The following is a 115,343-nucleotide window of genomic DNA, read 5'->3' as shown; positions in this document are numbered from 1 at the left end:
TTCTAGTTTTTTGGCAGATTCTAGCGCGTTAGAATCTATTAGCTTGTCAAAATCTAGCCAAAATCTATCCACGAAAAATAGAAAAAATAGCGATAAAATCACGCAAACAAACACTCAAAAACCATACCAAATCATTGCAGGCGATAGTTTGCAAAATCTACCACCATTTTTATCGACTTTGGAGCATTTAGCAAAATCCAACATTTTATACATTGACCCGCCATTTTTTATAAGGCAAAATTATGCCGATATTTATGAAAAATGCGCTAATATTATCGCTCACATTCATTCCTTAGCATTGCAGCTTGTCATTATCGAGCATAGCAGTTTGTATTCGTTTGAGGAGTGCTTAGGGGATTTTTTTAAGATAAAGCAAAGGACATTTGGCAAAAGCACGGTTACTTTTTTTGCCCCATATTTTGATAGCTAAAAAGCCTAAATAAAACCCAAAATCAAAGGAGCAACAATGACAGAAGAAGAAAACAGCCAACAAGGAGAAGCAAAAGGCGGAAATAAGATGATGCTTTTTATCATCTTAGGTGCGGTGCTATTTCTAATCATCATAGGAATAGTGGTGATAATGCTAATGAGCGGAGGACACGAGGAAGAAGAAGCCGAAGAAGGAGCAAAAAAACAGCCCGCTAAGCAAGAAAAATCCCTCAAAAGAAATCCAAATCTTAGTAGTGAGAGCGCGGTATTTCTAAACCCCGGACCCATTTTCCCAATCGTTGGGCAACCATTTCTTATAAATCTAGCTGGGCAAGGACGCACAGCGTTTTTGCAAGTAAGCGTATCTCTGGTGCTAAGCGATGCTAAACTCCAAGCCGAAGTGGAGCGCAAACTAGACATCATCAAAGCCACAATCATAGAAGTCCTAAGCACCAAAAGCCCCGAAGAGCTAAACACCACAAAGGGCAAAAATCGCGCGCTAAATGAGCTAAAAGATAGGTTTAATGAATACCTAATGGATGGCGAAGTAAGCGCGGTGCTTTTCACAAACTACATTATCCAAGTTGGATAAGTTTGGTTTAGATTTTGGTAGATTTTGCGTAGTTTTGCGCTTTTTGAAATCCACATTTAGATTTTGCAATATTTGCCAAATGTATGTAGCCTAGCAATGTCAAGCAAAAAAAAGCACAAAAAACATAGCAAAATCGCTAACATAAAACACGCAGATAAAAATCCACTATCAAAAAAGCGCGTAAATGCGGATTTTGCTAAGTTTAGTCAAATCAGCATAGGTGTGGATATAGTCCAAATCGCACGCATAGAGCGACTTTTGGCAAAGCACAAAGAGGCATTTTTGAAGCGATTTTTGCGCAAAAGTGAGATAGGATTGCTAGAAGCAAGAGGCTTTGCATCTGCGAGCGTAGCGGGATTTTTTGCTAGCAAAGAGGCGTGTAGCAAAGCACTTGGCGTAGGCATAAGCCAAAATCTAACATTCAAAGATATGATTCTCTCATACTCAAGCACAAAAGCCCCACAAATCGCCCTCTCCAAACGCGCAAAAAAATTTTTTGGCAACAAGGCATTTTCTCTAAGCATAAGCCACGATGGAGGGGTTGCTATCGCTGTGGTATGCGCGTATAATCTTTAGGCAAAATCCAATATTTAATCTAATACAAAACCACCACATATATCAACGCCATCTCAAAATCTAAAAAACATTCTTGCTAGATTTTCTACCATACTTTTATCATTCGTTTTTTTTGTAGGATTACATATTTTTATTTTTTTTAAAATGCACTTCGCATTTTAGCCCACCCCAAAAAAAACTTTAACAAAAAAGGAATAAGACAATGGCAAACTATGAACTTCAATTACGCCCGCATTTAGTGAGAAAATTTTTGGATTATGCAAAATGTGCGGATTGCAGTTATAGCGAGTCAAAGCACAAAACCATAGATTTTCAAAATCGCTTCAAAATTTTAGCTTATCAGCCAGACACCGTTAATGGATTTTCAGCCACATTATTTAAAGATACTTTCAATCAAAATCAAAAGATTTTGGCTATTTGCGGGACAGAAGTCTGTATGAAAGATATGGCAGCAGATACAAAAATGTCTATGGGAGAAGTGTCGATACAATGTTATGAATTAGCGCGATTTTATGAAGAAACCATTAGAGAGCGAATAGGCGATGAAAAACTGATTGTCGTAGGACATTCTCTTGGTGGTTATTTGGCACAGGCTTTTTGCTTTATGTATCCTAGCGCGGTAAAAGAATGCTATACATACAATTCCCCCGGATTGTTGCAAGATATGATAAAAACGATGATAAACATAATATCATATACAAATTTTTCTACAAGAGCAATAAAATTTTTTTCTGATTTTTTGGAAAGCAAGACAGACCATTTGCATAAATACGAAGGCGTAATAAAAAGACTAGAAGCCAACATAAATACTTACACCGATAGATTGCCCCCTCCGCTAAATAAATCTAGTATCCATCACATAAGAATGGGCTATGATTTTACTACATTTGTTGGCAATAATATACAGGGCGAATGCTATGACATAAATGTGGCTGTTTTAAATCCACATTCTTTAGACAATCTCATTAGTGAATTACAAAAAATACTAAACAAATAGCGGTTTTTATCATCTATTTTATGCTAAGCCTTTGTTAGATTTTGCGCTATGCAAAATCTAACAAACAATTTTTTGTCGTTGGAATATTTTCAAAATCCTAAGTAATATGTTGCCAAATCGCTTTAGCCCGAATAGCGAGCAGGTAAAAAAATGGCGTGTTTGCAAGGCTTACAATAGCTTTGATACAATAATCAGCCAATGCCATTTGTAGCGATTCTCCCACGCTTTGCACAGCCCAAAAAGCCACGCAAAAAAACACCATCGTATCGATAAATTGCGCGCTTAGTGTCGAGCCACCATTTCGTAGCCACCAATGCTTTGGCGCGTAAGTCTTAAGCGCGTAAAAAATCGCCACATCAAGTGGCTGAGACACGCAAAAAGCGATGATAGAAGCGAGGGCGATTTGGGGGGTGGAGGCAAAATATGAGGGATAAAAAGCAAGCAAAAGCCCCAAAAAAAGCACTTTTATGACTTCTGTCTTGCCATATTTTTCGCTCAAAATATCAAGTAACAAAAAGCTAAAAGGATAAGTAAGCGCACCAAAAGTGAGTGGCGTAGAGCCTATCTTAAACTGCACGGTGTAGTTTGCGATGATGATTATGCTACTTAAAAGTAGCGAGCTAACAAGCATTACTTTTAGGGGCATTTTGCTTGGTTTTTTTTGGGGTGTGGCTGGCTTTATCGTTGGCGTAGAATCAGTGGAGTTTGTGTCGGGGAGTTGTTGCATTTGGATTCCTTAGTTTTTGTTTATTTTGTGATTTTGTCTTTTTTAGATTTTTGGTATTTTTTGCATTTTTATTTAAGGTTTTTATATGTTAGATTTTGCTTTATAGCACTTTTATTTGTGTCAAAATCCTAGCATTCACACTTGCGCAAAATCTGCTAGCATTTGTGGATAGATTTAGCCCTAGAAAGTCTTTTTTATTTACAAAAGCATAGATTCTAAGCACGATAAATGCGTTGTGTGATTGCTTTATGCTAAGCAGGGTTTTTTTCTTTTTTTCTAGCTTAGAGATAAACCTATCGCATTCTTTGCGAAAAGAGCTGGCATTAAAGATTTTGGAGTGGATTTTGTAAAATCCTTTTATGGCGTTTGTCTCTTCGATTTTTATGTCATTTAGCGTGTTTTGGGTGTTTTGTGTGGATTTTGCGTTGTTTTGGGAGGTGCTTATTGTGGATTTTTCGTATTTTTCTAGTTGTTTTTTCCATTCTTTGTAGTTTAAAATTATCGCTTCTTTTTTGGCGATTTTGCACTCATTTGGGCGAAGTCCTAGCTTTGCATACACTACCGATGGCAAAAAATCCTCCATATACAGCTCAATCCCAAGCATAAAATACGACCGCTTTTGCATAGCCCAAACTTCCTAAATCAAATATACAAAATCTAATTTTTGCCTTGTAAGCCCATTGCCTCAATCGACAAAACGCGCATTTTATCGCAAAAAGCTAAATTTGTTTTGTTTGTTTGAATTTGTGAGTGGTTTTGCTTTGATTTTGCTAAATTTAAGCAAAAAATTAGGAATACTAGGCTAAAATCCCCCTCGTCTTTTTGCCAAAATATTTTATGATATTTAGGCACATTTCACACACGCTTATTCCTTATTTGCGTTGCGTTAAAATCCAAAAACAGCCAATTATCGCTACTTCAAAAGCATAGATTTTGAGTATGGATTTTGGCATTTGAGTAGATTTTATCGTTAAAGAGCGTGGAGGACAAACCAATCTAAAAAGGAGAATTTACAATGGTAACAATGAAAGATTTGCTTGAATGTGGCGTGCATTTTGGGCATCAGACTAGGCGGTGGAATCCAAAGATGAAACCATTTATCTTTGGGGTTAGAAAAAATATCCACATTATCGACTTACAAAAGACTTTACGATACTTTCGATACACTTACAATATTGTGCGAGAGGCAGCTTCACAAGGCAAAGTGATAATGTTTGTAGGGACAAAAAGACAGGCAAGCGATGCTATCAAAGAGGTAGCACAAAAGGTAAATGTCCCCTATGTGAATTATCGTTGGCTAGGTGGTATGCTAACCAATTTTAGCACGATTAAACGCTCCGTGAGAAAACTAGAAATCATCGAAGAAATGGAATCTAGCGGACAAATCGACTTGCTAACCAAAAAAGAAAAACTAATGCTACTTCGCAAAAAAGAAAAACTAACGCAATATTTAGGCGGTGTGCGACATCTAAAAAAAGCCCCTGATATGCTTTTTGTCATCGATGTGGTAAAAGAAAAAATCGCCGTAGCAGAAGCGCGCAGGCTAGGCATACCCGTAGTCGCCCCGCTTGATACAAACTGCGACCCTGATAAGGTGGATTATCCAATCCCGGGAAATGATGATGCGATTCGCTCCATACAGCTATTTTGCAAGGAAATGAGTGAGGCTATCATCGAAGGGCGTGAGATGAATGCGGATAATCTAGATGAAAATGATTTCGCAGAATCTAGCGAGCGAGTGCCAGCAAGCGATAAGGAAAAACAAGAAGTCTTGCAAGAAGCGATGCAAGAATCAAACAAAGATTTAGAAAAAGGCTTAGAGAGAGAATCTAGCGCAAGTAAAGCAAGAAGCACAAGAAATGCAAGTGAGACAGATGAGGCAAAACCACGCGCTAGGACGCCTAGAGCCCCTCGCACGCCAAGAGCCCCAAAGACACAATCTAGCAAGACGCAGGGGGACGAAAATGAGTGAGATTAGCGCACAGCTTGTAAAACAGCTAAGAGAAATGACAGATGCAGGAATGATGGACTGCAAAAAAGCACTTGTGGAAGTAAATGGGGATTTGGAAAAGGCGGTAGAATATCTGCGTGAAAAAGGTTTAAGCAAGGCGGCAAAAAAAGCTGATAGAGTAGCCGCAGAGGGCGTTATCTCTGTGGAAGTGGCAAAGGATTTTTCTAAAGCCACGCTTGTAGAGATAAATAGCGAAACAGATTTTGTCGCTAAAAATGATAATTTTAAAGATTTAGTGTCAAAAACCACTTCGCTTGCTTACCAAAATGCTGTAAATGACGCTAAGGATTTGCAAAATCTGCAAGTAGATAGCGTTGGCTTTGATGACTATCTAAAAAGCCAAATCGCAAAAATTGGCGAAAATATCATCGTCCGCAGAATCAAAAGCATAAAAGCGGGCGGAAATACGCTTGTAAATGGGTATGTGCATTTTAATAATCGCGTAGGCGTGCTTATCAGTGCGAAATTTGACAATAGTGCCAATACAGACAAAATCGCCGAACTTGTGCGAAATCTATGTATGCACGCAGCGGCTATGAAGCCAGCAGTGCTTGATTATACGGGGTTTAGTGATGAGTTTTTGCAAAAAGAATGCGTAGCCCTTGCAGCTGAAATCGAAAAAGAAAATGAAGAGCTAAAGCGACTTGGCAAACCTCTAAAAAATGTGCCAGAGTATGTCTCACGCGCCCAGCTTAGCGATGATGTGCTAGCCAAGCAAGAAGCCAAACTCAAAGAAAATCTAGCTAAGCAGGGCAAGCCTGAAGCGATATGGGATAAGATTATCCCCGGGCAAATTGAGCGATTTATCGCGGATAATACGCTAATTGACCAGAGATTGACTTTGTTAGGGCAGTTTTTTGTCCTAGATGACAAAAAAACCATAGCCCAAGTTTTGAGCGATAAGTCAAAAGAATGGAGCGATAATATAGAAATCCTAGAATATGTGAGATTTGAGCTTGGCGAAGGGATAGAAAAAAAGGCTGAAAATTTCGCTGATGAAGTCGCCGCACAGATGAAATAAAAGCAATACAAAACACATAAAATAAAGGATAGCAAAAAATTTTTGCAAAAAGATTTTGCAATAACGCTATAATAAACGAAAATCTAGCATAGATTCGTTGCAAAACGGAGTAATACAAGGGGTAAGAAATGGCAGTATTTGGCAAAGCAGGCGGACTTTTGCAAGTGTTTGCACCAGAGTTTTTTGATAGCCTAAATCTAGATGAAAATCGCGCGCAAATCAAACCAAACAGCGTAAATGAAGAGCCTCCAAATGTGTTTGAAGCATTGCAATATGTGTATCCATATATGCTAGAGGCACTCACGCCCAAAAGCCCTATCCACCAGCGAATCCTATCCACAAAGGGTGAGAGCAAAATCCAAATTACCAAAAATATCTATGCTATTGAGCAAAGCTACCCACTCAAACTAGAATCAAAAGCGTTTTTTGAAAGCCATAAAGAATTTGTAGATTTTCAGCTGATTGTGCGCGGGCAGGAGTATTTTTTGATAGCCCCTAGTAGCGAATGCACCATAGAGGAAAAATACGATGCAGAGAAGGATTTGCTCGTATATAAGACACCTAATCATTGCTCCAAACTTTTTCTAAACGCAGGGACTTTGGCGGTATTTTTCCCACAAGATGTCCATGCAGGTGGGCTTGGGCTAGAGGATTTTGGTGGTGCTACTGCCAAAAAAATCCCCGAAGTTTTTAAAACCGTCCTAAAAGTCCCACTAGAGCTTTTCCCTTAAAATATTTTCAAAAACTACTTTGATTGCCTCTTTTTAAACTCGTTTTTTTTTTTTTTTTGTTACAATCACATTTGGCTTTTTTTGCGCTTTTTTCTGCATTGTTTTTTGCTTTGTAGTATGGATACATTATCGCAAGATATTATCTTTCAAATCATTTACAAATCACTTAAAGGGGATATTCTATGCTTTTCTCATCATTTGCTTTTATTTTTGCATTTTTGCCTATTGTGTGGATAGTTTTTTATTTGCTAAAAAATGCAAAGTTTAAAGCGCATTTTCTTTGGGCGAAAATATTTTTGATTGCTTCATCGTTATTTTTTTACGCCTTTTGGAAAGTGGCGTATTTGCCTATAATGCTTGGCTCAATCATTGTGAATTACTTTTTAGCAAAAGCGATTTTGCGTTTTAGCGTTGCACGACTTTGTGTGAAAACGGGGGGGGGGGGGGGCGACTTCACGCGCAACTTCAAGCACGCTAGATTCTAGTAAAACATCATTACAAGATTCACTAGAATCTAACATTGCTTTCTTATCACAAGGCTTTAAAAAAACCGAAACAATCCATAAAAAAGATTTGGATTGCCACGAAAAATCTAGCGGTTTTTCTCGCAATGACGACACAAGTGTAGATTGCCGCGAATCGCTACGCGATTCTCGCAATGACAAATTTTTCACACCAAAATTCTACTTCATTTTAGGCATTATCTTTAATCTCTCTTTACTTTGCTTTTTTAAATACACGGATTTTTTGTTAGAAAATTTCAATTTGTTTAGCCAAATAGCGCATTTGGATTTTGAGATTCCATTGCCACATATTCTTTTGCCCCTTGCGCTTAGTTTCGTTACCTTTCAGCAAATCGCATTTTTGTTTGACTGCTACAAACACGCAACAGGGAAGTCTAGCGAAAATCTAAAAATAGATTTTATCGATTATGCGTTGTTTATTAGCTTTTTTCCGCAACTTATTGCGGGTCCCATTGTCCATCACCGCGAAATGATGCCACAATTTGCTAAAATGGGCACTGATTCAAGCGATTCAAAAGATTCGTCATTGCGAGTGAGCGAAGCGAACGCGGCAATCCATAATTTAAATAGCGCAATAGATTGCCACGATTCTGCAACTTTTAACAAAGTCGCAGAATCTCGCAATGACGCAATCAACTACGAATATCTAGCCAAAGGCATTTTTATTTTTAGCATTGGTTTATTCAAAAAAGTATTCATCGCTGATAGCTTTGCCAAATGGGCAAATGCAGGATTTGGCATTGTCGAAAACGGCGGACACCTAAATATCGCCGAATCTTGGACGACTTCGCTAAGCTACACATTTCAACTCTACTTTGATTTTAGCGGATATTGCGATATGGCGATGGGACTTGCGCTGTCGTTTGGCATAGTGCTACCGCTAAACTTCAACTCACCTTACAAATCGCTAAATATCGCAGAATTTTGGCGCAGGTGGCATATCACTTTGGGGCGTTTCTTAAAAGAGTGCCTTTATATCCCGCTAGGTGGCAGTCGTGTGAGCAAAATCTTAAATTTACGCAATCTGTTTATCGTAGCATTTTTAAGTGGCATTTGGCACGGCGCAGGGTGGGGATTTGTGATTTGGGGAGTGTTGCACGGAGTGGCAATGGTGATTCATAGGGTGTATTCGTGGTTTATAGATTCATTAAATGCAAATATTTCGTCATTGCGAGATTCGCAACGCGAATCGAAGCAATCCACGAATCAAACACGAATCGCCACCACTTCGTCATTGCGAGATTCGGCTTTAGCCGAATCGTGGCAATCCACAAATTCCACCTCCATTACGGAGGACAATTCCACACTTTCCCCCTCCCTTGCGGAGGGGGATAAAGGGGGTGGGTTAAAAGCACAAAATAATAGTGGCGTAAAATTTTCAAATGATAAATATACCCACCCCCTAACCCCCTCCGCAAGGGAGGGGGAAAATTTGGGGAAATACTTCGCAAGGGAGGGGGGACAGATTGGCAAGTCGCACTTTTTAGCATTTACCCAAAGCAAAATCTACAAAATCCTTGCGTGGTTTATCACATTTAATTTTATAAATATCGCTTGGGTATTTTTTAGGGCGGAGAATGTAAGCGGAGCGGCGAATCTACTCAAAGGTATGTTTGGGATTGTGTGGGTTGATTTGCCACAAAAATGGCATAGAATGCCAGAAACCCTAGCGCAAATCAGCGGACGAAATGACACGATTTTTTATATCATTATCGCAATTTTTGTGTGCGTTTTTGCGAAAAATAGCTTTGAAAAATTGCAAAATTTTAGTCCTATTTGGAAAAATATTTTATTTGCCACAACTCTCACAGCTTTTGCATTATTTACAATGTTGGCAAACGACTATTCGCCATTTTTGTATTTTAATTTTTAAGGAAAGGTTATGAATCCATACAAACGATTTATTTTGATTTATTTTTCTTTAAGTTTTTTAATACCTATTTTGATAAGTGCGTTGCTTTATATTTACGACCCATTGCAAGTGTGGCACAAGCCCTATTTTAGGGATACAACCTTTATTCGAGATTCGCGAATCCAAATCAAAGGCATTGTGAAACATTATGATTTTAATTCGTTTATTTTGGGCACTTCAATGATGGAAAATATTTTATCAAAAGATGCAAATCAAAAGTTTGGCAATAAATGGGCAAATATTTCTAGCGGTGGTTTTGCGCTCAATGAACGAGCTGTGATTTTGAAATATATGTTAAAACACACGCAACCCAAAAATATCATTTATTCGCTTGATATAGGACATTTGGTAGAAACTCACAAAAATGACACTAAAAATTTTGCGTTTCTTTATGACGATAACGAGCTAAATGACTTAAAAATCTATTTTAATAAAAAGTTTGTTTTGTGTGCGATTAGATTTTCAAAGAGTGGAGATTGCGTGGGGAGCAAGGATTTGGATAATTTTATAAGTTGGCTTTGGATAAAAGATATTGGGCATAATGCTAGATTTGGCGGAATGCAAAAATGGCTAGAAAACAGCGAAAATGACCAAATCAAAGACACGATAAAAGAACTATCATTGATGAAAACACCGCCACCATATAATCCCACGCCTTTTAGTGATTCGATAGAATCTAATCAAAAATTTTTGGAGGAAAATCTTTTGGTATTTGCTAGGGCAAATCCAAATACTAAATTTTATGTCGTTATCCCTGCATATTCACGGCTTTGGTATCGGTTAAATGATAAGATTTACCCCAAAGAAAAAGTGATTTTAAAATGGCTTGTAAATGAAGTGGCGAATCTAAAAAATGTGGCGATTTATGGGCTTGATGATTTGGACTATGCCGATGAGATTGCAAACTACAAGGATTTGACGCATTACAATATCGATATGAACTCAATGCAATTAGACGCAATCGCGAATGGGACGCATATCTTAACACCCCAAAATATCGATAAATATTTATCCACAATGGAATCCAAAATCAAAAATTACGACATTGCACCGCTTATCGCCGAAATCAAAGCGTGGGAAGCGCAAAGCAAGAAAGATTTGGCTAAGTAAAGTGCGTTTTTAGGATTTTTGGGTAAAATATCGCATTTTTAAATTTAAAAGGACAAAAAATGACTACGATTTTGACACTAGAAAACCCTAGCGATGAGCTTTTGAGGGCATTTAAAAATATGGCAAAAGCCGCAAATGTCAAATGCAAAATCGGCAAATCAAAAGAGCCAAAATATTATGCGCTAGAAGATTCCCCAGCGATAAAAAAGATTGACAAATGGGCGTGTGAAAACCCTGATTTAGCCAAACAAGCTAGATTAGAATTAGAAGCTGAAATGAGAAGCTATGCAAGTAATCCTATCAAATAGTGCCGAAAAATTTTTAGATAAGCAAGGCGATGGCGACCCAAAGGGGATTTATAAAGTTCGCGTGTTTTTGGCAAATTTGAGCTATGAAAACAATCCCACTGCCCTGCCAAACTGCAAAAAAATGCAAGGAAGCAAAGATTTATGGCGGTGGCGCGTGAGTAATTATCGAATCATAGGGCGCGTGAAAAATACCGAATTATTGATTGAAATCATCAAAATCTCCACGCGTGAGGGCGCGTATTAGGCAAATCTAGCAAAGAAGCCTTGTCGCTACCTATTTAAGAAATGGCTTAGAAATGGGCTTTTGTAAGCGGATTTGGTGTGAATGTAGTGCTTTGAATCTATCGCTATAAATTGTCATATTTGTCCTTTATTTGTCATTAAGATTGCGAAATAAAATGTAAAAATATAAACGCAATGGTAGCAAAATCGATTTTTTAAATGCGGATTTTTTAATGTGAATGTTTAAACAAATTTAATCTATTTTATATTTGCTACATTGTTAGCATTAGCAGGGTTTGTTGAAATTTTAGCTTTTTTATTATCCAAAATCCCCCACAAAAGCAGATTTTATAAAGATTTTACATTTGTTGTTTTTCTATGATTTTAGATAAGTTTTTGATAGATTCGCGCAAAATCTAAAGGCTTTTTAAGCACATTTTGTATAAAATGCTGAAATTTTGCTTAAAAATTTAATCAAGCAATAACGCAAACGCACAGGCGTTAAAAGCAAGCAATGCAAGCATAATGCCACATTGCAAGCACATTAAAAGGACTCAAATGCCACAACGCACCGACATTAACACTATTTTACTCATCGGCTCTGGACCCATTGTCATCGGGCAGGCGTGCGAGTTTGACTACTCGGGCACGCAAGCGGCAAAGACGCTAAAAAATTTGGGCTACCGCGTGGTGCTGATAAACTCAAACCCCGCGACCATTATGACAGACCCTGATTTTGCCCACCGCACTTATATCGAGCCTATCACGCAAGAAGTCATCGCAAATATCATAAAAGCCGAAAACATTGACGCGATACTGCCTACTATGGGCGGACAAACCGCGCTTAATGTCGCAATGGAAATGTATGAAAGCGGGGCATTGGAGGGTGTGAAATTTTTGGGTGCAAATCCTAGCGCAATCAAAAAAGGCGAGGATAGACAGGCGTTTAAAGAGGCTATGCTAAAAATCGGTATGGATTTGCCAAAGAGCCATTATGCCTACACGCTTGATGAGGCGGAGCAAGCGGCACAAAGCATTGGATTCCCGCTTATTATCCGTGCGAGTTATACACTAGCGGGCGGTGGAAGTGGCGTGGCGTATAATATCGAGGAGTTTAAGGCATTGGCAAAAGCGGGGCTAGAAGCAAGCCCGATAAATGAAATCTTAATCGAAGAAAGCCTGCTGGGGTGGAAAGAATATGAAATGGAGGTAATCCGCGATAAGAATGATAACTGCATAATCGTGTGCTCTATCGAGAATCTCGACCCTATGGGCGTGCATACGGGGGATTCTATCACTATCGCCCCTGCGCTCACGCTAACCGACAAAGAATATCAGCGAATGCGCGATGCTTCTTTTAAGATTTTGCGTGAAATCGGCGTGGATACGGGCGGGAGCAATGTGCAATTTGCCATAAATCCTAACAATGGACGAATGACGGTGATTGAAATGAACCCGCGAGTGTCGCGCTCCTCCGCACTTGCGAGTAAGGCAACAGGCTACCCCATAGCCAAAGTGGCTACAATGCTAGCCGTGGGATTTAGCCTAGATGAGATTACAAACGACATCACAGGCACGCCTGCGAGCTTTGAGCCGAGCATTGATTATATCGTTACCAAAATCCCGCGCTTTACTTTTGAGAAATTCCCGCTAGCAGATTCTACTCTCACTACTTCGATGAAGTCTATCGGCGAGGTGATGGCGATTGGCGGGAGTTTTAAAGAGAGCTTGCAAAAGGCGTTGTGTAGCTTGGAGAATGGATTTTGCGGGCTAGATAGTATGACAAGCGACATTGAGCTAGCGAAAAAAGAAACGCGCAGGGCAAATGCAAATCGAATCTTGTATGTAGCGGATTGCTTTCGGCTGGGGCTTAGTGTCGATGAAGTCGCGGAGCTTAGCAAAATCGATAAATGGTTTTTGCACCAAATCTATGAGCTAGTGGAGGCTGAAAAAAGCGTAAATAGCGAGATTTTACGCGATGAGGGGGCTATGCGCACTCTCAAATCGCAAGGCTTTAGCGACAAGGCATTGGCTAGATTTTTGGCGCAAAATGAGGGCGTGGAGATGAGTGAGGGCGAAATCTACACGGCAAGAAAGGCAATGGGCGTGGTGGCAAGATATGAGGAGGTGGATACTTGTGCGGCGGAGTTTGAGGCATTAACCCCATATCTTTACTCTATGATTCCGCTCAATCCTTTGCCTAGCAATTTGTCTTTGACAAATACTTCGATTGATTTAGGGGTAGATTCTGCAAACAACGCAGAATCTACCCACGATTCGTCATTGCGAACGAGTGTAACGAGCGTGGCAATCCACAAATCCACAAAAAACAATATAGATTGCCACGATTCGGCTATCGCCGAATCTCGCAATGACAAAATAAATGCAGAATCTCACACGGCACGCGATTACAAAACAAACAACTCGAATGAATACCACAGAAAAAATTGCCAAAAAGATGACGCGCAAAGCAAAAAAGTGCTGATAATCGGTGGGGGTCCAAATCGCATCGGTCAAGGCATCGAATTTGACTATTGTTGCGTGCATTCTAGCTTCGCGCTCAAAGACTTAGGCGTGCAAAGCATAATGTATAACTGCAACCCAGAAACCGTTAGCACGGATTATGACACAAGCGACACTCTTTACTTCGAGCCTATCGACTTTGAGCGCGTGAGAGCTGTGATAGAGAGAGAAAATCCAAATGGCATAATCGTGCATTTTGGGGGGCAAACGCCACTAAAACTTGCCAAAAATCTCACCACCATCGGGGCAAAAATCATCGGCACAAAGGCAGCCGTAATCGACACCGCAGAGGACAGAGAGAAGTTCGCCACATTTGCTAAAAAACTAGAACTCAACCAACCCCAAAATGGTATCGCGTATAAAAAAGAGGAAGCGTATGAAATCGCGCGAAATATCGGCTACCCCGTGCTTGTGCGCCCTAGCTATGTGCTAGGCGGGCGCGCTATGCGTATCGTGCAAAGCGATGATGAGCTAAAAACCTATATGGACGAGGCGGTGAGAGTGAGTGAGTCTAGCCCCGTGCTTGTGGATAAATTTTTAGACCACGCTACCGAGCTAGATGTCGATGCGATTTGCGATGGGGAGGAAGTCTATATCGGCGGGATTATGCAGCATATCGAGGAAGCAGGCGTGCATAGCGGGGATTCTACGAGTGTCTTGCCTAGCATAAATATCGATGAGAAAATGCTTGCAACCATTCGCACCACCACTGAAAAAATCGCCATAGAGTTAGGAATCATAGGCTTATTAAACATTCAATACGCAATCCACCAAAATACGCTTTATATCATCGAAGTAAATCCGCGCGCTAGTCGCACCGTGCCTTTTGTCAGCAAAGCCACAGGGATACCGCTTGCCAAAGTCGCTACAAGAGTTATGTGGAATCACGCATTAAACTTAGAATCTGCCCACCTTTGTCATTCTGAGCGGAGAGTTAGCGAAGCGAAGAAACTCACAAATAGAGATATTTCGGCTTTTTCAAAGCCTCAATATGACAATACAAAATCTAGCCAAATTTTGCGCGAAGCATTGAAATTTTATGATAGCTTTAATCGCATTGATTTTAGCGCAAAGCCACTTTGCCACAAGGCACTAAATCATATCGCTGTGAAAGAATCTGTGTTTCCTTTTAGCAAACTAAGCGGGGCGGATTTGATTTTGGGTCCTGAGATGAAAAGCACAGGCGAGGTTATGGGGATTTCGCGCAATTTTGGGATTAGCTTTGCCAAAGCGCAAAATGCGAGCAAAAATACTCTGCCAAAAGAGGGCAAGATTTTCATCTCGCTTGCTGATTGTGATAAACAATTTGCGCTTAGCGTGGCTAGTGCATTTGTGGAGCTAGGATTTAGCATTTGTGCGACAAGCGGGACGCATAAGATTTTGCAAAAAGCAAAAATCCCATCTAGCTGTGTGCTAAAAATAAGCGAAGGGCGTCCAAATATCAAAGATTTCATCACAAATAAAGAAATCGCCCTAGCGATAAACACAAGCGATGGCGCACAAAGTAGCAATGATGCAAAATCTATCCGCAGAGAAGTGCTCAAAAACTCGATTCCGTATTTTACCACCATAGCCGCCGCCCTAGCTGCCGCACAATCCATAAAAGAAATCCAAAAACAAGATAGTAATATCCCAAAACCTTTGCAAGAATTTATGCAAGATTAGGGCGATTTTTGATTTTGTAGCGAAAAAATAAGATAGATTTTGATACAAATCGCTAGCAAATACATTGCTTTAATCTAGCAATGTTATTTTGTGTGTTGGCTAAGATTTTGCTGATTTTAGTTAAGGTTTGATTAAGTATTGCATTTACTTTTTTTTTTACAATGCTAGCTCTAAATTTTTGTAAAGGAGCATTGTAATGAGAAGTTTTACTATCGCTAAGCGAGAAATAAAAGACGAGGTTGTATTTTATTATTGCTTTAAAAACTGCTCTGTTAATGGCAACTAATCATAACTAGCAACTCTTAAAGTGAGAAATTTTAAGAGTTGCGCTTCTTTTTGGACTTCTAAATGACAACTTCAACCAAACAAATCAACGAAAATGACATACTTCCACTGCCAAAAACACTTGAATTTTATGAGATTGAAAATGAAGTGCTAGTGATTGCTAGCGATTGTGGAAATACGCTAGGGCTTTTTAACACAAATCAAGTAGAGATTTTTAAAAACTTGCAAAAATACACAATCGCCAAAGCTGAAAAAATGGCGACAAATCAAGCGGATTTTGATTTTGTAGTGGCACAGATTTTGGATAGAGAGTTTTTTGATACATCGCTTGAAATGTGTGATGAATACGATACGGCACAAATCTATTTAACCAATGCTTGCAATTTGTCCTGCCCACACTGCTATATGGATTCTGGCAAGGCAAATGAAAACGAGCTAGATTCTAAGCAATGGTTTGCCCTGCTTTCTAATCTAGCTAGACACGACATAAAAGAAGTGATTTTTAGCGGTGGGGAGATATTGCTACATAAAAATTGCTTGGCTATTATCAAATATGCCAAAAATCTTGGAATGATAGTGAGGCTAAAAAGTAATGGTGTGCTATGGAAAAAAGAGTGGATTAGTGATATTGCGCCGTTTATCGATGATATACAAATCAGCATTGATGGCATAAATGAGGAAATGAATGCAAAAGTGCTCGGTGCTTCAAATTTTGAAAAAGCATTATCTAGCGTAGAATGGTTTTTAAAATGCGGGGCAAAAGTCATCATCGCTACCACCCCGACTTATGAAAATATCGATGAAATGGAATCTAAATTTGTAGATTTTGCGACAAATTTACTACATAAATATGAGGACAATTTAAAATTTATCGTTTCACAAAAAATGCTAGGCGGGCGCGGTGTAGCGATGAAATATGATGATAAAGCCAAACAATACGCCAAAAAAGCAGATTTGATAATGCAAAAAATTTACCCAAACTACAAAATCAAAAATCTAGCGATAAATATGGAGAAAAAACAGCGCGTTAGAAATTGTGGCTATGGGAATCTAAGCTTTTCAAGCAATGGAAATATTTATCTTTGCAATCGCGTTGATGAGCTAAAACCATTTGCAAATATCAATGATGATTTAGGAGAAGTTTTGCGCAAAGCAAAAGAGTTTAACAAGCAAAGTAGCGTGGATTTTATAAGCCCTTGCAAACATTGCAGTGTGAGGTATATTTGTGGGGGTGGGTGTAGGATTGATGAATATAGTTTTAGAGGTAGGCAGGAATTATTAGATAAAAAATTAACCAAAGAATGTGATGAAAAATTTAGGGCAAAATTTAAGCAATCATTACTAGATGGGTTAAAATACATTTATGCAATATAATTTGCGACTTAGGTTTAGCATTATCAGGGATAAAATCTGCGTAGAATTTCAACAATGCGTAGATAGATTAGCACCTGCTATGAGGACAAAAAGTGTCATCGCAAATGCAAGAATTAGCGATGATGAGAGAGAGTTGCTGATATTTTTGCAACAGATTTTGGGTAAAAATCCGCCATTTGTAGTAGAAAAAGATTTATTTTGTGATTTGCTGTTTAAAAAGATTGAAAATCTTAATTTCTTATTTACACAAACCAAAAATAGAAGTTTAAAGCGGATTTATAAAATCCCGTTTGAATCAAAGCCATATAGATTTGGCACGCTAAAACCGACAAATATCAAAATCTACATTCAGCATATTTCTAAACACAAATGCCGCGTGGAATCTTATTTTGATTTTAGTGGCAATGAGATTCCGCTAGGATATAGTTTTTTGATAATCAAAGATAAAATGCTTTTTAAAATGGATACAGCAGAGATTATCAGTAAGGCAAACTCGATTGTCTCAAATATATTTGATGATTATTTTTCTTTTGATGAGCTAAATATGCTAAAAAACGAATTTATCGTGCTTGTCAAATCGCTAGATAAAAAACAAAAAAGCGTTAGTTTTGGGAGTAAGTCTAGCGGATTTTTGTCATTTGATAGGGGGTTAGAATATGATATAGATTTGTATAATAATTTATTAGAATCGTATTTGAAGGGTAGAAATTATGTGGAGTTAGATGATAAAGTGTTGTTTTTTAAAGATAGTGATTTGAGTGAAAAAGCTATCTTGCAGATTATCCAAAAATCACATATTCAATCAAGCGATATTGTAGAATTTTTGGAAAAAATCAAAAATCTTGTGCAATATCCTTGCGATTACGCATTGGACAATGTAAAAAATAGCATTAAAGTGGAGTTAAAACCTTATCAAATCGAAGGTGTTTTGTGGCTATGCAATCTATACAAAAACAATGCGTGGGGTGGGTTATTAGCCGATGATATGGGACTAGGGAAAACTCTGCAAACTATTTGTTTTTTTGTGGTTAATCATATTGACAATATTCTTATCATATCCCCTGCTTCGCTTGTGCAAAATTGGAAAAATGAGATTTTAAAATTTACGCACATAGATGAAAATGATATTTCTACAAATTTGCAACTATCTAAAATCCAAATTTTATCTTATGAAAGTGCGAGAATCAATTTTGCAAAATTGCCCAAATATCAGCTTGTAGTTTTAGATGAATCCCAAAAAATCAAAAACAACAAAACACAGATTTTTACCGCAATCAATCAAATCAAACGCGATTTTACTATCATCATAAGTGGCACTCCTATTGAAAATTCTTTGCTTGATTTGTGGAATATGATGAGTGCGGTCAATGTCAATTTTAAATGGCTATATGAAAATAAAATCGCCCCTTTTATGGAAAACCCACAAAATGCTATCCATTTAAGTATCAAATTGCTAGCTCCATTTATCAAAAGGCGCAAAAAAGATGAGGTGCTAAATCTCCCTAATAGATATGATGAGACGATTTTGATAGATTTTAGCGATAGTGAAAAAAAGGCATATAATGAAATTTATAAAATCTTTTGTGCCGCGCTAAAATCTAAACTATCTGCTAGGGCAAATTTTGTCATATTGCAAGGGCTTTTAAGACTTAGGCAATTTTGTAGTCTGCATAAGATTATCCCCTCTACGCTTTATAATTGCCAAAATCTGCACGATTCTAAATTAAATGCGCTATTAAAATTAGTCAATGATATACTTGATAAGCAAGAAAAAGTCATCATTTTTTCGCAATTTACAAAAAGCTTGGGCATACTAAAATCTATGCTAGATAAAACAAATTTTTTGTATTTAGATGGTAGCGTCTCTAAACAAAATCGAGCAAGATTAGTCGAGCAATTTCAGGCACAAGATAGCCCATTTAATGTGTTTTTGGTAAGTCTAAAGGCTGGTGGTGTCGGGCTAAATCTCACAAATGCGCAAAATGCCATTATCTTAGAGCCTTGGTTTAATCCTGCGATAGAAGAGCAAGCCTTTAGCAGAATCCACCGCATAGGGCAAAATAAGCAAGTGCATATTTATAGATTGCTTTATGCAGATAGCATAGAGGTGCAAATCAATGACCTTATCAATCACAAACTAAGCCTCTCTCAAAACCTAAACAAAGAGTTATTAAAAATGGCTAAAAATATGTTTAATAATGACTAAGACAAATACATTGCAAGTGGATTTTGCTTTTTATCATATTTATGACGCGCTAAATGCAAACACTTACAAATCTATCCCACAAGAAAATTTATACAAAATCCTTAAAAATCATTGATTTTTTTAAACTTTTATCAACTCTTTTTTATTATCATTAGTGCAAAATATCGCTACAAAATCAAACAATCAAGGAGCAAAAATGCAAAGCACCACACCGCAAAATCCACCCAAAATCCTAATCATAGGCGGAGGCTATGGGGGGCTAAAAGTCGCGCTAGGATTGCAAAGAAAGCTAAAATCTAAAGCCCATATTACGCTTATTTCAAAGCACGACTACCATTACCAAACGACACTGCTTCACAAAGTCGCCATAGGCACGCTAGGCTCGCGCAAAGCTAGAATCTTTTATCGCAAAATCTTAGACCCGCAAAAAGTGGGCTTTATCAAAGATAAAATCATAGAGCTATGCCCGCAAGAAAACAAAGTGAGGGGAAATGGCGGGGAATATCACTATGATTACTTAGTCATCGCGCTTGGGTTTAAGCCAGATAGCTTTGGCATAAAAGGCGTAGATAAGCACGCTTACAAACTATCCTCGCTAAATGCCGCCCTAAAGCTAACCAAAAATATCGAAAATAAATTTAAAGAATACACGCATACCAAAAACCAAAAAGATTTAGAAGTCGTGGTGTGTGGCACGGGATTTACAGGGATAGAATTTACCGCAGAGCTAGCCACGCAACTTGATGAGCTATGCCTTATTTGCGGGATTGATAGAAGTTTGCCAAAACTCACTTGCATAGGCAGGGCAAAGCAGATTTTGCCTGTGTTTGAGCCTAGCCTAGCAAAAGCCGCTCAAAACAAGCTAGAAAAATACGGCGTAAATGTCCTAACAGGCACAGACATAAAAGAAATCCAAGCAGGCAAAGTCCTAGCCCAAAGAGATGGCATAGACATACAAATAGAGGGCAATACAATCATTTGGAGCGCGGGGGTAAAAGGGAGCGACATCATCGAAAAATCCATAATCCCAAACAAAAAAGGCAGAATCCCCGTAAATGCCCAGCTACAATGCGAACCATACCCAAATATCTATGTAGTAGGCGATAGCGCGCTAGCCACCGACAAAGATGTAATCCACGCCCCAACAGCCCAGCTATCAGCACAAATGGGAGACTACATAGCAGAGCTACTCATCGCCAAGCTAAAAGGCAAAGATTTTAGCAAGCCATTTAAATTTAACCACAGAGGCACGGTCTGCTCTATCGGGCATACCGATGGCGTGGGCGTGGTGTATCACAAAAATGTCAAGGGAGAATTTGCAGCATTTATGAAAAATACCATAGAAAATAAATGGCTATTTAGCTTAGGTGGATTCCCTATGGTGTTTAAAAAAGGGCAGTTTAGGTATCGCACAAGCAATTAGCATAGATTTTGGCAGTGGCGTTGGCATTTTTGCTTGATTTTAGATTTTTGCGTTGCGCGCCTCTATCTCAGTGTTTTGCTATCTTTTTGTGCCAAAACTTTATCCGCTTAAAAAGAAATTTATCAAAAAACGCTACAATACGCTACTTTATTTATACGATTTTAACTTCATTAGCAAGGTTTATACAATGCGCTTACGACTAAATCATATCAACTACATCGCAAACAAAATCGCCCTAGAGCTTTACAACGCTAGCTTTGTAACGCTAAATGTCCCCCTAGAATCCATAGCCAAAATCGCCCAAGAAATCCTAGAATCTGATACCAAGCAAGAACTAGCAATCGATAAAAAAGCCCAAGAAATCGTGGAGGAAAACCAACAAGAAGTGGATTTTATCCGCGCTGATGAGAGACGACTTTTTGGGCTTATCAAAAAGCAAATCGCTAATGAGGAAAAATTTTTGCTTTTTTGGGACGATAGGTATAACGCCCTCTCTCATAGGATTTTAGACGCTATTGTGGCAAAGCAATACATTAGCTTTAATGTAAGCAATAATCAAATAAAAAATGTGATTTTTAGGGCGATTGATTCTTTTGCAAAGCTACACGATAGTATCCAAGATGAAGTGATGCAAAAAATCAAAAATTATAAACGCAAGCTACTTGCAGGCACTGATGAATACGAGCTAATCTATGAACGACTATATGATGAGGAGCTACGCAAAAAAGGATTTTTATAACGCGTCATAAAAAAGGGACGAAACCATAATGAAAAAATCGCAAAACGCAGAATCAAAAACAAATCAAGCAAAGAAAAAAGTGTGGATTTATTGCGCAAATGGAGCGTTTTTTAGCGGGCATTTGTTTGCAGGTGGTGGCACAAGCGTAGGGGAGCTAGTGTTTAACACCTCTTTATGTGGCTATCAAGAAATCATTACCGACCCAAGCTATGCGGGGCAGTTTATCACATTTTGTATGCCAGAGATTGGCATCGTAGGCACAAATCCGCAAGATTGCGAAAGCAGTGGGGTTTTTTGCAGGGGCGTTATCGTGCGACATTATGAGGATTTTGTCTCAAATTTTCGCTCAAATCAAAGCCTAAAATCGTTTTTGGATTCTGCAAATGTGCTAGGGATATGCGATATAGACACCCGCGCTATTGTCAAAATGCTACGAAAAGACGGGGCAATGATGATGGTGGCATCTAGCCAAATAAGCGACAAAGATGAGTTGGCAAAGATTTTGGCACAATCTACCCCCATAGAGTGTGAAAATCTAATCAAGCAAGTAAGCACAAATGCGCGATACACGCACGATGAAGGGGTGTTTGATTTTGCCAAAATAGACTATGCAAAATCTAAACCTAGCCAAAAAATCATCGTCATAGATTTTGGCGTGAAGCGAAACATACTAAACGAACTTGCAGAAGTGGGGCTAGAGCCTGAAGTATGGGGGTATGAATTTAGTGCAGAAGAGATTATCTCGCGCTTTGAAAAAAAAGAGATAGGCGGGGTATTTCTCTCAAATGGACCGGGCGACCCCAAATTTTTGCGCCCACAAATAGAGGAAATAAAAAAACTAATCACAGCAAAAATCCCTATTTTTGGGATTTGTCTAGGACATCAGCTTTTGTCTATCGCACACGGACACGACACGCATAAGCTAAAATTTGGACATCACGGGGGCAACCACCCTGTAAAAAACCTAGACACCCAAAGCATAGAAATCACTTCGCAAAATCATATCTACTCCGTGCCAGAATCTATCGCAGAAGTCGCAAACATTACGCATAGAAATCTTTTTGATAGCAGTATTGAGGGGGTGCGCTATAAAGACTCACCGATTTTCTCCCTCCAGCACCACCCAGAGTCAAGCCCCGGACCCAAAGAATCCCGCAGTATTTTTGCAGAATTTGCAACACTGATAAAAGAGAATCAATAGCTTATAAATGTATTTGTTGCAAGTGATGATTTGCTATTTCAAATACTAATCACGCAAGATTGCTGTGCCTATGCCCTTGTCTGTGAAAAACTCCAATAGCAAACAATGCTCTATCCTACCATCGATTATATGCACGCGAGATACGCCATTTTCTATCGCTTCTATGCAGTTTTGTAGTTTTGGTAGTATGCCACCGCTCACGCCATCGCTTTTTAGTAGATTTTTTGCTTCGCTTGTTTTTAGGATAGGGATTAGGCTGTCTTTGTCGCTAAAATCGCGGTAGATTCCCTCTATGTCGCTTAAAAATACGAGTTTTTCGGCATTTAGCCCTTGAGCGATAGCACAGGCTGCATCATCGGCATTGATGTTGTAGCCCTGCCCACTTTTATCTGCGCTTATAGGGCATATCACAGGGACAAAATCACTATCAAGCAAACTCACAATAAGCCTAATATCCACAGATTTTACATTTCCTACAAACCCTATATCTTTGCCATTTATGAGCTTTTTGCTAGCATTTAGCGTGCCTCCGTCTTTGCCGCTTATCCCCACAGCACGGACCCCAAAACTCCCCATATAGCCTACTAGCGATTTATTGATATAGTTTAGCACCATTTCAGCTACTTGCAATGCACTCTCATCAGTGATACGAAATCCATCTTCAAACTTCGCTTCCCCGCCTAGCTTATTTATCCATTTGCTGATTTCTTTGCCACCGCCGTGAATGATTACGGGCTTAAACCCTATGGATTTTAGCAATGCAATATCAAGCACCACGCTTTTTTTTAGATTTTCATCTTCCATAGCACTTCCGCCGTATTTGATGACGATGATTTTGCCACTAAATCGCTGGATATAGGGCAATGCTTCAATAAGGACTTTTGCTTTTTGTTGGAGGGTTTGCATTGGTATAGATTCCTTAATAGTAGAGATTCCTTAAAATGTTTTGTTGTTAATGATTGTTGTAGATTTTGTATGGCTAAAATCTTGCAATATTTAGCCACGATTTTAGCGCGTATTTTAGCGCGACTTAGGCGACTTAGGCGAATTAGGCGAAATTCCCCCCTAGTCGCTCGCCACCTAAAATGTGAAAATGCAGATGAGGGACTTCTTGCCCGCTGTCTTTGCCTATGTTTGTGATTAGGCGATAGCCACTATCTTTTATGCCGACTTTTTCTACGACTTCTAGGATAAACTCACTCATTTTTCCCATAAGACTAGAATCAATCTCATTAAAATCTTTTAGCTCTTTTTTGGGAATGGCTAAAATATGCACCTTTGCTTTTGGGGCAATATCATAAAACGCCAAAAATTCATCATTTTCATAGACTTTGTTGCAGGGGATTTCGCCTCGCACTATTTTGCTAAATATCGTGCTCATTTATCGCTCCTTATGTGGTTTTGGGTTTGTTTTTGGATTTTGTGTTGTTTAAGATTTTGGGCAAGATTTTGAGAGAGTTTGCAAAGCATTTTATATTCCTTATAAATCGTTGTATTTGTTTAGGTTTGGCTATGTTGATTATGCAGATTTTAGCTTTTGGCAATGAAAAATTTTAGTGCAAAAAGCGAGATTCTTGGGCTTGCAAGATTCGCTTGCTTTCTTTTTTTAGGCTATATGCTTCATCGTAGGATTTTTGTATGATGGAGTGTAGCATTTCTAGCTTTGAGGCGTTTTCTTTGCCATCTAGCATATCTAGGGCAAACCCATATAGCTGTATATTTTGCACTATATCAGCAAAAGCCTTCTCTCTTGCGCGGATATACTTGCTCTCATCTTCGATAAATTCCGCCACCTCTACGATGACGCGCTCTAGGACAAACCCCGCTAAAGAGCCTAGTTTTAGCCTATCATAGAGGATATGCTTAGCGGTTGCTAGCTGTGTATCTATATGGTTTTTATCACTTTTGCTCATATATATCAGCACGCTTAGCACCGTGATAACCGCTTCTATATCAGGTCCCAAAGAGCGAGATTTCCACCGAATGATGAACCGCTGGATTTTGGAGAATTGTGGCAACATAATAAGCCCCTATGTGTCAAATGTATCAAAGATTTTAATGAATCATTTTAGTTGGCTATCGCTGTTATTCCACATAAAAATACCAACAAACACCCCAAATGCTACTAACAATAAAAGAAAATCAAACATTTGCCAATCTCCTAAATCGTTGTTTCTAAACCCGTTTTTATCCCGTTTGTCGCTTATTTTGATTTTGTAAAATCTATCCCCCCGTTTATCCTTAAAAAACTACCCCAAAAAATCTACCCCCAAAAACTACCCCAAAAATCCAAAAATATGCAGGCTAGAATCTCTATCCATCAAAATCGAACCAAATTCAAACCAAAATCAAACCAAATCAAATCCAAAATCAAAACTAGCCATTTGCCAAAATGCCAAACAAAATCCTACAACAAACGCGCATAAAGCGGATATTATAACATATAAAATAAAAAATGCATATCATCGATTCCATAATCAATCCAATTTCAATCCAATGTCAATCCAATGTATGTTATAATCTAGCCTTTTTTTGCACGCTTATTCAAACTCTTAAAACCCCCTAAGGCTAGCATAATGCAGACACAAAAGCAAAAATCCACAACACTTAGCCTACAAATCACAAATATCCACGCCATTATCTCGCCAAATGTCAATCTAGACGCATTTATCCACCAAAAATTTAATAGCCAAATATCTAATCAACAAAATCTTGCTAGCTCATTAGAGCGTCTAAAATCCTACCAACAAGATTTTAATTTGTCCCACTTACCGCCCTTAGAGCGCAGAAGACTTAGCAATGCTAGCAAATGCGCCCTTAGCCTAATAACCCCACAAAACAACGCCAAACAAAATCCACCACAAAAACCTATGCCAATCGTATTTAGCTCTACTTTGGGAGAGATAAATCGCTGTTTTAATATGCTACTAAATCTGCAAGATAGCTACTTGCTATCGCCTACTAGCTTTTCTATGTCCGTGCTAAACGCCACTCCAGCCCTGCTAGCAATCGCTACCAAAAACAACGCCGAAATCAGCGCAATAAGCGCAAACCCAAGCCTAGAATACGGCATCATAAACGCCTACACAAAGCTAAAAGATTCTGCCAAAACCGAAAATAAAATAAATGAAATAGATGAAGTCCTTGTGCTAAGCTATTATGAGGGATTGTGCGAAGCGTATAACCACTACAAAGAACATCAAAACAACGCACCTTTGCAAAGTATCTCTAAAAATGAGCCACCATTTTTGCTACTAGCCCTAACAATAAGCCTGCCAAATCAAAGCCAAACAAATCAAAGCCAAACAAGCCAAAATCTAACCAACCAAAATCCACAAACCCCCACATACAACGCTACACTAGAAATAACCCAAGACAAAACCCCCACCCACAATCCTAACAACGCCAAACAAAACTCCCTAGAAATCATCACAAGTGAGCTAGATTTTTTGAGTGCTATACACGCGCTAGATTCTGCTAGCGATATTTCTTATTGCTTACGCACAAATGATTCTATGATTTTCAAATGGCACATAACTAAAATCTAAAATACAAAAACACCAAATGCAAAATCTAGCACATATTTTTATAAAAATCAAAAACGCCACAAACAGCGCATTAGATAGATTTTGCAGGGTTTTTTTGGCAAGTTTTGGGTTTGGGATTTTTGGGATTATTTGTGGGTGCGGAAATCTAATCTTTGTCCCGCTTATTTTGCTAAAACTTCATCGCTACAAAAAAGTGCAGTATTTTAGTCGTGATTTGGTGCGATATGCGTGGAGATTGTTTTTGTGGATTTTGTGCTTTTCTAAGCGAGTGCAATATCGCTTCACAATATCTAGCCACCTACATTCTAGAAAAAACCCTAATCAACATTTCACAAAATCTAAAATCCTAGATAATGTTGGAAATCCTAGTGAGATTATCATCGCAAATCACCCATCTTTGCTAGATGTAGTCCTGCTTATCGCGCATATCCCGCGCATAAATTGCGTGATAAAAGCATCTTTAGCAAAAAATATCTTTCTTTTTGGAGCGATAAAAGCAAGTGGCTATATCCTAAACACCGCAAATGAGGAAATATTGCGACAAAGCATAGACGCACTAAAAATGGGAGAATCTTTGCTGATATTTCCCGAAGGCACACGCACAAAAGACAAAATCATTTTGCATAAAGCTGCTAGTTACATAGCCATTCATAGTGCCAAAAATCTAAGCGCGTTTTTTATCAAAATGTCCCCAAAAAGTTTGCAAAAGGATTCAAAATGGTATAATACCACCACTCAAACACTGCGATATGAGCTATCTTTAGAAGCGCAAATCACGCTAGATGAGTTTGAAAAAGAGAGGGTAGATTCTATTCGTGTGCGACATTTGCACGAAATCTTAAGCAATCTATATCATTCGCTAAATCACTAACTTTCAAGGAGCATAAATGCAACAAAACACACCAGAAACACTAAAAGAGGAACTAAAAGAGCTAATCATCACAAGTCTAAATTTGCCCGATATGAAGCCTAGTGATATTGATGAAAAAAGCGCGCTATTTGGCACGGAAAATAATGGCTTAGGGCTTGATAGTGTCGATGCGCTAGAGCTAGGGCTAGCTATCCAAAAACGATATGGGCTAAAACTAGATAGCAAGCAGGGGAATCTAAAAGAGATTTTTTATAGCATAGATACTCTATCGCGCTATATCGCAGAGCAAGACAAATAAACAAAATCTACAACACCAAATCTAAAACACCAAAAGGAGCATAAATGGAGCAACAAGAGATTTTTATTATCCTAAAAGACGCGCTTATCGAGCTATTTGAAATCGATGAAGCCAAAATCACGCCAGAGTCAAAAATCTACTATGATTTAGAGATTGATAGCATTGATGCGATTGATTTGCTTGACTTTATCCGCAAAAAAACAGGCTATCGTATGGAAGCCCCAGATTTTAAAGAAGTCCAAACCCTGCAAGATATTGTGGAAATCGTCCATAAACAGCTTGCGACAAACGCAAAATCTACGCAATAAATCTAGCTTTTTTTATAAACTCATTTATGAAAAAATATGCTTTAGTCGCGTTTAATGTGGCATTTGTAGCATTGAGCGTGGGCTATCCATTTATGCTATATTTTGGGCGATATATTGATTTTAGCGTTTCTAGCGTGATGTTTGCTTTGGCGTTTGCGTGGGGGATAAAGGCGTTTTTAGGATTTAGCGCAAAAAATGGTTTTTGGATTTTAAGCGCGATATTTTGCGCTATTTTTGCACTGCTTTTTTTGCAAAAGATTTTCGCATTACGCAGTTTTGGCGTGGAGCTAGCATATTTTTATCCCGTAGCGGTGTATATTTTGCTTTTAGTTGCATTTTTATTTAGCCTTAGAGATGAAGCCATTATCACTAAGTTTGCCGCTATATCTCACGGCGCAAAACGCGCTAGCGATTTGCCAAAAGAAGTGCAACGCTACCTTGTGCCTTACACTCGCACGCTTACAAAGATTTGGGCTAGCTATTTTGGATTTTGTGCTTGCGTGGCGTTTGTCTTGGCGTGCTTTGAGGATAAATTTTTGTGGAGTGTATTTTGCGGGGGTGTCTGCTATGTGGCATTGGGGCTACTTTTTGGCATAGAGTGGGTTTATCGCTATGCGTGTCTTATCCCTAGACAAAATCTAAAAAAAGAGGCTAGGTAATGTTTAGACATTTTCATCAAAATATTATGTTTAGTGATTTGGATTCTACAAAATCTAATAAACATTTGCAAGATTTGCAAAATGATTCTATGCAAATCGCTTATGGGTTGAGAGCGATTTCGCAGGATAAAATAGGCTTATTTTTAGATGATACATATCATTTTGTCGCTAGCTTGTTTGGCACGCTTTTAGCCCGCAAAACGCCATATTTGCTAAACTCCCCTCAAACAACGACAAATGATATGTTTTTGCTAGATGATGAAAAATATAGCCAAAATCTAAAATGTGAAAATCTAAAATATGGAAACAAACAAAAACACTTAGAGCAAACCCCGCAAAAATCCCTAAGCCACAAAGAGTCTTTAAGCCACACCGCAAACACAAATATTTCTCTATCAAATGCGCAATTTTTTATCCAAACTTCAGGGAGTAGCGGAGAGCCAAAATTTATCGCCAAAAATCTATATCAAATGATTTGTGAAGCGAGATTTTTGGCAGGATTTTTTACGCTTAATAGCAAAAATGACAACAATAAAAGTGAAGTCGTGTTTATAGGCGCGATTCCACATAGGCATTTATTTGGGCTTACTTTTAAGGTATTTTTGCCTTTGGTGTGCGGAGGTGTGGTTTTAAGAGAGCAGATTTTATCTCATCATTTGCTAGTAGAAGCACTAGACACGCACAAAAACGCTATCTTGCTAGCCTCACCCACCGTGCTAGAGATAATGCTAAAAGATGAAATCAGCTATATAAAATCCCCCAAAATCATCATTTGCGCTGGCTCTCCACTAGATAGCCACACAAGAGATGGGCTACAAAAACGATTTAACGCAAAACAAAAACAAACGCTACAAAACATTATCTCCATCTATGGTAGTAGCGAAACAGGCGTCATAGGCTATCAAGATAGCAAAACCACTAGCCACCCCATCGACAAATCCCAAAACCACTCTAGCACATTTTGTGCGTTTCCACCTGTGAGATTAGAGCTAGATTTTGCCCAAAGGCTTGTTATTTCTAGCGATTGGCTTGATAGCTTTGAGGGGGAAAATGCGAAGTTTCTTAGCAATGATTGCGCAAAAATCTATGATAATAATGCCAAAGATTCTAAGGTGGTCTTTACGCTTTTGGGGCGATATGATAGGATTATCAAACTAAATGAAGCGCGAATAAGCCTTGATTTTGTAGAATCTGTTTTAAAAAATCATAGCTTTATAGACAATGTCCGCGTAGGGGTGCTAAAAGGGCAAAAACGGCTAAGTGCGATAATAACCCTAACCAACGAGGGCAAAAACGCATTTAGAACACAGGGCAAAAAAGGCATAAAATCCGCGCTAAAACCCCTGCTAGATTCTGCTTCAAAAGATAGCAATATCTCTCTTGTAAGCGCGCTTAGATATTTTATTATCCGCTCTGCATTGCCATACAACGCACAGGGCAAAATCACGCTAAAAGATTTTGAGATTTGCGCTAGGGAAAAAATCGTGCCAGAGTTTAGGATAGTGCAAGATGAGAAGCCAAAAATGCAAATAAAATCTAGCAATTCTAGTGAATCTAGCAAGTCTAGCAAATCCTCTAAATCTAACGGGTCTTGCGAGGCAAAATCTTGCGTGCTAGAAAGCTACATTGATGAGGGGTGTTTTTATTTTGATGGGCATTTTGGTAGCTTTCCGCTTGTCCCGGGATTTGTCGAGCTAGGATTTGCCCTGCAAAACGCTAGCAAATATTTAGGCATAAAGCTAGAATCCATAAGCCAAATCCAAAGCGTGAAATTTTCGGCATTTTTGCGTCCTTGTGATATGGCTAGATTGGAGTTGGTGTGCGCTTACAATCGGCTAGATTTTAGCCTCTATGCAAATGAGAAAATCTGCGCTAGCGGAAAAGTGCTACTAAAAAATCAAATATGAGTGCTAAATGAGCAAAAATATGCAAAATCTAAAAACCCCAAAAGGTCAAAATCTGCAAGATAACGCGACAAAATGGCAGACAAAATCTAAAATAGAGCAAAACCTGTCTAAAAAATGTCAAAGTTCGCAAAAATGGCAAAATCCACAAATAGAGCAGAATCCGCAAAAATCGCAAACAGAGCAAACAGAGCAGAATCCTCAAAAATGGTATGAAAAAAACGAATGCGCAGGTAGCTTTTGGTTAAAAGTTACTTTGGTGCTTGTAAGTGCGTTTTACCACCCGATTTTGCGACCGATTTTAAACCTCTGCATAGCGTTTGTAACGGCTGTGTATTTTGTTTTTTCGCCAAATGAGCGGCGAAATATCGCTAGATTTTATGAGAATTTAGAGGGATTTATCGCAAGCCAAAATCCACAAAAAATGAGGCTTAAACCAAAATCGTGGCTACAAAGACAATGCCAAATCTATGGCAATTTTTATGAGTTTGGCAGTGCGATATGCGACAAAATCGCCTCTTGGCTAGGCAAAATATCCCACAAAGACATAGAAATCATCAACATAGATTTCATCAAAAATGAGCTAATGCCACCAAACAACGCAGAATCTAAAAAAGGGCAGATTTTGGTTGTTAGCCATTTTGGCAATATCGAAGTTTGCAGGGCATTGCGAAACGAAATGGGCGAAATGGGCAAAATCCCTCTAAGCATACTAATGTATGAAAAAATCGCAAAAGATTTTATCGCGCTTTTGCACTCTATCAGCAAAGACAAAGAATCTCTAAATCCAAAATCCCATCAAAGTATCATACTCGTGGATAATTTGGATATGGATTCTTTGTTGCAGATAAAAGATTTGCTTGATAGCGGGGTAAATATCGGCATTATGGGCGATAGAGTCGCTATTGATTCTACAAGCAGGGGCAAAAATGCGAAATTTGATTTTTTAGGCAAGCCCTGCTATTTCCCACAAGGCGCGTTTTTGCTAGCAGGGGTGCTAAATGTCAAAATCTCAATGCTATGGTGCGAAAAGCAAAATGGCAAATACCAAATCGAGCTAGAAAATATCTCCCAAACGCCTGTTAGATTTGCACGCGATAAATCTAGCAGGACAAAAGACGCGCAAGTAAGGGGGCTAGCACAAAAATATGTGGAATCCCTGCAAAAAAGAGTGGTGGCAAATCCAAAATCGTGGTTTAATTTTTATGATTTTTGGGCTGTGTAAAAATGCTTTTAGTATAATTTCTAAAATCTACCAAAACGGGCAAAAAATGAACAAAATGAAAGGGTAAAAGTAACGCTTAAAAGTTCATTTGGCAAGTAGGATTTTGACTTAAAAAAACTTGAGAGCGGATTTTGGGCAAGCAGATTTTGGCAAGTAAGATTTTGAAAAACAGGATTTTGGGCAAGTTTTAGCAAGCAAGATTTTGCAAAATGATTTATCAAAATCTACATAAAGCCAAAAGACATAAAAAACCCAAAAAGCACAAAAGGCACAAACTATGACAAATCTCAAACGAACATACCATTTTGTCGCGGAGTTTTTCGATGTGGATTCTATGGGGGTTATGTGGCACGGGAACTATGTGCGATATATGGAAATGGCAAGGTGTAGATTTTTAGATGAAGTGGGGTTTAATTATTTGGCGATGAGGGAGGCTAAATTTGCCCTGCCAATCGTAAAACTAGATTCTAAATTTATCGCTCCATTAGAGTTTAACCAACGCTTTTGCATAGAAGTAGAATTGCTAGAATTTGAATGCTTTTTTAGGCTTAAATATACATTTTTGGATTTAGATGGCAAAAAGCTATGCCAAGCTAACACTTCTCAAGTAGCGATTTTGTTAGAATCCAAAGAGACTTGCTTTTATCTACCAAATGAATTTATAGAGGCGTTAAAAGCATTTGTGGAGGCTAACCAAAATCGATAACATAGATTTTTGTAATAACGAAAAATTTTTTGGATTTTTTAGATTTTTGTAGATTTTAGGATTTTTGTTTTTTAGATTTTATTGTGTAAAATATCTCAAAATCATAGACTGCCACGCACAATAAATTGTGCTCGCAATGACGGAAGCAGAATCATTGCTTGCAATAGCATTAAAAAGATTTTGTGCGGGAGTTACTCTCTCTCTCTCTCTCGTTATTGGCAGGCGTGGCATTATTTGTGGTTGTCATATTTTTGGCTAATGTGTCGTGGGCTAATGTTATATGATTAGCAAAGACACACGCCAAAGCCACACTTACAAACGCTAATGCCTTATCGATTTTTATCCCATAAAAAACCATTTCAAACCCCTTGTTGTAAAATCTTGCAAATATGATTTTCTCATTATGTCTAGCATTTTAAGAAAATAAGATTCACAAGCAAAATGTAAAATAAATGTGAATTATAAAACATTTATTCTTAATCAATATTGAAAAATATCAAATAATCAAAAATCTAAAAAATCAACATTATTTGCATAAAAACTAGAATGATATGTGCTAATGTGTGGCTAAAGTTTTATCCGTGTTTTATCATTATCTAAGCATAATAATAATATAATGCCCTCCCTAAATTTGCTAGATAATCGCTAAAAAAAGCACGAAAATCACACGCAAATATAGCCACAACAAAACAAACACCGCTTATAAAAGCCCATCAACAACTACAAAGGCAAAAAGGTAAAATCATAAAAGGAGAGCAAATGAGCAAGATTAAGCCATCATTTTCAAAAGCACAAATCCCCAAAAAAATCCCAAAACTCCCACCAAAAGATTTAGTCAATGATTGTCATAATGACTTAGACAACAAATGCTTCAAAAAACTCGCCACAAAATCTACAAAAAACTTCCCAAACACCACGACAAAATCCACACAAACCCCCGCACAAAAACACGCAAAACAACATATAAATCCTACAAAAAATACGCTAGATTTGCTTAAAACAAATGAGTTTAAAGCAAATGATTTAAAAACAAATCTAGATTCTAGCGCGACTGATTTTAGAAAATCTAGCGTGAAAAAATCTAGCGCGCAAAATCCTAATAAACAATATTTTGACAAGCTAGATTCTCCACTAGATTCTACATATATCGGGTTATATGAGCCAGCTTTTGAGCACGATGCGTGCGGGATTGGTGCGGTGGCAAATATACGCGGAATCAAATCCCACAAAGTCATCACAAACGCGCTTCAAATCCTGCTTCAATTAGAACACAGAGGCGGGACAAGTGCTGATGATACTTCAGGCGATGGGGCGGGGATTTTGCTCCAGCTTCCACACGAGTTTTTTGTATCGCAAAATCTTAGTTTTTCTTTGCCAAATGAGGGGGATTATGCCGTAGCGCAGGTGTTTTTATCGCCAAATGTCGAGGCAAAAGAGGAAGGCAAAGCCCTAATAGCTCAAACCTTGCAAGAAAAGGGCTTAGAAGTGCTAGGATTTCGCTTTGTGCCTGTAAATCCTAGTGCCATAGGGCAAGTCGCAAAAGATGCGATGCCTTATTTTCTACAAGTCTTTGTAGCGCGTCCAAAAGACATTGCCAAAGGGATAGATTTTGAGCGAAAACTCTACATAGCAAGGCGAGCGATAGAAAAAAGGGCGTATGCCAAAAATCTAGCTAGATTTTATATTTGCTCTTTTTCATCGCGCACGATTGTGTATAAAGGAATGCTAATCTCTACCCAACTAAGCGATTTTTATTTGGATTTAAAAGATGTCAATATGAAATCTGCCATCGCGCTAGTGCATTCGCGTTTCAGCACCAATACCTTTCCTAGCTGGGAGAGGGCGCACCCAAATCGCTATATGGTGCATAATGGCGAGATAAATACCATAAAGGGCAATGTGGATTCTATGCGTGCGCGTGAGGGGCTATGCAAGAGTGATTATTTTGATGATTTAAGCGAGATTTTCCCCATTATCGCAAAGCCATCAAGCGATTCTGCGATGTTTGATAATACACTAGAATTTCTAAGCCTAAATGGACGCAGTTTAGAAGAAGCGTTTATGATGATGATACCTGAGCCGTGGAGCAAAAATCACAATATGGACCCACGCAAAAGGGCGTTTTATGAGTATCACTCCACGCTTATGGAGCCGTGGGATGGACCTGCTTCGATTATTTTTACCGATGGAATCATTATGGGGGCAAGCCTTGATAGAAATGGCTTTCGCCCATCGCGCTACTATCTCACAAAAGATGATTTTTTGATTTTGGCTAGTGAGACAGGCACGCTAAATATCGATGAGAGCAACATCAAAGCAAAAAAACGGCTAGAGCCGGGCAAACTGCTGCTAGTGGATACTGCGCGAGGTAGGCTAGTCTCTGATGCCGAGCTAAAAGACCAATACGCAAATGCCAAGCCATATACCAAATGGCTAGAAAATCTAATCAAAATCGAAAAACTAGAATCTAGCGATTATAAACACGAGTTTATGCCAAATGACAAAGTGTTGCTACTTCAAAGTGCGTTTGGCTGGAGCTATGAGGAAGTAAAAACTAGCATTCTCCCTATGGCAGCACAGGGCAAAGAAAGCCTAGCGGCAATGGGGATTGACACGCCTTTGGCGGTGCTAGATTCTACCCCGCAAAATCTTTTTAAATACTTTAAACAACTCTTTGCCCAAGTAACAAACCCCCCACTAGATGCCATAAGAGAGGAAATCGTAACAAGTCAGCGAATCTATCTAGGACGCGAGGGGAATCTACTAAAGCCAAATGAGACAAATTGCAAGCGCGTAAAGCTAACCTCCCCTATCATCACTAATGAAGAGCTACACAAAATCCAACATTTAAAAGACTTTAGCGTCCAAACCCTATCCATCGTTTTTGACTATACAAAGCAAAGCCTAGAGAGTGCGCTAGATGCGCTATGTGAGAGTGCGCTAGATGCGATTCAAAAAGGGGCGTCTATTTTGATTTTGAGTGATAAAGGGATTAACAAAAATTTATGTGCGATTCCATCACTTTTAGCCGTTTCAGGTTTGCATAATTTTTTGGTGCGCAAAAACCGCAGAACGCACGCAAGCCTAGTGATACAATCTGGCGAGCCACGAGAGATCCATCATCTAGCGTGTTTGCTAGGATTTGGAGCTACTGCGATAAATCCGTATTTGATTTATGAATGCCTATATCAGCTAATTAAACAAAAAGAGCTTGAGATTCCCTATGATAAGGCATTGGCAAACTACATAAAAGCCGCCTCCAAAGGTATCGTAAAAATCGCCTCCAAAATGGGAATCTCTACAATGCAAAGCTACAATGGAGCGCAAATCTTTGAGTGCATAGGGATAGGCTCTGCCGTGATTGAGCGGTATTTCACCTCTACGGCGAGCAAGATTGAGGGAATCGGGCTAGAGGACATTGAAGCGGATTATCTAGCTGTGCATAAAGCTGCATTTGATGCACCCAAAATCAATGCTTTGCAATCAAAGGGAGCGCATAAATGGCGAGCAGGCTATCATAATCCTAATGGCACAAATCACGCAAATAGCGACATTTCAAACGCACATTCTTGCGACAAAGAGGAACATTTGCTAGACCCTATGGCGATTTTTCGTTTGCAAGAAGCGTGTAGGCGTGGGAGCTACGAGCTTTTCAAAGAATACACAAGCATTATTGATTCTAAGCTAGTAAATCTGCGAGACGCGCTAGAGCTAGATTTTAGCGAGGCGATAAGCCTAGATGAAGTAGAGGGCATAGATTCTATCATCAAGCGATTTAAAACAGGGGCTATGAGCTATGGTTCTATCTCAAAAGAAGCCCACGAATGCCTAGCAATCGCTATGAATAGGCTAGGTGCTAGAAGCAATAGCGGAGAGGGTGGGGAGAATGCCGAGCGATACAAAAAAGAGCCAAATGGGGACTTAAAATCTAGCGCGATAAAGCAAGTGGCTAGCGGGCGATTTGGCGTAAATATCGAGTATCTAACCAACGCAAAAGAAATCCAAATCAAAGTCGCACAAGGCGCAAAACCGGGCGAGGGAGGACAACTCCCGGGGTTTAAAGTCTATCCGTGGATTGCTAGGGCTAGACATTCTACGCCCGGGGTTGCGCTTATCTCACCTCCGCCACACCACGATATTTATTCTATCGAGGATTTAGCCCAACTAATTTATGATTTAAAAAACGCAAATCCTAGCGCAAATATCTCTGTCAAACTTGTAGCAGAATCTGGCATAGGCACAGTGGCTGCAGGAGTGGCAAAAGCAGGGGCAAATATTATCCTAGTCTCTGGCTATGACGGAGGCACGGGAGCAAGCCCTAAAACCTCTATCGCAAATGCGGGTATGCCTTGGGAGCTAGGGCTAGCAGAGACGCATCAAACGCTGATTCTAAATGGTTTAAGAGAGCGCGTGAGGCTAGAAACAGATGGCAAGCTACTAAGCGGGAGGGATTTGGCTATCGCTACGCTTTTGGGAGCGGAGGAATACGGCTTTGCTACCGCTCCGCTTATCGTGATGGGCTGCACGATGATGCGGGTTTGCCATCTAAATACTTGCCCTTTTGGGATTGCTACGCAGGATAAATTATTGCGTGAGCGATTTGCAGGTAGGGTAGAAGATGTGATGAATTTTATGCGATTTATCGCAGAAGAGTTGCGCGAATATATGGCTAGACTAGGATTTTGCACGATAGATGAAATGGTGGGGCGAGTAGATAAACTCCGCCAAAAAACGCTACAAGGCAAGGCAGGCAAAATCAACCTAGATAGAATGATAAAAAACCTCCCCACTTATAATCAAACCGCGACTTATTGCAAGGATTTTAAAGACAATAAGCTAGAAAAGACGCTAGATTCTACGATTTTATTGCCATTGTGCAAAAAGGCTCTCCAAGAGGGTAGAAAAACCAATCTAGCCCTTGAAGTCTCAAACCTCTCGCGCACATTTGGTGCTATGCTCTCTTATGAAATCACCAAAATCTATGGCGCAAAAGGGCTAAAAGAAGACACTATCCACATAAAGGCAATAGGAAGTGCGGGCAATAGCTTTGGTGCGTTTTGCAACTACGGCGTAAAGCTAGAAATCATAGGCGATGCAAACGACTATCTAGGCAAAGGACTAAGCGGAGGCAAAATCATCGCCCGCACAAGCGAGGAATCCTCCCTAAGCCCCGAAGAAAACATAATCGTAGGCAATGCCTGTCTATATGGCGCGACTGCTGGGGAAGTGTATTTAGATGGGATTGCAGGGGAGCGATTTTGCGTGCGCAACTCTGGAGTAAGCGCGGTGGTGCTAGGTATGGGGGTGCACGGGTGCGAATATATGACAGGTGGGAGAGTGCTATCTCTAGGCGATGTGGGGGAAAACTTTGCCGCTGGAATGAGTGGGGGCTATGCTTTTGTGCTAGGACAGCACAATATTCCACGCGTAAATACCGAGCTAGTCGATATAAAAGAGCTAAGCAAGGACGATGAGCGCGAGATAAAGTCTATGCTAGAATCCCATATCGCCTACACAGGCTCAAAAAAGGCAAAAGAAGTGCTTGAGCGATTTAACAAAAACGACTTTTTTAAGATTTTGCCACGGGATTATGCGGTGGCTATGCGCGCGCTAGAAGAGAGCAAAAATGAGCCAAACCCCGAGCTAGCAGCGTTTGAAAAAATCACAAAAATGGCAAAAAAATAAACTAGCCACAAAATCAAAACAAATATAAAGGAGCAACAATGGGCAATCCACGCGGATTTATAGATTTTGACAAGCAAAAGCCACAGGCACAAAGTCCAAAAGAGAGAATCAAACATTATGGAGAATTTTACACGCCATTGCCAAAAAAAGAGCAAGAGAGGCAGGCGGGGCGGTGTATGGATTGTGGTGTGGCGTTTTGCCACACAGGGATAAAAGCCCCCGCACAAAAGCCATACAGCGAAGTAGCTAGGCAAAATCTACCGACTTGCACTTCGCAATCTTGGCGACTAAGCGGTGGTGAGATAGGCTGTCCATTGCATAATCTTATCCCCGAATGGAATGACTTGGTGTATAAAAGCCATTGGGAGCAGGCATATTTTAGGCTTAGCCTTACAAATCCATTCCCAGAATGGACAGGGAGGGTATGCCCAGCACCTTGCGAGGATTCGTGTGTGTGTGCGATAAATGGCGAATCTGTGGCGATAAAAAATACCGAGCTAAATATCATTGAAAATGCGTTTGAAAATGGGCTTGTAAAGCCATTTTCCCCAAAAGTAAAAAGTGGCAAAAAAGTCGCTATCATCGGCTCAGGTCCCGCAGGGCTAGCCTGCGCAAATAGCCTAAATGAGCTAGGGCATACCGTGGTGGTATATGAGCGAAGCGACAAAGTGGGGGGGTTGCTAGCCTATGGAATCCCCGATATGAAGCTAGATAAATCTATCGTGCAAAGGCGCGTAGAGATTATGCAAAAAAGCGGGATTGATTTTCGCGTAAATGAGCATATAGACACAAAATCAAAGGCAGATAAGATTTTAGCCCAATATGACGCTGTGGTGCTTGCCACAGGGGCTAGCAAGCCTATTGATTTAGAGATAGAGGGGCGAAATAGTGAGGGGATAATGTTTGCGATGGATTTTTTGAGCGATAATACAAAAAAACTAGCAGAGGCTACTATGGCTACTAGCGTGGCAAAATCTAGCGTAAATGCCAGCTCAAAATCTAGCCAAAATCCTAGCAATGCAAAATCTAAAATCCAAAATCTAAAAGGTGGCGAGCTAGCAAAAGATAAACGCGTGCTTATCATCGGCAGTGGCGATACAAGCGTGGATTGCGTAGCGGTGGCGTTGCGTCAAGGTGCTAGCTCTATTGTGCGTTTTGAGCGAAGCCCTAAACGCCCGCAAATGCGAGAAAAATCAAATCCTTGGCCTCTAAAAAAAGAAACTTTTTACACTGATTATGGGCTAGAAGAGGCGATGGAGCATTTTGGCAAAGATGTGCGACAATACCAAAAACTTACCAAAAAATTTATCACTAAAAATGGCAAGGTAAGTGGCGTGGTCGCGCTTGATTTGGAATGGAAGCAAGAAGGCGAAAAGCGCGTGCGAAAAGAGATAAAGGGAAGTGAAAAGGAATACAAAGCGGATTTGGTGTTGCTTGCTATGGGATTTAGCGGGAGTGAAGAGCAGCTAAAAAGCGCGTTTGGCGTGGAATTTGATAGTCATAATAATATCGCTACAAGCATAAAAAGCAGTGATTCTAGCGATAAGGCATTAAAGCAGGGGGTTAGTGAGTTTTTGACAAGCAGGGAAAAAGTCTTTGCCTGTGGGGATTCTCGCATAGGGCAAAGCCTCGTAGTGTGGGCTATCGCAGATGGTTTGCGCTGTGCTAAAGCTGTGCATAGCATGCTTGCAAACTACGCGACAACCCCCACACAAGAAAACAAAAAAATCAAACACGCATAAATATAGATTTTGGCAAGAACTAATATTTGTGTTTTTTATATTGTCATTATGAGATTTTACCTTTTGGTAAGTCATAGTAACTTTTTGCCATAATTGGCAATTTTATCATCCTGCACTAAGAAAAAACCAAAAGTTTGGAAAACAAAGATTGTGCAAAAAACATATCAAACTCAAATTTTTTGATATTTTTGGATAAAGCCTCTTAGTCTTGGATTTGACAAAAAAGTCCTCATACCTTGGCAGGAAGTATTATGGAGTGAGTAGATAACACTAAATTTCATAAAAAATGTTGCAAATTTTTATGGTATGGATTTTTCTAACCTTTAGCTGTATGCACAAGGTAAGGGACTTAAAAAGTTGGCTTAATAGGTCTGAATCGACTTTTCTCTTATCAATTTTAATAAAATTTTTAGGCTTTCTTTAACTTAAACTCACACAAAAGAATCTTAAGTTATGATGCACACGATGAAAAACAAGAGAGGTTCTTAAATATTGTTGCCTTGATATTGAGGCTGTAAAAATCGCAAAAATTAAGCAACATTTCTCGCCAAAGTATCAATAAAATTTGCAAAAATATTAGAATTTTAATCGCAAAAGAATGCGAAACAATATCTAAAATGCAAGGTAAAATTGAAATTGATGAGAGCTATTTTTTGCTTCGCTACACTCGCAACTGCAAGCAGAAGGTGCTAAAAGAGTGCGGGGAAAAAGAGGGCGTGGAGCAGGTAAGAAAACGCCTGTGTTTGGAATGTTAAAACGAAATGGTTGCGTTTATACACAAGTAGTCAAAGGTTGCTCTGCTAGTGAATTATTGCCGATATTGCGTGATTGTAGCGTTTTAGCAGAATCCATAATTTATAGCGATTGTTGGAGAGCGTATGATGGATTGGTGGTTTTCGGCGCAAAGGCACATTATCGTGTTAAACATAGCAAAAATGAATTTGCGCTAGGTAGAAATCACATAAATGGCATTGAAAACTTTTGGGGCTATGCTAAACATAGATTAAGCAAGTTTAAGGGAATTTCTAACAATAATTTCATTTTACATCTAAAAGAGACAGAATTTATATATAATGTCCAAATACAACAGCAAGATTCGTATAAAATTTTACTAAAAATGATGAGTAATAATCCGCTTGAGTTATCTTGAGCCTAATATTTTTTAAAAATATTATTTATTTCTATAAACATTTTTTCAAATCTATTAATTGTATTTTCTTCAAAATCATTTATTTTTAATCCTTTTGAAACCAATAACTTGGCAGGTCTATAATGATTAAATCTTTCTTTATTAATAATTTTGTTAATAGAATCAAGTATAGTCTTTGATTTGTCTATATTGCTTTCATTAATATCATTATATTCTTTAAATTCCTCATTAAATAAATTAAGATAGTCTTTTATAGAAAAAATATCTTCGATATTAGCTATATCTAAATCATCAACAAAATCGCTGTAAAATTTTAAATTCTTTTGTTTGATAATCTTATTTTTAACAAGATTATCGACATTAGCTTTAGGTTTTTGTTCGGTAAAATTATCAAGTAAGCATACTATATTTAACTCGTTTCCTCTCATTAAAGATATAAACGCCGAAACTTTATCAGCTCCGCCAACAGGAACTATGACAATATCTTCATTTAATCCCTCTTTGTTATTTTCCTTTAATAATGAAGACATGTAATTTAAATAGACTAAATCTGATATACCCTCGACAACTAAATTATTTTTATTAACAAAAAGATTTTGCGCTATAGTATATCCTAATGCAGCTTGTAATGGAAATAATGTATTAGCATCTTTTTGCTGAACCGAATCAGAAATAATAGAACCTTCTTTTGTTTCATATATAGTATAAACCCTATCTAAATGATTGGAATCTATCATAAATGGAGAATGCGTAGTATAAATGATTTGATAATTTTCTGATAACTCTTCTAAAAAAGTTAATAGATTTCCTTGTGCCATTGCATGTAAATTTAATCCAGGTTCATCCAAAAGCAGAATATATTGACTATTTTTATCCTCTTGTATTTTTTTAAACCACACTAAAAATGAAAAAAACCAGTTAAATCCTTTGCTTCTCTTATCTAACGGCAAAGAAACACCTTTATCTGTATTTTCAACTCTTATATTCAAGATATGATTATTCTGCTCTAATTTTGGCTCTATTTTAAATCTAATTTGTAAGTTTTTGTTTGTATCCCAAAATTTAAATATTTCTTTGGTAATTAATAATTGTGTTGCTTCCAGTTCCGCATTAAATTCTTCAAAATTGTTAGATTTTACAATAGTATCAATATCAATTTCTGCAAGTTCAAAAAGCGCTTTTGCTGTTTTTAGTTCTTCATTTTCTAATTTCTCTTTTTGTAGGCTTTCAATACTTACTCTTGCTGGCAAACTATAATATTCGTCATAGTAAAGGAATTTGGGCAATTTTGGTTCTATCCATTTTTTAATAACATATTGAGTTATAGGATTGTCAGATTGATATTCATACATATTTTTTAAATATTCGAGAGACTTTAGTAATTCCTCATTGTTTTCTATGTTTTTTACTTTTTCAATAGCAGAATCAATGTCTTGAATATTTTTAATATTTAGCATATCGGTATAAATAGTTGTTTCAACTTTTCCATTAAAATCTTTTAAGTATTGTTCTATAAATTCTTTATCATCAATATTTATCCCATCATAACTAACATTATTGTTATAATCTTTTGTATAAGAAAACTTTTCTATAGAAAATTTATCAATTCTCAAATTATCATAAATTTCTTTTTGCAATTTTTTTGATACGCTATAAAAACAAGTAACCGCTACTGGAAATTCGTTTTTATTTTGTTTTAGTTCCTTTCTTGGATAATCATGTGTTTTATCAAATTGAAAACTTTTATCATCGTTAAAATAATTAACTTTAGCTAAAGCTTCAAGTATATTTGTTTTACCAGATTCGTTCATTCCAACAAGTATTGTAATTTTATCTCCTACATCAAAAGATTGAGCAGATTCAATGCTTTTATATTTATAAATTTCTACTTTTTCTAATTTAATCATTGTCTATAAAATCCTTTCTTAATTTTATTTTTTATGTAAATTAAAAAACATTTGCGCTAATGCCAAGAAATACAGCACACAATTTTGCACAGTATTATAACATAAACTATAGAGTAAGTGCAAAATTAACAAAAATTTTGTATAATTTTAAAATATTGTTAATCATTTAGAGGATTTATGCTGTAGCGTGTATATTTCCTCGCCATACCAAACGATAAAGACAAGGCAATCGCTTCTTACAAACGCCTACCATATATGAACTACGGACCAGCAAAAAAGTGGTGCTTAAATCTAATAAAAGTTTCTTTTTTATCGTGCGAAATCATTGCTTTAAAAAAGTCGTGCTGATAAATAATCCGCTGGATTTAAATTTTAAAAATACAGAATCTGATATACATAAAACTTTACATACAAATACCCTGCGCGGAAGTATTTTAGATGAGAAATCGGGGTTGTGTAGCCACGAGCGAGGAAATAAGACTGATTTGTCTATGGTTGCTCGCTTCGCTCACAAATCCTACGGATTGACGAAGCGAGTGGCAAACTCCCAGATTTATCGCTAAAAGACAACGCACAAAGCACAAAACCCACACGCTTACAAGCCTTAGAAATCATTCAAAATTTAGGGAAAAATTGCGCCCTACTTGCTACCACAGGCAAATGTGGGCGCGAGCTCTACGAGCTAGGCGACAAAGAAAATCAGCTCTATATGGTAGGCTCTATGGGCTGTGTAAGCGCGTTAGGGCTTGGAATCGCGCTAAAATCACACAAAAAAGTCATAGCCATCGATGGCGATAGCGCACTTTTAATGCGACTTGGCACACTTGTCGGCAATGCGTATTATACAAATCTCGCAAACAAGGGCAATTTCTGCCATATTTTACTAGATAATCAAAGCCACGATAGCACAGGCGGGCAGTTCAATCTCTCGCCATTTGTAGATTTTGTGGCAATCGCAAAATCTTGTGGCTACGCAGTGGCAAAAAAAGGCAAGAGATTTAGATGAATTTAGCGCGATTTTGGGGGAGTTTTTGGAGGCGCAAAATGGCGGGGCGTATTTTATTTACCTTGATATTGCAAAGGGGAGCAAAAAGGATTTAGGACGCCCCAAAATCACGCCAAAGCAAGTGGCACAAAGATTTAGCGCGTGGCTAAATGATAAAGAAGTTTAAATTTTAAAGCGCGTTAAATTTAGGCTATTTTAAAGGAAAAAAATGCAATTTACTTATTTTAATCCCGTAAAAATCCGCTTTGGCGTGGATTATTTAGAGTCGGTTAAAGGCGTGGCAAATCGTTCGCAAGATGCGCGATTTTTGCTAGTTACAAGCAAGGGATTTAGCAAAAGGGGGTTAAGTGAAAAAATCGCAAACGCGCTAGGGACGCAACTTGTCGGCATTGTCGATGAGATTTTGCCAAATCCGCAGTTAAAGCATTTGCAGGAGATAAATGCGAGTATATCAATATGCATCATATAATTTTGATAATTCCAAAACGAGTATGAAATTGGAAATATTGCCTCTACTGCCATTTTCTCTAGCGATTTTAAGATATTTTCGCTAATAAAAGCTATGTAAATATATTTCCTCTTTTGTTTTATCATATAAAAGTTTGCTAAAATACTTATCTTTCTCATTAATATAATCATCATCTTTATCGATAAGGTAAGCTATGAATATAATATATTAACATCCCTCATTTTATCACAACAATCTACTACGCGTTCTAAATAATTTGTCCTCAATTTATTTATTACCAGCAATAAAACAATATAATCGCCCGTTGCTTTACTTGTTGCAAGATTTAAATTCCCATTTATGCCTATATTATAATCCGTCTTAAAATATTTGATTCGCTTATCTTTATAAGATTTTACAACATTAGCCGTCTCATCGGTGGAGCTATCATCGCCCACGATAATCTCAAAATTTTGATAAGTTTGATTTAAAATACTCTCAATAGCCATTCCCACATAATCTTGCTGATTGTAAGTAATAAGTGCGATAGAGACTTTTGGACTAGTAGTCATTTACCACCTCCACGACTTTTGCTACTTCCTCATCATTCATCACAGGCGAGATGGGCATACTGATGATAGTGCGGTGGATTTCCTCACTTATGGGATAGCTGTGATTTTCCCACTCTTTATACGCGCCTTGTTTGTGCGGGGGCGTAGGGTAATGAATGATAGTTTGCACCCCATTTTCGCTCAAATACGCCTGAAATTCATCGCGCTTCTCTGTGCGCACCACAAAGCAATGCCACACACAAGCATTTTCATCATACACCTTTGGCAAGATGATTTTAGGATTTGTGATAGATTCGCGGTAGATTTTGGCTATCTCACGCCGTTTGGCATTATCTGCGTCTAAATGCGCGAGTTTTATATCCAAAACCGCCGCTTGCATCTCATCAAGTCTAGAATTTACGCCTTTATAAATGTGATGATATTTTCTATCTGACCCGTAGTTGGCGATAGCTTTGACTTTGGCAAAAAGGGCTTCGTCATTTGTAGTGATTCCTCCGCCATCGCCTAATGCACCTAGATTTTTACCCGGATAAAACGAAAATGCACCCGCATCGCCTAGATTCCCCACTCTTTTGCCTTGATATATCGCGCCGTGTGCTTGGGCGCAATCTTCGATGATTTTTAGGTTGTATTTTTGCGCTAACGCCCAAATTTTCTCCATTTGCACGGCTTGCCCGTAGAGATGCACGACTATGATAGCCTTTGTTTTGGGTGTGATTTTTGATTCGATTAAATCGGGGTTTATGTTGTAAGTGTCTATGTCTGGCTCGACTAGCACTGGCGTGCAACCATTTTGCGACACGGCTAAAATCGTGGCTATGTAGGTGTTTGATGGCACGATGATTTCATCGTCTGCGCCAAATCCATAAGCGCGAATGATGAGATTTATCGCGTCAAGCCCATTTGCCACGCCAAGAGCGAACTTTGTGCCACAAAATTTTGCGAAGTTTTGCGCAAAGGTTTCATTTTCTTTGCCCTCTAAATACCAGCCACTATCAAGCACAGCCTTGATTCTAGAATCTATCTCTGCGCGAAAGCGGTTGTTTATCTTTTGTAGGTCTAGGAATTTGAGCATTGATTGTTTTATCCTTTTTTTTGTTATATCAATTTGTTGTATGTTTAAGTTAGAATATTCTCTCAAAGCAAATTTCATCGTTCTTGGTTGTAAATTCTACATAAGAAATTGAGATGTTATTCCGCTTGTAGAATTTATTGCACTCTCTACGAAATTCATCTTGTTTTGTTAACTCATTATTAGTTTGTGCTTTTCTACAAACGATTATAGGTTGAATATAATACATTTTGTATTGTGTATAATATTCGTATGGTAGCCCATTTGGTAGCGTATGAAAATAATATTGTTGAATCCATTTAATATATCTTTGTATTTGTGATAGTATATCTGGATAGACGCAAGTCGATTTCAATTCTATGGGAATGACTTTTCCATAACTAAAGTTACCCAACCATATAGAAGCCATTATATCAATCTTTTGCATTCCTACACCGCAACTTACTTCATTGCCAAGCCACTCCAAAAGTTCGTTTTGCGAAAAATTAAGAATTCCAATTTGGTTACCAAAATCTTTAAAATTTTGCAAAATGTATGCCTGCAAATGTGCCTCAAATTGATTGCCATTACGATATTTTTGAATCAATCGTGGCAAAATATCAATAGTTTGCTGTCTGCCAATATAATTGTATTGACATTGACAAGGAACAATTGTTTGTAAGTTTGCATTAAAGGTAAAATTTTGCCCTGCTAGTCGTTGTCCTTGATTTTTAGCTCTTATTAACCCAATAAGTCTATCGCTTTCAAACATAGTAACCATTGTATTTCCACGATTACCTTTAAGCTTTCTGTAAATCAAGCTCCACAACATTTGGTTTGGTGAATAAATAAATTGAATCTCATCAAGTGCTTCCCACTCTGTAACTCCAATAGAATAAACTTCAAACGGCTCTATTAAACAACGAAATATCAATGATTTTTGAAGTTCGTTTTTTAAATATTGTTGTCCATCATTATTATCCAAAAATACTAGATTTGCAATTCTAAAAACTCCATAAAATTTACCTTCATAAATATCTTGTTTGGAATCTTGCTGTAAATAAAAAATTACTAAATCACCAACTTGAATTCTAGTAAAATCTGCAATCATTTCTACAAGAATATTTTCCGTTTGTGGCGAATGTCTTGTATTGGGACTACCGTTGAAATCTACGCTATCATCTCCTTTGCCAGTACCAACAAATTGGTATTCCAAGTGATATTTAAAAGTTGTCGCATCAACAATGAAAACATGAGTTGTCATTTTTTAATCCCCTAATTTCTGAAAATTAAAGTTATACAATAAACTTCCTAAATTTCCCTTTAACTATCTCATAATCCTCTCTGCAAAATCTATAAAACACATCTTTTTCATTACTCGCCCACTTCTTTTGCAACAAATCATTTGTAAAAAAGCACAGACTTTGACATTGTCTTTGCGGACATCAAAATGCGCTTTTGTAAAACCAAGCGCGTAAAAAGCGTATTTATACACAAGTAGCACAGATTCGATGGCTACATTAGCGGATGCGCCAACTTTTATTATCCAGCTTCCCTAGCAAAAGTCATCGATAATATACAACTCTTGTTTTGGAAATGATAAGAAATAATGCGAATCGGATTTTGCTATTATCGTATGTTTTTACAAGGAAAAGGATACAAAATCAAATCAAAAAAGTTTAAGAATCTATGCTGTTGCTATATCTCTAAATTTGTTTAATGATTATCAGTAGTGTATGCTTCGTATCGAATGTATTGCGCGTGCGTATCGCATAAATCGTGCCACAAACTACTACAATTTTTTGTAACTACAATCCCTCATCATCAAGTGCAAAATCGATAAAACTTTGGATTTCATAGTCTTTGTGTTTTTGGCTATGCTCTATGCTGATAACGATGATTTTTTTATACGCGTTTGTTAGCTTATCAAGCCTTGCTTTTAGTAGCGTTTCATTGGGGAAAGGCATCGCCAAATACGCAATATCATTTATCAAAAAATCACACTCATCATTGTAATTTATGATATTTTTAGAATGCTTATTTTTTGAGTCAAAAGCATAGCCAAACGCACCATATTTGATTAGCAATTCACAAAATATCATATTTTCAAATATATGCTGAAAATTTGGCGTTTTTATGATGCTATAAGGCAGGGCAAAATTATACAAATATAGTTTAGATTTTGCACCACTAGAAAAATCACTATGCGGGAGCAAAAAAATACTACCCTGTGATTTTAGATTTTCTACAAAAGCATAAACCGTGTCTTTGGAGGTTTTAAAATATGGTTTTAGCTTGGCTAGAAGTCCTAGCGTGCTAAATACCCTCCCTTGAAATCCAACCAACTCTAAAAAAATCTCGGTATGTCTTGGGTATGCTAGGCGGATTATTTCTTGGTTTCTAGCAGAATGTTTTGATTCTAGCAAAAAAGGCATTTCAGGTAAATTACCACTTTTTAAAAATGTCGAAAAAATCCCCTCTAATCTTTGCGTCTTGCTAAAACTTACAAATTCCCTAAAGCTAAGGGGCAAAATCATTTCTTGTTGCATTTTTTCTTGTGGCGATGCAAGCGACTTATTCAAATCGTTTGCATTTTTTGTGCGAAAATCGCTAGAAAAAGGCATATTTGTGATTAAAATGATATTGCTAAAATTTGGCAAGGTTAGCCCTTTTCCATAATTATCCACCACAAGCAAATCAAAACCTTTTTCTAAAAATAGTTTTAGCAAATCTGTCTTTGCCTCCTGCGTGCTAAATCTCATATCCGCACAATCAATAAACACAGGATTTTTTGCGATTTTAGCGTATTGCAAAGCAAGGGAGGTTTTGCCACTTTTTGGAGGACCATATAGCAGTAGGGGCGTGTCTTTTTGGGGATATGAGCGGGGGAGTAGGTTTGTGTATTTACTCTTTTCATACAAGATATTGTTTTCAAACATTTGATTAGATTTTGTGATTTTGTTGTGATGATTGGCGTATGTAGTCTTGCTAGCTATATATCTTTTATATAAGACACTGCTTCATACACGGTATCAAAACTTTTGTCCGCCTCCCCCTCCAAATGCTCCCCATAGCCACAGCGCACCCATAGTGCATTTACCCCTGCGTTTTTGGCGGATTGTATGTCTAGTATGGTATCGCCTATCATATATACTTTTTGCTTAGGCGTGATAGGTAGCAGGCTAAGCGCACGCAAAATCGGCTCTGCATCAGGTTTTGGCTCGCTTACATCTTCGATACCGATGACTACACTAATATATTTTAACAGCTCAAAATTCTCCAAAATCTGCTTTGAATAAAGCCCTGTCTTTGTCGTTACTACACCTAGATTTGCAAACTTACTTGCCATTATCAATGCTTCTCGCACTTGTGGATATAGCCTAGATTGCTCTATGCAGATTCTGCGGTAGTGGTTTTTGTAGCGCGTTATGCGCGATTGGATTTCGCTCTCCTCATAGCCTACGCGCAAAAACATTTCCCCCAAAGGCAACCCTATCATTTTTCGCACTTCTTCTATGCTTGGGGTGCGTGATTTTATCCCCTCTTCTTCCTCACACGCCCTGCAAAAGCTCGCATAGATTCCCTCCAAAGAATCTAAAAGTGTCCCATCTAAATCAAATAAAATAATCTTTTTTTCTTGGGTGGTATGCGCGTTTTTATCATTTGGATTTTGTGGCAGGGGATTTTGATGAGCGATGATTTTTGAGGTATCGTTTTTAGGATTTTGGGAGGGCATATCAGGCTTTAGCTCGATTTTTTCATTTGTAGATTTTGGCATATTTTCAGGGGATAGCTCAAATGTATCTTGCGGGATTTTATCGCTTGGATTTTGGTTTAGATTTTGGCTTATTTTTGGTGCAAAATCTTGCCTAAAATCTTTTTTTAAATCTTGTTGCAAACCCTCTTTGAAAGTATTTTTCAAACCCTCTTTTAAATTTTCTTGCAAACCCTCATCTTTTGGATTTTTAGCAATGTTTTTTGCCTCATTATTTTTCGCATTTTTGTTGCTTAAAAACTTATCTAAAATACTAGGCATAATTTTTTCTCCTTTTCCATAATGTCGCACCGCTAGGAATGCTACCTGAAAAAATGCCATACCTCCACTCATAGCACATCACTACAAACGCCACTACAAACGCGCACGCTTGGGACAATGGATAGCTAGCCCACGCACCCCCTATGCCATAGATATGACTTAGCGTAGGCAGCAAAATCGCCAAAAACAAAATCGTATAACAAATCGTAATGATAAAAGAGCTTAGCGTGCGTTGCACGGATTGCAAAAATATCGCACATACGATATTTATCCCAAAAATAACATACCCCGCATAATACACATTCATAGCGTTGATAGTTTTTTCTAGCAGGGCATTATTTGACGCATTTGCAAAATCTAGTGATTCTTTTTGCAAAAATAGCTCCACTAAATGCCTATCAAATCCATAAAAAAGCGCGTATATACATAAGCCTATGGTTACCACCATAAAGCAGGCAAAAACAAATGCTTTTTTAAGTCTATCAAAATTCCCAGCCCCGTAGTTAAAGCTAGCGATTGGTTGGAGGGCTTGAGATATGGATAGCAAAATCGTAAAAAACACGATTCCACAATACATCATAATGCTATAAATTTTTACCCCCTCATCGCCTGCGATTTGGAGAAGTGTTACATTAAAAAGTAGCATTACCACCGCAGCAGAGGCTTCAGAGACACTCTCTGGGATACCGCTTTTTGATGAAGAGATAATCGCAGCAAAGGAAAATCTAGGGATAAAAAACAACTTGCCTTTGCGCAAGAAAAAATGACTAACAAGCACGATAAAACCTATCGTATGTGCGCTAACTGTGGCAAGTGCGCTACCTTCTATCCCCATATCGCATACAAATAAAAATACATAATTTAGCGCGATATTGCTAGCAGAGCCTACTATCATCGCAATGCTAGCAAGAATGGGGCGTTTGTCATTGATGACAAAAATATCGCATAATGGGTGCAAAATCAACATAGGCGTGCCGATAAAAATAATGCGAATGTAGCTAAAGGCAAGCTCTTTTATCTCGCTTGAGATGGGTTTATCCGCTGTGAGTGCGGTGATGATAGAATCTGCAAAGCAAAATCCAACTATGCCAATAAGCACCGAGCTAATCGCCACAAAATAAAAAATCGAACAAAAAACAAGCCTAGCCCTATATCCGTGGTCTTTGCCCAAAAAATACCCCACAATCGCCGCTCCACCAAATCCAAACAACAATTCATACGCAATAAAAGCAGGGAAAATAGGCCAGCAAATGCCAATCGCAGCCAAGCCATTTTCGCCTACCTTTTTGCCGACAAATATGCCATCTACCGTGGAATATGTAGAGAGTGCTAGCATCGCAAGAAGTGCAGGGATAAAGTAGTAAAAAAATAATCTAGGGATAGAATCTGTTTTTAAATCGATTTTAGATTTTGGGGCGGGGGGTTGCGCGTTTTTGTGAAAATCTGTTTGCTCTGTGCTATGAGTTGTATTCATTATGTGTGTCCCTTTTTGTATGGCTTTAAGCAAGCCAAACGATATGCACGCCAATATGCGCTGATATGTGAGCTAATATATGCGCTAGGTTTGTCAAATTATAACCAAAACTCTAAAAATGAACGCTAATAATATTATTTCTAGCGTTGTTGATTCTATGATTTTATGATTTTGTTGATTTGTAATGTGCTTAAATGTTGGTAAAATTTTGATTTTGTCTTTTGTGAGTTGCAAATGCGTGTTTTAAATGTGAGTTGCAAATGTCCATTGTAAATGTGTGTTGTAAAATAAAAAAATTTTGCCTCATATTTTGTGCTTTATAAGGATTATTAAGGAATGTGTAATGACACAGCAAACTAACCATAAAAAAACAAAAAAAACAGCAAAAATGCCCATTAAATGTGCGATTGTAGGGTATGGGTATTGGGGTAGAAATGTGCTAAAAGCGCTTTGCAATCAGCATAGATTTTGCCTAAAAGGTGTGTATGATAGCGACAAAGTACAGACTCAAAACGCGCTAAAAGATTTTGCTACCCTAAAATCTATCAAAGCAAAATCTAATGCCCCAAAAAATTTGGATAATTTGCAAAGCCCATATCAAAATCCAAAAAACTTGCTAGATTCTAAAATATCTATCAAGGCATACAACTCTTATGAAGAGATTTTGCACGATAAACAGATAGAAGCGGTTTTTATCATCACGCCACCAGATACGCATTTTGCCCTTGCTTCTTTGGCATTGCAAGCGGGCAAACATACATTTGTAGAAAAGCCACTAGCCACAAGCAAAAAAGACGCACACGCACTTTATTCGCTAGCAAAAAGCCAAAATCTAACACTTCATTGCGACCATATTTTTTTGTATTCTCCTGCGGTGAAATGGCTAAAACAAAATCTAGCTAGCTTTGGTGAGATACTCTATGTGGAGGCGCGCAGAATCAATCTAGGGCTTTTCCAAAATAGCGTAAATGTGGTGTGGGATTTGGCATTGCACGATTTAAGTATTTTAGATTTTCTTTTTGGGCTAGAGATTTTATCACATAGCGTGCATTGCAAATGTTATCAGGGGTTTGAGGCATTGGCAAATATACAGCTAGAGTGCAAGACATTTAGCGCAAATATTACCGCTTCGTGGCTATCGCCTATAAAATCGCGCGAAATAATGATAGGCGGGACGAAAAAAAGCGCGATTTATGATGAGACAAAGGCACAAAAAATCGCGCTTTTTGATTGTGGGGTGGTGGTGAGTGATAGCGTAGAGAAATCCTCTCTATACCAAAAAATGGTGCGCTATCATCTAGGAGAAGTAAGCTATCCTAGCATAGATGAGGAGTTGCCACTTGATGCTTCTATCCGCGCTTTTTTTGCGCAGATACGAAGTGGAGGCAGTGATAAATGGCTACAAAAACATACGCTACGCGTGCTAGACGCGCTAGAGCGGATTTGCCCCAAAAATCAAGGCTAAAATCTATTTATTTATGCTCTATTTGGGTATGAAACTCATCAGTATTGTATTTTAGCAATGCGATGAAGCGATAAAAAATATGCACAAATTTAGAATAAGGCATCATCACAAAAAACGCTAGCACGCTACTTAGATGAAAATATAGCATATATGAAATCAAAAAAGTCTCTTTTAGCACCATAAGGGCTAGCCCGCTAAAACTAGATACAAAAAGCATAACAATAAGTGCGTAATCCATCGAGATGGAGTTTTTATCTTTGATTTCCTCATCTGCTTCGATTTTGGCAAAAAGTAGTCCTATCGTGCCAACGCATAGCATTATCCCGCCTATAAAGCCAAAGATTTTGGGGGCTTGGGTAAAGTCATACGGGGCGTGCAAACCTAAACAATGCGTCCAAACTGCGCCTAAATTTGTCGCTATAAAGCAAAACAAAAATCCGTAGGCGGTTAAGTGATGATAGATTTTGCGTATGTTTGTTCGCTTGTCGTGTGGGTAGGTGCAACCCTCATCTTTGTGCCCACCTAAATATTTTAAAAAAATCGTATTTTTTATGCTTTGCAAAATCGCTTTTATAGGCACTTTTGGCAAATCTATCGACTTGGCAAATCTAACAGAGCTAACCGCCAAAGCCAAACAGCTAAAAGCCCCCACAACCCCAAAAACACCTACCATATAGTCATAAGGAATCACCGCAAAAAAATCGCCCCTATGGCTTATGCTAGCGTATTCAAAACCGCTTGCAAGCACAAATCCTAAAAATAGCGCAAACAATAAAACTACGCTTGTAAGAAAAGCATTTTTATCAAACGCACGACTTAAAAAACCTAAAAATGCGTATTTTTTGTAGCTCTCTTGGCGGATAGTGGCAAACTGCTGTGGGATAGAGACATTAAACTCGTGTGGCGGGGCGTATTGGCAGTCATAAAAGCATTCGCTACATTGATGACAAAGATTTGCTAGATAGTCCATATCACGCAAATCAAATTCTCGCTTTTTTTCCATCGCAGGAAATACCGCGCACAATCCCTCGCAATAGCGACAAGAATTGCAGATTATGCACGATTGCAAAGCGTCAGTGTAGTGCTGCTTTGTGGCTAAATCTAGCGGGGTTGTTTGCCATTTTGTATGTTGGCTAGATTCTAGTTTGTGAAATGCGCTTATGCCTATGGTTTTGTTAAATGTGATTTTGTTAGATTCTTGCATTGTGCGTCCTTTTGTTGCGTTGTTTTATTTGTGTGTTAGGGCGACTTTTGCAGCACCCTCCCCGCATAGTCGCCCAAAAACCGAGCCGATACTCATACCAAATCCAGCTACATAGCCTTGTGTGAGGATATTTCCTGCCATTATCTCCCCTGCGGCAAAAAGATTGCCAAAGAGCGAATCATCATCTTTATGCACTTGCCCATCCATATTGACTTTGACGCCCATATAAGTGAATGTTACCCCCGGGCGCAACGGATAGCAATAATACGGCGGGGTATCGATTTTTAACGCCCAATGTGTTTTTTCGATGCGTAGCCCTTGCGTGTGGCAATTATCCTGTATTGTGTGGTTAAACTCGCCATCTATGACTTTTTGGTTATATTCTTTGATAGTGTTTTCTAGCTCTTTTTCATCGATGCTCATAGATAGATTTTTGTCATTATTTATCTTGCTTGCAAGACTAGGGATAGAATCCGCTACGATAGGCGGAAAGAGTGATGGCATATACGCGCTTTGGACTTTAGAATCCGTGATAGAATACGCGATTTGCCCCTCTTGCTGTGCCACTAGTCGCCCCCATATCGCATATCTTTTGGGCCAAAAATCCTCCCCCTCATCATAAAATCTTTTTCCCGCAGAATTTACTACGATTCCAAGCGATACACAATCTACCCTTGAAGCGATACCCCCGTCATATTTGGGCGTGCGCGCGTCTATGGCTACCATATGCCCTTGTGTGGGGTCGCCTATGATTTTGGCATTGATATTTTTTAGGGCGTTTAGCATTTTGCCTTGATTAAACTTTGTCCCACGAATGATAAAATTTCTAGCGCATTCTCCCCACGCATTTTCAAGCATTTCTAAGTTTGACTCAAAGCCTCCACTTGCGATTACAAAGGCTTTTGCGTGGAATCTAATTTGTGTATTTTGCACTTTGTCAAGGACTAGCACTTCGCTTATATTTTCACTAGAATTAGATTTTAGCTCCAATGCCTCATACTCATAAAAAATCTCTATCCCTAGATTTTCTGCGGTGTGATAGTAGGCATTTACTAGGCTTTTGCCCCCGCCCAAAAAAAACGCATTTGTGCGCCCAAGATGGAGTGTGCCTCGCATAGATGGCTGGAATCTAACGCCATTTTTTTTAGCCCATTCTACGATTTGAGGGGTTTTTGAGATGACAAAGCGGGCGTATTTTTCATTTGTCTGCCCTTTGGTAACCTTAAAAACATCATCAAAAAACTCATCTTCGCTATAAGTAGAGGTAAGCACATCTGTTGGGGCATCGTGCATAGAGCGTAGATTTCGCGTGTGCTGGGAGTTGCCGCCGCGCCATTTTTTAGGCGAGCTCTCTAGCAGGGCGATTTTTAAGCTAGAATCTTGCTCCTTTGCACTTATCGCAGCGCATAACGCGGCATTGCCTCCACCGATGACTACTATGTCAAAATCCCTAGATTCCATTTTCTCTCCTTACATATCGCATTATCGCTATGGCATTATTGATTTTTGCTTGCGTTTATAGATTTTGCCTAAAATCTATAAAAGCAAGTTTGGCATTTGGCAGTTATTCTGTGGGGGTTTTTGGGTTGTTTCGCTCATAGATTCCACCTTTTTTAAATAGAATCAATGCCGAAATAAATGAGCAAATCGCAGCAAAACTAAGCCACAATGCAGGGCTAGCTTTGTTTCCTGTGTATTGTATTAGGATAGTTGCCATAGTGGGGGTAAATCCGCCAAAAATCGCAACCGCTAGCGAATAAGAAAATGAAAATCCAAGAGCTTTGACTTGCTTTGGCATTATCTCTGATAGAGAGACTATCATCGCGCCATTATACGCGCCAAAAATAAAGCTAAACCATAGCTCAACTAGCACTAGATTGGTAAAAGAGACATTATTTACAAGGAAAGTTAGCATAGGATACGCGCTAATCATTCCTAAAAATGTCATTGTTAGCAAAATCGGTTTGCGACCGATTTTGTCCCCCAAAAACCCTGACACAGGTAGCCAAAAAAGATTGCTAACGCCCACAATCGCCGTAACGATAAAGCCATCAAGTCGCGTGAAATTTAGGATATTTTTGACATAAGTTGGGGTGTAAGAAGTGATGAAATAAAATGTAACTGTCGTCATCATCACAAACATAATGCCTAGAATGATAATAGGGTAGTTTTCAAGCATATTTTTGACAATCGCACCGATATTTTTGCCTGCGTTGTGCTTGCTTAGCTTATCTTTAAACTCTGGCGTCTCATCTAGCGTCCTACGAATATAAATGATAAATGGAATCACAAGACAACCGATGATAAAAGGCACTCTCCACCCCCAAGCCTCCACAAGCGCATCGCCTATGAAGTAGTGAAGCGCGATTCCTATCGCCCCTGCGAAAATCGTAGCGATTTGTTGAGAGCCACTTTGCCAAGACACATAAAATCCGCGTAAATGTTTGGGGGCGATTTCGGATAGATACACGCTAGCACCGCCTACTTCTGCGCCCGCGCTAAATCCTTGCAAAAGCCTGCCAATCACTACGATAAGCGGGGCAAAAAAGCCGATAGTATCATAGCCCGGACAAAGAGCGATTATTAGCGTGCCTGCTGCCATTATCGACAAAGTAAGCATAAGCCCTTGTTTGCGTCCGTGCTTGTCCATATACGCACCTAGCAAAATCGAGCCTAGAGACGCATAAGAAAACCTAATCCAAATGCGACAAAACTCTGCAAAATAGAGACAAACTCACTCTCCGCTGGGAAAAAGACTTTAGCGATGATAGCTGCATAAAATCCATACACGGCAAAATCATACATTTCTAAGAAATTGCCACCTGCTACTTTGCAGATATTTTTAGCATCTTGCTTTGCTTTTTGGGAAAACATTTATTACTCATTGTGTAGTTGTTGTGGTTTTTGCGCAAAAAAAGCAAGTAGATTTTGTCTATTTGCCTTTTTGCTCTGCTTTGCAGTCGCCTTGTTTGGCGTTTTTGGTTAGTTGCTGTGATTTGTTTAGAAGACAAAGCAGGGGCTTATTTTACAATTTAAATTTGTATTTGTGTTTATTTTTTTGTTTTTATAGTAAAAATAAGAAAAAATATAGCGGAATAATGGGTAGTAATTTTTTAGATTTTAGTTTTTTAGAATCTATGAATGCAAAACCTAAGAATGTGTTGAGGTTTTTAGATTTTACATTAAGTTAGATTTTAGAAGTGAGGGTTTTTTTATCAAAGCACAAAAACAATCAACAAAAATCATTTAAGAGCGCAAAATCAAAAGATAAAGTGGCGCAGCGGACGGGGCTCGAACCCGCGACCTCCGCCGTGACAGGGCGGCATTCTAACCAGCTGAACTACCGCTGCAACCATTATGCTTGTGTGTATCTGCCAAAGACAAAGATAAAACACAAAAGAAAATAAAAGAGTCGCTAAATCGTGGTGGTCGCTATAAGGCTCGAACTTATGACATCCACCTTGTAAGGGTGGCGCTCTACCAACTGAGCTAAGCGACCAGCGATTTATAAAGAAAAAGAAGGAAATGAAAAAGTGGTGACCCCTAGGGGATTTGAACCCCTGTAGCCACCGTGAAAGGGTGGTATCCTAACCACTAGATGAAGGGGCCACAACTTATTCAAATGGTGACCCGCGTTGGATTCGAACCAACGGCCCATTCCTTAAAAGGGAATTGCTCTACCAACTGAGCTAGCGGGTCAGCATAAAATCACTAGAATCTAAAATAAATCAAAGAAACACTTTTCTAAAATAATGCCTACAAACGCTATTTGCAAATACTACAAAATGCTTGCAAAATCACATTTAGAAAAGATTTAAAAAAACACTTTGCTTTTTTTGTCGCTACTTTTGTGGCTACACTCGCCACACTTTGCTACTTTCTATGATTGACATAAATCTTGCAAAAACAGCTAAAATCTAAGCAAAACTCAAGCCAACTTTGAATCCAAAATCAAAAAGCAAAATAAAGCAAAATCCAAAAAAGCAAAACGCGATTATATTGTTTTTTGTCTTATTTTGTCAAGGGGTTAGATGATTTTTAGTAGCATTTCTAGGGCTTTTTGGCAGGATTGTTCTTGGATTTGGATTCTAGTGCCTGCAAAAAAATGTTGCTCTATGAGTGGTTTTTCTCCCGCTACTTGCGCTCCTAAAAACACCGTTCCTACGGGTTTTTGAGCATTGCCCCCGCTAGGACCTGCTATGCCAGAGCTAGCTAGTGCGACTTGCGCGCCAAATCGCTCCAAAGCCCCACATAGCATTTGGCTTACTACTTGCTCGCTTACTGCGCCAAAATCCTCCAAACTAGATTCTCTAACGCCTAAAATGCGTTGTTTTATCGCATTATCATAGCTTACTACGCCACCCAAAAATACTTGAGACACCCCCGCATTGCGCGTGAAATGATATGCCAAAAGCCCACCTGTGCAACTCTCTGCTGTGGCGCACAAAAGCCCTTTTGATTTTAGTCTAGCAATAGCGATGGATTCTAGCGAGTCGCCAAAAACGACATTTGAGCCAAAAAATCCCTTGCACCACGCGACAAATTTGTCAAAATCTTTTTCATCACCAAAAATGCTAGCACATATCTCATTATCTTCCTTAGCCCTAAGATTGCATTTTTCTAGCATATCCCCACATAGCGTAATCGCACTTGCTATGTCCATATTTAGAAAGTAGATTTTGCCAAGATTTTGTTTATGGATAGGGTTTTTGTGGAGAGTGTTTTTGTTGAGAGGATTTTCGTTGTTTTTAGAAGTATTAAAATGTGTTTGATTTTGCATTATTTTTCTCTCTTTAATGTTTAAAATTTCCATAAAATTATCAGCATTCTCTACTTTTTGCCAAAATCCAAAAAAGCGTATATTTTGTTTATTTTGGTAAAAAACGCGATATTTTAACGAAAAATTTAAAAATTTAAAGTCTATTTTAAGTTATTTTTTTTATCATTTGTTTTGTATCTTAAATTTCACTTCGTGAGGAGAATGCTATGTCTGAAAAAAAAGAGACAAAAAAGGCGATTACTATTCGCCCAGAGACCATAAAGGCAAACGCCAAAGATATTTTTAAGAAAAAAACGGGGCGTCTAAAAAGGGAGTTTTATGAAAACGAAATCCAAAAACTCCAAGTCGAGCTACTTAAACTTCAAAATTGGGTAAAGAAAAACAACAAAAAGATTGTCATTATCCTAGAAGGGCGCGATGCGGCGGGCAAAGGCGGGACGATAAAGGCTTTGACCGAGCATCTAAATCAGCGTGGATTCCGCATTGTCGCGCTTGCTAAGCCCACAGAGGTAGAAAAAACCCAATGGTATTTCACGCGCTACATAGGCTCTCTGCCAAGCGGTGGGGAAATCGTGTTTTTTGATAGAAGCTGGTATAACCGCGCGGGCGTGGAGAGAGTGATGGGATTTTGCACGCCTGAAGAGTATCGCCAATTTATCTACCAAGTCTCAAGCCTTGAGCAAATGCTTATCGCAAGCGGGACAATGATATTTAAGTATTTCTTAGATGTTTCACGCGATGAGCAAAAATTCCGCATCAAACGGCGCAAAACCGACCCGCTTAGAATGTGGAAACTAAGCCCGATAGATTCTAAATCGCTAGATTTGTGGAATGAATACACGGCGGTGTTTGAAAAGATGTTTTCACGCACGCATACGCCTTATGCGCCGTGGATTATTGTGGATTCTAATGACAAAAAAGCAGCTAGAATCAATCTAGCCCGCGACCTGCTAAGCAAAATCGACTACGAGGGCAAAGACCCATCTGCTGTGTGCTTGCTCCCCGACCCTGCGATACTTCACCCATACTCTCAAGCTCCACAAGCATAAAAGGGCTTATGCCAAAAGCCACATAAAAAGGCTTTTTGATACGCCACTAGATTTTCTAGTGGCTGTTGTTTTGTCGTTATTTTTTCTTTGGTTTAATCCTAGATTTAATTTTCTTACACAAAGGAGTCAAAATGACACAAGCAACCTACTTAAATCCACTAGAATCTAACCTAGAATCTAGCCAAAACACGCTAAAATCTAGCCAAACCAAAATGCAAAGCCACAAGATTTTGCGCAAAAAACCTCTCTCTCTCTCTCTCTCGTAAAAGCCTAGCTTTTTATAGCACCTCTCTAATTTTTTGGCTAGCTTTATCACTAGCATTATTTCCCCCGCTTCAAGCCCAAAACACCGATGAGCAAATCCAAGCATTAGAAAAAGAGTTGCGACTTTTAGAGCTACAAAAGCAAGTAGAGCAGGCAAAAAAGGACAACGCTACACAACCTAGCACAACAAATGACACGACTACAAATCCTCCCGCACAATCTACGACACCAAATCAGCCGACTAAATCAACCAACCCCCCTACAACCCCTCCCAAAAAGCATTCATATTATGAGCCACCTTATGAGCGCAGTGGTTCATTTATAGGTATAGAGCTAGGGGCGGGCGAGGTCAAAGCTATCGCCAACACGCATCAAGGAAGTGGCGAGGATAAGAAAAAAGGATTTAAGTATGGGATATTGTGGGGATATAACAAATTTTTTGTCAAATACTTTGGTATCCGCGCTTATCTTAACGCAAGCGTTACACAGCCAAAAGACCAAGGCGAATACCTCTATCGGCTAAATTATGGTGCAAATGTGGATTTGCTAGCAAATTTTGTCGCTACAAATTATGTTGATTTTGGTGCGTTTGTAGGGCTTGGAGCAGGTGGGCAGACTTGGCTTTTTACAGGACAGAGCAAAGAATTGTATGATACACTAGAATCTAATGGCGTAGAAGTAAATTACACAGGATTTGATGTCGGGCTAAATGTAGGATTGCGCTCAAATATCGCACAGCATTTAGGGCTAGAAGTGGCTGCTCGTATCCCGTTTGTAAAAACAAATATATTTGATGTAAGCTATGGTGGCACATACTCAAAACTTCAAATGCAAGAGACTTACAGCATTTCTGCTAGATTGTTGTGGAATTTTTAATGCGCTAAGATTTTGCTAAGATTTTGGCGTTTTGTGGCTTTTTATTGCGCTTTTGCAAGCGCGATTTGAAATGTGCTTAGATAATTGTTGGATAAAGATTTTTGCTAAGATTTTTTCCTAGATTTTGCTAGCAAGTATTTTTTTGGCAAGACTATTTAAAAATCACTTTGTGTGCAAACTGCGTGCAAAATAGCAGTTTTTTTAAAAAAACTTAGCAATTTTTAGCGCGTTTATCCAAGAGCTAAACCATAGTGAGAGAGAATCTCTTTTGCCTCTTGCATTGCTTCATTTGTGGGCGTGGGGAGATGCGCTAGCTGGTAGTGCAAGCCTAGTTGCTCGTATTTGTGCGCGCCTAGCTGATGAAAGGGCAGGAGTTGCACTTTTTGCACGCATTGCAATGGACGCAGTAGCTCGCCTAATGCGTGGATTTTATGCGGTTGCAAAGTGTGCTCTGGCACGCAGACATAGCGCACCCACACGGGCTTGCCCACCTCCTCGCAGTAGTGAAGCGTCTTTAGCGTATTTGCCCCGCTAGCCCCCGTTAATCCCACACAATCGCGCTCATCTACTTCCTTAATATCTAGCAGAAGCATACTTGCCTCATCTATGCACTTTTTCGACTTTTTTATAGCGACACTCCCGCTCGTATCAATCGCGGTGTGAAATCCAAGCCATTTAAGCGCGACTAAAAAATCGTATAAAAACTCGCTTTGTAGCAGCGGCTCGCCCCCTGATATACTAACCCCGCCGTTTTGATAAAATCGCTTGTGAGGGATAATCTTTTTTAAAATATCTTTGAGATTCATCTCACTTCCGCTGTGTGTGTCCCAAGTATCAGGGTTGTGGCAGTATAAACAGCGCAAGCGACAGCCCTGCAAAAATAGCACGAAGCGCACACCCGGACCATCGCTCCCGCCAAAGCTCTCAAACGAATGCACGCGGGCTTTTATGTCTTTATAACGATTCAAAAAATCTTGCAAAATGATTGTTTTCAATGCCTAAACACCCTAAGTTTGAAAATTTAGACGCGATTTTAGCATATCTTTGCGTTGGTAAAATCTCAAGGCAACTTAGATTCTAGCAAAGTGGATTAAGGTGGATTAAGTTATTTTTAGCATAATTTTTGCGTGGAATTAGATTTTGCTTTTTATGCTTGCGAAATCCTCATAATTAAGCCCAAAATCCCCTAAAACTGCCACAGAGCGACTAAAGAGCCTTTTAGATTTAGCTCGTAGTAATTTAGCGCGTAGTTTATGCTAAATCGCCCTTGCAGGGCAAAAGAGCGGTTATTTAGTATATTTAGCCCTATATCGCTTAAAATCCCATTTGAGATTCCATCTTTGTCATACACGATAGAGTTATCCCCAAGCACGCCTATGCCATTACCAGAGGCATTAAAATCGCTCAAAATCCCAAGATTTACCCACCAATCAAACGCCCTAAAATCCCCGATAAATTTTACGCCTAGTATGCCATTTAGTCCATAATCAAATCTATCTTTGCTAGATTTTGTGTGAGGCAAAAACATATACTGCTCCAAACGCAAATAAGGATATATCAGCAAGTTTGATAGCCACAAATTACGCGTTTTAGTAGCGTTTTGTTTGTCAAAAGTGTCGTGAGTGTCGTGAGTGTCGTGATGGAAGGCATTTTTTAGCGCGCCTAGCTTTAAAATATAGCCTATGTCAGCATTTAGTAGCAAAGAGCTTTCATCAAATCCATTATTTGCCTCTTTTGCTATGCCACTACCTATGCCCCCCTCTACCCCTAGCAAAATCCCGCCTTTTTCACTATTTGCAAACCCTATATCAAACGCGCTAAAAAGCCCGATATGCAGGGCTTCTTCGGTGGCATTGCTTGCGCTTTTTGGTTTTAGCGATGAGTGGGCTAGATTTAGGCTATACACTCCGCGATATTTGGGATTAGAGCGGGTGTATTGTAGCTGTGTGCCGATAGTTTGGATACTAAATGTGCGCGTTTGCATAAAGCTATGCACATAGCCAATCCCAAGCGAGCTAGGATATGGCTCTAAATCCGTCCCAAACGAAGTGGCTAGACTTGTGTTTTTAGTGGAGTTGCTATCAAGGGATATGTTTTGAAATATGGTGGTAGATTTTGGGCTATTTATTTTTGTGCTATGTTGGCTAGAGGCGACTAGATGGGGTGCGTGTATAGCTAGCACACATAGCCACAAAAATGTTTTGATAGAGCGCATTTATGTCCTTAAATGTTTATAAAATAGGGCAAAAAGCATAAAATCATTTAAAAATGTGGATTATATCAAAGTTGCATTTAAGTTTTTGAAGTTTTGTGCGTAATTATTGCTTTTAGGCTATAATCACGGGTGTTTATGTTGCTTTTGGTGGCTTTTGGCTTAGTTAGGATTTGGGATAAAAATCGTGGTTGGCAAGATTTTGAAAAAATTTTTAAAAGATTTTGGCAGAATTTTTTGCAAGATTTTGGCAGGATTTTCGCAGGATTTGAAGGAGACATTGTGGCAAGCAATATTGAGGGCAAAATAAAGGGCAAAGATTTTAATCGCTTTGTATGGCAAAAACAAACATTTAGTGCTAGATTTGTCCGCTTTGTAGAAAAAATGTTTTTTTGTGCCTGCGTGTCGCTAGGTGCAATGATTTTGCCACTTTTTGGGGATAGCACTACCCAAAAAGCGCAAAATCCAACTTCTTTGCAAAATCCACAAACTTCACAAAATTTGCAAAATCCACAAAATAGCCCAAAATCCACCACAAAAGACATAAAAGCAAAACTTGAAGCGATAGAATCTGCTTTGGCAAAAAATGATAGCATTTGGCTAAAAAGATATGCTGATTATGCGGATTATATGCGAATCGCTAGGGAGATAGATTCTCTCTCAAGCGAAGTGCTATCTCTCCAAAAAACAAACACCGACAAAGAATCCATAAACCAAAAAAAACACACCATAGAGACATTGCAAAGGCAACTAGAGCTACTAAAAGACAAAAGCGACCCTTTTGCAGACATTATCCAAAAGCCAGAAATCCCCGAAATCCCAAACATCACAAACCCCTTTGCAATCATTAGCGGAATCTCTTTTGTCAAATCCCTAAACGCCTCCAAAGCCTCACTAGAATCTAGCAAAAAATCCCTTGATGAGCTAATCTTGCTTATTTCTCAAAAGCACGATTTGTTGCTTGAGTTGCAAAAAAAATCCCAAGACAAAAATAAAGAAAAAAACAAAGCAAAAGAGCTAAGCAACAATATCTACTCCACCCAAATCCAACTACTAGAATTTCAAAGCGCGCAAAATGTGCTAAAAACAAGCGTAGAAGTCTATGGCAAAAAATACGATGAAATCCATAATGAAATCTATGGCGCAATCAAAAAACAAGTCTTAAAGCTAGGCTATATTGCTTTGGCGATTTTTATTAGCATTTGCATAGCCCTTGTGCTAAAAATCATCGTTCGCAGATATATCGCACACAATGAAAGGGCTTACACCGCTAGCAAAATCATAAACTTTTTTAATTTCACCATTATCATTTTTATCCTGCTTTTTGGGTATTTAGAAAATGTAACTTATCTTGTCGCGGTGCTAGGTTTTGCATCAGCGGGGCTTGCGATTGCGATGAAAGATTTGTTTATGAGTTTGCTTGGGTGGTTTGTGATTGTGCTTAGCGGGAGTGTGCATGTAGGCGATAGGATACGAATCCAAAAAGATGGTAGCACCTATGTAGGCGATGTGCTAGATATTTCAGCATTGCGTATCACTATCTATGAAGATGTAACGCTCACTTCATACCGAGAAAATCGCAGGGCAGGCAGAATCGTATTTATCCCAAATAATTATGTTTTCACAAATATGATAGCAAACTACACGCACAGCGGTATGCAAACGGTGTGGGACGGGATAGATTTTTGTATCACTTTTGATTCAAATCTACCAAAAGCTACGCACATAGCAAGCGATATTGTGGTAAAATACTCGCGTGGCTACACGCAAATCAGCAAAAAAAGCGTAAATCAAATGCGCGATAGATATTCGCTACGAAATGCAAATCTTGATGTGCGTGTGTATAGTTTTATCGAGCCAAATGGCGTGAAAATCTCTGTATGGTATCAGACAAATTCTTACGCCACACTTGCTTTGCGCTCTAGCATTTCGCTAGAGATTATCCGCGCACTTCTAGCAGAGCCAGATATTTTTATCGCCTATGATACGACTAAGTTTGTCCAAACGGGCAATGATGGATTTGGGGATAAGAAAAAAAGCGATTGCGTAGAATCTAAAGAGATTCCAAAAGAGTAGAAAACATAAAAACGGAGTAAAAAAGGAGCTAGATTATGTATGAGTTTGGGCTAATTACGACTTTTTCAAAAACACCCGGTGTGGCGATGGATTATCAGGAGTTTAAAACCGCGCTTATAGAGAAGTATCCAAATGCGGATTATTGCGAGATTTTAGACAAAATCGTAATCGAATATGACAGCAAAAAGATTAAATTTACAGGTGGCTCTAAGGGGAAGTTTAAATACGACCAAAAAATGTGCAAAAGCGGTGCTGCTAGCAGGGATAAAAATGTAGGCGACATAAAAGCAAAAACAAGTGATAAGTATAATGACTTAGCAATCGATAAGGGGACAAAGCAAAATCTAAGTGGCGAAAACAAAGCCACAACGGGCGATAAATATAAAGATTTTGCCATAGACAAAGACACAAAGCAAAATCTAAGAGGGGATAATAAAGCAAGAACTAGCGATAGGTATGATAGCTTGAGTATGGATAAAGACACCAAAGCACAGCTAAAAGGCGAGAATCAAGCAAAGATAAATAGCAAGTATAATGACATTAGCGTAGCGGATAAAGCAAATCTAGGTGGAGACACACAGGCTAAAACAAGTAGCAAGTATAACGAGCCTAGCATAGCGGACAAAACCAACCTAAAAGGCGATACGCAGGCAAAAACAAACACCAAGTATAATGACGCACAGCTTGACGCAGAGATGAAAAAAAATCTAAAAAACAATTCCCAAGAAGAGCTAGACTATGATTATTATAAATACCAAAAAGTAGGCGACCCCGGGTATAAAAAGCGCAAAGATTATGATTTGGATAAGTTTAACGCTAGCTCACAAAGATACATACAAGAAGAAAGCAAAAAAGACAAAAAGAAAAGGGAAAAAGAGGAAAAGAAAGCAAAATCTCAAAAACAAGAAATAAGCGACAAAGCCACGACTAAAAAATCTAAAAAAGATAAATCATAAATGCAAATAATGCAAGCAATAAAGGTGGGTTATGGATTTTGTTTGGGGCTTGATTTTGGCAAAATCACACCCAAAATGCCACACAATCTAGCTAAAAATCTAACCAAATCTAGCCACCAAGATTTGCCACTTTGCCAAATGAAAAAATCACCAAAAATCCTCAAACGATTTCACGCAATACTAAAGCGATATAAATGATAGTCCAACAACGCCATTTTAAGGGATTGCAAAATATGTATGAATTTGGGCTTATTACGACATTTTCTAAATCAAAAGGCGCGCTAGATATGGACTATCAAGAGTTCAAAACCGCGCTTATGGAGAAATACCCAAAATCTGATTATTGCGATATATTAGACAAAATCGTAATCGAATATGAAAATAAAAAAATCACTTTTTCCAAAGGCTCTAAGGGGAAATTTGACTATGACAAAAAAATGTGTGCAAGCGGGGCTATGAGTAAGCAAAAAAATATAGGCGATAATAAAGCAAAGACTAGCGATAAATATAATGATTTTAGAATGGATAAAGACACAAAGACACAGCTAAAAGGGGACAATAAAGCAAAAACAAGTGATAAATATAACGACTTGCGGATGGACAAAGACACAAAGCAAAATCTAAAAGGCAATAATGGGGCAAATACTGATAGCAAGTATAATGATTTGCGAATGGATAAGGACACCAAAGCACAGCTAAAAGGCGAGAATCAAGCCAAGACCAGCAATAAATATAACGAGCTAGGCGTAGCGGATAAAACCCACCTAAAAGGCGATACGCAGGCAAAAAGCCATAGTAAATATAATGATTTGGGTGTGGCGGATAAAACCAATCTAGGTGGCGACACACAGGCAAAGACTTCAGGCAAGTATAATGAGCTAGGTGTAGCAGACAAAACACACTTAAAAGGCGACACAAAGGCTAAAACAAGCGATAAATACACAGACTTGAGTATGGATAAAGACACGCGCAAAAAACTAAAAGGCGATAACAAAGCAAAGACTAGCGATAAATATAATGATTTGAGTATGGATACGGAGACAAGGAAAAAATTGCGTGGCGATAATAAAGCAAAAACAAGTGATAAGTATAATGACTTAAGTATGGACAAAGACACAAGAAAACGACTAAAAGGGGATAACAAATCTAAAACAAGTGGCAAATATAACGATGGACGACTAGATGAAAACACTAAAAAGAATCTAAAAAACAAAGGCTCTGCTAGCGAAGCCATAAAAAGCGTAGATAAAAAGACAAAATCTAGCACAAAAAAATCTAAAAAAGATGGCAAGGCAAAAACCACAAAAAGTCAAAAAAGCAAAAGCAAAAAAACACAAAAATCTAGCAAGACAACCAAAAAGTCAAAAAAATCTAAGAAAAAATAGCAAAAGGAAAGAGTGGATTTTATGGATTCTTTGAACAATCAAAAATCAAACAATCAGCGCACCCAGCACACCAATCACGCCAAGCACGCCATAGATTCTCGCCCAAAAGTGTATTTTAAAACCTTTGGTTGCAGGACAAATCTTTATGATACGCAAGTGATGAGAGAAAATCTAAGCGACTTTGAAGCGACTTTGCAAGAAGAGGAAGCAAGCATTATCGTGGTAAATTCTTGCACCGTTACAAATGGCGCAGATAGTGGCGTGCGCTCCTATATCCGCAAAATCCAATCTCAAGGCAAAAAAGTGCTTTTTGCAGGCTGTGGCGTAGGCACGCAAGGCAAAGCACTTTTTAGCCAAAATCTAGTAAGCGCGGTTTTGGGACATAGCCACAAAGAGCGCATAAACCACGCTTTGCAAGAAATAAGCCAAAATAAGCGGTTTTTTTATGCTGATGAGCTAGATAAAAAGCATTTAGATTCTACGATGATAGCGGAGTTTGTAGGCAAATCCCGCGCATTTATCAAAATCCAAGAGGGCTGTGATTTTGCGTGTAGCTATTGTGTGATACCGCTTGTGCGGGGTGAGGCGCGTAGCTATGACATAACAGCCGTGATACATCAAGTCCAAAATCTGCTAGATTCTGGCATTAGCGAAGTGGTGCTTACAGGGACAAATGTAGGGAGCTATGGCAAAGATAAAGGCACAAATATTTCTGCCCTGCTAAAAAAGCTTTTTAGGCTAAATGGGCTAAAACGCATACGAATCGGCTCTTTAGAGCCTAGCCAAATCAATGATGAGTTTTTAGAGATTTTAAGCGAGGATAAATTTTCTAGGCATTTACATATCGCTCTTCAGCACACACACGACACGATGCTAGGCATAATGAACCGCATAAATCGCTTTGAAAAAGACGCGCTATTGCTAGAAAAAATCGCCTCTTTGGGCTATGCTATTGGCACGGATTTTATCATCGCACACCCCGGGGAGAGTGAGTCTATATGGCACAAAGCTATGGAAAATCTAAAAATCTTGCCCCTTACGCATATCCACCCTTTTATCTACTCTGTGCGAGATGGCACAGCTTCTGCACATCTAGCTAGACAATACCCGCTTATTCGTGGTGATGTGGCAAAGCAGAGACTCCACGAGCTAAAATCTACTATCGCTACGAAAAATCGCATATTTAGAGAATCCAAAAAAAGAGAAAAAACCCCGCTAAAAATTCTTATCGAAAAACAATTAGGGGGGCATTATTATGGGCTTGATGAGTTTTTTAATAAAATCATTATTAAGCACGCAAGCATAGAATCTAGCACAGATTCTATCTCAACTCAATTTGCACCCAAAATCCCACCACAAATCAATAATCCATTCAATACTCAAACCCCAAACAATCAAAATAACCAAGACAACCAAAGACACCATATTTCACAATGGCTAGCAATCAGTGAATATGACATTAAAGAGGAGCATAACTATGCGGTTATCTAAAAATTTTTATATCGCGGTTGGTGCGATATTTATCGCGCTTCTTTGCGTGCTAGTTTTGAGCCTAAGGGACAATGCAGAAACGCTATCAGCAAATGCGTTTGAGGGGGCATTGCAGCAAAATCAGTTTGAAAGATTATGGATAGAAGATGACTATCTGTATGGCAGGACAAATCACGCTCTTTATAAGACACTTTTTATGCAAATCCAACCCCAAGTGCTAAAATCTATCCCCCTGCAAAAAGGGCAAAGCAAAATGCTAGCTTATATCATTTTAGGCATAATTTTTGTGTTTGTTTTTGTGGTTAGTTTTATCATTTTTAGGCGAAATCTTGGAGGTGGATTGTTTGGATTTTTTGGAAGTGAGTTTGGTGGCAATGATACAGGGCAACATAGATTTAATGATTCTAAACTTCTTAGCACAAAGCCTGCAAATAGCATAAATTCGCACAAACGCGGTTTTGGAAATAATGTTGGAAATAGTTTTGGAGGTGGTTTTGGAAATGCAAAAAATAACAGAGGATTTGGACAAGAATCTTTTGGGGATTCTTTTTTAGATTCTAGCATTGAGCCATTGCATTCAAATATCAAATTTAGCGATGTCGCGGGCATTAGTGAAGCAAAAGAGGAATTGCTAGAGATTTTAGATTTTCTAAAACACCCCGCCAAATACAGCGCATTAGGCATTAGCCTACCAAAAGGGGTGCTTTTATCAGGCGCACCGGGAGTTGGGAAAACTCTCATTGCCAAAGCCCTAGCGGGAGAATCTGGCGTGCCGTTTTTTTATCAAAGTGGAGCGAGTTTTGTAGAAATGTATGTAGGCGTGGGTGCAAAGCGCGTGAGGGAGCTTTTTAGCGCGGCAAAAAAAAGCGCGCCCTGCATTGTTTTTATCGATGAGATTGATGCGATTGGCAAAAAACGCACGAGCGATTCTCACAACTCCGAGCGAGAATCCACGCTAAATCAGCTTTTGGTAGAGATGGACGGATTTTCAGATAGTAGCGGGGTAATCGTGCTAGGGGCTACAAACCATATTCAAGCACTAGATTCTGCTCTGCTTAGAAGTGGGCGATTTGATAGAAAAGTGTTTATTGAGTTGCCAAATTTTGCCGAGAGAGCTGAAATCCTAAAAATGTATCTAAAATCCAAAAAATCCCACATAGACCCCGTGCTAATCGCCAAAAAAACTTCTAGCTTTAGCGGGGCGATGCTTGCCACTCTTGTCAATGAAGCCGCGCTAAATACGGCACGCAGGGGTGGAAGCGAGATAGAAGAGAGGGATTTTGAAGCGGTGTATGGCAAGATAAGCAGTGGCAAAAGACGCCTGCCCCTACTAGATGAAAAAGCCCAAAAAATCTACGCCCTCTATCAAGCTAGCAAAATCATTTTCGCGCTAAAAACCTCCCTACCATTGCAAAAAGCAACGCTTTTTGAAGCTAGCTTGCTAGAGCTAAACTCTCACACCATCGGCACAAATGAACTGCTAAATAGAATCTATTTTTCACTCATTGGCTCTGTGGCGTTGTGGGAATACACAAAAGAGGGGTTTGGCGTGGGAGGGGAGGATTTTAAAAAAGCTAGTGAATTATTAGATTTTGGCAAAAAAAATGGACTTTTTGCTTTGCCAAATCAACATTTAGGCGGGCTTTTTGGCAATGCAAATCCTGCGACACAAAATATGCAAAATCTACAAAATCTATGCGTGGAAAACTTGCTAAAAGATAAAATCTTGCTAGAGTTTTTGCAAAAAAATATGACAGAGATTTTGCTAGCGGGAGGGGCTTTGCTAGCGTATGAAAGGCTTGATTGGCACGGGGTAGAATCTAGCAAAAAAACCAACGATAATAAATCACAATCTAGCGACAAAGAAAAAAGAGATGATGAAAGAGCGCAAAATCCTAAGGATTCTAATAACGGAGCAGAATTTGTCCTATCAGCATTTGCGCCAACTGTGCTTACGCCATTTAACGCGCTAAGCAAGGATTATTTCAATGAATCAAAGCAATCACAAGATAATGACAAAGCGCAAAATCATCAACACAATGAAAAATCACACAACACAGATTTTTCGCAAATGGCACAAACAAATGCGCAAGATGCGCAAGATAAGCAAGATGGGCAAGATTCTAGCCCACAAGCAGAGCTAGATTTGCAAAATCCACAATCACAAACTAGCGATTTTAAAACCCAAAATTTACAAAATCCAAAATCACAAAATCCACAAAACCAACATAATGAGCACTCAACGCAGGCAGGAGAAAATTTCATCGTGCAAAATGCCGAGATTTTGGCAGATTTTATCGGATTTAAATTTTAGGATTTTGCTATGCTAGATATTAGTTTTTATCAATGTTGCAAACATTATTTGCACGCATAAACCCCCTAAAAAAAAGGATTTGTAATGATGATAGATAAGCGCATTATCACGCATTTTGACTTTTTGTTGCCCCTGCTTTTGTTGCCTTTGATTGGGATTTCATATATCCTCATAGGCGAGGTTAGCCCTAGTCAAAATATCCGCCAAACGATTTATGTGCTTTTTGGTTTGGCGGCGTTTTGTTTTGTGTTTTTTTTGCCATTTCGGCAGGCAAACAAAATGATAATCGTGTTTTATTGGATTTGCATTATCTTGCTAATCCTTGTGCTTGTCGCAGGGACAAAACAGCTAGGAGCGCAAAGATGGCTTACGATTGGGGCTTTTTCTTTGCAGCCTAGCGAGCCTATCAAAATCGCTATTATTTTGCTTTTGGGATTGCACATATCTACAAACCCTCCCCCGCCAAATGGCTATGGAATCCGTCAATTTTGTATTTTGAGCTTTTATATTTTGCTTCCATTTGTGCTAATTTTATTGCAACCTGATTTGGGGACGGCGTTAGTCGTGCTATTTATGGGATTTGGCACGCTATTTTTGATAGGCGTAAATCCTAGAATTTGGATAAGCCTTATAATGTCGGTGCTAATCGCCTCGCCCTTTATTTATGGCTCGCTAAAAGATTATCAAAAAAAGAGAATCCACGATTTTATCAGCGAAAAGCCAAGCTACCATGTGCAACAATCCATCATCACCATAGGCTCTGGCGGGGTTTTGGGCAAGAAAAAAGAAGAATCCACCCAAACACAGCTAAAATTTCTGCCCATTGCTACGAGTGATTTTATATTTGCGTATTTTGTGGAGCGGTGGGGATTTGTGGGGGCATTGTTTCTTATGGGGCTTTATGGGGTGCTGACTTTGCATATTTTGTCATTTTGCTTTATGGATACTAAGGACTATCGGTTGCGCACCACCGCTGCTGCGGTCGCTATGCTATTGTTTTTTTATGTGTCGGTAAATATCGGTATGACGATAGATTTTGCCCCTGTGGTTGGGATACCGCTACCGCTTATGAGCTATGGAGGGAGTAGCTTTATCACATTTATGGTGCTTTTTGGGATATTAGAAAATCTACTTGCGTTTCGCTTTAGCTATGGCTCAAATCCAAATCCTTTCAAAGCATTGCTACACAAACGAAAATGGAATAAAAAGTAGAAAATTTTTGGCGCAGAATTTTTTGTGTTTGGCGTGTTTGGCGTATTTTGCGCTGTTTTTGCGTGTGTTGGCGTGGTTTTCGTGGATTGCGCTGTTTGCCGTAGCTGATATGTAGATATGCGTGGCAAATGTGGATTTTGGTAGATTTTGATAAATTTTGGTAGTGATATGGGGTTTTTGGTGGATTTTGTGTTTGCTTTGGTATAAATACTAGATTTTATGCCAAATTTTTGGTAAAATCCACATTTTGCTTTTAGGCAAAAACTAGAATGCTTAGCTTAATGATTTAGTCTAAAATCTTAGAAAATAAACTTAGCAAAAAAACTTGGCAAATCATTTGACAAATGGATCTTTAGCTCAGCTGGTCAGAGCACTCGGCTCATAACCGATTGGTCGTAGGTTCAAATCCTACAAGATCCACCATTTTTAGCTTTTATCACTACGAATCTTTCCGCACTACAAACCTTTCCGCACTAAAAATCTTTCACACACTGCAAATATTCCACAAACTTTTAAAACCACAACCCCCCAAAATCCTCCACACCAAATATCAAAATATCCACAAAAATCCCCCTGCAAAAATTTATTTTCCAAAACCACCTTAAAAAAATCATTTCAAAAACACCATTTGCAAAAAACTCATTTACAAAATTTGCCCACAAAATATATCTGCAAAATCCCCCTGCAAAAACTAGCACAAAAACTACCACAAAAACTACCCGCAAAACGCATAAAAAGATTCTATGATTTTTTCTTTGTCTAATCCTTTTATGATAAACACGATTTCGCTTTTATGCTCGGTGTTTGGAGTTTTTGGGATATGTCTTGGCGTATGTAGTATGTGCATCGCCCCATCGATTGCCACTAAATATTGATTGTTGTCATCTTTTGTATCGATAAGCCCTTTTATCCGCAAAATCTGCTCGCCATATCGATATAGCAAAAAGCTTAGCCACACGCCAAATACATTCCATTCCACCGCATTTTCTAGTCGCAAAACAAAGCTAGAAATACTATCTAGCCCATTTTTTATAAAATCCTTATCATTGATTTTTGGTGGGATTTTGGGTGAGTTTTTTAGCGGGTATTTTTGTGGGCTTTTTGGCATTTTTTGGTGGCAAAATATATCATTTGGCAATTTGTCTTTTGTGTAGATTTGCAGATACGGATTTATGCCTAGCAGGGTATGTTTTATTGATTCTAAATCGCTAGGATTTTCACACATATCAAGCTTTGTCAATACCGCTATATCGCTAAATGCGATTTGATTTTTGCAAATTTCTTCTTGCAAGTGAGACTTAGCATTTGCGCTATCTATGCACGATAGGATAGATTTTGCTTCAAAATGATTTGATAAAAACACATCGCTTTGGATACTAAACAAAATCGGTGTCAAGTTTGCAAGCCCTGTGGTTTCTACCACCACTCGCTCTAAACTCTCCCCCCTTGCTTCAAAATCTTGCAAAATCTCTTTTAACCGACCTATCAAATCCTCTCTTTTATTGCAACAAATACAGCCAGATTTTAATAGCACCATATTTTCAGCCACAAAAGACACTTGCGAAGCCAAAATCCTATCATCTAGCCCCACTTCTCCCATCTCATTGATGATAATCGCGCTATTTTTATACGCTCCATCTTTTAAGATTTGGGAAAGCAATGTCGTCTTGCCACTGCCTAAAAACCCGCTTACAATCGATATAGGAATCTTAGGCATTGTCTTTTAGGTATTGCAATAGTTTAGAATCTAGCGGGTTTAGGCGTATGTTTGTTAGATTTTGTGCGCTCTGCCATAAATCTGCTAGATTATTTACAAGCGCGGTGTTGCCTTTTTTGTCCCGCAAGATAAATTTACTCCCCTGCCAATCTTCAATGCGTAGCCCATAAAATCCTAAAATCTTTTGTAAGATTTTCACTCGCTTTATTCGCGCTTTTGCCCTAGTGCCTGCTTCCTGTCCTACTATCATTTCGCTTTTTTTGCTAGTTTTTGTTTCAAACGCCTCTTCGCTCCAATGCAAAGTTTGCGTGAGTTCGCCACATAAGATACACATTTTATTGACTCCAAATTGTTTTATGTTTTTGTGCTAGATTTTGCTAAACCTATCGCTACACTTTTTATACTTTTTTAAACCCTCTCTCTTGCTAACGGGGTTTAATGGTGGGTGTTTTTAAAGAATCTACATTTTGCGTCATTGCGGACAATGATTCTATTTCCGTCATTGCGAGCAATTAGATTCTGCATTTTTGCCAAATCTAATGCGTGGCAATCCACCCCCACGCTGTTATTGTAAGCATTGATTCTACTTCTGTCATTGCGAGCGGATTTGACAAAATCCGCGTGGCAATCCAAATCATCGCTTTTTGTCATTGCGAGATTTTGCGTAGCAAAATCGTGGCAATCTATTGATTCCGTATTGCATTGTGGATTGCCACGCAAAACTTCGCTTAGCACTCATTTTTGCTCGCAATGACGAAATGATATTTCTCTATTTTTTTCTCGGGCTTCGTTTCAAAAAATCATCAGCGATTTGGTCAAAAGTTACCCATTTCACGCCATCGTGCTTGTTGATATGCTCGATGATTCGCTCGTGCATTAGCAAAACTTGCGGACGCCCGCTCACATCGGGGTGAATCGTCATTCCAAACACCGCATAATCCATCTCCCTATACACCCAATCAAATTGGTCAATCCACATTTGCCCTATGTCGTGCGGACTTACAAAACCAAAGCTATTTGGGGATTTTTTGATAAACATCATCGGTGGCAAATCATCTAAATACCAATTCGCAGGGATTTCCACCAAATCCGTTTCAACCCCGCGCACCAAAGGCTTCATCCAATCTTTTGCCTCCCCGCTATAATCAATCTTGCTCCATTTATCCCCCACGCGCACATAATAGGGCGTAAAATCATTGTGCATTAGCGAATGGTCGTATTTAATCCCGTGCTTTAAAAGCAACTCATTTGTGATATTTGAAAACTCCCACCACGGTGCTACATAGCCCGTAGGTGCTTTGCCTGTAAGATTTTTGATTAGCTCGATACTTTTTAGCAAGACATCTTCTTCTTGTTTGGCAGTCATAGCGATAGGATTTTCGTGTGAATATCCGTGTGCGCCTATTTCGTGCCCTGCATCGACTATCATTTTCATCTGCTCGGGGAATGTCTCAATCGAATGTCCCGGTGCAAACCAAGTCGCAGGCAAGTTGTATTTTTTAAACAACTTCAAAAGTCGTGGGATTCCCACTTCCCCTGCAAAAAGCCCTCGCGAAATATCATCAGGCGAATCTTCCCCGCCATAGCTTCCTAGCCACCCAGCCACCGCGTCAATATCCACGCCATAGGCTACTAAAATCTCTTTTGCCATTTTTTCTCCTTTAAGTGAATTTTCCAAACCCCCTTTTGGTGAGTTTGGTGTCAAAATCTTTTAAATACGGGATTTTCTCTCTCTGTGCTTTGACTTCGCCTAAATCGATATTTGCGATTATGACTTCATTTTGTTTGGTGGCTTGTGCGATGATTTTGCCATTTGGAGCGACTATGCGTGAATCGCCTGCAAATTCTAGCGTTTGTTTTAATGTGGCGTTAGATTCTGCTCCGCTATGGTTGCACGCACACACAAAGACACCATTTTCTAATGCCCTAGCTTTGCTTAGCAAATCCCAATTATATGTCCTAGCCTTGCCAAACGCGCTAGGATAGATGAGAATCTCTGCGCCCTGCAATGCCAAGATATTTGCACCCACGCCAAAGCCTATTTCATAGCAGATTTGCAACCCTATTTTTGTGCGAAAATCCCCAAAATCTAGGCTGAAAACTTCGTATTTTTTGCCTTTGCTAAAACGCGATTTTTCATCACCCCAAAGGTAGATTTTGCGGTGCTTGCCGATGATTTTGCCATTTGGAGAAATAATATATGCCGTGTCGTAGAGTTTTTTGCTAGATTTTTCGATACTACACGCGATGATATGCGCTCCGCTAGATTTTGCAAAATCGCTTAATGCCATAAATGTTTTGTTTTTTTGCGCTTTTTTGTCCCGCTTTATCGCGCAAAAATCTATCCCAAAATCTGCGTCCCTATCACTCACACAATACCCGCTATCAAATAATTCAGGCAAAATGATAAGATTTGCGCCTTTTTTGTGTGCGATTTTGGCTAGATTCAACGCTAGGGCTAGATTTTCGCTCAAAGCATAAGGTTTTGCACACATTTGGATTAGCGCGATTTTTAATGTTTTGCCTTTGTTTTGCATTTGCTTCCTTAAGATTTTTATTTTGGCTTTTGGTGTTTTTGTTATTTTTATCCTAACCACAATTTTTAACAATATCTAAATGCCATTATTAGAAAATCTTTGATTTTGACACCAAATACACAAAAAGTAACATTTGATACATTCATAAACCCATACATAAAATTTATGTAAAAATTTTGTATTTTATAACCAAAGTTTTGTATTATTATCGCTATGACAATGAGAATCCAATAAGCAAATAAAGCCAAAATCTGCGACAATGACTTGCAAAAATCAAGGCAAAAAAGGAGAGAAAATGCCACAAAATCCCTCAAATATCTCAAATCGTGTGTATTTTTTTGCGACTTGTATCGGCACGGCGGCGTATAGCGACACTTGTGTCAATGCCATAAAGCTATTGCAAAACGCAGGCGCGCAAGTGGTGTTTAAAAAAGACCAGACTTGCTGTGGGCAGCCTAGCTTTAATTCGGGCTATTATGATGAGACGCGCAAAGTCGCCTTGCACAATATGGAGCTTTTCGCGGAAGAGATTCCCATTATCGTGCCTAGTGGCTCTTGCGCGGGAATGATGAGGGTGGATTATTTGGAGCTGTTTGAGGGGAGCGAGCATTATGAGCGGGCGAAGTCCTTTTGCGCGAGAATCTATGAGCTAAGCGAATACTTGCTAGCAAGGGGCGTAAATTACGAGGATAAAGGCGAGCGCACAAATATCACTTGGCATAGCAACTGCCACGCCCTCCGCACCGCGAAGTGCATAGAATCCGCCAAAACCCTGCTAAAAGGGCTAAAAAATGTCAATCTCATCGAGCTAGAGCGCGAGGAAGAGTGTTGCGGGTTTGGCGGGACATTTAGCGTAAAAGAGCCAGAAGTAAGCAACGCAATGGTTACGCGCAAAGTCCAAGACATACAATCGCGGGGCGTGGAGTATATGATTTCAGGTGATGCGGGTTGCTTGCTTAATATCGCGGGGGCTATGGCAAAGCAGGGCGTGAGCGTGAAGCCTGTGCATCTGTATGATTTTTTGGCACAGCGAATCGGCATAGCATAAGCACAAAATCGCACAAAAAGCGTAAAAAAAGTTTAGATTTGAGAATTTAAACGCTTTAGCGAGCAAGACACAAAATCAAAACGGCACAACACAACAAAGGGAGGCACAATGAGTAGCACAAACCAAAATCTAAGCACACCGCAACTAAAAGCAAAATACCACAGCGCAGTGGCAAAAGGGCTAAGCAACAAGCAACTACGAGAAAATCTACTGCGCGCTATGGATACGCTAAGGGGCAATCGCAAAAAACTTGTTACTACGAGGTTTGTCGATTGGGAGGGCTTGCGAAAAAAGGGCAAAGAACTCAAACAAAAAAATCTAAAAAACCTTGATAAAAATCTCTTACAATTTGAAGCAAACGCCACCAAAAATGGTATGAAAGTGCATTGGGCGCGAGACGCCAAAGAGGCAAATGAGATTATTTATGGCATTATGCAGCAAAAAGGCGCGATAAAAATCCTCAAAGGCAAGTCAATGGCAAGCGAGGAAATCGGGCTTAATCACTTTTTAGAATCTAAAGGCATAGAGGCGTTTGAGACGGATTTGGGCGAGGTGATTATCCAGCTAATCGGTGAATCTCCCGTGCATATTGTCGTCCCAGCCATTCATAAAAACCGCTATGAAGTGGGGCAGATTTTCCACGAAAAATTGGGCGCACCGCTAGAAAATGAGATTCCAAAGCTAAATGCCATCGCGCGAAACTTTATGCGCAAAGAGTTTCAAACATTTACTATGGGAATGAGCGGGGTAAATTTCGCTATCGCAAATGAGGGCGCGATATGGCTTATCGAAAATGAGGGCAACGGGCGTATGAGCACCACCGCGCCTGATGTGCATATCGCAATATGTGGAATCGAAAAGGTGGTAGAGAGCTTTGAAGATGCTGCGATACTAGATTCTATGCTTGCGCCTAGTGCGGTGGGGAGCGTCATCACCTGCTATAACAACATCATCACTTCCCCGCGCAAAGAGGGGGAAAAAGACGGACCAAAAGAAGTGCATATAATCTTGCTTGATAATAACCGCTCAAATATGCTAAAAGATAGCCACTACTACCGCTCGATGAGCTGTATCCGCTGTGGGAGCTGTCTAAACCACTGCCCTGTGTATGACAAAATCGGCGGACACGCCTATCTAAGCACATATCCCGGACCTATTGGAGAGGTGATTAGCCCGCAGATTTTTGGGCTAAATTCTTGCTCGCCGATGCTTGATTTGTGCTCGCTGTGTGGGCGATGTAGCGAGGTGTGCCCTGTGGAGATTCCATTAGCGGAGCTCATACGCGATTTGCGAAGTGAGCGCGTGGGACAGGGGCGCAAAGTAGTCAAGGCAAATGGGGAGTATGGGGATTTTGGCACAAGCAAAAGCGGTGCAAAAGGTGCAGATTCTAGCGGTGCAAAGGGATTACACACGCAAAATCCAACCGAACAAAGCGCGATGATGGGCTTTGCAAACCTCGCTACAAGCCCTGCTAAATGGCGATTTGTGATGGGCTTAACGGGGCTAGCCCCGCTTGGCAAGCCTTTTGCTAGCTTTGTGCCATTGCTTAATAAATGGGTGAAATATCGGGCGTTTCCAAAGGTGAGTAGCGGGCTTCACGCCAAAGTGCAAAAAATGCAAGGAGTGATTTATGAGTAATGCAAGTTTGAATGGGCAAAATCCGCAGAATCTACAAAATCCAAACGGCGTGGATTTAAGCGCGCAATCATTAAGTGCCAAAGCCTTGAGCGCAAAAGATGAGATTTTAGCACGAGTTGGCGAGGCGATTGCAAGCAATGCGCATATCCCCCATATCGCGCAAGGCGAGCCAAGATTCCCCCAGCCAATCCATCTAAGCGGGAGCACAAAAGAGGCTTTGCTAAGTGATTTTAGAGAAAATCACACCAACAACAAATCGCTGATTGTGGAATCTAGCAAAGCCGACTTGTCCGCGACAATCGCAAAAATCATCGCTGAAAATGACGGCGAAATAAGCGCAAATGAAGCGAGTGTAAAAGAGATTTTATGCAACTGCGATTTAGACTGCGAGACAAATGCGCTAGATGGCGCGCTAAAAAGCGCGGGGTTAGAATCTTACGCGCTTTTGCCTTATAACCAAAGCGTGGATTGTATGCGTGATAGGCTTTTTGGCATTAGTGTGAGCGTGGTGCAGGCGCGCTGTGGCATAGCGGATTTGGGTGTCATAGCACTTAGCTCAAATGCGCTTGCCCCGCGCCTAAGCTCGCTTATTACCAACATTTGCATTTACTTGCTCCCAAAAGAATCTATCGTGCCAAATATGCTTAGTGGCGTGGAGTTTGTCAAAGGGTATGAACGCAAACGAAGTGGCACGGAGGTTTTGCCTAGTAATATTATCTTTGTGGCGGGACCATCGCGCACCGCAGATATAGAGCTCCAAACCGTCTTTGGCGTGCACGGACCGCGCAAGACTTATACGATTTTGTATTAGGATTTTGCAAGTCATTGTGAGGTTTGGGCTATGTTTTAGACATATTTTGCAAATGCTAAAAATATGTTGAAAGCTATGCTAGCGTGTTTTTGCGTCCTTTTGTGTCTTTTTGTGGGATAGGCAATAACACCACCGCGCTACATAGCAAGCAAATCCCACATAGCACAAAAAGCCAAAAATACCCGATAAAATCTAAACTATACACAAACACAACGCTAAACACCGCTTGTGCCACACCAAATGCAAATGTCAGCACAGAGGAAGCGTTTGCAAAATACTCCTTGCCGATGAGCTTTAATGCAAGTGCGTTTGTAAGCGTTACATTGCCTGTGGTGGTAAATCCCATAATAAACACGCTTACATTAAGCCAAAATCCATTTGTGCCAAACACAGCGATAAAGCACGACATAGCTTTGAGAGTAAGCACTAGTAAATGTGCGTTTTTAAGCCCGATTTTATCGCTTAGCACTCCACTTCCTAGTGAGCCAAGTGTAGCCCCAATCCCAAAAAATGCCCAGCTAGCCCCTGCCAAAACTTCGCTAATCCCCAAATCACGCACCAAATAATCTACCCAAAACAGCGTATGAGGTAAGTAACCAACGGCGTTTAACACATAAGAAATGATAAGTAACCACAAAAATGTCGAGATTTTAAAATTTGAATGTTTTTCTGTAGATTTTGGTTTGGGAGGATTTAGCGTTTTTAGGGTAAAAAGCGCAAAAACAAACGCGCAAAAACTCACAAAACTAAGCAAATACCACACAATATCAATCCCGCAAATGTTAACAAGACTAGGCAGGATAAAACCGCTTGCCACCGCACCTATGCCTATCCCACTAAAGACAAATCCACCCACACTTCCTCTGTATTTCTCGCTTGCGTAAGGGAGCGATAGTGGTGCTGCTAAAATCATAAGACTAGCACTTGCACCCCCTGCGATAAATCGCCATACCCAAGCCCACATAAAAGGCAAAAACTCCACACTGCACGCTAAAAAGCTAAGTGAAATAATAAAAAGGGAGAATTTGGCAATGGATTCTAAGCTAATAAATCGTTGCAAGAAGCTGATAAAAAGAGAGCCAAAAATATAGCCCACCAAAATAGCGATACCAAGCTGATAACTCTCACTTTGGCTAAGCCTCCCTGATAGGATAAGTAGCGGGATAAGCACGACATAGCCAAAGCGAGCCAAACCATTTGACACAAAAGTCATCAAAAAACAAGAAATAATGCGGAGCATTAGAATCCCAAATTTTTTATTAGTGTAGTGATAGCCTTGTCTGAATCATTTAAAAAAGTGGAAGCAATAAAAGGTCTAGGTAGAATAAAAGTATAAAATTTGATTCCCTCCGTTGGTAGTCCTAGTATAAATAAATTTTTTATTGTTTTATTATTTTTTGTAACCGATTGAAAGTTGGAATCAATTTGCAAACACTCAAATTCTAAACTGCCATTCTTAAATTTAGTTGCTAAACCGTTACAAATCAAAGATGACAATAAGTCATCATCTTTGATGCTCAAACTATCTATTCTTGCATTTATTAAACGGTCTACCTGATATGTATTAGAAAAAGAATCTATCAGTTTAATTTTGTTGTTATTCGCACATTGCGTTCTTGCACTACTTAAAATCTCAACATTGCCTACCTTTATAAGAGCTAACAACTCTTTGATTTTTATAAGTGGTGGACCCACACATAATCTATTGTTAAGTGGGACAAAAAATTTTATAAAAAAATTATAAGATTCCTCACTTAAGCCACCAAAATCAATGCACAATCTTAATATATCCCTCACATCACGCAATACATCGCAAGCTGCTTTAATGGGGCTAGTTAAATTGCCTAAAGAGGCTTCTTTTATGTCTTGTTCCAAATATTCTATAATTTTGTTTCTAAACTCATTAGCATTTTTTGAAGTTCCTATTGGATTTATAAGTTTTTGAAAATCAAATTGAAATTTTTTAGGAATATATTTATCTATTAGTTCGCGTTGGTTTTTAAGTAAAATGTATTGATTCTTAAATGTGAAAGAATCCTCGATAGACTGATATGTGGCTATATATGTATAGCTATATACATATTCCATTTCCTTAATTATAAGTGGTAATACTTCCTTTTCAAAATCAAGTTTTAGACCGTTTTGAAGTAATTTGTTAATTTTTTTTGTTGTAAAAAATAATGGTTGATATTGTTCCCTTACTTCTTTTTGTGTAATCGCTCTAGCCATAAGTGGCAAATTAGACCTAGAAAAAGCAAGTATTTTAGGTTCTTTTCCTGAAGGAAAATACACTAATTCATCATTTATAGTTTCATAATGTCCACCATAACCGCTAGTTAATAGTGTGATTAAATCTATTGCACTTAACCCGAGTCCTTTTATTGCTACAGTGTCCTTATGCGACAAATTAGCCGTAGCTATATCTGTTGGGTATGCTGAAACTTCATTTAAATCGCTTGTTTGTTCTGGGTGTCCTGTGGTTATAAATATAGCATTAACTTCGATTTGAGTATTTTTACTTGTTATGACAAAGTTACTTTTTTGTTTAGATACACTTTGCGCTTTTTCTTTTATTATATGCAATGTAACATTATTTGGGCATAACCCTCTAACAAATAAGAATGAATATTCTAGGTATTCGCCGAGTAACGACCTCGCATAGTATCCATTTTTCTGTGCTTTGTAACCTTTCATAAGTAAAAAATCATAAAAATTTGGACCCTTTATAAAAAATTCATTTTTGCATATTGTCTCATCTGCAAAAATACTCATTTGACTTGCAACAGTATTAGCTAGTAAGCGACTAGATTGGGTAATTTTATGACAACCACTACCTAAAGAATGTGGGTCAAATATATAAACATCAATTTTTCGAGTAATATTATTAGCAAGGATTTTTGAAATAAATCTCTCAAATATGCTTAAACCTCTTGCGCCAAATCCTATAATAGCTATTTTCGACATAATATAACCTCATATTTTAATAATAGCAATAAAAATGGCACAACACTAACATAAAATTGTTAATTTTATGTTAAACTTTGTTGTTTTTATTTCAATATTTTTTAAGGAGGCACAAATGCCATTTGTAAATATTCGTATCACAAAAGAAAACGGCGAGCCCACAACAGAGCAAAAAACACAACTAATCGAGGGCGTAACAGATTTGCTAGCCCAAGTGCTAGGCAAAAACAAATCTAGCACCGTAGTCATCATCGATGAAATCCACACCGATGACTACGGGCTAGGAGGCAAGCCAATCACGCAAGTGCGAAAAGAGCAAGCAAAAAAATAGCCAAATCCCAAACAAGTAGGCAACACAACAAAATAAACTAAAAGTCAAAAACTTGCGCTAATTTTTAGTTGCAGACAATCATAATACAAATCAAATTGTTTTCAAAAAGATGAAAAAATCAGCGTAAGTGCGGCAAGTGCTTTGTGTGCCTACACACAAAACTAGGTATACAAAATCTATGCAAAAATCTAGTCGTGCAAAATTAAAAAGAGACTTTGCGTAATTACGCTTTATAATGTAGTTTTAAACGCATTGTTAGTCGCGCTAAATGGCACACTAAATAGCGCGAAGCTAGAATCCACACTTTTGTCTTGCTTACAAAGCGTGGATTTTATGCGACATAAATCATCAAATTAGACTCTTTATCTCATCATTTTGCAATAAACAGCTAAAAATATGCTTTCGTCTTGGCATATTGCCAAATTTTACTAACATATCGCCCTTGCCTAGTAGCTTCTCTGCGCCACCTTCATCAAGTATGATTTTAGATTCGCTCTCTTTGCTTACGCGCAGGGCGATTTTGCCATCGATATTATTGCGCAGTCCTTTTAGCAATGTGCCATCGGGGCGTTGTGTGCCTAAAACCAAATGGATTCCCGCCTGCCTAGCCATTTCAGCAAGTCTTGCGATTTTATCTTTTATGCCCTTATTATTTTCGACTAGATTATTTAGCTCATCGATGATTAACACTCGAAATTTTAACCCCAAATCCTGTATATTATTTACGCCTGTTTCGCTCATTTTGGCATTTCGCTCGTTCATTTCATCGATTAGATTTTCGATTATGTCCCCCGCTTCTTGCATATCTATGATAAGCTTGATTTTTAAGCCAAATACCCTAAAATCTATCCCGCCTTTTGGGTCTAGGACGATGATTTCTGCGTTTGGATTTTGGGCTAAACACACTATCATTGTTTGGATAAACTTAGTCTTGCCACTGCCTGAAGTCCCTGCCACAAAGCAATGTGGCGCATCTGCTAAATCAAAACAAAGACTATTTGTGTCAATGTCATTCCCTGCATAAATGCCTAGCTTAAAATCGTGCTTTTTTAGAGAATCTAATCCCTGCTTAAATTCTGCTAATCCCAAATTTTGCCACTTATCTTGTGGCTTTGCGATTTGGATAGCATAGCCCTTAGAGATTCCCTCGATACTTTCATACAAGATAGGCATTCCAAACTCATTGCTAAGATATTTTGCATTGCGCTCAAAATACTCAATCTTGCTAGAATCTTTTAATTCGATTTTGCAAATATGATGACGATATGACTCTTCTTCGTTTATCAAGTTGATAGGGATTGCAAAACCACTAAAATATTGTTTCACACGATGAAAAAATGTGGAGTTTAGATGCTCGCTCCTTATATCTGCATTTTCAAACCCCATATCGCCACTTGCCACCATATCATTCCTTGTGTCATTTATGTTGTTAAATCCCAAATTATCCATACACCATTGATAAATGCAATCACTATGTTTCCACGAATTATGCAATTCATAAAGCCCCCTATGGATATACTTGCCCAAAATCTCTGTATATTTTTTCTCATCGCTAAAAATATCGATATTATCCCCATCTAGCTCATCTTTGTGCTGGACATATAGCAATGCGCGTAAAGCAATATCAAAATCCTCTATTTTGCCTTTTCCCTTGCCTGTGAGTTCTTTTAGGTGATATTCCTTGCCTTTTTCGCCACCTTGAATCATTTTATCTTGCCAGCTTGGAGAATCTAGCGTGATTTTAGGGCATTGCAAAGCCCTAGCCAATGCCACTCTTATCACAAAATATTTAGGAAAATCATTATCGCTAAATCCTAAGTTTTCGCTATATCCAAAGCCATCTTTTCGCACTCGGTTGATAAATAGTTCCTCGCTTGCGTTTGTATAAAAATCTGCCATTTTGCACTCCTTAAATGTCTTTTATAAAATCTCACTAATATCAGCAGGCTCTATATGCGCACAGCTTCTATTTTCGCTATTTTGGATTTTGTATAGCCCTGCTAGATTTGGTTTAGCGTATTGATATTCTTTTAAGCCTATTTCGCCACTATGAGGCAAGATGATGACTTGATTGTCCTGTGCGTAATATTTTGCTACGATATTTGCGCGATTAGTCGCATCGATTCTGCTTAGGGGCGTATCGATAATTAGCGGGATTTTAGAGTTTGATAGCTCGCTTAACGCCCAAAATATGCAAATAGCTAAAATCTGCTTTTGTCCGCTACTTTGAGATTCTACGATGATAGCTTCGCCATCTTTATCACGCAGCTTTATCTCAAAATCAAGCCCGATATGCAGCTCGCACACATTATCATTTGGCAAGATAGCCTTGTATTTTTCTAAGATTTTATCGTGGAGCTCTTGTCTTAGTAGCTCGATTAGCTTGTCTTTATACTCGCTAATGCAAGCACACAAATACTCTATCATTTTTAGTTTGTTGTCTATGCGCTCGGTATTTATGCTTTGCTCTAAGCTATATATTTCTTTGGCAAGCATCTCTTTTGTGTTTTTTAGATTCTCAATCTTTAAGAAAAATTCATCTCTAAATAATTGCAAATGCTTCTTTTGCCTCTCGCATTCTTGCAGTTGAGAGGTAAGCTCATCTTGTTTGATTTGAGTATATTCATCAAAGTTTAGCTCGGATTGCTGGGATTTTAGCATTGCGATTTGGGCTTTTAGGGATTTGATGTTTAGGATTTGTTTTCGCGGACTTATCGATTCTAGTAAAATCAGCGTTTCTTTGATACGCTCTATGTGATGGATTGGCAATTTAGAGTATTCTTTCGTCATTTTAGATTCTAGTATGTTTGGCATTTGCTCTAAAATCTGATTGCAAATCCTAATAAAATCCTCTATCGTGCTTGCTTGGTATGGCAAAGAGCGCAATGCCTGCTCTATGTGGGATTGTATCTGTGGGGTAAATTTTTTTAGAGAAGTTATATCATCTTTTCTAGTGCTTTGGTTTATGTGTTGTATATGCTTTTTTAGCCCCTCTACTAAGCTAGCATTGCTTGCAAAAATCACGGATTTTATGGTTTCACTTAGCTCTTTTTTCTCTTTTTGCAATGCTTGTTCTTTGTTGTTTTTTTCGTTGATTAGTTGCTCTCGCTCTTTGCTAGAATCCGCGATTAACTTATCCAAACTTTTTCTTATATCTCGCTCTTTTTGTTCTTTTTCCTCTAAAAATTTTTGATTTGCGATTAGTTGATTTTGTCTATTTTGCAAATCCTCGCTTATGACTTCTAGCTCTTTTTGTTTTGTGGCTAGATTGTTTTGCTGTGTTTGATTTGTGGCTTCTTTAGAGATTAGCTCATCGCGGAGTTTCCCTGCTTGTTTTATGATAATCTCAAGCGGGCTAATCTGCAAAATCTCTATGATTTTTTCGCGCAGTTTTGTGCGGAGATTATCACTAATGCTTTCAATCTCCTCGCCATCAAAAAAGAAAAATTCCACAAAATTTGGTGGCAAAATACCATTTAATCGTTGCTGTGCCTCATCATTTTCATAAGTTTGCCCATCTATTTGCAAAAATAGTGTTTCTTTGATTTGTGTTTCTTGCACATTTTCCCACGCCCTTTGTATGCAAAATGTATCGTCATTTAGTTTGCCATTAAACCGCACGAAAAATTCTTGTCTGCCCTCATTTAGCGCATTGCGGTTGAGAATCCCACGCCAATCGTTTTTATTGCCACGAATAAACCTTGTGTAGCTACTCTCTTTTGGTGCAAATCGCTGTATCACAGCTGGGATTTTCTCACTTGCCCCGCCCGTGCCTAAAAATAGCAATTTCGCACAGCGGATAAAGCTAGTTTTTCCAAAACCATTATCCCCATAAATGCAGTAAAGATTCTTGCCATCTTGCCTTTCAAAATCTATACTTTGCTCTCCATAATAAGCAAAAAGATTACAAATAGTGATTTTGCTAATAAACATTTATGCCTCCTTAAAGTTGCGTTGTGTAGCTTTGCTCTTTTGTGGTTTTGTCATCTACAAGTTTTTCTATTTCGCTTTTTATTTGCGCAAAAGTTGCGATATGTTTGCGCGTCTTGCAAATCTCAATGCTTTTTGTGATAAGATTTGCAATGCTTGCAGAATCTAATATATCTACATTTTGTTCTTGTTGCGTGGTCTCTACCACCTCATCTAAAATCTCCTTATGCAAAATGTTGCTTTTTTCCATTTTTACTCCTTTTAGTCTGTGAAATTTTTGCGCGATTGTTATCGCGGTGTGGGATAAGTCAAAATCCTTACTCCATTGGGATTGGATAGCTAGCAGTTGTGCATCGCTTATGAGATTTTGCCTAGCATTTGAAGCACTCCCCTCACGCTCGCTAAAATCTAAAAACTCCCTCTCCGCGACCAAAAGTCGCTCTAGCATTTCTACGCGGATATGACTTAGAAATGGTCCTAGCCCGCCTACCTTATACACCGCACGCCCATCGCGTTTATAGTCCGCCCTAGCATTAGAATCTTCACGCAAATCTTTAATATAGTTGCGAAACTCATTTAATGGCTTTAGGTGCGCTTCACCCGTGCTGATAAAACCCTGCATTGATTTGTCCTCATTTACCACCGTGCATACCCAGCACCCAAAGCGTGAGCCACCACAGCTACTTTGTGCCAAATCCGTGATAAATTGGCATTCATCGCCACTTGCTTTTGAATAAAGCGCGAAAAGCTCACTATGGTCTTTGTCCCACAATGGCTTATGAGATAGCAAATATCCCCACACAGAGTCCGTGTCCCACTCCGCGATAGGTGAGTATGTCAGCGTGTCAGGGAAATCGTGGTGCTGTGAGTAGCCGTCCTCATTTAAGATTCGCTTCTCAATGGATTTTTTGCGGTTGGTTGATTCGGCTTTGCGTGAGCCTAGCAATAAAATGCACGAGCCAAATTTTTGCGTGATTTGTGCGACTTGGGCTTTTGCGGGGTTTATCTTTAGTCGCTCTGTGCACCAGCGAAATGTGCGTGTGGGGCTTGGATAGCCTTTGCCGATGAGATTTACCCAAAAGTCATCTTTGATACTTGGCTCTACGATGATGACTTCAAAAGGGATATTGTGCGCTTTTGCGTGGGCATTTATCGAATCAATAACGGCGTGTAAAAATCTATCAATATGCGGGGCTTCTACAAGCGTATTTGAGGCAATCGCGTAAGTAGGACGGCGCAAATGCGGTGGTAGAGAAAAGAGCATTTCATAGACTAATTGCAACACGCAAGTAGAATCTTTGCCCCCGCTAAAAGTAACAACCCACGCTTTTTTGGTAGAGAGATATTTTTGCTTTAGTGTGGCGATAGTTTGGGCGATTAGGGGGTTTGATTCTTGTGGGCTTTGTGCTTTTTGTGATTTTGATAAGTGTTGGCTTTGTGCTACATTATTTTGTGGGGCGTTTTGTGATAAAGCATTATCATTGCCCTCGCATATCTCTAGCCCCGCATCATACGCCTCCATAATCCCGCATTCAAGATAATACAAACTATCGTGCGCATAGAGGGCTAAAAAATCGCTATTTTTTGCAAGGCTTTGGGCAAAAGATTTTGCCCTCACGCTACTAAAGCAGATGATTAAAAGCGGTTTATGGAGGTTGTTTTTAGCAGAGATTATTTGGGGGCAGATAGTCGGGGGGGGGGGAATAAATACTAGATTTTAATAAGCTCATTACTTGTGGTATATCGCTTGCATTGTGAGAATCGCACAAATGCGCACCCAAAAACGCCTGCTTGCCACGAATATCGATAATGCAAAAATCTTGTGGATTTTGCTTGAAGTCATATATAGATTTTGCAGAAATGATAGGCATATAGACTATCCTTAAAAGTTTTTTAGCAGAGAGCATTATATAATGTATTTTGCTTTTTTGCACCAATTTGCACCAAATCTTGCAAAACTAGCCACAAATCACACAAAATAGCAATGGTTTTCTTAAAATTTATCAAATTTTAAGGATAAAAAGCCTACGATTGCAAGGTTTAATGTTGCATTAAAGGCTTAGAGGCAATTTCTAAAATTAAGATTCTTGTTGTTATGAAGTTTTGGCAAGTTTGGCAGAAGTAAGATTTGACAAAAAGTTTTAGCAAGATTTTGTAATTTTGTGAATGTGGTTTAGGATTTTTAATGAGGCATTTGAATCTTACTTTTGGAGCATTGTGATGAAAAGCATTTATGTAGGGAATCTCCCCTATTCTACGACAAATGAAGAAATGGACGCGTTGTTTTCGCAGTATGGTAAAGTCCATAGCGTAAAGCTGATAAATGACAGAGAAAGTGGCAGACCAAAGGGATTTGGGTTTGTCGAAATGGACGATGAGCAAGCCCAAGCTGCGATGAGTGCGCTTGATAATACGAATTTTAACGGCAGGACTATCCGCGTAAATGAAGCAAACGCTAGAAAACAATAGCGCGTGCTAAATACTACAAAACGACAAACGATAGGCAGGGGTTTGTGATGTCTGCGATTGTGAAGCTACCGCAGGTAGAGTTGCTACATTATACACCGCTTCCTATCTGCTCAAATGCGATTCGGGCTTGTTGGCAGAGCTTTGATAAAAGCGATAATGGTGGCGAAATAGACAAAAAGCTAATCTATCGCGTAGGCAATATCAACAAACACAAATCCACCCTAGAGCATCTCTACTACAACTTCTACATAAAAGGCATTTCAAGGGCGTGTTTGCAAGAGATAGCAAGACACCGCATCGCCTCTTATAGTGTCAAATCCTCCCGCTACACGCTAAAAGAACTCAAAAAAGCTGATATTAGCACGCTTGAGCTTGCAAGCAGATTTATCAAACTCACAGGCAATGAGCTAGTGGATAACGCTAGTCTAAACGCGCTAAAAGCATTGCAAAACCTGCTAAATGAGCCAGATATGAAAATGGATTTTGCAAAGTTTGCTATGCCAGAATGCTATCTAACCGAGCTAGCGTGGAGTATCAATGCTAGAAGTTTGCAAAATTTTTTGGAGCTTCGTAGCTCTCATTACGCGCTGTGGGAGATACGCGAGCTTGCAGAATCTATTTTTGAGGCATTGCCTAATGAGCATAAATATTTGTTTGTAGATTCTATGCAAAAAGAATCTAATCAATAATGCAAAAAGCGCAAGAATCTTTTTTTCGCTTTTTTTACCTTAACGCAAAAAGTGCAAGAATCCCCTTTTTCACTTTTTTACATTCTCACTTTCCTACTTTTTTAGCTTTCCGCTTTTTCCGCTTTTTTACTTTTTTACTTTTTACTTGCCCGCTTACTTGTTTTTCTTTTTTCACTATCCACATACAAATCGTAGAAATACTTTGGCTTCTTGCAAATCCTAAGTATTGCAATGGATTTGTCATTATTGTGAGATTTTGCGACTGCAAGATTTTGTGCGACTGCAAAATTTGGCGACTTTGTCAAAGGTTGCAAAAAATCGTGGCAATCCACCCTCTCATCGTCATTGCGAGAATCTGCAAGCGTAGCGAAGCATATTCGTGGCAATCCACAAAAAAATTTTGTCATACTTAAGCGCAAGCGAAGTATCTAAAAAACCATAAAATTGCCACGATTCTAGCCTTTTTGACAAAATCTTATAATCTAGCAATGACAAAAAATACGCCAATAAATAATATTGCCACAAGATTTATAGCCTCTCACAAATCCACAAAATCTAGCAATGACGAAGCAAATATATCTTGTCATATTTTAGTAGCGCGGTAAAAAGTATGACAAGATTTCACACTTTTATGCTTTATGACAACCCTAGCCATACAGCTCCAAACCAAATACATTTTTATGCCATATTTCATTGCTTTTAAGCTAAGTTTAAGCAGGGGGGGTAAAATCGATTTTTATTTTATCGCAAAGGAGCGAATATGCGCAAAGTATTAAAATATGGCTTAATGGCGTTATGTGTGTTTGGTATCGTGGGCTGTGGTGATAATGTAGAAAGCAACGAAAAAAATATCGGACAAAAGGCATTAAAATCATTAGAAAAACTATGTGATGATGGTGACAGCGGAGTGTGCTTAGAATTGGCTGGGAAAAACAACTACGATGAACAAAAAGCATTGGAATATTATGAAAAAGGCTGCAATGGCAAGCCTGCAGGAGAAAACATAGCTATTGGAGAATCTTGCATAGCAACAGCAGACATATATGCTAGAAAGTTAGAAGGCGATAAAGCTTTGCCATACTATATCAAAGCCTGTGAAATAGGTGGTAATTGTAGCGAAAGACTAAGGGAGTTAAACCCATCTGGGTATTTACAAGCGCAGAGCAAGGCTTGCACATCACTAAACAATAACAAGGCTTGCTGGATTTATGATCCATATATGAGTGATGATAAAGGATGGAATCTAGAAGCAATCACTAAATCTTGTGAAAATGGTGCTAGTGCGGCTTGCAGAGCAGTGTATTTTTTTATAAATGAGCAAGCGTATGCTATACGCGCTGTTGAACTTGATCTAGGGGAATACTCTAGCGTAATGGATAGGGCAGAACAGTATGGTAAAGAATTTTATAAACCACTTTATATTGCGTTGCATCCTGTTGTTGAACAACATTGCAAAAATGGGAATATTGGCGCTTGCCAAAAAATGCTTGATTATGAAAAAAAGTTTAATGATGACGAGCGTATCGAGATGGCAGAAGCGATAGAAAATTCAAAAAATATAGCCACCAAACAACTTGATACCTTATGTCAAACCAACAAGAGTGAATGTAAGTGGTGGCATGAAGAACAAATTAAAACTCAAACCAATGATAGAGAAGAGATGTTATCCCAGCTTTGTGAAAAAGGCTATGGCGGTTCGTGTAGTTTGTTAGGAGACATATATGCAGAAAAACTAGATGGCAAACAAGCAATAGCATACTATAAGAAAGGATGTGAGAATGGCTCGGATTGCGACAAACTATGGGATACACAAAAGGACGAGAAAGTAAGAGATAAAGAGATAATTCCATTTTTTAAAAAATTATGCGAAAATGGCAATAAACAAGTATGCAATAAGCTAGGAACATTTTACTTAGATTTAGATGATATTAAACAATCAGTGGCTTTTTATGAAAAAGGAGGAGCGACTTACGGAGTTTTTTATCGCATTTTATATCAAAATAAAGACAAAGACAAAGAGGCGTATTGGCTAGGCTACCATAGGGGCGACTCCAAAAAGGCTAGAGAATCTCTAAACCGAGTAATACGGACAAAAAATGAAATCAGAAGCGAACTTTTAAAACTTTGCCAAACACAGGGCAACCATTGTGGTTTGCTATGGTCTATTGCAAACGATTAAGCAAAATAGAGTTGTTTAATTTAATATGTGCGGTTATAAACCTAGCGAATTTTTGAGTAAGCAAATGAAAGTGTGGCTTAGTTTGGCAAATAGTAAAGAATAAAAAGAATACCAAGATTTTTGGCAAGTTTTGCAATAGTTGCGAGGATACAAAAGAGAAAAACAAGCAAAATATATTTTTCTAATGAGGGGGCTATGTGGAAGAAGTATCCCAAATCTGGGGCAGATTTTAAAAAAGCAAGAGGTATTGCAAACCAAAGCAAGACTAAGCCAAACAAAACCAATAATACCAACAATACAAAGCCCACAAATCCGCCACCAAACAATAAATAGTTGCGTATAGTTGCGTGTTTGTATGATGATTTTGATTTGCTTTAATCGTTTGAATCGCTTATATTATTCACGCAAATCCACACTCAAACTATCATTCTATCATTGCAAGTGGATTTTACAAAAATCCGCGTGGCAATCTATTTATTGGTTTTTACAAAAAGTGTGTTTTTGGCATTTTATAGCGATAGATTGCCACGCATTTGCAACTTTTTGACAAAGTCGCAAAATCTTCGCAATGACAAAAGGGTGTGATTATAGATTGCCGCGCAAGTCTTACGACTTGCTCGCAATGACGATTTTACCCACCCCCAAACCCCCTCCGCAAGGGAGGGTGAATCCACGCCAAAACCCCGCCACAAAAACAAACCCACAAAAAAATCCAATCCCACTACAAACCCCATAGATTGCCACGCTCGTTTCACTCGCTCGCAATGACAGAAGCAGAATCATTGTCTGCAATGACGGAGGCGGAATCATTACCCACAATGACGGTTGTGAATCTAAAAAAACCCACCCCCTAGCCCCCTCCGCAAGGGAGGGGGGAATCCACGCAAACCCTCGCCAAAAAAAACCAACAAAAAATCCAAAACCGCTACAAACCCCATAGATTGCCGCGCGTTGCCCCTGCAACGCTCGCAATGACGGGGTGTGTGGATTACCGCGCATTAGTTTTTGCAAAAACGCAAAATCTAATTGCTAGCAATGACAAAAGCAATGTTTTTTAGATATTTCCCTAATGCTTAAATATGACAACAATAAAAAATCTAAACAAAAAATGGAAAATCTAAATATGACAAGATTTTGGATACTTCGATTGCTTGTGCTACAATAGTATGACAAATAATGTGGATTGCCACTCTTACAATGGAGGGGGGAATCCACGCCAAAACCCCGACACAAAAACAAACCCACAAAAAATCCAACCCCATTACAAACCCCATAGATTGCCACGCTCGCGTTGCTCGCTCGCAATGACGAGATATCTCATTAACGCTCAAAATATAACAACAATGGAAAATCTAAACAACAATGGAAAATCTAAATATGAAAAGATTTTTTGATACTTTGGTTTTTGTAAGCAAAATCTAACATACAACAACAAAAACTCCAAATACCGCAAAATCTATTTTAAAATCAATCCAAAAACACCTGCCCATCATAAAATGCGCTAAATATTTTTAGCATATCAATATGCTCACTAAAATCGTGCGTGCGGATAATATCTGCGCCATTTTGCAACGCAAGCAGTGCCAATGCCAAACTCCCGCTTAATCGCTCGCTAGGATTTTGCCTGCCTGTGATTTCGCCTATGCTACTTTTGCGACTAGCACCGACTAAAATCTCACGCCCAAAATGCTTAAAATGCGCTAGATTTTGGATAAGGGCTAGATTTTGCGCGTGGGATTTGGCAAAGCCAAAACCTATGTCTAGCACGATTCTGCTTGCATTTGCGGCTTCTAGTTTATCGATTTTGCGTGCAAAAAAATCATCGATTTCGCTAAGCAAATGTCGATAATGCGTATGGCTAGCCATATCTTTTGGCGTGCCTCTTGCGTGCATTAGCACCACTTGGGCTTTGTGATGTTTGATTACTTCAAACATTTTTTTATTGTTTAGCCCGCTTACATCATTTATCATCACAAACCCGCTACTAAGCGCAAAATCCGCCACGCTAGGATTATAAGTATCGATAGAAAAATCCGCCCTCTTGGCTAGATTTTCTTTGCTTATAAATGCGCATATTTCTTTTAGTCGTTTTTTTTCCTCGCTTGGCTTTACTAGCTCGCTTCCCGGACGCGTGCTAGCTGCGCCTATGTCTATTAGCGTTGCCCCAGATTCTATGAGGGCGATTATGGATTTTATGGCTTGGGAGGTGGAGTGTCTAGAGTTGGCATAAAAGCTATCAGGGGTTATATTGATGATTGGCATAATGATTTTTGGGAATCTTTTGGCATTTTGGGCTAGATGAGATTCTAGTTTTTGAGCGATTTTTTTTAACCCAAATGGTTGGATTTTGCATTTATAGATTAGCTTTTCTAGTTGGGTGGAAGTAGCGATAAGCACCGCGCTATAAGGCTTTTTCTCCCCTAGTATCGCCTCTTTTGGCGTGGCTAAATCCCCGCCCGCACTTAATGCCTCTTGTTTTAGGATATGAAGGGCTGGCAGGCTTAGATTTTTTAGCGAAAAAGTAAAAATCTGCCCCTTTTTTTGCATAATCTTTGCGCCCATTTTTTCCGTGCCTATTTTTGTAAATGCCTGTGGCAAGAGCGCGCAATTTATCCGCTCTAAAATAATGTCTTTGCTAACGCCATTTTCAAAATCATTGCTAAAATCTTGTCTTCTTTTGGGGTTAGATTTTAGGCTAGATTTCAAGTTAGATTTTGAGCTAGATTTTTGGGGGGATTTTGAGCCATTTTTTAAAGCAGGTTTTGAGGGGGATTTTGAGGTAGGTTTTGAGCTAGAATCTAGCGCGTTTATCAAGTCTAGTTTTTGTTTTGTTTTGTTTGGCATTTTATTTCTTTTCAAGGTTAGATTTTTGTTTGCAAGTTTGGGTCGCGCTAAAATCTTAGCAAAATCTTATGACACGGTTTTGGTATTTTTGCCTTTTAGCAGTAGCATAAGTAGCAGGGGCGTTATCACAAGCGAGATTCTGCGGTAGTTTTGTAGCTCCAAAAGCGCGTTATCAAACATTTCTAGCTCATTTTCATCTAGCTTTATACCTGCGTTGTGTATGGCAAGCAGTAGGGATTCTATCATTTCTTTGCTAGCACTTTTGCTATTTTCACCTGCGTTTAGCCCTTTTAGAAAATCAAAGATTTTGCCTAAATCTAGCTTTGTTATATCAAGTCCAAAAGTCGCTATTTCGCTTTTTTCGCGCAAATCCTCTATGACTAAACGAGAGCGAATCGTAGGCAAAAGCGCGGTTTTGTTGCGCGTGATGATGATAAAATGGATATTGTTAGGCGGCTCTTCTAGGATTTTTAGCAATGCGTTTTGGGCTTCGTTGCGAAAATTTTGCGCTACGATGATGATGGTTTTTGTCTCTTTTTCTGCGATAAATGCCTCCGCGATAATATCGTGCGCATCGTCCATTTTTAGCTCTTCGCAGGCAAACTCACGCACGATTTGATTTTGGGATAAAATCTGTTTTTGCAGATTTTGCGCTTTTTCAAAAATATCATTATGCAAAATGATTTTGCCGATATGTTGCATTTGCCCTCTTTACATTTGCTTATGCTAAAAACTACCGCGATATAAGCTTACGCGCTATTCTAGCACCACTTTGCCTAGCACGCTAGCATACAATGCTTTTTCAAAAAGTTGTAGCATTTCAAGTAATTTATAATCCAAAAATTCATCATTTTCCCTAAGCGCAAAAGATTGCCTAACCCCCTCATTTAGCACCCAAAAAAGCCCATTTCCTTTGCCCATACACAAATCCGCCACAAGTGTATCGCTCCTACCTACATACCAAAACATATAGTCTTTATACGCGATTTTTAGCATATTGCGGATATTTTCCATATTTTCTTTTTGCAGGACAAAATGCGCGGGAAAAAGATTTTTTAGGCTAAATATGGGCAAAATAGGGCGAGGCTTGCTTAAATCATAAAATCTAGTAAGCGCGTAAGAAATAAACCAATCCCTCCGCTCATCAGTAGCAAGAAGCAATGCCCCCCCATCTAAAATATGCTTTATCACAGGCAGTGAAGTATCCGCCCAAACATTTCTTGCTACTTCAAGCCATAGCCTATCGTTTGTCCATTTTTTGCAATCATTGCGGATATTATCTAACAGCCACGAACGAAAATCCAAAGCCATACGCACTCCTTACATTTTTTATATTGATTTTGTGTTGTTTTTGTGTCTTTTTTGTATCTTTTTTGTTGGTTGATTGTGCTTTTTAAAATCTATGATTTTTCAAACTTTGTTCTTTGTAAAATCTATTTATAAAATCTGTTTGAAAAAAAATCTATTTTGGCAAAATCCAACCTTATAAATCCGCATTGACAAAATCCAAAATCTACCCCACAGGGCAAGAATCTAGCTTATACGCGCTATGCAATGCACGCACCGCGCTCTCCGCAGAGCGAAGCGCGATAACCATAGAGACTTTTATCTCACTTGTAGAAATCATCATTATGTTGATATTTTCGCTTGCTAATGCGCTAAATCCCACGCTTGCCACGCCACTATGAGATTTCATACCCACGCCTACGATAGAGACTTTTGCTATATCGCAATCATACTCGATAGATTCTACATCTTTTTTAAACGATTCTAGGACTAGCTTTGTCTGCTCTATGTCGGTTTGAGGAATGGTAAAATCTATGTCTGTCTTGCCATCGCGCCCGATAGTTTGGACTATCATATCCACATTGATATTTGCATTTGCAAGCGTGCTAAATATCTCTGCTGCCACGCCCGGTCTATCGATGACATCTGCTATGCTTACTCGCGCTTGGTTTTTGTCTAGGGCGATTCCGCTTACGATTGGTTTTTCCATTATGTTCTCCTCTTTGGTGATGAGTGTGCCTTCTTTTTGGGTAAAAGAGCTTCTAGTTACAAGCGTAACCCCCCATTTTTTTGCTAGCTCCACAGAGCGATTTAGCAGGACTTTTGCGCCCATAGAGGCAAGCTCTAGCATTTCATCATAGCTGATTTTGTCGATTTTCCTTGCGTTTTTTTCTATGCGCGGGTCGGTGGTATAGACTCCATCGACATCGGTGTAGATTTCACACAAATCCGCCTTTAGCGCGCCTGCCAACGCCACCGCAGACAAATCGCTACCACCGCGTCCAAGCGTGGTAGTCTCTCCACTCGTGCTTACCCCTTGAAATCCAGCCACCACGACAATGTAGCCTTGAGATAGTAGCTCTTTTATGCGCGTGGTATTTATCGACTCGATTCGTGCTTTTGTATGCGTGGAGTCTGTGAGTATGCCTGCTTTTTCCCCACTTAGAGACATCGCTTTGTAGCCTTTGGATTCTAAGGCTATGGCTAAAAGTGCCGCTGTGATTCGCTCTCCTGCGCTTAGTGCCATATCTACTTCGCGCTCATTTGGGAGTTTGCTAAAATATTTTGTGTAGTTGATAAGCGCGTCTGTTTGCCCACTCATCGCAGAGACTACGACTACAAGTTGATTTTGCATTTGATTTTGTTCTTGGGCTTGTTTGGGATTTTTGGCGTTTAGATTTTGCGTGTTTTTGTTTTGCTCATTTGGATTTTGCGTAAAATCTATCTTGCTAGATTTTGGATTTTGGCTAGGTGGGATTTTTAGCGCGTCTATCACGCGATTTGCCACATTGTCGATTTTTTCGCAATCCCCCACACTTGTCCCGCCGTATTTTTGCACGATTAGCATTATAAATACCCCTGCGATTTGAAATAGTTTAGCACCTTGCTATACACTTCTTTTTTAAAGCTTTTGACAAGCCTAAAAACCTCTGCGATTTCTACAAAGCGATATGAGAGAAATTCTGGCGTGTGGGTTTGTAGATTGATTTTGGCATTTGGCTTTAATCGCACAAAAAAATATCGCTGATTTTGCCCATCAAAAGGCTTCATTTTCTCCCTCACTTCTTCTGGGAAATCATAGCTTATCCATTGCGGATATTCCCCCAAAATCTCCACCTCATCAGTGCCTATTTCTTCTTTTAGCTCGCGCATTAGGGCTTCTTTTGGTTTTTCCCCCTCATCTATGCCACCTTGTGGGAATTGCCACGCTTCAGGCATATCGCTTCTCTGCCCCAAAAAAAACTCACATTTTTTGGGATAATGCGCAGATACAATGATGGCTGCGACATTTGGGCGGTAATTTTTTGCCATTTTTTGCCTTTTTTAGATTTTGCTTTTTTAGATTTTAGGAGTTTTTGCATAAAGATTTTGCACAAAAAAGCGTATTGTAGCATATTTGCGTATATCTTGGCATTTGTTTTTGGATTGGCATAAATCCACGATAAAATCATTTTCAAATTTTGAAAACAACTTTTGAAAAAAAACTTTTAAAAAACTTTGAAAAATGATTTATCGCGTTTGAAGCACAAAAATTTTGCACTTTTATTGTTCGTTTTTTTTTTTTTTTGTTAAAATCACGGCTTTATTTGCATTCGCATTTTGCTTATGCGATAAATCAAAATCTAAAACAGAGCAAATAATGTCCACTTTAGATACCACACTTACGCAAATCATCTTATTATGCTAGGCTATGCGTATAAATTCTAGGTTTTGCGTATTTTTTGCATTTAGATTTCGCTTTTTGGATTCTAGTTTTTGGAAATCTATTCTTAAAAACTAGAATCTAGCCACCAAATCCACACTTCTGCTTTTACTTTGTTTTTATCTTTTTTGCCACTTTTTTCACATTTATGAAACATTTTTTGCCAAATCCTTTCTAAATTCTCTCTAAATCTTTGGGCATTATTTGGAATATCTTTTGCTTCCTTGCTAGAAATAAACAACCCAAAATATCCCAAAAACACGCTAAAACAGCGATATAAACTACTTTAGGAGAATGTGAGATGATTTCATTTGCGGTAGAATCAAAAGTCTATCCACTAGCGCACAAAGCCCTTGATTATCGCTCTTTGAGGCAGGATTTAATCGCGGGCAATATCGCCAATCAAAACACCCCATACTATCGCCCACGCGATATAGAATTTACCCAAGCACTTGCTTTGCGACAAGATGAAATTCTCTACAAAAAGCCATCAAGACAGCTTCATCTAGCACAAAGCCACAATGGACACTTAAGCCTAGAATCCTCACGCACAGCGAAGTTTGAGCATAAGCCAGATTTGTTTTTCCGCGATGGGCATTTGGCTAGAAATGACGGAAATAGCGTGGATTTAGACATTGAGACAAGTGAAATGGGCAAAAACTCCGTAGTCTATCAAGGACTAACCGTAGCCCTAAAAAAGCACAAAGGTATCCTAAACTACGCTATCGAAGCGGGCAAAAATATCTCATAAGATTTTGGGCTAGATTTTATGCCAAAAATATAAAAAGCGCAAAATCTAAAAAAGACAAAAATTAAGGAGCAAAAATGAACTTTTTTAATTCATTTGACATAAGCGGATACGGACTATCAGCACAAAGAATCCGTGCCAATCTCATCTCATCAAATATCGCCAATGCCAACACCACGCGAACCGATGAGGGAGGACCATATCGTAGGCAAATGGTATCATTTCGCGCATTTGATTTTAACAAAGCATTAAATGAACGACTAAGCAAAGAAAGCGATGAAGCAGAATATGAAGACCCGCTAAATGAGGGGGATTTGGGGAAATTACCAAAACCTGCTATAATGGGCGTTTATATCGATAAAATCGTGCGCGATGATAGGAGTCCTATTATGAAATATGAGCCTAGCCACCCTGATGCAAATTCTGAAGGCTATGTGGCATATCCAAATATCAATCCTGTCGTAGAAATGGCGGATTTAATCGAAGCTACAAGAGCGTATCAAGCAAATGTAGCGGCGTTTCAAAGTGCTAAGACGATGGCTGGCAATGCGATACTAATGATGCAGGCTTAGGCATTTTTGATTTTAAGTTTTTTGATATATTGCGATTTTAGATTTTATAAAAATAAGGAGCTAGCAAATGGACGAAATAAAAAAAGTCGGGCTAAGTAACCCCATAAGCCCAAAGCTAAATATCACGCCCGCTCAAAGCACAAATGGCAATGATAGCGAATTTACCAAGCTACTAAAAAAATCCATAGATGAGCTAAACCAAGTGCAAGAAAGCTCGGATAAAGCCCTAGCTGATATGGCAAGCGGGCAATTAAAAGATTTGCACCAAGCCGCTATCACCATAGGCAAGGCAGAAACAAGTATGAAACTAATGCTTGAAGTGCGCAACAAAGCCCTAAGCGCGTATAAAGAAATATTGCGAACTCAAGTGTAGTTTCATAAAATTCTAGTGATAATTTCTAGTGTAGTTTTGCTAAAATCCGCGATTAGAATTTTGCTTTGCAAACAAATCATAAAATAACCAAAATCCACACAAACAAAACAGACAAAATCTAATCGCTATGCCACCTAAATACCTCCCCCAAACCCCAAAACCAAAACAAAATCTAGCCACACGCAATACCCTAAACCCAAATACCCAAAACCATATTTTGCGCCCAAGACGCCAACGATTCCCAAACCACATAAGCATAGCCAAATCACGCAAAATCTTAGCCATATTTTTAGTCTTTGTGCTAATTGCGATTATTTTCCTTTTTAGCGTGTATTCTAAAGTCGCATTGCCTAGAGAATCTAAAATGCCAACGCTTAGTATCGCAAAAGAAGATGTCGCCGTGCGGGGCAATATCTACACCGCCAAAACCTACCAAGATAGCGAGGGCTACTCCCTAGCAAGAAGCAACAAACTCTACAAATTAGGCTTTAACCCACGCTCCATTGACCCAGATAAAAAAGAGCTTTTTATAACACTACTAGAAATTTATAGCGGAGTGCCTAGATACGCCATAGTAGAGAAGCTAAAACATCAAAAATACCAAATCCTATCTTACAAAATCTCTCCAAATGTCGCAGCCAACTTGCGCGCGCTAAATGCTAAATTGCTAGCGTATAATGTTTTCCGTGAATATATCGATGAAAATGGCAAAGTAGTGGGAAAAATAGGGCTTAGCGTGGAGGTAAGCGGGGTAAGCCGAGAATACCCATACAACGATATGCTAGAGCCATTTATCGGCTATGTAACCAAAAGTGAAATCGGCAGGCTTACTATGCCAATAGGCGTAGATGGCATAGAAAATGCGCGCGAAAATATATTGCGACAAAAGCAAAATGGCGAGATAGTAGGCAAGCGCGACATAGGGTTTAATATTATCCAAAGCAAGCAGGCGCATTTTACGCCACGAGAAGATGGATTTAGCGTTAGGCTTGGGATTCCATTTAGCCTCCAACAAAAGCTAGAAGAAGTGCTAGATAATGCCAAAAAAGAATACCAATCCCAAGAAATCATAGCAGGGATTCTAAACCCAAAAAATGGGCAGATTTTAGCCATAGCCACGACAAATCGATTTAATCCAAACCACATAAAAGAACAAGACAAACCACATCTAAAAATCCGCGCCATCGCAGAATCTTTTGAACCCGGTAGCACCATAAAACCCCTAATCTACGCAATGCTACTAGAAAAAAAGCTAATCAATCCACAAAGCCAAATCGATTTAGGCAATGGATACTATATGCTAGGCAAACACACCATAACCGATGATAGCATAATGCCACAAAATCCAACGATTGAAGATGTACTTTTGCATTCTAGCAATGTGGGTATGATTTTGCTTTCAAACCGCTTAAATGGGCAGGAATTTTATGATGGATTGCGCTCATTTGGGCTTGGGGAGCGCACGGGGATTGATTTGCCTAGAGAGCAAGATGGGATTATCCCCTCCATAAAAGAGCTATCAAAATCCACAGGCACTACCAAAAAATCCGTATCTTTTGGCTACGCTACACGCGTAACTTTTATGCAGCTTTTGCGGGCGTATAGCGTGTTTGCAAATGGTGGATATTTGATAACCCCCCATATCACGCAAAGCTACATTGCCCCCGATGGCAAAATCTATATCCCCTCCACTCACACGACTAAGCCAACCCAAGCTATCACAGAATCCACCGCCAAAAAAATGCAAAATCTACTTATCAAAGTCGTAGAATCAGGCACGGGCAAAGCCGCCAAAGTCGAGCAAGATGGAATCATCACAGGGGGCAAAACAGGCACAGCTAGGGAAATCGCTCAAAGTGGTGGCTATGGACAAAAGCATAATGGCTCATTTTTTGGATTTGCAACAGATAGTCAAAACACCTTTGTCATCGGGGTTGTTACCTTTGGTGCATCTGGACAGCATTATTATGGTAGTCAAAATTCTGCCCCTGTGTTTAAAAAAATAGTCGATATACTAATTGCGCAAGGTTACTTGCAACCAAAAGCCAAAAAACGCTAACTCTAAACGCAAACAACGCAAACTATGCAAAATCTACCAAAATCTACAAAAACATACAAGGAGAAATAATGAAACCTCAACATATCCAATACCCCAAAAACAGCATAAACAAAGGCAATATCAACGCTAGCAAAATCTACCATTCCATAAAATCTAATATCGCTAGGCTAAAAAACTCGGCTAGATTTTATGCTAGGCATATCACGCCTTTTGTCCCGCTAGCGTTTTTTGCGAAATATTCACAAAAAAAACGCGCGCTTTTTTATGTGCTTTTTTTGAGTCTTTTTGTGCTTGTCCCCATAGCCTTGCACGCCAAAGATTCGCTTGATACAAAAGCATTGCTTGATACGCTAAAATCTAGCGAACTCACAAACGCCAAAATCATCAGCACGCAAGATTCTAATATCAATGGATTTTCTTTTGTCATCATTCAAAAAGACAATTTTCAAATCCCATTTTTTGCTAGCAACGATGGCAAGACGCTAATGATTTTATCGAAAGAAGCCATTATTAGCCAAAATGCGGGATTTAAAAAACTACTAGAATCTACCAACAAAAAAGTCCAAGATTTTAATGAAAAAGCTAGAGAAGATGCCGTAATAGCGATATTTCAAAAATATCCAAATATGATTTTAAGGCTTGATGGCAAAAATAAGGATTCTAAAAAATCTACGACTTATCTTGTGCTAGATACAGACTGCCCTTATTGCAAACAAGAGCTTAGCAAGATTGATAGCTATCTAGCAAATGGGGATTTGCAGATTTTGATAGTAGGTGCGCTAAGCCTAGAATCCATCAAAAAAGCCGCATTTTTTTACACCAAGCTAAATGAGCAAAAAACCCAAGCAAGCAAAATATCCTACCTAAAAAAAGCCTTTGAGCCAAACTACAAAGCAGAAGCAAACATAAACGCTGATATGGCTATGAATATTTCTAGCGAGCTAGGAGGGGCAGGACTTCAAGGAGTGCCTTATATCATCAAACGATAATTTTGCGATTTTGTGGTTTTGCAGTTTTGCAGTTTTGCAAGCGATAAAAAGCGATATTTTTGTGTTTTTGCGTTGTAGTTAGTTTTTTTTCTATACAATCCTACATTAAGCCTTTGAAACAAGCCTTTTTGAAACCTTTTTAAGAAGCCTTTTTAAGCTTTTTGCAAAGTTTTTGCATCGAACCTTGATAAAGGAGCAAACTATGATACAAGCATTTAACACTACAAAAAAAACCACTCTAAAGCAACTTGCTTTTTTTGCATTTAGTGCCTTTGTCGCGCTAAATCTAAGCGGGTGTGCTTTTTTTCAAAATTCACAAAGCAAAGCAAATTCACAAGAAAAAACCGCTTCGCAAACCAAAGCCACAAAAGTAAATCCAAATATATTTGGTGGGCAATTTAGCGAAGAATCTAGAGAAGAATTTCGCCAGCTAATGCAACTTTATGCAAATGCTTATTATGAAGTCGTAACAAATGAAGACTACGAAAAAGCCACTCAAATGCTAAATGAATCTTGCAATCGCGGGCTAGGCACAGCGTGCTACTTGCTTGTGGAATTTGATGAAAATGGCAACGAAGAAGAAGACACCGAAATCGCCGCAGAAAAGCTAAAACACGACTGCCTTGCACCAAAACCTACGATTAGGAGCGGTGCTAGCTGTGCGACATTAGCCGAGCTAGTCATCAAAGAAGATGTAGAATACGCTGATGTCATCGAACAGGCACTCTATGACAAAGGTTGCCAGCTAAATGACCCGCTATCTTGCGCGAGATATGCAGCAAAATATCTAAAAAATGAAGAGCCAGATTTATACAAACGATATGCCAACAAAGCCATACGCCAAGCAGCACTAGGGTGCAATCACGGAATGGGGTTTTACTGCTTGCTTGCAGCAAACACTATCCAAATGCTCTACCAAGAGGATAAAGATGGCAAGGCAAAAGGATTTTGGAAAAGGGGCTGTGAGCTAAAAGATGGCTCAAGCTGCTATATGGTAAAAAGTATCGAGCAAAAAGAAAAGCTAGAGAGAATGCTAAAACAAAAACAAGAAGCAGAAAAAGCTGCCCAAAAAGAAGCCAACAAACAGGGGGCTACGCAGACAAAAGCGGATTCTAGCCCTAATGCAAGCGAGGTAAAAACAAACTAGCCAAAACAAATGGTTTTTGTTTTTTAAAATTTTACTCTTTTCAATTTGCAATGTTTTTAAGTCTTTAGATTTTAGTAGTATAATAATCCAAAGACAAATAAAGGAGTAGAAGATGATGCTTACAGGGACGAAAGCAATGATTCTAGCAGGCTCTATGGTGGCTAGTGGTGGGGCGATGTATTTGGCTTACAATTATGACAAGATTTCTTTTGGCAGTGGCACGCAATACACGCAACAAGAAACACAACAAATCAACGAAGATGAACTTTTGCCTATGGTGCAAGAATCCTGCAAAAAGACGATGAATGAGGAAATCGGCAGGGCGATAGGGGATAATCAGGTGCTAAAATATATGACAGATAGCGACAAAGCAGCCTACACACTCAAAGTCTCTATCACTTACAATACATTCTATGGGCGTTGCGTTCATCATTATATGGAAAACCTAGAATATCCTAATGATACCTCAATGTCAAAAGTGCTAAAAGATTTCACGCAAGAAACAGGTGGCATATCTCGCAACTAAGCAAGACTAAATCATTTTGGCAATGTGTAGGGGCTGTGATTTTGCTATGATTTTGCGTGGCGTCTAAGGGGCATTAAGAGGCTTTTTGTGAGAATCTAAAATGCCTCGCATAAATATAGTAGCCTAAATGATGTGTTGTTTTATACACCACAATGCTTGATGAACCACGATTTGCCATATATCCATTCGCGTTTATCGCCTTTGTATTTGAAGCGTTGATTAAAAAGATTGTATTTCAATGATTTTTAAAAGATTTTGACTTTAAAGCTATTTAAGCAAACTTGTTTGTGATTTTTGAGTGATTTTTTGATTTTGCGCAAATTTACAAAAAAGCATTAAAAAAAGGCATTATATGGAGCAAGCATTATTAGGATATTTTTATAGTAGCGTGGCAATCGCGCCATTTTTTATTGCCTTTATTGCGGGTGCTTTGTCGTTTTTATCCCCTTGCACTTTGCCACTTATCCCATTTTATATGTCTTATATTTCGGGCATTTCGCTAGCCGAGCTTACTGCTTTGAGTCCTAGCCAAAATAAACAAAATCCCCAAAATCTACAGACCCCAAATCCCAAAAACCTAACCCACGATTCTTTGCATTCTCCCCACAAGAAAAACGCCAAAACCACTACCAAAACTACCGACAAAACCGCCCGCACAAATGCTACCAAACCCAAAGATTCTAGCAAAACCCTATCCGCTATCCGCTACCAAATCTTTATCCGCTCTTTTGCCTTTGTGCTAGGATTTTCATTCGTGTTTATTGTGCTAGGCTCGGCATTGCGCAGTGTGTTTTTTGTGCTAGATTCTAGGATTTTAGAGATGGTTGCGGGGGCTATCGTGATTATGTTTGGGGTGCATTTTTTGGGGATTTTGCGTTTTAGATTTTTATACGCTACCAAAAAATTTAACCTAAAATTTGATGATTCCAAAGATTTTCCACTAAAATCTTTCATAGCCCCAGCCATAAAGATTCTAGCCCCATTTTTGCTAGGCGTGAGTTTTGGGCTTGGGTGGAGTCCTTGCACGGGACCTATTTTTGGCTCTATCGCGCTTATGGCTAGCACTAGCGTGGTGGGGTTTGCCCTGCTTTGCCTTTATGCGCTAGGTTTTGCCCTGCCATTTTTGCTTATCGCGCTTATGCTAGAGAGGGGCTTTGAGCTAGCAGATAGGCTAAAGCCACATTTGGCAAAAGTAGAGATTTTTTCAGGCATATTGCTTATTATCATTGGAATATTTATTATTAGCGGAGATTTGGGTAAAATCACTCAATACTTTAGCCCCCTATCTATCTAAATCCAAAAATCCAAACGAAAATCCACCCACAAACCACCCCACAAAAAGGAAAAAAATGCTACTAAAAAATGGGACAATATGTGATTATAGCCAAGAGAGAAAAGCCGATGTCCGCATAGAAAACGCCACCATTACGCAAGTAGAGCCAAACCTCACACCAAACGCAAATGAACAAATCATAGACTGCAAAGACAAAGTCATCTTGCCAGCCCTAATCGACATAGCCTACCCCAAAAACAAATCCCTATGTCGCAACACCTTGCAATCCCTTAGCCAAAAGGCATTGCAAGGTGGTATCGGTAGCATCTTGCTTAGGGCTGATACGAGTCCTAGCATTGATTCAGAAGCCATTATCGAGCTAGTATCTAGCCTAGATTCCGCGCTAAGCGTGCATTTTTTTTCTACGATTTTGCCTACCAAAAGCACGCCAAAAAATCCAAACGACACCACTTCACAAAAAGAATCTATCGCTGAAATCGCCTCTCTTGCGAGTGTAGGCGCACGCGCTATTTACTTGCCGACTTCCACTATCACAGGCTATGCCTTGCACAAAATCGCCCAATACGCCCAAATGCTACAAATCCCAATCATAGCCACCGCCAATGAAGCAAGCCTAGCCGATGGCGTAGTAGCACAAAGCGAGATAAGCTCTATTCTAGGATTGCCTTCAATCCCCGCTTTATCACAGACTATGGAAGTCGCTAGACTTAGCGAGCTAGCTAGATTTAGCCAAACCAAATGGATTTTTGATTCTATCACGCATACCCAAAGCCTAAAAATCATCGAAAATTTCAAACAAATGGGCGCAGAGATTTTGGCACAAACGCCTATCCATCACTTGATTTTCACGCACGATGACATTGGCGAATACGACACGCGATTTAAGCTATCCCCCCCGCTTGTAAGCAAAGAAGAGCGCGACTTTTTGCGCACAAACCTAAACTCCCAAATCGATATGCTTACTTGCTTGCAAAGCGATTCTTACAACTCTCTAAAAGACCAAGTATTTGAAAATGCTAGCTTTGGAATCAACGCATTTGGATTTTATTTCCCGCTAGGTTTTACCCACCTTGTCAAAAGCGGGCATATCTCACTATCGCGCTTTAGCGAGATGACCTCACACGCCCAAGCGCAAGCCTTTGGGCTAAACAAAGGTGCGATTGCGAAGGGCAAAGATGCAGATATTATCATCATAGATTTGCAATCCCACACGCAGATAAATGACGCCGTTAGCCCATATCACGCCACCACACTACACTCCAAACTAATCCACACCATAATCAATGGCGACATAAAAATCTAAGATTTTTTTTGAGGCTTTTTAATATTTTTTAAGATTTTTTGGGGGGATTATTTTTAAGGTTTTTTAGCGGATTCTTGTTGTGTGTTGCTTTTTTCATATTTAGATTTTGCAAAAACCGAAGTATTCACATATTTTGCAATGTTTCGATTTCATAAAAAATTGCGCTATTTTGCAAAACTCACTTTTTGATATTTAGCTTTTTACAAAGCCTAATCCCCACAAAATCCAAAACTTCCTAAACCCCCCGCACAAAAACAATCTTATTTTCCCCCTATCTTTGGCATACTTTTTGCTAGCAAAATGGCGATTTTCGTATATGCGACCACTCCAACACTAAGAGAGCAAAAATGGATTTAACCTCGATTCTAGGCTTAGTTTTAGCCGTTGTGTCAATCTCGGTAGGGGATATACTAGAGGGCGGAAACCCCCTGCATGTCGTGCATCTAAGCTCGTGTATCATCATTATTCCCACGACTATGTGCGCTTCTATGGCAGCTACGCACGCCTCTGCGGTCAAAGCTGCGTTTAAAGAGTTTAAAATCATTTTTATCCCTCCAAAAGTCGATATGGGAGCTAGGGTAAAAGAGATAGTCGAGCTATCTTCAGCGGCTAGACGCGATGGGATTTTGTCCCTAGAAGGGCGCGCAGCAGGGATAGAAGATGACTTTTTGCGCGAGGGGCTAAATATGGTTATTGACGGACGGGAAGCAAAATCTGTGCACGAGGATTTAGAGATAAAGCTAGAGCAAATGGAGCATTATTACCACACAGCCTCGCACTATTGGCTACTAGCGGGTGAGTCTGCGCCTACATTTGGGCTAGTGGGTGCGGTTTTGGGGCTTATGCTAGCGTTACAGTTGCTTGATGACCCACAAGCGATGGCATCAGGTATCGCGGGGGCATTTACTGCGACGGTTACAGGGATTATGACTTCGTATGCGATTTTTGGACCTTGGGGGCAAAAAATGAAAGCAAACGCAGGCGATATGATAAAAGAAAAAGAAATGATGATGGCAGGCATACTAGGCATCGCAAATGGCGAAAATCCGCGCAACCTAGAAGCCAAACTATTTGGATTTTTGCCACCGGGTGCGCCTAGAGTATCTCAATTTGAATAGCGTGGCGTTTGAGTAGCGTAGCATTTGGATAATGCAGAGCAAAATCTAAGCAAATTCTAAGCAAAATAGAATCTAAAAAGGCAAAAAATGGCAAAAAAGAAAGCAGCAGAATGCCCCGCAGGCGGCGAGAAATGGGCTGTCCCTTATGCGGACTTTCTTTCCCTGCTACTTGCGCTCTTTATCGCGCTTTGGGCGATTTCCAATACCGATGCCTCTAAAGCAAAGGCTATGAGCGATGCGATGATAAATGTGTTTAATGTGCCTCGCCCTAGCGTTACATTTCAGCCACTTATCCAGCGACCGCCAGACCCCGGACAAGTGAGAGAATCCACAGAGGGGAGTATGCCTCACACCTCCGATGGTGCTTCGCCGTCATTTGCGAGTGCAGGCGCAGTCTCTCAAATGCAGATGGCTATCCAAGATGGCGGGGTATTAGAGCAAATAGAGCAGGGAATCGTTCTTAGATTGCCCGTTTTTTTGCCATTTGAGCAGGGCAAGGCAGATATTGCGTATAATGAAAACACCCTCTCTGTCCGCAGAATTGCCGAAGTGCTAAACAAACTCCCAGAAGAAGTCAAAATCGACATACGAGGCTACACAGATGATAAACCCCTACCAAAAGGCTCGCCATTTAGAGACAACTATGATTTAGCCGCCGCACGCGCTAGAGTCGTTACAGAGGGGCTATTTAAAAACGGCGCAACGCATAGCAATATATCCTACTCTGCGCACGGCTCTTCTAGCCCATCTGCGCCAAACACCACCGCGCAAAATCAGCAAAACAACAACCGCGTGGAGATTTTTATATTTACCTCTCCCACAGGGCTTAGGGGGCTAAAATCCGTGCTAGATGAAAATATGAGCGGGACAACGCTAGAAGATGGCACACCATTTAATTAAGTTTTGATTAGGTTTTTTTGTCATTGCGAGCGCAACTTGTTGCGCGTGGCAATCTATAAACAAAAAAACATTGTCATACTGAGTTTTCGCAAGAAAACCGAAGTATCTCACAATCTAAAAAGATAAACAGAGATATTTCGCGCTCACGCGCTCAATATGACAAAGAAATATCCGTCATTGTGAGTGGGCTTGTCAAAAGAACTGTCATTGCGAGCGAGTGAAACGAGCGTGGCAATCTATAAAAAAACAAAAAAACATTGTCATACTGAGGTTTCGCAAGAAACCGAAGTATCTCAAAACTTCAAAAAGCAAACAGAGATATTTCGCGCTCACGCGCTTAATATGACAAAGAAATTTTCGTCATTGCGAGCGGATTTTGATAAATCAAAATCCGCGTGGCACAAGCCCCACAGCTACGAAGTAGCGATTTAGCGCGTAAGCGCGAGTGGGCGCAGTTGTGCAAGCAAAATCCAAAATCCCCCTCCCTTGCGGAGGGGGCTAGGGGGTGGGTTTTTTGGTGAGTTTTTTTTTTGTGGGTTTGCGTCATTGCGAGCGAGTGAAACGAGCGTGGCAATCTATTGTTTTTATCATTAAAAGAAAATACATTTTTGTCATTGCGAGATTCTAGGCTTTTGTCAAAAAGACTAGAATCGTGGCAATCTATCATTACAAATTACCAAAACACACATTTAGCAAATTTAATCAAATAGATTGCGACGCATTAGATTCTGCGAAAACGCAGAATCTAATGCGTCGCAATGACAGCAGTGAAAATTCTCACAATGACGATAAAAATTCCCTTAATTTGCGAAGTATTTTGCCTTTTGTCCCCCTCCATTTGCGGAGTTGCCAAATTTCCCCCTCCCTTGCGGAGGGGGATTAAAGGGGGTGGGTTTTTTGTGGGTTTGCGTCATTGCGAGCGAGTGAAACGAGCGTGGCAATCTATTGTTTTTATCATTGAAAGAAATTGCATTTTTGTCATTGCGAGATTCTAGGCTTTTGTCAAAAAGACTAGAATCGTGGCAATCCAAACTCTACAAAGTCAAAAAAAACATATTTTGCGATTTTGATGATATAGATTGCCACGCATTAGATTCTGCAAAAATGCAGAATCTAATTACTCGTAATGACGGAAATTTTGTCATATTGAGCGTTAGCGAAATATCTCTACTTACAATTTTGAGGTTTTGAGTTGCTTCGGTTTCTTGCAAAACCTCAGTATGACAATGTTTTTTGTTTATAGATTGCCACGCGGATTTTATACAAAATCCGCTCGCAATGACGGAGTGGTTTTGGATTGCCGCAGATTTTAGCAAGTCAAATCCGCGTAGAAATAGCAACATAATTTGTCATATTTCAGCTTTTGCAAAAAGACAAAGTATTAAAAAAAACGCGTTTTTGCTAGCCTTTTTATTACCCCAAAAGCACCAAGCTAGCCATTTATTGTTTGCAAAAAATCTTTTATTCGTTTTTTTGCTTCGTTTGATTCTAGGATTATTAGTGCTTCACAAAGCCCGATTCCACCGCCTTTGCCAAGTAGTGCCAATCTTAGCGCGGGCATAAATTTACCGATTTTTAGCCCGCCATTTTCTTTTGAGCCACTCTCTTTTGAAGTATTTTTATTTAAGCCATTTTTGTTTGAGAGATTTTCGTTTGATAGATTTTTGTCCGCGCGATTTTTATCCACAAATGATTCTACAAATGCGTGCAAAAACGCTTCCATTTTTTCCGCGCTTTCAAACGCCTCATAAAACCCCTCTTTTTCTGTCAATTCGCCCAAAGCCCTAAGCACAAGAGAATCTAGCTTTTTTACCATTTTTTCATCATAGCCATTGCCACCCTCTCCACTTGGCGGGGTAAATATTTCCCTGCATTGCGCGCTAAATTCTATCAAAGTCTTGCTTCTATCTTTTAGCAAGGCATATAGCATATCGCGCTTAGTCTTATCCTCCATCTTTGCTATGCCAAACTCGCTTAAAAGCCCCTCTAGCCGTTTATTATCGCATTGCTTGATATAATGCTGATTTAGCCATAGGAATTTTTCTTGATTGTATCTGCTAGGCGAGCTTCCAAGCGCATCGGTGCTAAAGCATTCTTTCATCTCATCTAGTGAAAAAATCTCTTTATCCTCATAGCTAAACCCAAGCCTCACCAAAAAATTTAAAATCGCTTCAGGCAAATACCCCATAAGTTTGTAGTCCATTACGCCCATCGCGCCATCTCGTTTGGATAGCTTTTTGCCCTCTGGATTTAGAATCATCGGTATGTGAAAAAACTTTGGCAGGCTAAATCCTAGCGCGTTATACACGATGATTTGCTTTGGTGTGTTGCTCGTGTGGTCATCGCCTCTTATGACATCTGTTACGCCCATAAGCGCGTCATCTAACGCCACGACAAAATTATAAGTAGGACTACCATCAGAGCGCATAATGATAAAATCATCTAGCTCTTTTGCGTTTATAGTGATTTTGCCTTTTATGCCATCTATGAAGCTTATTTCGCCACTCAAAGGGGCTTTTATGCGGATTACGGGCGTTATGTCTTTGGGGGGAGTGCCACTAAAATCGCGGTATCGATTATCATATTTTGGCGTCTCCCCTCGCGCTCTTTGTTCCTCGCGCAGAGATTCTAGCTCATCTTTGCTCATATAGCAGTAGTATGCCCTGCCCTCATCTATGAGCTTTTTTGCGTATTTGGCATAGATTTCAAATCTATCACTTTGATAGACTATGCCATTATTTTGTTCTTTTGCTTCCTCACTTTTGTCGTGCTCTAGCCCCACCCATTCAAACGACTTAATAATCGCTTTTGCAGCGTCTTTTGAATTGCGCGATAAATCCGTATCCTCAATGCGAAGCAAAAATTTTCCGCCGTTTTTTCTAGCGTGGAGGTAGTTAAAAAGCGCGGTGCGAAGCCCGCCTATGTGGAGATAGCCTGTGGGAGATGGGGCAAATCTTGTAACGATTTGTTTGTTTTTGTTTGGCATTTTGTTTTCCTTTTTTGCGTTATTTGTGCGTTTGTGGCGGTTTTTGTTGCCTAGTGGCGTGTGATTTTGACTAGAAATCGTAAAGATAGAATTTTAAAAAACGGATTCTAGCAGATTTTGGCTTAGAATCCTTTTAGATTCTAAGCATTAAAGATTTGCAAAATCTATAAAGCGATTTTAAGTCATTTTGCGCTAGTATTTTGCGATTTTGCATACTAAGATTTTCATACCAAATATAAAGGCGTCTTACATAAATGTTTCTAACGATTTTATACATCATCGGTATCAGCGCGGAAGCGATGAGCGCAGCCCTCATCGCAGGACGACACAAAATGGACTTAATCGGCGTGCTTTTTATCGCGCTTGCCGCAGCGATTGGCGGGGGGAGCGTGCGAGATGTGCTTTTTGCGCATTATCCGCTCACTTGGGTAGCACACCCCCAATACATCATCGTAGTATGCGTAGCCGCACTGCTTACCACGCTTATCCCCCGTGTGATAGCGAGGCTAGAGCGATTATTTTTGGCATTAGATGCGCTAGGGCTTGTGGTATTTGCAGTCATCGGCGCAGAAGTAGTGCGCACCGAGCTAGCAAATATGAGCGAAGAAGCGCAGGCGTATGGTATCGTGCTAGTGGTATGCGGAGCGGTCATCACGGGGGTTTTTGGTGGGGTTTTGCGTGATATATTTTGCGGTGTAGTCCCGCTTGTGTTTCGCCAAGAGCTTTATGCGTTTGTGGCGATTCTCACAGGCGTGCTTTATTATTTGCTGATTTTGTGGGGATTTAGCGTGCATAATGCGAGCATTATCTCTCTTATCGTGGGATTTAGCCTAAGAATGCTAGCGATTCGCTATAAACTAAGTATGCCGATATTTTCCTACGAAGATGAGCCAAAATTCCCAAAAATAAGAAAAAGCGAAAAATAGATTCTATGCTTTTGGATACTTCATTTTCTGCGAAACATCAGTATGACAAAAAACGGCATAGATTGCCACGCAAGTCTTGCGACTTGTTCGCAATGACAAAAAACAACACTACACCAAAACAAAATCCAAACACAAAGGACAAACAATGATATGCGTATTTGACATAGAAACCGTGCCAGACATAGAGCTACTAAAAGCCTACCACAACCTAGATTCTACCCTAAGCGAAATAGAGGTGTGCAAATACGCCTTTAACGCGCAAAAAGAAAAAAGCGGGAGTGAGTTTTTGCCTATATATTGGCATAGGGTGGTGAGTATCGCTAGCGTGGTATGCGATGAATACGGGAGGTTTATCAAAGTTGGCAATTTTGGCAAAAAAGATTCTAAAATGCCAAGCACAAAATCCACGCAAACAGATTCTAACGATTCTAGCCATTTCACACATTTAGCCGATGAGAAACAAATTTTAAGCGATTTTTTGGGGTTTATAAATTCCAAAGAACCGCGCTTAGTCAGCTTTAATGGCAGGGGGTTTGATTTGCCAACCATAATGCTCCGCGCTATGCGCTACAACCTAAGCGCGTTTGGCTACTATGAAGAGCAAAATGAAAGCAAAACCAAAAGCAAATGGGAAAACTACCGCGCACGATATAGCGAAAAATGGCACACGGATTTGCTTGAATGTTTGGGGCATTTTGGCGCGGTGCGCACGCTAAACCTAGATAATGTCTGCAAAATGCTAGGGATTGTCGGCAAATACGAAGTAAGCGGGGGCGATGTGTATTCGCTCTACTATGGTGAAAAAGACATAGAAAAAATCGATTTTTACTGCCAAAGCGATGTGCTAAACACTTATTGGCTATACCTAAAATACGCGATTCTAAAAGATGAGCTGCGAGTGGAGGACTATGCGGGGATTTTGGAGGATTTTAGAGACAAGCTACCAAAAGATAGGGCATATAGCCAAGCTTTCCTAAGCAATCTCAACGCCGAGCTAGAAAAAATCCGCCCATAAATGCACATCTTGCAATATATTTCTTGCCATACTAATGAGCTTTTTTAACCCCGCCGTATGACGATAGCTGT

114 protein-coding genes, 5 tRNA genes and 3 pseudogenes (1 of these 122 running past the window's edge) are annotated in these 115,343 nt (G+C 39.2%); 72 read left to right on the top strand and 50 right to left on the bottom strand.

The window, feature by feature from the left end; all coding sequences use genetic code 11:
- The 4 genes from ACWIUO_RS03275 to ACWIUO_RS03260 all read left to right on the top strand — a co-directional run.
- Positions 1–430, top strand: the 3' portion of a protein-coding gene (locus tag ACWIUO_RS03275; RefSeq protein ID WP_454176506.1) for an RsmD family RNA methyltransferase. The gene continues 383 nt to the left of window position 1, outside the view; only the last 430 of its 813 coding nucleotides appear in the window; the start codon falls outside the window, past its left edge; the stop codon is at positions 428–430.
- A gap of 36 nt (positions 431–466) precedes the next feature.
- A complete protein-coding gene (locus ACWIUO_RS03270) occupies positions 467–1,021 on the top strand; it encodes a flagellar basal body-associated FliL family protein (RefSeq protein WP_454176505.1) in 555 nt (184 codons plus the stop codon).
- A 216-nt stretch (positions 1,022–1,237) separates the two neighbouring features.
- A complete protein-coding gene (gene acpS, locus ACWIUO_RS03265; protein ID WP_454176530.1) occupies positions 1,238–1,597 on the top strand; it encodes a holo-ACP synthase in 360 nt (119 codons plus the stop codon).
- A 202-nt stretch (positions 1,598–1,799) separates the two neighbouring features.
- Positions 1,800–2,594 carry an alpha/beta fold hydrolase gene (locus tag ACWIUO_RS03260; protein ID WP_454176504.1) on the top strand — a complete coding sequence of 265 codons (795 nt, stop codon included), beginning with the start codon at positions 1,800–1,802 and terminating at the stop codon, positions 2,592–2,594.
- A 97-nt stretch (positions 2,595–2,691) separates the two neighbouring features.
- On the opposite strand, the gene ACWIUO_RS03255 is transcribed toward ACWIUO_RS03260, so the two are convergent.
- Both ACWIUO_RS03255 and ACWIUO_RS03250 read right to left on the bottom strand, forming a co-directional pair.
- Positions 2,692–3,321 carry a queuosine precursor transporter gene (locus ACWIUO_RS03255; protein ID WP_454176503.1) on the bottom strand — a complete coding sequence of 210 codons (630 nt, stop codon included), beginning with the start codon at positions 3,319–3,321 and terminating at the stop codon, positions 2,692–2,694.
- Positions 3,322–3,421: 100 nt separating this feature from the next.
- Positions 3,422–3,946 (bottom strand): DUF4279 domain-containing protein, encoded by a 525-nt coding sequence (locus ACWIUO_RS03250; RefSeq protein ID WP_454176502.1) that lies wholly within the window; start codon positions 3,944–3,946, stop codon positions 3,422–3,424.
- A gap of 390 nt (positions 3,947–4,336) precedes the next feature.
- Here ACWIUO_RS03250 and rpsB point away from each other — a divergent pair.
- The 3 genes and pseudogenes from rpsB to ACWIUO_RS03235 all read left to right on the top strand — a co-directional run.
- Positions 4,337–5,134: pseudogene (gene rpsB / locus ACWIUO_RS03245) on the top strand (30S ribosomal protein S2); the annotation flags it as partial.
- 151 nt (positions 5,135–5,285) lie between these two features.
- Entirely contained in the window at positions 5,286–6,353 is a 1,068-nt protein-coding gene (tsf, locus tag ACWIUO_RS03240) for a translation elongation factor Ts (protein ID WP_454176529.1), read from the top strand.
- 128 nt (positions 6,354–6,481) lie between these two features.
- Positions 6,482–7,084, top strand: coding sequence for a YhcH/YjgK/YiaL family protein (locus tag ACWIUO_RS03235; RefSeq protein WP_454176501.1), 603 nt, complete (start codon positions 6,482–6,484; stop codon positions 7,082–7,084).
- A 383-nt stretch (positions 7,085–7,467) separates the two neighbouring features.
- On the opposite strand, the gene ACWIUO_RS03230 is transcribed toward ACWIUO_RS03235, so the two are convergent.
- Complete coding sequence (locus ACWIUO_RS03230; protein WP_454176500.1) at positions 7,468–7,605, bottom strand: hypothetical protein; 138 nt, start codon at positions 7,603–7,605, stop codon at positions 7,468–7,470.
- 169 nt (positions 7,606–7,774) lie between these two features.
- Here ACWIUO_RS03230 and ACWIUO_RS03225 point away from each other — a divergent pair, with 169 nt between their 5' ends.
- From ACWIUO_RS03225 to carA, 11 genes are all read left to right on the top strand, one after another.
- The gene (locus tag ACWIUO_RS03225) at positions 7,775–9,481 is read left to right on the top strand and encodes an MBOAT family O-acyltransferase (protein WP_454176528.1); all 1,707 of its coding nucleotides are present in this window, start codon (positions 7,775–7,777) and stop codon (positions 9,479–9,481) included.
- 9 nt (positions 9,482–9,490) lie between these two features.
- Complete coding sequence (locus ACWIUO_RS03220) at positions 9,491–10,630, top strand: hypothetical protein (RefSeq protein ID WP_454176499.1); 1,140 nt, start codon at positions 9,491–9,493, stop codon at positions 10,628–10,630.
- Between the two features lie 59 nt (positions 10,631–10,689).
- Positions 10,690–10,938, top strand: a complete 249-nt coding sequence (locus tag ACWIUO_RS03215; RefSeq protein WP_454176498.1) for a hypothetical protein — start codon at positions 10,690–10,692, stop codon at positions 10,936–10,938.
- Complete coding sequence (locus ACWIUO_RS03210; protein ID WP_454176497.1) at positions 10,916–11,182, top strand: type II toxin-antitoxin system RelE family toxin; 267 nt, start codon at positions 10,916–10,918, stop codon at positions 11,180–11,182. The genes ACWIUO_RS03215 and ACWIUO_RS03210 overlap by 23 nt, the downstream gene beginning before the upstream one ends.
- A gap of 536 nt (positions 11,183–11,718) precedes the next feature.
- Positions 11,719–15,348: a carbamoyl-phosphate synthase large subunit gene (carB, locus tag ACWIUO_RS03205; RefSeq protein WP_454176496.1), complete on the top strand. Its 3,630-nt coding sequence runs from the start codon at positions 11,719–11,721 to the stop codon at positions 15,346–15,348.
- A gap of 348 nt (positions 15,349–15,696) precedes the next feature.
- Positions 15,697–17,007 (top strand): radical SAM protein, encoded by a 1,311-nt coding sequence (locus ACWIUO_RS03200; RefSeq protein WP_454176495.1) that lies wholly within the window; start codon positions 15,697–15,699, stop codon positions 17,005–17,007.
- Positions 16,997–19,213, top strand: coding sequence for a DEAD/DEAH box helicase (locus ACWIUO_RS03195; RefSeq protein ID WP_454176494.1), 2,217 nt, complete (start codon positions 16,997–16,999; stop codon positions 19,211–19,213). The genes ACWIUO_RS03200 and ACWIUO_RS03195 overlap by 11 nt, the downstream gene beginning before the upstream one ends.
- Positions 19,206–19,328 (top strand): hypothetical protein, encoded by a 123-nt coding sequence (locus tag ACWIUO_RS03190; protein WP_454176493.1) that lies wholly within the window; start codon positions 19,206–19,208, stop codon positions 19,326–19,328. The genes ACWIUO_RS03195 and ACWIUO_RS03190 overlap by 8 nt, the downstream gene beginning before the upstream one ends.
- Positions 19,329–19,409: 81 nt before the next feature.
- The gene (locus ACWIUO_RS03185) at positions 19,410–20,636 is read left to right on the top strand and encodes an NAD(P)/FAD-dependent oxidoreductase (RefSeq protein WP_454176492.1); all 1,227 of its coding nucleotides are present in this window, start codon (positions 19,410–19,412) and stop codon (positions 20,634–20,636) included.
- A 187-nt stretch (positions 20,637–20,823) separates the two neighbouring features.
- The gene (locus tag ACWIUO_RS03180) at positions 20,824–21,375 is read left to right on the top strand and encodes a DUF507 family protein (RefSeq protein WP_454176491.1); all 552 of its coding nucleotides are present in this window, start codon (positions 20,824–20,826) and stop codon (positions 21,373–21,375) included.
- Positions 21,376–21,403: 28 nt separating this feature from the next.
- Positions 21,404–22,576 carry a glutamine-hydrolyzing carbamoyl-phosphate synthase small subunit gene (gene carA, locus ACWIUO_RS03175; protein WP_454176490.1) on the top strand — a complete coding sequence of 391 codons (1,173 nt, stop codon included), beginning with the start codon at positions 21,404–21,406 and terminating at the stop codon, positions 22,574–22,576.
- Positions 22,577–22,621: 45 nt separating this feature from the next.
- On the opposite strand, the gene argB is transcribed toward carA, so the two are convergent.
- The 3 genes from argB to ACWIUO_RS03160 all read right to left on the bottom strand — a co-directional run bounded on the left by argB (position 22,622) and on the right by ACWIUO_RS03160 (position 24,597).
- Positions 22,622–23,482, bottom strand: a complete 861-nt coding sequence (gene argB, locus ACWIUO_RS03170) for an acetylglutamate kinase (RefSeq protein ID WP_454176489.1) — start codon at positions 23,480–23,482, stop codon at positions 22,622–22,624.
- Positions 23,483–23,624: 142 nt separating this feature from the next.
- Entirely contained in the window at positions 23,625–23,957 is a 333-nt protein-coding gene (locus ACWIUO_RS03165; protein WP_454173032.1) for a histidine triad nucleotide-binding protein, read from the bottom strand.
- Between the two features lie 172 nt (positions 23,958–24,129).
- Positions 24,130–24,597 (bottom strand): hypothetical protein, encoded by a 468-nt coding sequence (locus ACWIUO_RS03160; protein WP_454176488.1) that lies wholly within the window; start codon positions 24,595–24,597, stop codon positions 24,130–24,132.
- A gap of 555 nt (positions 24,598–25,152) precedes the next feature.
- On the opposite strand from ACWIUO_RS03160, the gene ACWIUO_RS03155 reads away from it, so the two are divergent.
- Genes ACWIUO_RS03155 through ACWIUO_RS03125 form a run of 7 tightly spaced genes read left to right on the top strand, consistent with a single transcriptional unit; the run spans position 25,153 to position 31,389 of the window.
- Positions 25,153–26,124 (top strand): beta-ketoacyl synthase chain length factor, encoded by a 972-nt coding sequence (locus ACWIUO_RS03155; protein ID WP_454176487.1) that lies wholly within the window; start codon positions 25,153–25,155, stop codon positions 26,122–26,124.
- Positions 26,125–26,140: 16 nt separating this feature from the next.
- The gene (locus ACWIUO_RS03150) at positions 26,141–26,995 is read left to right on the top strand and encodes a lysophospholipid acyltransferase family protein (protein WP_454176486.1); all 855 of its coding nucleotides are present in this window, start codon (positions 26,141–26,143) and stop codon (positions 26,993–26,995) included.
- 16 nt (positions 26,996–27,011) lie between these two features.
- A complete protein-coding gene (locus ACWIUO_RS03145) occupies positions 27,012–27,293 on the top strand; it encodes a phosphopantetheine-binding protein (RefSeq protein WP_454176485.1) in 282 nt (93 codons plus the stop codon).
- Positions 27,294–27,337: 44 nt separating this feature from the next.
- On the top strand, positions 27,338–27,601 hold the full coding sequence (locus ACWIUO_RS03140) for an acyl carrier protein (RefSeq protein WP_454176484.1): 264 nt from the start codon (positions 27,338–27,340) through the stop codon (positions 27,599–27,601).
- A 26-nt stretch (positions 27,602–27,627) separates the two neighbouring features.
- On the top strand, positions 27,628–28,260 hold the full coding sequence (locus ACWIUO_RS03135) for a hypothetical protein (protein WP_454176483.1): 633 nt from the start codon (positions 27,628–27,630) through the stop codon (positions 28,258–28,260).
- Positions 28,260–30,167, top strand: a complete 1,908-nt coding sequence (locus ACWIUO_RS03130) for an AMP-binding protein (RefSeq protein ID WP_454176482.1) — start codon at positions 28,260–28,262, stop codon at positions 30,165–30,167. Before ACWIUO_RS03135 ends, ACWIUO_RS03130 begins: the two co-directional genes overlap by 1 nt.
- Before the next feature lie 7 nt (positions 30,168–30,174).
- On the top strand, positions 30,175–31,389 hold the full coding sequence (locus ACWIUO_RS03125; protein ID WP_454176481.1) for a hypothetical protein: 1,215 nt from the start codon (positions 30,175–30,177) through the stop codon (positions 31,387–31,389).
- Between the two features lie 20 nt (positions 31,390–31,409).
- Here ACWIUO_RS03125 and ACWIUO_RS03120 read toward each other — a convergent pair whose 3' ends face one another.
- Entirely contained in the window at positions 31,410–31,610 is a 201-nt protein-coding gene (locus ACWIUO_RS03120) for a hypothetical protein (RefSeq protein ID WP_454176480.1), read from the bottom strand.
- A gap of 56 nt (positions 31,611–31,666) precedes the next feature.
- Here ACWIUO_RS03120 and ACWIUO_RS03115 point away from each other — a divergent pair, with 56 nt between their 5' ends.
- A complete protein-coding gene (locus tag ACWIUO_RS03115) occupies positions 31,667–32,095 on the top strand; it encodes an acyl-CoA thioesterase (protein WP_454176479.1) in 429 nt (142 codons plus the stop codon).
- A 169-nt stretch (positions 32,096–32,264) separates the two neighbouring features.
- Here the strand turns inward: ACWIUO_RS03115 and ACWIUO_RS03110 are convergent, their stop codons facing one another.
- Complete coding sequence (locus tag ACWIUO_RS03110; RefSeq protein ID WP_454176478.1) at positions 32,265–32,453, bottom strand: hypothetical protein; 189 nt, start codon at positions 32,451–32,453, stop codon at positions 32,265–32,267.
- 401 nt (positions 32,454–32,854) lie between these two features.
- Here ACWIUO_RS03110 and gltB point away from each other — a divergent pair, with 401 nt between their 5' ends.
- From gltB to ACWIUO_RS03095, 3 genes and pseudogenes are all read left to right on the top strand, one after another.
- Positions 32,855–37,780, top strand: a complete 4,926-nt coding sequence (gene gltB, locus ACWIUO_RS03105) for a glutamate synthase large subunit (RefSeq protein WP_454176477.1) — start codon at positions 32,855–32,857, stop codon at positions 37,778–37,780.
- Positions 37,781–37,818: 38 nt separating this feature from the next.
- Entirely contained in the window at positions 37,819–39,522 is a 1,704-nt protein-coding gene (locus ACWIUO_RS03100; RefSeq protein WP_454176476.1) for a glutamate synthase subunit beta, read from the top strand.
- 469 nt (positions 39,523–39,991) lie between these two features.
- A pseudogene (locus ACWIUO_RS03095) lies at positions 39,992–40,672 on the top strand (IS1595 family transposase); the annotation flags it as partial.
- 2 nt (positions 40,673–40,674) lie between these two features.
- On the opposite strand, the gene ACWIUO_RS03090 reads toward ACWIUO_RS03095, so the two are convergent.
- Entirely contained in the window at positions 40,675–42,579 is a 1,905-nt protein-coding gene (locus tag ACWIUO_RS03090) for an ATP-dependent nuclease (protein ID WP_454176475.1), read from the bottom strand.
- 281 nt (positions 42,580–42,860) lie between these two features.
- Here ACWIUO_RS03090 and ACWIUO_RS03085 point away from each other — a divergent pair, with 281 nt between their 5' ends.
- The 4 genes from ACWIUO_RS03085 (at position 42,861) to ACWIUO_RS03070 (ending at position 44,054) form a co-directional block, all read left to right on the top strand.
- A complete protein-coding gene (locus ACWIUO_RS03085) occupies positions 42,861–43,142 on the top strand; it encodes a hypothetical protein (RefSeq protein WP_454176474.1) in 282 nt (93 codons plus the stop codon).
- 146 nt (positions 43,143–43,288) lie between these two features.
- Entirely contained in the window at positions 43,289–43,585 is a 297-nt protein-coding gene (locus ACWIUO_RS03080) for a thiamine pyrophosphate-dependent enzyme (RefSeq protein WP_454176473.1), read from the top strand.
- Positions 43,545–43,751 (top strand): hypothetical protein, encoded by a 207-nt coding sequence (locus tag ACWIUO_RS03075; protein WP_454176472.1) that lies wholly within the window; start codon positions 43,545–43,547, stop codon positions 43,749–43,751. Before ACWIUO_RS03080 ends, ACWIUO_RS03075 begins: the two co-directional genes overlap by 41 nt.
- 42 nt (positions 43,752–43,793) lie before the next feature.
- Positions 43,794–44,054, top strand: coding sequence for an iron-containing alcohol dehydrogenase (locus ACWIUO_RS03070; RefSeq protein WP_454176471.1), 261 nt, complete (start codon positions 43,794–43,796; stop codon positions 44,052–44,054).
- A 191-nt stretch (positions 44,055–44,245) separates the two neighbouring features.
- Here the strand turns inward: ACWIUO_RS03070 and ACWIUO_RS03065 are convergent, their stop codons facing one another.
- From ACWIUO_RS03065 to ACWIUO_RS03040, 6 genes are all read right to left on the bottom strand, one after another.
- Complete coding sequence (locus ACWIUO_RS03065; protein ID WP_454176470.1) at positions 44,246–44,605, bottom strand: glycosyltransferase family 2 protein; 360 nt, start codon at positions 44,603–44,605, stop codon at positions 44,246–44,248.
- Positions 44,595–45,680 (bottom strand): DegT/DnrJ/EryC1/StrS family aminotransferase, encoded by a 1,086-nt coding sequence (locus ACWIUO_RS03060; protein WP_454176469.1) that lies wholly within the window; start codon positions 45,678–45,680, stop codon positions 44,595–44,597. The genes ACWIUO_RS03065 and ACWIUO_RS03060 overlap by 11 nt, the downstream gene beginning before the upstream one ends.
- 49 nt (positions 45,681–45,729) lie before the next feature.
- Positions 45,730–46,920 carry a DUF91 domain-containing protein gene (locus tag ACWIUO_RS03055; protein ID WP_454176468.1) on the bottom strand — a complete coding sequence of 397 codons (1,191 nt, stop codon included), beginning with the start codon at positions 46,918–46,920 and terminating at the stop codon, positions 45,730–45,732.
- Positions 46,921–47,464: 544 nt separating this feature from the next.
- The gene (locus ACWIUO_RS03050) at positions 47,465–48,595 is read right to left on the bottom strand and encodes a hypothetical protein (protein WP_454176467.1); all 1,131 of its coding nucleotides are present in this window, start codon (positions 48,593–48,595) and stop codon (positions 47,465–47,467) included.
- Between the two features lie 53 nt (positions 48,596–48,648).
- On the bottom strand, positions 48,649–49,692 hold the full coding sequence (locus ACWIUO_RS03045) for an HAD family hydrolase (RefSeq protein WP_454176466.1): 1,044 nt from the start codon (positions 49,690–49,692) through the stop codon (positions 48,649–48,651).
- Positions 49,685–51,166: an MATE family efflux transporter gene (locus tag ACWIUO_RS03040; RefSeq protein ID WP_454176465.1), complete on the bottom strand. Its 1,482-nt coding sequence runs from the start codon at positions 51,164–51,166 to the stop codon at positions 49,685–49,687. The genes ACWIUO_RS03045 and ACWIUO_RS03040 overlap by 8 nt, the downstream gene beginning before the upstream one ends.
- A gap of 343 nt (positions 51,167–51,509) precedes the next feature.
- Here ACWIUO_RS03040 and ACWIUO_RS03035 point away from each other — a divergent pair, with 343 nt between their 5' ends.
- A complete protein-coding gene (locus ACWIUO_RS03035) occupies positions 51,510–52,631 on the top strand; it encodes a Gfo/Idh/MocA family protein (protein ID WP_454176464.1) in 1,122 nt (373 codons plus the stop codon).
- 7 nt (positions 52,632–52,638) lie between these two features.
- On the opposite strand, the gene tcuB is transcribed toward ACWIUO_RS03035, so the two are convergent.
- The 9 genes from tcuB to ACWIUO_RS02990 all read right to left on the bottom strand — a co-directional run bounded on the left by tcuB (position 52,639) and on the right by ACWIUO_RS02990 (position 58,615).
- Positions 52,639–53,835 (bottom strand): tricarballylate utilization 4Fe-4S protein TcuB, encoded by a 1,197-nt coding sequence (tcuB, locus tag ACWIUO_RS03030; protein ID WP_454176463.1) that lies wholly within the window; start codon positions 53,833–53,835, stop codon positions 52,639–52,641.
- Positions 53,836–53,859: 24 nt separating this feature from the next.
- Entirely contained in the window at positions 53,860–55,296 is a 1,437-nt protein-coding gene (gene tcuA / locus ACWIUO_RS03025; protein WP_454176462.1) for an FAD-dependent tricarballylate dehydrogenase TcuA, read from the bottom strand.
- Between the two features lie 103 nt (positions 55,297–55,399).
- Positions 55,400–56,485, bottom strand: a complete 1,086-nt coding sequence (gene tcuC, locus ACWIUO_RS03020; RefSeq protein WP_454176461.1) for a tricarballylate/proton symporter TcuC — start codon at positions 56,483–56,485, stop codon at positions 55,400–55,402.
- 23 nt (positions 56,486–56,508) lie between these two features.
- Positions 56,509–56,709 (bottom strand): hypothetical protein, encoded by a 201-nt coding sequence (locus ACWIUO_RS03015; protein ID WP_454176460.1) that lies wholly within the window; start codon positions 56,707–56,709, stop codon positions 56,509–56,511.
- Positions 56,710–57,108: 399 nt separating this feature from the next.
- Positions 57,109–57,185 (bottom strand) — tRNA-Asp (locus tag ACWIUO_RS03010).
- A gap of 73 nt (positions 57,186–57,258) precedes the next feature.
- Positions 57,259–57,334 (bottom strand) — tRNA-Val (locus tag ACWIUO_RS03005).
- 35 nt (positions 57,335–57,369) lie between these two features.
- Positions 57,370–57,444 (bottom strand) — tRNA-Glu (locus ACWIUO_RS03000).
- A 14-nt stretch (positions 57,445–57,458) separates the two neighbouring features.
- A tRNA-Lys gene (locus tag ACWIUO_RS02995) sits at positions 57,459–57,534 on the bottom strand.
- Between the two features lie 328 nt (positions 57,535–57,862).
- A complete protein-coding gene (locus ACWIUO_RS02990; RefSeq protein WP_454176459.1) occupies positions 57,863–58,615 on the bottom strand; it encodes a CinA family protein in 753 nt (250 codons plus the stop codon).
- A 206-nt stretch (positions 58,616–58,821) separates the two neighbouring features.
- Between ACWIUO_RS02990 and ppk2 the strand changes: the two genes are divergently transcribed.
- From ppk2 to ACWIUO_RS02975, 3 genes are all read left to right on the top strand, one after another.
- A complete protein-coding gene (gene ppk2 / locus ACWIUO_RS02985; RefSeq protein ID WP_454176458.1) occupies positions 58,822–59,664 on the top strand; it encodes a polyphosphate kinase 2 in 843 nt (280 codons plus the stop codon).
- 131 nt (positions 59,665–59,795) lie between these two features.
- The gene (locus ACWIUO_RS02980; RefSeq protein WP_454176457.1) at positions 59,796–59,930 is read left to right on the top strand and encodes a hypothetical protein; all 135 of its coding nucleotides are present in this window, start codon (positions 59,796–59,798) and stop codon (positions 59,928–59,930) included.
- Positions 59,931–60,045: 115 nt separating this feature from the next.
- On the top strand, positions 60,046–60,804 hold the full coding sequence (locus ACWIUO_RS02975) for an outer membrane beta-barrel protein (protein WP_454176456.1): 759 nt from the start codon (positions 60,046–60,048) through the stop codon (positions 60,802–60,804).
- 230 nt (positions 60,805–61,034) lie between these two features.
- Here ACWIUO_RS02975 and pflA read toward each other — a convergent pair whose 3' ends face one another.
- Entirely contained in the window at positions 61,035–61,799 is a 765-nt protein-coding gene (pflA, locus tag ACWIUO_RS02970) for a pyruvate formate-lyase-activating protein (RefSeq protein ID WP_454176455.1), read from the bottom strand.
- 191 nt (positions 61,800–61,990) lie between these two features.
- A complete protein-coding gene (locus ACWIUO_RS02965; protein WP_454176454.1) occupies positions 61,991–63,019 on the bottom strand; it encodes a hypothetical protein in 1,029 nt (342 codons plus the stop codon).
- 279 nt (positions 63,020–63,298) lie between these two features.
- Between ACWIUO_RS02965 and ACWIUO_RS02960 the strand changes: the two genes are divergently transcribed.
- From ACWIUO_RS02960 to ACWIUO_RS02925, 8 genes are all read left to right on the top strand, one after another.
- Positions 63,299–65,092, top strand: coding sequence for a mechanosensitive ion channel domain-containing protein (locus ACWIUO_RS02960; protein WP_454176453.1), 1,794 nt, complete (start codon positions 63,299–63,301; stop codon positions 65,090–65,092).
- A 35-nt stretch (positions 65,093–65,127) separates the two neighbouring features.
- Entirely contained in the window at positions 65,128–66,048 is a 921-nt protein-coding gene (locus ACWIUO_RS02955; RefSeq protein WP_454176452.1) for a hypothetical protein, read from the top strand.
- Between the two features lie 9 nt (positions 66,049–66,057).
- Positions 66,058–66,246: a hypothetical protein gene (locus ACWIUO_RS02950; RefSeq protein WP_454176451.1), complete on the top strand. Its 189-nt coding sequence runs from the start codon at positions 66,058–66,060 to the stop codon at positions 66,244–66,246.
- Positions 66,243–67,433 carry a hypothetical protein gene (locus ACWIUO_RS02945; protein ID WP_454176450.1) on the top strand — a complete coding sequence of 397 codons (1,191 nt, stop codon included), beginning with the start codon at positions 66,243–66,245 and terminating at the stop codon, positions 67,431–67,433. Before ACWIUO_RS02950 ends, ACWIUO_RS02945 begins: the two co-directional genes overlap by 4 nt.
- A 90-nt stretch (positions 67,434–67,523) precedes the next feature.
- Positions 67,524–68,924, top strand: a complete 1,401-nt coding sequence (mtaB, locus tag ACWIUO_RS02940) for a tRNA (N(6)-L-threonylcarbamoyladenosine(37)-C(2))-methylthiotransferase MtaB (protein ID WP_454176527.1) — start codon at positions 67,524–67,526, stop codon at positions 68,922–68,924.
- Positions 68,911–71,238, top strand: a complete 2,328-nt coding sequence (locus ACWIUO_RS02935) for an AAA family ATPase (RefSeq protein ID WP_454176449.1) — start codon at positions 68,911–68,913, stop codon at positions 71,236–71,238. The genes mtaB and ACWIUO_RS02935 overlap by 14 nt, the downstream gene beginning before the upstream one ends.
- Positions 71,239–71,322: 84 nt before the next feature.
- The gene (locus ACWIUO_RS02930; RefSeq protein WP_454176448.1) at positions 71,323–72,450 is read left to right on the top strand and encodes an FtsW/RodA/SpoVE family cell cycle protein; all 1,128 of its coding nucleotides are present in this window, start codon (positions 71,323–71,325) and stop codon (positions 72,448–72,450) included.
- Positions 72,451–72,796: 346 nt separating this feature from the next.
- Positions 72,797–72,873: transfer RNA gene (locus tag ACWIUO_RS02925), tRNA-Ile, on the top strand.
- A gap of 89 nt (positions 72,874–72,962) precedes the next feature.
- Here ACWIUO_RS02925 and ACWIUO_RS02920 read toward each other — a convergent pair.
- The 7 genes from ACWIUO_RS02920 to ACWIUO_RS02890 form a co-directional block, all read right to left on the bottom strand.
- Positions 72,963–73,160 (bottom strand): hypothetical protein, encoded by a 198-nt coding sequence (locus ACWIUO_RS02920; protein WP_454176447.1) that lies wholly within the window; start codon positions 73,158–73,160, stop codon positions 72,963–72,965.
- 5 nt (positions 73,161–73,165) lie between these two features.
- Positions 73,166–74,167, bottom strand: coding sequence for a CobW family GTP-binding protein (locus ACWIUO_RS02915; protein ID WP_454176446.1), 1,002 nt, complete (start codon positions 74,165–74,167; stop codon positions 73,166–73,168).
- Entirely contained in the window at positions 74,160–74,501 is a 342-nt protein-coding gene (locus ACWIUO_RS02910) for a hypothetical protein (protein WP_454176445.1), read from the bottom strand. The genes ACWIUO_RS02915 and ACWIUO_RS02910 overlap by 8 nt, the downstream gene beginning before the upstream one ends.
- 101 nt (positions 74,502–74,602) lie before the next feature.
- The gene (locus ACWIUO_RS02905; RefSeq protein ID WP_454176444.1) at positions 74,603–74,902 is read right to left on the bottom strand and encodes a hypothetical protein; all 300 of its coding nucleotides are present in this window, start codon (positions 74,900–74,902) and stop codon (positions 74,603–74,605) included.
- 34 nt (positions 74,903–74,936) lie between these two features.
- Positions 74,937–75,818, bottom strand: a complete 882-nt coding sequence (locus ACWIUO_RS02900; protein ID WP_454176443.1) for a polysaccharide deacetylase family protein — start codon at positions 75,816–75,818, stop codon at positions 74,937–74,939.
- Between the two features lie 10 nt (positions 75,819–75,828).
- Positions 75,829–76,704, bottom strand: a complete 876-nt coding sequence (locus ACWIUO_RS02895) for a carbon-nitrogen hydrolase family protein (RefSeq protein ID WP_454176442.1) — start codon at positions 76,702–76,704, stop codon at positions 75,829–75,831.
- Positions 76,705–76,769: 65 nt separating this feature from the next.
- On the bottom strand, positions 76,770–77,006 hold the full coding sequence (locus ACWIUO_RS02890; RefSeq protein WP_454176441.1) for a hypothetical protein: 237 nt from the start codon (positions 77,004–77,006) through the stop codon (positions 76,770–76,772).
- Here ACWIUO_RS02890 and ACWIUO_RS02885 point away from each other — a divergent pair.
- From ACWIUO_RS02885 to ACWIUO_RS02875, 3 genes are all read left to right on the top strand, one after another.
- Positions 77,000–77,752, top strand: coding sequence for a (Fe-S)-binding protein (locus tag ACWIUO_RS02885; RefSeq protein WP_454176440.1), 753 nt, complete (start codon positions 77,000–77,002; stop codon positions 77,750–77,752). The genes ACWIUO_RS02890 and ACWIUO_RS02885 overlap by 7 nt on opposite strands.
- Positions 77,753–77,860: 108 nt before the next feature.
- Positions 77,861–79,390, top strand: a complete 1,530-nt coding sequence (locus ACWIUO_RS02880; protein WP_454176439.1) for a LutB/LldF family L-lactate oxidation iron-sulfur protein — start codon at positions 77,861–77,863, stop codon at positions 79,388–79,390.
- A complete protein-coding gene (locus tag ACWIUO_RS02875) occupies positions 79,383–80,201 on the top strand; it encodes a LutC/YkgG family protein (RefSeq protein ID WP_454176438.1) in 819 nt (272 codons plus the stop codon). The genes ACWIUO_RS02880 and ACWIUO_RS02875 overlap by 8 nt, the downstream gene beginning before the upstream one ends.
- A 73-nt stretch (positions 80,202–80,274) precedes the next feature.
- Here ACWIUO_RS02875 and ACWIUO_RS02870 read toward each other — a convergent pair whose 3' ends face one another.
- Both ACWIUO_RS02870 and ACWIUO_RS02865 read right to left on the bottom strand, forming a co-directional pair.
- Complete coding sequence (locus ACWIUO_RS02870; protein WP_454176437.1) at positions 80,275–81,441, bottom strand: YbfB/YjiJ family MFS transporter; 1,167 nt, start codon at positions 81,439–81,441, stop codon at positions 80,275–80,277.
- On the bottom strand, positions 81,441–83,165 hold the full coding sequence (locus ACWIUO_RS02865) for an FAD/NAD(P)-binding protein (RefSeq protein WP_454176436.1): 1,725 nt from the start codon (positions 83,163–83,165) through the stop codon (positions 81,441–81,443). The genes ACWIUO_RS02870 and ACWIUO_RS02865 overlap by 1 nt, the downstream gene beginning before the upstream one ends.
- 115 nt (positions 83,166–83,280) lie before the next feature.
- Between ACWIUO_RS02865 and ACWIUO_RS02860 the strand changes: the two genes are divergently transcribed.
- On the top strand, positions 83,281–83,496 hold the full coding sequence (locus tag ACWIUO_RS02860; protein ID WP_454176435.1) for a 2-hydroxymuconate tautomerase family protein: 216 nt from the start codon (positions 83,281–83,283) through the stop codon (positions 83,494–83,496).
- Positions 83,497–83,844: 348 nt separating this feature from the next.
- On the opposite strand, the gene ACWIUO_RS02855 is transcribed toward ACWIUO_RS02860, so the two are convergent.
- The 4 genes from ACWIUO_RS02855 to ACWIUO_RS02840 are packed head-to-tail and all read right to left on the bottom strand — an operon-like array spanning position 83,845 to position 89,297.
- Positions 83,845–85,395, bottom strand: coding sequence for an FtsK/SpoIIIE domain-containing protein (locus tag ACWIUO_RS02855; protein ID WP_454176434.1), 1,551 nt, complete (start codon positions 85,393–85,395; stop codon positions 83,845–83,847).
- 21 nt (positions 85,396–85,416) lie between these two features.
- Positions 85,417–87,429, bottom strand: coding sequence for a hypothetical protein (locus ACWIUO_RS02850; RefSeq protein ID WP_454176433.1), 2,013 nt, complete (start codon positions 87,427–87,429; stop codon positions 85,417–85,419).
- A 10-nt stretch (positions 87,430–87,439) separates the two neighbouring features.
- Positions 87,440–89,044, bottom strand: coding sequence for a DNA phosphorothioation system sulfurtransferase DndC (dndC, locus tag ACWIUO_RS02845; RefSeq protein ID WP_454176432.1), 1,605 nt, complete (start codon positions 89,042–89,044; stop codon positions 87,440–87,442).
- A 43-nt stretch (positions 89,045–89,087) separates the two neighbouring features.
- Positions 89,088–89,297, bottom strand: coding sequence for a hypothetical protein (locus ACWIUO_RS02840; protein WP_454176431.1), 210 nt, complete (start codon positions 89,295–89,297; stop codon positions 89,088–89,090).
- Between the two features lie 349 nt (positions 89,298–89,646).
- On the opposite strand from ACWIUO_RS02840, the gene ACWIUO_RS02835 reads away from it, so the two are divergent.
- Positions 89,647–89,895, top strand: coding sequence for an RNA recognition motif domain-containing protein (locus tag ACWIUO_RS02835; RefSeq protein WP_454176430.1), 249 nt, complete (start codon positions 89,647–89,649; stop codon positions 89,893–89,895).
- Positions 89,896–89,942: 47 nt separating this feature from the next.
- On the top strand, positions 89,943–90,584 hold the full coding sequence (gene thyX / locus ACWIUO_RS02830) for an FAD-dependent thymidylate synthase (protein WP_454176429.1): 642 nt from the start codon (positions 89,943–89,945) through the stop codon (positions 90,582–90,584).
- Between the two features lie 134 nt (positions 90,585–90,718).
- Here thyX and ACWIUO_RS02825 read toward each other — a convergent pair whose 3' ends face one another.
- Entirely contained in the window at positions 90,719–90,991 is a 273-nt protein-coding gene (locus ACWIUO_RS02825) for a hypothetical protein (RefSeq protein WP_454176428.1), read from the bottom strand.
- 57 nt (positions 90,992–91,048) lie between these two features.
- Between ACWIUO_RS02825 and ACWIUO_RS02820 the strand changes: the two genes are divergently transcribed.
- The 3 genes from ACWIUO_RS02820 (at position 91,049) to ACWIUO_RS02810 (ending at position 93,096) form a co-directional block, all read left to right on the top strand.
- On the top strand, positions 91,049–91,189 hold the full coding sequence (locus ACWIUO_RS02820) for a hypothetical protein (RefSeq protein ID WP_454176427.1): 141 nt from the start codon (positions 91,049–91,051) through the stop codon (positions 91,187–91,189).
- 155 nt (positions 91,190–91,344) lie between these two features.
- Positions 91,345–92,763, top strand: coding sequence for a hypothetical protein (locus ACWIUO_RS02815; protein ID WP_454176426.1), 1,419 nt, complete (start codon positions 91,345–91,347; stop codon positions 92,761–92,763).
- A 195-nt stretch (positions 92,764–92,958) separates the two neighbouring features.
- Entirely contained in the window at positions 92,959–93,096 is a 138-nt protein-coding gene (locus tag ACWIUO_RS02810; RefSeq protein ID WP_454176425.1) for a hypothetical protein, read from the top strand.
- Between the two features lie 273 nt (positions 93,097–93,369).
- On the opposite strand, the gene ACWIUO_RS02805 is transcribed toward ACWIUO_RS02810, so the two are convergent.
- Positions 93,370–93,762 (bottom strand): hypothetical protein, encoded by a 393-nt coding sequence (locus ACWIUO_RS02805; protein WP_454176424.1) that lies wholly within the window; start codon positions 93,760–93,762, stop codon positions 93,370–93,372.
- A 177-nt stretch (positions 93,763–93,939) separates the two neighbouring features.
- On the opposite strand from ACWIUO_RS02805, the gene ACWIUO_RS02800 reads away from it, so the two are divergent.
- Positions 93,940–94,071: a hypothetical protein gene (locus tag ACWIUO_RS02800; protein ID WP_454176423.1), complete on the top strand. Its 132-nt coding sequence runs from the start codon at positions 93,940–93,942 to the stop codon at positions 94,069–94,071.
- 159 nt (positions 94,072–94,230) lie between these two features.
- Here ACWIUO_RS02800 and folP read toward each other — a convergent pair whose 3' ends face one another.
- The 6 genes from folP to ACWIUO_RS02770 all read right to left on the bottom strand — a co-directional run bounded on the left by folP (position 94,231) and on the right by ACWIUO_RS02770 (position 99,557).
- A complete protein-coding gene (gene folP / locus ACWIUO_RS02795; RefSeq protein WP_454176526.1) occupies positions 94,231–95,391 on the bottom strand; it encodes a dihydropteroate synthase in 1,161 nt (386 codons plus the stop codon).
- A 282-nt stretch (positions 95,392–95,673) separates the two neighbouring features.
- The gene (locus tag ACWIUO_RS02790) at positions 95,674–96,309 is read right to left on the bottom strand and encodes a DNA polymerase III subunit delta' (protein ID WP_454176422.1); all 636 of its coding nucleotides are present in this window, start codon (positions 96,307–96,309) and stop codon (positions 95,674–95,676) included.
- Between the two features lie 54 nt (positions 96,310–96,363).
- Complete coding sequence (locus ACWIUO_RS02785; protein ID WP_454176421.1) at positions 96,364–96,918, bottom strand: HobA family DNA replication regulator; 555 nt, start codon at positions 96,916–96,918, stop codon at positions 96,364–96,366.
- Positions 96,919–97,120: 202 nt separating this feature from the next.
- Positions 97,121–98,461, bottom strand: a complete 1,341-nt coding sequence (locus ACWIUO_RS02780) for an aspartate kinase (RefSeq protein ID WP_454176420.1) — start codon at positions 98,459–98,461, stop codon at positions 97,121–97,123.
- Positions 98,461–98,925, bottom strand: a complete 465-nt coding sequence (locus tag ACWIUO_RS02775) for an RNA pyrophosphohydrolase (RefSeq protein WP_454176419.1) — start codon at positions 98,923–98,925, stop codon at positions 98,461–98,463. The genes ACWIUO_RS02780 and ACWIUO_RS02775 overlap by 1 nt, the downstream gene beginning before the upstream one ends.
- A gap of 458 nt (positions 98,926–99,383) precedes the next feature.
- A complete protein-coding gene (locus ACWIUO_RS02770) occupies positions 99,384–99,557 on the bottom strand; it encodes a hypothetical protein (RefSeq protein WP_454176418.1) in 174 nt (57 codons plus the stop codon).
- A gap of 60 nt (positions 99,558–99,617) precedes the next feature.
- On the opposite strand from ACWIUO_RS02770, the gene flgB reads away from it, so the two are divergent.
- The 14 genes and pseudogenes from flgB to ACWIUO_RS02700 all read left to right on the top strand — a co-directional run bounded on the left by flgB (position 99,618) and on the right by ACWIUO_RS02700 (position 111,055).
- Positions 99,618–100,067, top strand: coding sequence for a flagellar basal body rod protein FlgB (gene flgB, locus ACWIUO_RS02765; RefSeq protein ID WP_454171371.1), 450 nt, complete (start codon positions 99,618–99,620; stop codon positions 100,065–100,067).
- Positions 100,068–100,141: 74 nt separating this feature from the next.
- Positions 100,142–100,636, top strand: a complete 495-nt coding sequence (gene flgC, locus ACWIUO_RS02760; protein ID WP_454171369.1) for a flagellar basal body rod protein FlgC — start codon at positions 100,142–100,144, stop codon at positions 100,634–100,636.
- Between the two features lie 67 nt (positions 100,637–100,703).
- Positions 100,704–101,009: a flagellar hook-basal body complex protein FliE gene (gene fliE / locus ACWIUO_RS02755; RefSeq protein ID WP_454176417.1), complete on the top strand. Its 306-nt coding sequence runs from the start codon at positions 100,704–100,706 to the stop codon at positions 101,007–101,009.
- Between the two features lie 127 nt (positions 101,010–101,136).
- Complete coding sequence (locus ACWIUO_RS02750) at positions 101,137–103,068, top strand: peptidoglycan D,D-transpeptidase FtsI family protein (protein WP_454176416.1); 1,932 nt, start codon at positions 101,137–101,139, stop codon at positions 103,066–103,068.
- A 68-nt stretch (positions 103,069–103,136) separates the two neighbouring features.
- The gene (locus ACWIUO_RS02745) at positions 103,137–104,057 is read left to right on the top strand and encodes a hypothetical protein (protein ID WP_454176415.1); all 921 of its coding nucleotides are present in this window, start codon (positions 103,137–103,139) and stop codon (positions 104,055–104,057) included.
- A gap of 202 nt (positions 104,058–104,259) precedes the next feature.
- Positions 104,260–105,204, top strand: coding sequence for a hypothetical protein (locus tag ACWIUO_RS02740; protein WP_454176414.1), 945 nt, complete (start codon positions 104,260–104,262; stop codon positions 105,202–105,204).
- Positions 105,205–105,316: 112 nt separating this feature from the next.
- Entirely contained in the window at positions 105,317–105,730 is a 414-nt protein-coding gene (locus tag ACWIUO_RS02735; RefSeq protein WP_454176413.1) for a hypothetical protein, read from the top strand.
- 352 nt (positions 105,731–106,082) lie between these two features.
- Positions 106,083–106,241, top strand: a pseudogene (locus ACWIUO_RS02730) (cytochrome C biogenesis protein); the annotation flags it as partial.
- A gap of 838 nt (positions 106,242–107,079) precedes the next feature.
- A complete protein-coding gene (locus tag ACWIUO_RS02725) occupies positions 107,080–108,327 on the top strand; it encodes an amidohydrolase family protein (protein WP_454176412.1) in 1,248 nt (415 codons plus the stop codon).
- A gap of 347 nt (positions 108,328–108,674) precedes the next feature.
- Positions 108,675–109,445, top strand: coding sequence for a flagellar motor stator protein MotA (gene motA / locus ACWIUO_RS02720; protein WP_454176411.1), 771 nt, complete (start codon positions 108,675–108,677; stop codon positions 109,443–109,445).
- A gap of 87 nt (positions 109,446–109,532) precedes the next feature.
- On the top strand, positions 109,533–110,345 hold the full coding sequence (locus tag ACWIUO_RS02715; protein ID WP_454176410.1) for a flagellar motor protein MotB: 813 nt from the start codon (positions 109,533–109,535) through the stop codon (positions 110,343–110,345).
- 189 nt (positions 110,346–110,534) lie between these two features.
- Positions 110,535–110,777 carry a hypothetical protein gene (locus ACWIUO_RS02710; protein WP_454176409.1) on the top strand — a complete coding sequence of 81 codons (243 nt, stop codon included), beginning with the start codon at positions 110,535–110,537 and terminating at the stop codon, positions 110,775–110,777.
- The gene (locus ACWIUO_RS02705) at positions 110,741–110,866 is read left to right on the top strand and encodes a hypothetical protein (protein WP_454176408.1); all 126 of its coding nucleotides are present in this window, start codon (positions 110,741–110,743) and stop codon (positions 110,864–110,866) included. The genes ACWIUO_RS02710 and ACWIUO_RS02705 overlap by 37 nt, the downstream gene beginning before the upstream one ends.
- Before the next feature lie 57 nt (positions 110,867–110,923).
- Positions 110,924–111,055, top strand: a complete 132-nt coding sequence (locus tag ACWIUO_RS02700; RefSeq protein ID WP_454176407.1) for a hypothetical protein — start codon at positions 110,924–110,926, stop codon at positions 111,053–111,055.
- Positions 111,056–111,145: 90 nt separating this feature from the next.
- On the opposite strand, the gene ACWIUO_RS02695 is transcribed toward ACWIUO_RS02700, so the two are convergent.
- From ACWIUO_RS02695 to gltX, 3 genes are all read right to left on the bottom strand, one after another.
- On the bottom strand, positions 111,146–111,376 hold the full coding sequence (locus ACWIUO_RS02695) for a hypothetical protein (protein WP_454176406.1): 231 nt from the start codon (positions 111,374–111,376) through the stop codon (positions 111,146–111,148).
- Positions 111,377–111,379: 3 nt separating this feature from the next.
- Positions 111,380–111,688: a hypothetical protein gene (locus tag ACWIUO_RS02690; protein WP_454176405.1), complete on the bottom strand. Its 309-nt coding sequence runs from the start codon at positions 111,686–111,688 to the stop codon at positions 111,380–111,382.
- Between the two features lie 89 nt (positions 111,689–111,777).
- On the bottom strand, positions 111,778–113,331 hold the full coding sequence (gene gltX / locus ACWIUO_RS02685; protein WP_454176404.1) for a glutamate--tRNA ligase: 1,554 nt from the start codon (positions 113,329–113,331) through the stop codon (positions 111,778–111,780).
- A 254-nt stretch (positions 113,332–113,585) separates the two neighbouring features.
- Between gltX and ACWIUO_RS02680 the strand changes: the two genes are divergently transcribed.
- Genes ACWIUO_RS02680 through ACWIUO_RS02670 form a run of 3 tightly spaced genes read left to right on the top strand, consistent with a single transcriptional unit; the run spans position 113,586 to position 115,272 of the window.
- Positions 113,586–114,257: a trimeric intracellular cation channel family protein gene (locus tag ACWIUO_RS02680; protein WP_454176403.1), complete on the top strand. Its 672-nt coding sequence runs from the start codon at positions 113,586–113,588 to the stop codon at positions 114,255–114,257.
- 5 nt (positions 114,258–114,262) lie between these two features.
- Positions 114,263–114,406, top strand: coding sequence for a hypothetical protein (locus ACWIUO_RS02675; protein ID WP_454176402.1), 144 nt, complete (start codon positions 114,263–114,265; stop codon positions 114,404–114,406).
- Positions 114,403–115,272 carry a 3'-5' exonuclease gene (locus ACWIUO_RS02670; RefSeq protein WP_454176401.1) on the top strand — a complete coding sequence of 290 codons (870 nt, stop codon included), beginning with the start codon at positions 114,403–114,405 and terminating at the stop codon, positions 115,270–115,272. The genes ACWIUO_RS02675 and ACWIUO_RS02670 overlap by 4 nt, the downstream gene beginning before the upstream one ends.
- Positions 115,273–115,343 lie beyond the last annotated feature (71 nt).

Source organism: Helicobacter sp. T3_23-1056, from assembly GCF_053654535.1.
The sequence above is the reverse complement of the archived record's forward strand: the minus strand, read 5'-3'. Positions and strand labels throughout refer to the sequence as shown.

Coding starts and splice junctions, on each gene's coding strand:
- ACWIUO_RS03270 (WP_454176505.1), top strand. CDS start 467: ATGACAGAAGAAGAAAACAGCCAACAAGGAGAAGCAAAAGGCGGAAAT.
- ACWIUO_RS03260 (WP_454176504.1), top strand. CDS start 1,800: ATGGCAAACTATGAACTTCAATTACGCCCGCATTTAGTGAGAAAATTT.
- ACWIUO_RS03255 (WP_454176503.1), bottom strand. CDS start 3,321: ATGCAACAACTCCCCGACACAAACTCCACTGATTCTACGCCAACGATA.
- ACWIUO_RS03250 (WP_454176502.1), bottom strand. CDS start 3,946: ATGCAAAAGCGGTCGTATTTTATGCTTGGGATTGAGCTGTATATGGAG.
- tsf (WP_454176529.1), top strand. CDS start 5,286: ATGAGTGAGATTAGCGCACAGCTTGTAAAACAGCTAAGAGAAATGACA.
- ACWIUO_RS03235 (WP_454176501.1), top strand. CDS start 6,482: ATGGCAGTATTTGGCAAAGCAGGCGGACTTTTGCAAGTGTTTGCACCA.
- ACWIUO_RS03230 (WP_454176500.1), bottom strand. CDS start 7,605: ATGTTAGATTCTAGTGAATCTTGTAATGATGTTTTACTAGAATCTAGC.
- ACWIUO_RS03220 (WP_454176499.1), top strand. CDS start 9,491: ATGAATCCATACAAACGATTTATTTTGATTTATTTTTCTTTAAGTTTT.
- ACWIUO_RS03215 (WP_454176498.1), top strand. CDS start 10,690: ATGACTACGATTTTGACACTAGAAAACCCTAGCGATGAGCTTTTGAGG.
- ACWIUO_RS03210 (WP_454176497.1), top strand. CDS start 10,916: ATGCAAGTAATCCTATCAAATAGTGCCGAAAAATTTTTAGATAAGCAA.
- carB (WP_454176496.1), top strand. CDS start 11,719: ATGCCACAACGCACCGACATTAACACTATTTTACTCATCGGCTCTGGA.
- ACWIUO_RS03200 (WP_454176495.1), top strand. CDS start 15,697: ATGACAACTTCAACCAAACAAATCAACGAAAATGACATACTTCCACTG.
- ACWIUO_RS03195 (WP_454176494.1), top strand. CDS start 16,997: ATGCAATATAATTTGCGACTTAGGTTTAGCATTATCAGGGATAAAATC.
- ACWIUO_RS03190 (WP_454176493.1), top strand. CDS start 19,206: ATGACTAAGACAAATACATTGCAAGTGGATTTTGCTTTTTATCATATT.
- ACWIUO_RS03185 (WP_454176492.1), top strand. CDS start 19,410: ATGCAAAGCACCACACCGCAAAATCCACCCAAAATCCTAATCATAGGC.
- ACWIUO_RS03180 (WP_454176491.1), top strand. CDS start 20,824: ATGCGCTTACGACTAAATCATATCAACTACATCGCAAACAAAATCGCC.
- carA (WP_454176490.1), top strand. CDS start 21,404: ATGAAAAAATCGCAAAACGCAGAATCAAAAACAAATCAAGCAAAGAAA.
- argB (WP_454176489.1), bottom strand. CDS start 23,482: ATGCAAACCCTCCAACAAAAAGCAAAAGTCCTTATTGAAGCATTGCCC.
- ACWIUO_RS03165 (WP_454173032.1), bottom strand. CDS start 23,957: ATGAGCACGATATTTAGCAAAATAGTGCGAGGCGAAATCCCCTGCAAC.
- ACWIUO_RS03160 (WP_454176488.1), bottom strand. CDS start 24,597: ATGTTGCCACAATTCTCCAAAATCCAGCGGTTCATCATTCGGTGGAAA.
- ACWIUO_RS03155 (WP_454176487.1), top strand. CDS start 25,153: ATGCAGACACAAAAGCAAAAATCCACAACACTTAGCCTACAAATCACA.
- ACWIUO_RS03150 (WP_454176486.1), top strand. CDS start 26,141: ATGCAAAATCTAGCACATATTTTTATAAAAATCAAAAACGCCACAAAC.
- ACWIUO_RS03145 (WP_454176485.1), top strand. CDS start 27,012: ATGCAACAAAACACACCAGAAACACTAAAAGAGGAACTAAAAGAGCTA.
- ACWIUO_RS03140 (WP_454176484.1), top strand. CDS start 27,338: ATGGAGCAACAAGAGATTTTTATTATCCTAAAAGACGCGCTTATCGAG.
- ACWIUO_RS03135 (WP_454176483.1), top strand. CDS start 27,628: ATGAAAAAATATGCTTTAGTCGCGTTTAATGTGGCATTTGTAGCATTG.
- ACWIUO_RS03130 (WP_454176482.1), top strand. CDS start 28,260: ATGTTTAGACATTTTCATCAAAATATTATGTTTAGTGATTTGGATTCT.
- ACWIUO_RS03125 (WP_454176481.1), top strand. CDS start 30,175: ATGAGCAAAAATATGCAAAATCTAAAAACCCCAAAAGGTCAAAATCTG.
- ACWIUO_RS03115 (WP_454176479.1), top strand. CDS start 31,667: ATGACAAATCTCAAACGAACATACCATTTTGTCGCGGAGTTTTTCGAT.
- ACWIUO_RS03110 (WP_454176478.1), bottom strand. CDS start 32,453: ATGGTTTTTTATGGGATAAAAATCGATAAGGCATTAGCGTTTGTAAGT.
- gltB (WP_454176477.1), top strand. CDS start 32,855: ATGAGCAAGATTAAGCCATCATTTTCAAAAGCACAAATCCCCAAAAAA.
- ACWIUO_RS03100 (WP_454176476.1), top strand. CDS start 37,819: ATGGGCAATCCACGCGGATTTATAGATTTTGACAAGCAAAAGCCACAG.
- ACWIUO_RS03090 (WP_454176475.1), bottom strand. CDS start 42,579: ATGATTAAATTAGAAAAAGTAGAAATTTATAAATATAAAAGCATTGAA.
- ACWIUO_RS03080 (WP_454176473.1), top strand. CDS start 43,289: ATGGTAGGCTCTATGGGCTGTGTAAGCGCGTTAGGGCTTGGAATCGCG.
- ACWIUO_RS03070 (WP_454176471.1), top strand. CDS start 43,794: ATGCAATTTACTTATTTTAATCCCGTAAAAATCCGCTTTGGCGTGGAT.
- ACWIUO_RS03065 (WP_454176470.1), bottom strand. CDS start 44,605: ATGACTACTAGTCCAAAAGTCTCTATCGCACTTATTACTTACAATCAG.
- ACWIUO_RS03060 (WP_454176469.1), bottom strand. CDS start 45,680: ATGCTCAAATTCCTAGACCTACAAAAGATAAACAACCGCTTTCGCGCA.
- ACWIUO_RS03055 (WP_454176468.1), bottom strand. CDS start 46,920: ATGACAACTCATGTTTTCATTGTTGATGCGACAACTTTTAAATATCAC.
- ACWIUO_RS03050 (WP_454176467.1), bottom strand. CDS start 48,595: ATGTTTGAAAACAATATCTTGTATGAAAAGAGTAAATACACAAACCTA.
- ACWIUO_RS03045 (WP_454176466.1), bottom strand. CDS start 49,692: ATGCCTAGTATTTTAGATAAGTTTTTAAGCAACAAAAATGCGAAAAAT.
- ACWIUO_RS03040 (WP_454176465.1), bottom strand. CDS start 51,166: ATGAATACAACTCATAGCACAGAGCAAACAGATTTTCACAAAAACGCG.
- ACWIUO_RS03035 (WP_454176464.1), top strand. CDS start 51,510: ATGACACAGCAAACTAACCATAAAAAAACAAAAAAAACAGCAAAAATG.
- tcuB (WP_454176463.1), bottom strand. CDS start 53,835: ATGCAAGAATCTAACAAAATCACATTTAACAAAACCATAGGCATAAGC.
- tcuA (WP_454176462.1), bottom strand. CDS start 55,296: ATGGAATCTAGGGATTTTGACATAGTAGTCATCGGTGGAGGCAATGCC.
- tcuC (WP_454176461.1), bottom strand. CDS start 56,485: ATGGACAAGCACGGACGCAAACAAGGGCTTATGCTTACTTTGTCGATA.
- ACWIUO_RS03015 (WP_454176460.1), bottom strand. CDS start 56,709: ATGTTTTCCCAAAAAGCAAAGCAAGATGCTAAAAATATCTGCAAAGTA.
- ACWIUO_RS02990 (WP_454176459.1), bottom strand. CDS start 58,615: ATGCAAAATCAAACACATTTTAATACTTCTAAAAACAACGAAAATCCT.
- ppk2 (WP_454176458.1), top strand. CDS start 58,822: ATGTCTGAAAAAAAAGAGACAAAAAAGGCGATTACTATTCGCCCAGAG.
- ACWIUO_RS02980 (WP_454176457.1), top strand. CDS start 59,796: ATGACACAAGCAACCTACTTAAATCCACTAGAATCTAACCTAGAATCT.
- ACWIUO_RS02965 (WP_454176454.1), bottom strand. CDS start 63,019: ATGCGCTCTATCAAAACATTTTTGTGGCTATGTGTGCTAGCTATACAC.
- ACWIUO_RS02955 (WP_454176452.1), top strand. CDS start 65,128: ATGTATGAGTTTGGGCTAATTACGACTTTTTCAAAAACACCCGGTGTG.
- ACWIUO_RS02950 (WP_454176451.1), top strand. CDS start 66,058: ATGCAAGCAATAAAGGTGGGTTATGGATTTTGTTTGGGGCTTGATTTT.
- ACWIUO_RS02945 (WP_454176450.1), top strand. CDS start 66,243: ATGATAGTCCAACAACGCCATTTTAAGGGATTGCAAAATATGTATGAA.
- ACWIUO_RS02935 (WP_454176449.1), top strand. CDS start 68,911: ATGCGGTTATCTAAAAATTTTTATATCGCGGTTGGTGCGATATTTATC.
- ACWIUO_RS02930 (WP_454176448.1), top strand. CDS start 71,323: ATGATGATAGATAAGCGCATTATCACGCATTTTGACTTTTTGTTGCCC.
- ACWIUO_RS02915 (WP_454176446.1), bottom strand. CDS start 74,167: ATGCCTAAGATTCCTATATCGATTGTAAGCGGGTTTTTAGGCAGTGGC.
- ACWIUO_RS02910 (WP_454176445.1), bottom strand. CDS start 74,501: ATGTGTATCTTATGTGGCGAACTCACGCAAACTTTGCATTGGAGCGAA.
- ACWIUO_RS02900 (WP_454176443.1), bottom strand. CDS start 75,818: ATGGCAAAAGAGATTTTAGTAGCCTATGGCGTGGATATTGACGCGGTG.
- ACWIUO_RS02895 (WP_454176442.1), bottom strand. CDS start 76,704: ATGCAAAACAAAGGCAAAACATTAAAAATCGCGCTAATCCAAATGTGT.
- ACWIUO_RS02885 (WP_454176440.1), top strand. CDS start 77,000: ATGCCACAAAATCCCTCAAATATCTCAAATCGTGTGTATTTTTTTGCG.
- ACWIUO_RS02880 (WP_454176439.1), top strand. CDS start 77,861: ATGAGTAGCACAAACCAAAATCTAAGCACACCGCAACTAAAAGCAAAA.
- ACWIUO_RS02875 (WP_454176438.1), top strand. CDS start 79,383: ATGAGTAATGCAAGTTTGAATGGGCAAAATCCGCAGAATCTACAAAAT.
- ACWIUO_RS02870 (WP_454176437.1), bottom strand. CDS start 81,441: ATGCTCCGCATTATTTCTTGTTTTTTGATGACTTTTGTGTCAAATGGT.
- ACWIUO_RS02865 (WP_454176436.1), bottom strand. CDS start 83,165: ATGTCGAAAATAGCTATTATAGGATTTGGCGCAAGAGGTTTAAGCATA.
- ACWIUO_RS02860 (WP_454176435.1), top strand. CDS start 83,281: ATGCCATTTGTAAATATTCGTATCACAAAAGAAAACGGCGAGCCCACA.
- ACWIUO_RS02855 (WP_454176434.1), bottom strand. CDS start 85,395: ATGGCAGATTTTTATACAAACGCAAGCGAGGAACTATTTATCAACCGA.
- ACWIUO_RS02850 (WP_454176433.1), bottom strand. CDS start 87,429: ATGTTTATTAGCAAAATCACTATTTGTAATCTTTTTGCTTATTATGGA.
- ACWIUO_RS02840 (WP_454176431.1), bottom strand. CDS start 89,297: ATGCCTATCATTTCTGCAAAATCTATATATGACTTCAAGCAAAATCCA.
- ACWIUO_RS02835 (WP_454176430.1), top strand. CDS start 89,647: ATGAAAAGCATTTATGTAGGGAATCTCCCCTATTCTACGACAAATGAA.
- thyX (WP_454176429.1), top strand. CDS start 89,943: ATGTCTGCGATTGTGAAGCTACCGCAGGTAGAGTTGCTACATTATACA.
- ACWIUO_RS02825 (WP_454176428.1), bottom strand. CDS start 90,991: ATGACAAAATTTTTTTGTGGATTGCCACGAATATGCTTCGCTACGCTT.
- ACWIUO_RS02815 (WP_454176426.1), top strand. CDS start 91,345: ATGCGCAAAGTATTAAAATATGGCTTAATGGCGTTATGTGTGTTTGGT.
- ACWIUO_RS02810 (WP_454176425.1), top strand. CDS start 92,959: ATGTGGAAGAAGTATCCCAAATCTGGGGCAGATTTTAAAAAAGCAAGA.
- ACWIUO_RS02805 (WP_454176424.1), bottom strand. CDS start 93,762: ATGCGCGGTAATCCACACACCCCGTCATTGCGAGCGTTGCAGGGGCAA.
- ACWIUO_RS02800 (WP_454176423.1), top strand. CDS start 93,940: ATGTGGATTGCCACTCTTACAATGGAGGGGGGAATCCACGCCAAAACC.
- ACWIUO_RS02790 (WP_454176422.1), bottom strand. CDS start 96,309: ATGCAACATATCGGCAAAATCATTTTGCATAATGATATTTTTGAAAAA.
- ACWIUO_RS02785 (WP_454176421.1), bottom strand. CDS start 96,918: ATGGCTTTGGATTTTCGTTCGTGGCTGTTAGATAATATCCGCAATGAT.
- ACWIUO_RS02780 (WP_454176420.1), bottom strand. CDS start 98,461: ATGCTAATCGTGCAAAAATACGGCGGGACAAGTGTGGGGGATTGCGAA.
- ACWIUO_RS02775 (WP_454176419.1), bottom strand. CDS start 98,925: ATGGCAAAAAATTACCGCCCAAATGTCGCAGCCATCATTGTATCTGCG.
- flgB (WP_454171371.1), top strand. CDS start 99,618: ATGATTTCATTTGCGGTAGAATCAAAAGTCTATCCACTAGCGCACAAA.
- flgC (WP_454171369.1), top strand. CDS start 100,142: ATGAACTTTTTTAATTCATTTGACATAAGCGGATACGGACTATCAGCA.
- fliE (WP_454176417.1), top strand. CDS start 100,704: ATGGACGAAATAAAAAAAGTCGGGCTAAGTAACCCCATAAGCCCAAAG.
- ACWIUO_RS02750 (WP_454176416.1), top strand. CDS start 101,137: ATGCCACCTAAATACCTCCCCCAAACCCCAAAACCAAAACAAAATCTA.
- ACWIUO_RS02745 (WP_454176415.1), top strand. CDS start 103,137: ATGAAACCTCAACATATCCAATACCCCAAAAACAGCATAAACAAAGGC.
- ACWIUO_RS02740 (WP_454176414.1), top strand. CDS start 104,260: ATGATACAAGCATTTAACACTACAAAAAAAACCACTCTAAAGCAACTT.
- ACWIUO_RS02735 (WP_454176413.1), top strand. CDS start 105,317: ATGATGCTTACAGGGACGAAAGCAATGATTCTAGCAGGCTCTATGGTG.
- ACWIUO_RS02725 (WP_454176412.1), top strand. CDS start 107,080: ATGCTACTAAAAAATGGGACAATATGTGATTATAGCCAAGAGAGAAAA.
- motA (WP_454176411.1), top strand. CDS start 108,675: ATGGATTTAACCTCGATTCTAGGCTTAGTTTTAGCCGTTGTGTCAATC.
- ACWIUO_RS02715 (WP_454176410.1), top strand. CDS start 109,533: ATGGCAAAAAAGAAAGCAGCAGAATGCCCCGCAGGCGGCGAGAAATGG.
- ACWIUO_RS02690 (WP_454176405.1), bottom strand. CDS start 111,688: ATGTTGCTATTTCTACGCGGATTTGACTTGCTAAAATCTGCGGCAATC.
- gltX (WP_454176404.1), bottom strand. CDS start 113,331: ATGCCAAACAAAAACAAACAAATCGTTACAAGATTTGCCCCATCTCCC.
- ACWIUO_RS02680 (WP_454176403.1), top strand. CDS start 113,586: ATGTTTCTAACGATTTTATACATCATCGGTATCAGCGCGGAAGCGATG.
- ACWIUO_RS02675 (WP_454176402.1), top strand. CDS start 114,263: ATGCTTTTGGATACTTCATTTTCTGCGAAACATCAGTATGACAAAAAA.
- ACWIUO_RS02670 (WP_454176401.1), top strand. CDS start 114,403: ATGATATGCGTATTTGACATAGAAACCGTGCCAGACATAGAGCTACTA.